Annotated in this window: 97 protein-coding genes and 1 riboswitch (2 of these 98 only partly in view); of the genes, 70 read left to right on the forward strand and 27 right to left on the reverse strand. The window is 50.2% G+C overall.

Going from position 1 to position 115,343, the window contains the following annotated elements:
* Positions 1-1,553, reverse strand: partial view of a response regulator gene (locus AC0LWT_RS22455; RefSeq protein ID WP_474683510.1) — the 5' portion only. Its footprint begins 43 nt before the window's first position; the window shows 1,553 of its 1,596 coding nt (coding positions 1-1,553); its start codon is at positions 1,551-1,553; the stop codon falls past the left edge of the window.
* On the reverse strand, positions 1,550-3,367 hold the full coding sequence (locus tag AC0LWT_RS22460; RefSeq protein ID WP_474683511.1) for a cache domain-containing sensor histidine kinase: 1,818 nt from the start codon (positions 3,365-3,367) through the stop codon (positions 1,550-1,552). Before AC0LWT_RS22460 ends, AC0LWT_RS22455 begins: the two co-directional genes overlap by 4 nt.
* Before the next feature lie 192 nt (positions 3,368-3,559).
* Here AC0LWT_RS22460 and AC0LWT_RS22465 point away from each other — a divergent pair, with 192 nt between their 5' ends.
* From AC0LWT_RS22465 to AC0LWT_RS22510, 10 genes are all read left to right on the forward strand, one after another.
* Positions 3,560-4,900, forward strand: a complete 1,341-nt coding sequence (locus AC0LWT_RS22465) for an ABC transporter substrate-binding protein (protein ID WP_474683512.1) — start codon at positions 3,560-3,562, stop codon at positions 4,898-4,900.
* Between the two features lie 86 nt (positions 4,901-4,986).
* Positions 4,987-5,877 carry a carbohydrate ABC transporter permease gene (locus AC0LWT_RS22470; protein ID WP_474683513.1) on the forward strand — a complete coding sequence of 297 codons (891 nt, stop codon included), beginning with the start codon at positions 4,987-4,989 and terminating at the stop codon, positions 5,875-5,877.
* A gap of 12 nt (positions 5,878-5,889) precedes the next feature.
* A complete protein-coding gene (locus tag AC0LWT_RS22475) occupies positions 5,890-6,714 on the forward strand; it encodes a carbohydrate ABC transporter permease (RefSeq protein ID WP_474683514.1) in 825 nt (274 codons plus the stop codon).
* 200 nt (positions 6,715-6,914) lie between these two features.
* Positions 6,915-8,498, forward strand: coding sequence for a family 20 glycosylhydrolase (locus tag AC0LWT_RS22480; protein ID WP_474683515.1), 1,584 nt, complete (start codon positions 6,915-6,917; stop codon positions 8,496-8,498).
* 179 nt (positions 8,499-8,677) lie between these two features.
* Positions 8,678-10,687: a beta-galactosidase gene (locus AC0LWT_RS22485; protein WP_474683666.1), complete on the forward strand. Its 2,010-nt coding sequence runs from the start codon at positions 8,678-8,680 to the stop codon at positions 10,685-10,687.
* Positions 10,688-10,904: 217 nt separating this feature from the next.
* Positions 10,905-12,419: an apiosidase-like domain-containing protein gene (locus tag AC0LWT_RS22490; protein WP_474683516.1), complete on the forward strand. Its 1,515-nt coding sequence runs from the start codon at positions 10,905-10,907 to the stop codon at positions 12,417-12,419.
* A 145-nt stretch (positions 12,420-12,564) separates the two neighbouring features.
* On the forward strand, positions 12,565-14,373 hold the full coding sequence (locus AC0LWT_RS22495) for a family 43 glycosylhydrolase (protein WP_474683517.1): 1,809 nt from the start codon (positions 12,565-12,567) through the stop codon (positions 14,371-14,373).
* Between the two features lie 36 nt (positions 14,374-14,409).
* Complete coding sequence (locus AC0LWT_RS22500) at positions 14,410-15,945, forward strand: DUF5597 domain-containing protein (protein ID WP_474683518.1); 1,536 nt, start codon at positions 14,410-14,412, stop codon at positions 15,943-15,945.
* Between the two features lie 236 nt (positions 15,946-16,181).
* The gene (locus tag AC0LWT_RS22505) at positions 16,182-17,330 is read left to right on the forward strand and encodes a mandelate racemase/muconate lactonizing enzyme family protein (protein ID WP_474683519.1); all 1,149 of its coding nucleotides are present in this window, start codon (positions 16,182-16,184) and stop codon (positions 17,328-17,330) included.
* 16 nt (positions 17,331-17,346) lie between these two features.
* Positions 17,347-18,351: an alcohol dehydrogenase catalytic domain-containing protein gene (locus tag AC0LWT_RS22510; RefSeq protein ID WP_474683520.1), complete on the forward strand. Its 1,005-nt coding sequence runs from the start codon at positions 17,347-17,349 to the stop codon at positions 18,349-18,351.
* Positions 18,352-18,403: 52 nt separating this feature from the next.
* Here the strand turns inward: AC0LWT_RS22510 and AC0LWT_RS22515 are convergent, their stop codons facing one another.
* Positions 18,404-19,033: a GntR family transcriptional regulator gene (locus tag AC0LWT_RS22515; protein ID WP_474683521.1), complete on the reverse strand. Its 630-nt coding sequence runs from the start codon at positions 19,031-19,033 to the stop codon at positions 18,404-18,406.
* Between the two features lie 74 nt (positions 19,034-19,107).
* Between AC0LWT_RS22515 and AC0LWT_RS22520 the strand changes: the two genes are divergently transcribed.
* From AC0LWT_RS22520 to AC0LWT_RS22575, 12 genes are all read left to right on the forward strand, one after another.
* Positions 19,108-19,743 carry a GntR family transcriptional regulator gene (locus tag AC0LWT_RS22520; RefSeq protein WP_474683522.1) on the forward strand — a complete coding sequence of 212 codons (636 nt, stop codon included), beginning with the start codon at positions 19,108-19,110 and terminating at the stop codon, positions 19,741-19,743.
* A gap of 99 nt (positions 19,744-19,842) precedes the next feature.
* Complete coding sequence (locus AC0LWT_RS22525; protein ID WP_474683523.1) at positions 19,843-20,700, forward strand: fumarylacetoacetate hydrolase family protein; 858 nt, start codon at positions 19,843-19,845, stop codon at positions 20,698-20,700.
* Between the two features lie 23 nt (positions 20,701-20,723).
* Positions 20,724-21,491: an SDR family NAD(P)-dependent oxidoreductase gene (locus AC0LWT_RS22530; RefSeq protein ID WP_474683524.1), complete on the forward strand. Its 768-nt coding sequence runs from the start codon at positions 20,724-20,726 to the stop codon at positions 21,489-21,491.
* 34 nt (positions 21,492-21,525) lie between these two features.
* Positions 21,526-22,455, forward strand: a complete 930-nt coding sequence (locus AC0LWT_RS22535; RefSeq protein ID WP_474683525.1) for an SMP-30/gluconolactonase/LRE family protein — start codon at positions 21,526-21,528, stop codon at positions 22,453-22,455.
* 348 nt (positions 22,456-22,803) lie between these two features.
* On the forward strand, positions 22,804-24,525 hold the full coding sequence (locus AC0LWT_RS22540; protein ID WP_474683526.1) for a sensor histidine kinase: 1,722 nt from the start codon (positions 22,804-22,806) through the stop codon (positions 24,523-24,525).
* Positions 24,526-24,530: 5 nt separating this feature from the next.
* Entirely contained in the window at positions 24,531-26,138 is a 1,608-nt protein-coding gene (locus AC0LWT_RS22545) for a response regulator transcription factor (protein WP_474683527.1), read from the forward strand.
* A gap of 231 nt (positions 26,139-26,369) precedes the next feature.
* A complete protein-coding gene (locus AC0LWT_RS22550; protein ID WP_474683528.1) occupies positions 26,370-28,109 on the forward strand; it encodes an extracellular solute-binding protein in 1,740 nt (579 codons plus the stop codon).
* Between the two features lie 73 nt (positions 28,110-28,182).
* On the forward strand, positions 28,183-29,139 hold the full coding sequence (locus tag AC0LWT_RS22555) for an ABC transporter permease (protein ID WP_474683529.1): 957 nt from the start codon (positions 28,183-28,185) through the stop codon (positions 29,137-29,139).
* 22 nt (positions 29,140-29,161) lie between these two features.
* A complete protein-coding gene (locus AC0LWT_RS22560) occupies positions 29,162-30,046 on the forward strand; it encodes a carbohydrate ABC transporter permease (RefSeq protein WP_474683530.1) in 885 nt (294 codons plus the stop codon).
* 50 nt (positions 30,047-30,096) lie between these two features.
* Positions 30,097-31,173, forward strand: coding sequence for a family 43 glycosylhydrolase (locus tag AC0LWT_RS22565; RefSeq protein WP_474683531.1), 1,077 nt, complete (start codon positions 30,097-30,099; stop codon positions 31,171-31,173).
* Positions 31,174-31,207: 34 nt separating this feature from the next.
* Positions 31,208-33,652, forward strand: coding sequence for a glycoside hydrolase family 3 N-terminal domain-containing protein (locus AC0LWT_RS22570; protein WP_474683532.1), 2,445 nt, complete (start codon positions 31,208-31,210; stop codon positions 33,650-33,652).
* Between the two features lie 222 nt (positions 33,653-33,874).
* Positions 33,875-34,180 carry a glycoside hydrolase family 78 protein gene (locus AC0LWT_RS22575; RefSeq protein ID WP_474683533.1) on the forward strand — a complete coding sequence of 102 codons (306 nt, stop codon included), beginning with the start codon at positions 33,875-33,877 and terminating at the stop codon, positions 34,178-34,180.
* Here the strand turns inward: AC0LWT_RS22575 and AC0LWT_RS22580 are convergent.
* Positions 34,110-34,856 (reverse strand): TetR/AcrR family transcriptional regulator, encoded by a 747-nt coding sequence (locus AC0LWT_RS22580; RefSeq protein WP_474683534.1) that lies wholly within the window; start codon positions 34,854-34,856, stop codon positions 34,110-34,112. The two genes, AC0LWT_RS22575 and AC0LWT_RS22580, sit on opposite strands and share 71 nt — an antisense overlap.
* A gap of 158 nt (positions 34,857-35,014) precedes the next feature.
* Between AC0LWT_RS22580 and AC0LWT_RS22585 the strand changes: the two genes are divergently transcribed.
* The 8 genes from AC0LWT_RS22585 to AC0LWT_RS22620 all read left to right on the forward strand — a co-directional run bounded on the left by AC0LWT_RS22585 (position 35,015) and on the right by AC0LWT_RS22620 (position 43,853).
* Positions 35,015-38,389, forward strand: a complete 3,375-nt coding sequence (locus AC0LWT_RS22585) for an S-layer homology domain-containing protein (protein ID WP_474683535.1) — start codon at positions 35,015-35,017, stop codon at positions 38,387-38,389.
* Positions 38,390-39,324: 935 nt separating this feature from the next.
* A complete protein-coding gene (locus AC0LWT_RS22590; RefSeq protein ID WP_474683536.1) occupies positions 39,325-39,501 on the forward strand; it encodes a hypothetical protein in 177 nt (58 codons plus the stop codon).
* Positions 39,502-39,610: 109 nt separating this feature from the next.
* Entirely contained in the window at positions 39,611-40,318 is a 708-nt protein-coding gene (locus AC0LWT_RS22595; RefSeq protein WP_474683537.1) for an SDR family oxidoreductase, read from the forward strand.
* 357 nt (positions 40,319-40,675) lie between these two features.
* A complete protein-coding gene (locus AC0LWT_RS22600; protein WP_474683538.1) occupies positions 40,676-41,137 on the forward strand; it encodes an RrF2 family transcriptional regulator in 462 nt (153 codons plus the stop codon).
* A 252-nt stretch (positions 41,138-41,389) separates the two neighbouring features.
* The gene (locus AC0LWT_RS22605) at positions 41,390-42,433 is read left to right on the forward strand and encodes an NAD-dependent epimerase/dehydratase family protein (RefSeq protein ID WP_474683539.1); all 1,044 of its coding nucleotides are present in this window, start codon (positions 41,390-41,392) and stop codon (positions 42,431-42,433) included.
* Positions 42,434-42,582: 149 nt separating this feature from the next.
* Positions 42,583-42,747 carry a DUF1330 domain-containing protein gene (locus tag AC0LWT_RS22610; protein ID WP_474683540.1) on the forward strand — a complete coding sequence of 55 codons (165 nt, stop codon included), beginning with the start codon at positions 42,583-42,585 and terminating at the stop codon, positions 42,745-42,747.
* Between the two features lie 28 nt (positions 42,748-42,775).
* A complete protein-coding gene (locus AC0LWT_RS22615) occupies positions 42,776-43,321 on the forward strand; it encodes an MBL fold metallo-hydrolase (protein WP_474683541.1) in 546 nt (181 codons plus the stop codon).
* Positions 43,302-43,853, forward strand: coding sequence for a phosphotransferase-like protein (locus AC0LWT_RS22620; RefSeq protein WP_474683542.1), 552 nt, complete (start codon positions 43,302-43,304; stop codon positions 43,851-43,853). The genes AC0LWT_RS22615 and AC0LWT_RS22620 overlap by 20 nt, the downstream gene beginning before the upstream one ends.
* Positions 43,854-44,205: 352 nt before the next feature.
* Here the strand turns inward: AC0LWT_RS22620 and AC0LWT_RS22625 are convergent, their stop codons facing one another.
* The 5 genes from AC0LWT_RS22625 to AC0LWT_RS22645 form a co-directional block, all read right to left on the reverse strand.
* A complete protein-coding gene (locus AC0LWT_RS22625) occupies positions 44,206-45,075 on the reverse strand; it encodes an IS110 family RNA-guided transposase (protein ID WP_474683543.1) in 870 nt (289 codons plus the stop codon).
* Complete coding sequence (locus AC0LWT_RS22630) at positions 44,957-45,316, reverse strand: hypothetical protein (RefSeq protein ID WP_474683672.1); 360 nt, start codon at positions 45,314-45,316, stop codon at positions 44,957-44,959. Before AC0LWT_RS22630 ends, AC0LWT_RS22625 begins: the two co-directional genes overlap by 119 nt.
* Before the next feature lie 188 nt (positions 45,317-45,504).
* Positions 45,505-46,446: an SDR family NAD(P)-dependent oxidoreductase gene (locus tag AC0LWT_RS22635; protein ID WP_474683544.1), complete on the reverse strand. Its 942-nt coding sequence runs from the start codon at positions 46,444-46,446 to the stop codon at positions 45,505-45,507.
* Positions 46,447-46,499: 53 nt separating this feature from the next.
* Positions 46,500-47,066, reverse strand: a complete 567-nt coding sequence (locus AC0LWT_RS22640; RefSeq protein WP_474683545.1) for a TetR/AcrR family transcriptional regulator — start codon at positions 47,064-47,066, stop codon at positions 46,500-46,502.
* Positions 47,067-47,409: 343 nt separating this feature from the next.
* On the reverse strand, positions 47,410-48,021 hold the full coding sequence (locus AC0LWT_RS22645) for a TetR/AcrR family transcriptional regulator (protein ID WP_474683546.1): 612 nt from the start codon (positions 48,019-48,021) through the stop codon (positions 47,410-47,412).
* Positions 48,022-48,181: 160 nt separating this feature from the next.
* Between AC0LWT_RS22645 and AC0LWT_RS22650 the strand changes: the two genes are divergently transcribed.
* The 6 genes from AC0LWT_RS22650 (at position 48,182) to AC0LWT_RS22675 (ending at position 53,643) form a co-directional block, all read left to right on the forward strand.
* Positions 48,182-49,072, forward strand: coding sequence for a ketopantoate reductase family protein (locus AC0LWT_RS22650; protein WP_474683547.1), 891 nt, complete (start codon positions 48,182-48,184; stop codon positions 49,070-49,072).
* Between the two features lie 784 nt (positions 49,073-49,856).
* The gene (locus tag AC0LWT_RS22655) at positions 49,857-50,780 is read left to right on the forward strand and encodes an NAD(P)/FAD-dependent oxidoreductase (protein WP_474683548.1); all 924 of its coding nucleotides are present in this window, start codon (positions 49,857-49,859) and stop codon (positions 50,778-50,780) included.
* A 25-nt stretch (positions 50,781-50,805) separates the two neighbouring features.
* Positions 50,806-51,045 (forward strand): glutaredoxin family protein, encoded by a 240-nt coding sequence (locus tag AC0LWT_RS22660; RefSeq protein WP_474683549.1) that lies wholly within the window; start codon positions 50,806-50,808, stop codon positions 51,043-51,045.
* Positions 51,046-51,074: 29 nt separating this feature from the next.
* Positions 51,075-51,638, forward strand: coding sequence for a peroxiredoxin (locus AC0LWT_RS22665; RefSeq protein ID WP_474683550.1), 564 nt, complete (start codon positions 51,075-51,077; stop codon positions 51,636-51,638).
* Between the two features lie 258 nt (positions 51,639-51,896).
* Entirely contained in the window at positions 51,897-52,160 is a 264-nt protein-coding gene (locus AC0LWT_RS22670; RefSeq protein ID WP_474683551.1) for a hypothetical protein, read from the forward strand.
* A 706-nt stretch (positions 52,161-52,866) separates the two neighbouring features.
* Positions 52,867-53,643, forward strand: coding sequence for a class I SAM-dependent methyltransferase (locus tag AC0LWT_RS22675; RefSeq protein WP_474683552.1), 777 nt, complete (start codon positions 52,867-52,869; stop codon positions 53,641-53,643).
* A gap of 564 nt (positions 53,644-54,207) precedes the next feature.
* Here the strand turns inward: AC0LWT_RS22675 and AC0LWT_RS22680 are convergent.
* Positions 54,208-54,504, reverse strand: a complete 297-nt coding sequence (locus AC0LWT_RS22680) for a hypothetical protein (protein ID WP_474683553.1) — start codon at positions 54,502-54,504, stop codon at positions 54,208-54,210.
* A gap of 9 nt (positions 54,505-54,513) precedes the next feature.
* Positions 54,514-54,697, reverse strand: a riboswitch (cyclic di-AMP (ydaO/yuaA leader).
* Positions 54,698-55,183: 486 nt separating this feature from the next.
* On the opposite strand from AC0LWT_RS22680, the gene AC0LWT_RS22685 reads away from it, so the two are divergent.
* The 3 genes from AC0LWT_RS22685 to AC0LWT_RS22695 all read left to right on the forward strand — a co-directional run bounded on the left by AC0LWT_RS22685 (position 55,184) and on the right by AC0LWT_RS22695 (position 60,941).
* Positions 55,184-58,294, forward strand: coding sequence for a beta-galactosidase (locus AC0LWT_RS22685; RefSeq protein WP_474683554.1), 3,111 nt, complete (start codon positions 55,184-55,186; stop codon positions 58,292-58,294).
* A 310-nt stretch (positions 58,295-58,604) separates the two neighbouring features.
* A complete protein-coding gene (locus AC0LWT_RS22690; RefSeq protein WP_474683555.1) occupies positions 58,605-60,047 on the forward strand; it encodes a C39 family peptidase in 1,443 nt (480 codons plus the stop codon).
* 72 nt (positions 60,048-60,119) lie between these two features.
* Positions 60,120-60,941: a polysaccharide deacetylase family protein gene (locus AC0LWT_RS22695; protein WP_474683556.1), complete on the forward strand. Its 822-nt coding sequence runs from the start codon at positions 60,120-60,122 to the stop codon at positions 60,939-60,941.
* A gap of 80 nt (positions 60,942-61,021) precedes the next feature.
* Here AC0LWT_RS22695 and AC0LWT_RS22700 read toward each other — a convergent pair whose 3' ends face one another.
* The 4 genes from AC0LWT_RS22700 to AC0LWT_RS22715 all read right to left on the reverse strand — a co-directional run bounded on the left by AC0LWT_RS22700 (position 61,022) and on the right by AC0LWT_RS22715 (position 64,802).
* Positions 61,022-61,258 carry an AbrB/MazE/SpoVT family DNA-binding domain-containing protein gene (locus AC0LWT_RS22700; protein WP_474683557.1) on the reverse strand — a complete coding sequence of 79 codons (237 nt, stop codon included), beginning with the start codon at positions 61,256-61,258 and terminating at the stop codon, positions 61,022-61,024.
* A gap of 221 nt (positions 61,259-61,479) precedes the next feature.
* A complete protein-coding gene (locus AC0LWT_RS22705; RefSeq protein WP_474683558.1) occupies positions 61,480-62,340 on the reverse strand; it encodes a transglutaminase family protein in 861 nt (286 codons plus the stop codon).
* Positions 62,337-63,296, reverse strand: a complete 960-nt coding sequence (locus tag AC0LWT_RS22710) for an alpha-E domain-containing protein (RefSeq protein WP_474683559.1) — start codon at positions 63,294-63,296, stop codon at positions 62,337-62,339. Before AC0LWT_RS22710 ends, AC0LWT_RS22705 begins: the two co-directional genes overlap by 4 nt.
* Before the next feature lie 51 nt (positions 63,297-63,347).
* Positions 63,348-64,802: a circularly permuted type 2 ATP-grasp protein gene (locus tag AC0LWT_RS22715; RefSeq protein ID WP_474683560.1), complete on the reverse strand. Its 1,455-nt coding sequence runs from the start codon at positions 64,800-64,802 to the stop codon at positions 63,348-63,350.
* Between the two features lie 379 nt (positions 64,803-65,181).
* On the opposite strand from AC0LWT_RS22715, the gene AC0LWT_RS22720 reads away from it, so the two are divergent.
* Together AC0LWT_RS22720 and AC0LWT_RS22725 are read left to right on the forward strand one after the other, a co-directional pair.
* Positions 65,182-67,389 (forward strand): methyl-accepting chemotaxis protein, encoded by a 2,208-nt coding sequence (locus AC0LWT_RS22720; RefSeq protein WP_474683561.1) that lies wholly within the window; start codon positions 65,182-65,184, stop codon positions 67,387-67,389.
* A gap of 153 nt (positions 67,390-67,542) precedes the next feature.
* Positions 67,543-68,082 carry a hemerythrin domain-containing protein gene (locus AC0LWT_RS22725; protein ID WP_474683562.1) on the forward strand — a complete coding sequence of 180 codons (540 nt, stop codon included), beginning with the start codon at positions 67,543-67,545 and terminating at the stop codon, positions 68,080-68,082.
* Positions 68,083-69,720: 1,638 nt separating this feature from the next.
* Here AC0LWT_RS22725 and trhO read toward each other — a convergent pair.
* The 3 genes from trhO to AC0LWT_RS22740 form a co-directional block, all read right to left on the reverse strand.
* Entirely contained in the window at positions 69,721-70,626 is a 906-nt protein-coding gene (trhO, locus tag AC0LWT_RS22730; protein ID WP_474683563.1) for an oxygen-dependent tRNA uridine(34) hydroxylase TrhO, read from the reverse strand.
* A gap of 75 nt (positions 70,627-70,701) precedes the next feature.
* Positions 70,702-71,769 (reverse strand): PAS domain-containing protein, encoded by a 1,068-nt coding sequence (locus tag AC0LWT_RS22735; protein ID WP_474683564.1) that lies wholly within the window; start codon positions 71,767-71,769, stop codon positions 70,702-70,704.
* A 175-nt stretch (positions 71,770-71,944) separates the two neighbouring features.
* Positions 71,945-75,742, reverse strand: coding sequence for a response regulator (locus tag AC0LWT_RS22740; protein ID WP_474683565.1), 3,798 nt, complete (start codon positions 75,740-75,742; stop codon positions 71,945-71,947).
* 212 nt (positions 75,743-75,954) lie between these two features.
* On the opposite strand from AC0LWT_RS22740, the gene AC0LWT_RS22745 reads away from it, so the two are divergent.
* Entirely contained in the window at positions 75,955-76,272 is a 318-nt protein-coding gene (locus AC0LWT_RS22745; protein WP_474683566.1) for an SPW repeat protein, read from the forward strand.
* On the opposite strand, the gene AC0LWT_RS22750 is transcribed toward AC0LWT_RS22745, so the two are convergent.
* Positions 76,266-77,144 carry a helix-turn-helix domain-containing protein gene (locus tag AC0LWT_RS22750; protein ID WP_474683567.1) on the reverse strand — a complete coding sequence of 293 codons (879 nt, stop codon included), beginning with the start codon at positions 77,142-77,144 and terminating at the stop codon, positions 76,266-76,268. The genes AC0LWT_RS22745 and AC0LWT_RS22750 overlap by 7 nt on opposite strands.
* A gap of 140 nt (positions 77,145-77,284) precedes the next feature.
* Here AC0LWT_RS22750 and AC0LWT_RS22755 point away from each other — a divergent pair, with 140 nt between their 5' ends.
* The 6 genes from AC0LWT_RS22755 (at position 77,285) to AC0LWT_RS22780 (ending at position 83,917) form a co-directional block, all read left to right on the forward strand.
* A complete protein-coding gene (locus AC0LWT_RS22755; protein WP_474683568.1) occupies positions 77,285-78,244 on the forward strand; it encodes an aldo/keto reductase in 960 nt (319 codons plus the stop codon).
* Positions 78,244-79,257 (forward strand): zinc-binding alcohol dehydrogenase family protein, encoded by a 1,014-nt coding sequence (locus AC0LWT_RS22760; protein ID WP_474683569.1) that lies wholly within the window; start codon positions 78,244-78,246, stop codon positions 79,255-79,257. The genes AC0LWT_RS22755 and AC0LWT_RS22760 overlap by 1 nt, the downstream gene beginning before the upstream one ends.
* Before the next feature lie 140 nt (positions 79,258-79,397).
* Positions 79,398-80,342 carry an MsnO8 family LLM class oxidoreductase gene (locus tag AC0LWT_RS22765; protein ID WP_474683570.1) on the forward strand — a complete coding sequence of 315 codons (945 nt, stop codon included), beginning with the start codon at positions 79,398-79,400 and terminating at the stop codon, positions 80,340-80,342.
* A gap of 25 nt (positions 80,343-80,367) precedes the next feature.
* Complete coding sequence (locus AC0LWT_RS22770; protein WP_474683571.1) at positions 80,368-80,949, forward strand: TetR/AcrR family transcriptional regulator; 582 nt, start codon at positions 80,368-80,370, stop codon at positions 80,947-80,949.
* A gap of 56 nt (positions 80,950-81,005) precedes the next feature.
* Positions 81,006-82,856 (forward strand): alpha/beta fold hydrolase, encoded by a 1,851-nt coding sequence (locus tag AC0LWT_RS22775; protein ID WP_474683572.1) that lies wholly within the window; start codon positions 81,006-81,008, stop codon positions 82,854-82,856.
* Positions 82,857-83,044: 188 nt separating this feature from the next.
* Complete coding sequence (locus tag AC0LWT_RS22780; protein WP_474683573.1) at positions 83,045-83,917, forward strand: aminoglycoside 6-adenylyltransferase; 873 nt, start codon at positions 83,045-83,047, stop codon at positions 83,915-83,917.
* Positions 83,918-84,021: 104 nt separating this feature from the next.
* Here the strand turns inward: AC0LWT_RS22780 and AC0LWT_RS22785 are convergent, their stop codons facing one another.
* The 3 genes from AC0LWT_RS22785 to AC0LWT_RS22795 form a co-directional block, all read right to left on the reverse strand.
* The gene (locus tag AC0LWT_RS22785; protein WP_474683574.1) at positions 84,022-84,354 is read right to left on the reverse strand and encodes a hypothetical protein; all 333 of its coding nucleotides are present in this window, start codon (positions 84,352-84,354) and stop codon (positions 84,022-84,024) included.
* A gap of 290 nt (positions 84,355-84,644) precedes the next feature.
* A complete protein-coding gene (locus tag AC0LWT_RS22790) occupies positions 84,645-84,788 on the reverse strand; it encodes a hypothetical protein (protein WP_474683575.1) in 144 nt (47 codons plus the stop codon).
* On the reverse strand, positions 84,785-85,735 hold the full coding sequence (locus tag AC0LWT_RS22795; RefSeq protein WP_474683576.1) for a beta-ketoacyl-ACP synthase III: 951 nt from the start codon (positions 85,733-85,735) through the stop codon (positions 84,785-84,787). The genes AC0LWT_RS22790 and AC0LWT_RS22795 overlap by 4 nt, the downstream gene beginning before the upstream one ends.
* Positions 85,736-86,018: 283 nt before the next feature.
* On the opposite strand from AC0LWT_RS22795, the gene AC0LWT_RS22800 reads away from it, so the two are divergent.
* The 4 genes from AC0LWT_RS22800 to AC0LWT_RS22815 all read left to right on the forward strand — a co-directional run bounded on the left by AC0LWT_RS22800 (position 86,019) and on the right by AC0LWT_RS22815 (position 89,430).
* A complete protein-coding gene (locus AC0LWT_RS22800) occupies positions 86,019-86,663 on the forward strand; it encodes an Lrp/AsnC family transcriptional regulator (protein ID WP_474683577.1) in 645 nt (214 codons plus the stop codon).
* Positions 86,664-86,873: 210 nt separating this feature from the next.
* Positions 86,874-87,188 carry a phasin family protein gene (locus AC0LWT_RS22805; RefSeq protein WP_474683578.1) on the forward strand — a complete coding sequence of 105 codons (315 nt, stop codon included), beginning with the start codon at positions 86,874-86,876 and terminating at the stop codon, positions 87,186-87,188.
* Between the two features lie 13 nt (positions 87,189-87,201).
* A complete protein-coding gene (locus tag AC0LWT_RS22810; RefSeq protein WP_474683579.1) occupies positions 87,202-88,875 on the forward strand; it encodes an ABC1 kinase family protein in 1,674 nt (557 codons plus the stop codon).
* 36 nt (positions 88,876-88,911) lie between these two features.
* Positions 88,912-89,430, forward strand: coding sequence for a GNAT family N-acetyltransferase (locus AC0LWT_RS22815; protein ID WP_474683580.1), 519 nt, complete (start codon positions 88,912-88,914; stop codon positions 89,428-89,430).
* A 79-nt stretch (positions 89,431-89,509) separates the two neighbouring features.
* Here the strand turns inward: AC0LWT_RS22815 and AC0LWT_RS22820 are convergent, their stop codons facing one another.
* A complete protein-coding gene (locus tag AC0LWT_RS22820; protein ID WP_474683581.1) occupies positions 89,510-90,391 on the reverse strand; it encodes a LysR family transcriptional regulator in 882 nt (293 codons plus the stop codon).
* Between the two features lie 119 nt (positions 90,392-90,510).
* Here AC0LWT_RS22820 and AC0LWT_RS22825 point away from each other — a divergent pair, with 119 nt between their 5' ends.
* From AC0LWT_RS22825 to AC0LWT_RS22845, 5 genes are all read left to right on the forward strand, one after another.
* On the forward strand, positions 90,511-91,539 hold the full coding sequence (locus AC0LWT_RS22825; protein WP_474683582.1) for an NADH:flavin oxidoreductase/NADH oxidase: 1,029 nt from the start codon (positions 90,511-90,513) through the stop codon (positions 91,537-91,539).
* Between the two features lie 26 nt (positions 91,540-91,565).
* Entirely contained in the window at positions 91,566-92,153 is a 588-nt protein-coding gene (locus tag AC0LWT_RS22830; protein ID WP_474683583.1) for a DinB family protein, read from the forward strand.
* 29 nt (positions 92,154-92,182) lie between these two features.
* Positions 92,183-93,070: a YwqG family protein gene (locus AC0LWT_RS22835; RefSeq protein ID WP_474683584.1), complete on the forward strand. Its 888-nt coding sequence runs from the start codon at positions 92,183-92,185 to the stop codon at positions 93,068-93,070.
* Between the two features lie 106 nt (positions 93,071-93,176).
* The gene (locus AC0LWT_RS22840) at positions 93,177-93,599 is read left to right on the forward strand and encodes a VOC family protein (protein WP_474683667.1); all 423 of its coding nucleotides are present in this window, start codon (positions 93,177-93,179) and stop codon (positions 93,597-93,599) included.
* Positions 93,600-93,740: 141 nt separating this feature from the next.
* Positions 93,741-94,574, forward strand: a complete 834-nt coding sequence (locus AC0LWT_RS22845; protein ID WP_474683585.1) for a DUF6597 domain-containing transcriptional factor — start codon at positions 93,741-93,743, stop codon at positions 94,572-94,574.
* Here the strand turns inward: AC0LWT_RS22845 and AC0LWT_RS22850 are convergent.
* Together AC0LWT_RS22850 and AC0LWT_RS22855 are read right to left on the reverse strand one after the other, a co-directional pair.
* Complete coding sequence (locus tag AC0LWT_RS22850) at positions 94,571-95,113, reverse strand: DUF1697 domain-containing protein (protein ID WP_474683586.1); 543 nt, start codon at positions 95,111-95,113, stop codon at positions 94,571-94,573. The genes AC0LWT_RS22845 and AC0LWT_RS22850 overlap by 4 nt on opposite strands.
* Before the next feature lie 24 nt (positions 95,114-95,137).
* Positions 95,138-95,386 carry a DinB family protein gene (locus AC0LWT_RS22855; protein WP_474683587.1) on the reverse strand — a complete coding sequence of 83 codons (249 nt, stop codon included), beginning with the start codon at positions 95,384-95,386 and terminating at the stop codon, positions 95,138-95,140.
* A 696-nt stretch (positions 95,387-96,082) separates the two neighbouring features.
* Between AC0LWT_RS22855 and AC0LWT_RS22860 the strand changes: the two genes are divergently transcribed.
* The 7 genes from AC0LWT_RS22860 (at position 96,083) to AC0LWT_RS22890 (ending at position 106,697) form a co-directional block, all read left to right on the forward strand.
* Positions 96,083-97,294 carry a cytochrome P450 family protein gene (locus tag AC0LWT_RS22860; protein WP_474683588.1) on the forward strand — a complete coding sequence of 404 codons (1,212 nt, stop codon included), beginning with the start codon at positions 96,083-96,085 and terminating at the stop codon, positions 97,292-97,294.
* Between the two features lie 948 nt (positions 97,295-98,242).
* Positions 98,243-99,358 (forward strand): hypothetical protein, encoded by a 1,116-nt coding sequence (locus tag AC0LWT_RS22865; RefSeq protein ID WP_474683589.1) that lies wholly within the window; start codon positions 98,243-98,245, stop codon positions 99,356-99,358.
* 40 nt (positions 99,359-99,398) lie between these two features.
* Positions 99,399-100,964, forward strand: a complete 1,566-nt coding sequence (gene wsfD / locus AC0LWT_RS22870; RefSeq protein WP_474683590.1) for a glycan biosynthesis hexose transferase WsfD — start codon at positions 99,399-99,401, stop codon at positions 100,962-100,964.
* A complete protein-coding gene (locus AC0LWT_RS22875) occupies positions 100,948-102,486 on the forward strand; it encodes a hypothetical protein (RefSeq protein WP_474683591.1) in 1,539 nt (512 codons plus the stop codon). Before wsfD ends, AC0LWT_RS22875 begins: the two co-directional genes overlap by 17 nt.
* A gap of 8 nt (positions 102,487-102,494) precedes the next feature.
* Positions 102,495-103,745, forward strand: a complete 1,251-nt coding sequence (locus AC0LWT_RS22880; protein WP_474683592.1) for a glycosyltransferase family 2 protein — start codon at positions 102,495-102,497, stop codon at positions 103,743-103,745.
* Positions 103,746-103,762: 17 nt separating this feature from the next.
* Positions 103,763-105,862 carry a cellulose biosynthesis cyclic di-GMP-binding regulatory protein BcsB gene (locus AC0LWT_RS22885; RefSeq protein ID WP_474683593.1) on the forward strand — a complete coding sequence of 700 codons (2,100 nt, stop codon included), beginning with the start codon at positions 103,763-103,765 and terminating at the stop codon, positions 105,860-105,862.
* The gene (locus AC0LWT_RS22890; protein ID WP_474683594.1) at positions 105,843-106,697 is read left to right on the forward strand and encodes a diguanylate cyclase domain-containing protein; all 855 of its coding nucleotides are present in this window, start codon (positions 105,843-105,845) and stop codon (positions 106,695-106,697) included. The genes AC0LWT_RS22885 and AC0LWT_RS22890 overlap by 20 nt, the downstream gene beginning before the upstream one ends.
* A 606-nt stretch (positions 106,698-107,303) precedes the next feature.
* Here AC0LWT_RS22890 and AC0LWT_RS22895 read toward each other — a convergent pair.
* The 3 genes from AC0LWT_RS22895 to gdhA all read right to left on the reverse strand — a co-directional run bounded on the left by AC0LWT_RS22895 (position 107,304) and on the right by gdhA (position 110,669).
* A complete protein-coding gene (locus AC0LWT_RS22895) occupies positions 107,304-108,485 on the reverse strand; it encodes an NAD(P)/FAD-dependent oxidoreductase (RefSeq protein ID WP_474683595.1) in 1,182 nt (393 codons plus the stop codon).
* A gap of 37 nt (positions 108,486-108,522) precedes the next feature.
* Positions 108,523-108,957, reverse strand: coding sequence for a helical membrane plugin domain-containing protein (locus AC0LWT_RS22900; protein WP_474683596.1), 435 nt, complete (start codon positions 108,955-108,957; stop codon positions 108,523-108,525).
* Between the two features lie 350 nt (positions 108,958-109,307).
* Positions 109,308-110,669 (reverse strand): NADP-specific glutamate dehydrogenase, encoded by a 1,362-nt coding sequence (gene gdhA, locus AC0LWT_RS22905; protein WP_474683668.1) that lies wholly within the window; start codon positions 110,667-110,669, stop codon positions 109,308-109,310.
* A 271-nt stretch (positions 110,670-110,940) separates the two neighbouring features.
* On the opposite strand from gdhA, the gene AC0LWT_RS22910 reads away from it, so the two are divergent.
* The 6 genes from AC0LWT_RS22910 to AC0LWT_RS22935 all read left to right on the forward strand — a co-directional run.
* Complete coding sequence (locus AC0LWT_RS22910) at positions 110,941-111,744, forward strand: DUF6492 family protein (protein WP_474683597.1); 804 nt, start codon at positions 110,941-110,943, stop codon at positions 111,742-111,744.
* Positions 111,741-112,865: a glycosyltransferase family 4 protein gene (locus AC0LWT_RS22915; protein ID WP_474683598.1), complete on the forward strand. Its 1,125-nt coding sequence runs from the start codon at positions 111,741-111,743 to the stop codon at positions 112,863-112,865. Before AC0LWT_RS22910 ends, AC0LWT_RS22915 begins: the two co-directional genes overlap by 4 nt.
* A gap of 76 nt (positions 112,866-112,941) precedes the next feature.
* Complete coding sequence (locus AC0LWT_RS22920) at positions 112,942-113,727, forward strand: threonine/serine exporter family protein (protein WP_474683599.1); 786 nt, start codon at positions 112,942-112,944, stop codon at positions 113,725-113,727.
* Positions 113,724-114,152: a threonine/serine exporter family protein gene (locus AC0LWT_RS22925; RefSeq protein WP_474683600.1), complete on the forward strand. Its 429-nt coding sequence runs from the start codon at positions 113,724-113,726 to the stop codon at positions 114,150-114,152. Before AC0LWT_RS22920 ends, AC0LWT_RS22925 begins: the two co-directional genes overlap by 4 nt.
* A gap of 360 nt (positions 114,153-114,512) precedes the next feature.
* Positions 114,513-115,079 carry a cysteine hydrolase family protein gene (locus AC0LWT_RS22930; protein WP_474683601.1) on the forward strand — a complete coding sequence of 189 codons (567 nt, stop codon included), beginning with the start codon at positions 114,513-114,515 and terminating at the stop codon, positions 115,077-115,079.
* Between the two features lie 6 nt (positions 115,080-115,085).
* Positions 115,086-115,343, forward strand: partial view of a nicotinate phosphoribosyltransferase gene (locus AC0LWT_RS22935; protein ID WP_474683602.1) — the start only. 1,185 nt of this gene lie beyond the right edge of the window; the window shows 258 of its 1,443 coding nt (coding positions 1-258); its start codon is at positions 115,086-115,088; its stop codon lies off the right edge, out of view.

Below are 115,343 nucleotides of genomic sequence, written 5' to 3' on the forward strand. Positions count from 1 at the left end.
CCAGTGTACTTCCTAAAAACTTGAGAGAAGTATTTTTCATCTTGATAACCGACTTGATAGGCGATTTCACTAATTTTGATCCCAGGATTAGAGAGCAACTCTATGGCACGGTCGATTCGGATCTTATGCAAATATTCTAAAAAACCCATGTTTAATTGCTGTTTAAAAAGAATACCCAGGTAGCCAGGGGTTATGAAAACTTCTCTTGCCACTATGTCTCGGCTGATATCTTTGTTGTAATTTTGATTTATATAAGCCAGAGCTTCTAGAAATATCCTATTATTGTTTTTGGATGAGTTTATTTGATCACTTATTCTGCACATAATCCCTGTTATTACACTTTTAATCACATCCATGCTTGAACTAGTGAGGATCTTTGACAGCTTTGGGAAATCCTCGACGAAGATTTCATCGGTATTTATGTTTTTTTCGATACAAAAGTGAAACAAACTAAAAGCTAGAGCAAGCATGGAGTTGAGAACATGGCTTTTCGAGCTGCTTTCGGGTTTTAATGCATAATGAAATGCATTAAACTTTTCGACCATTACTTCCCGACTACCAGAGATAATGGCCTGAATAATGGCTTTCTCTTCAGAAAGGGGATATGAAGTTGCTTCTATATCCTCCTCCATGTAATTAACGATTTTTTCCGAGCCTTTAAAAAACCGTTTTTCTAGTGCATCTACAGCTTCACGGTAAGATGAATGAAGGTAGGAAATTCCCTTGTCCATACTTCCAACACCTATTGAAATTGTAAGTGGAAGATGCTGACTAACTCCTGTTTGTAACTCCATCATAATCCCCTGGAAAGCCATCGTATCAATCCACTGATCTGTGTTAAGGATCAATACAATGCTGTCCTGATGTTCAAAGGCTGCACAAACGAGCGTTTGCGAAAGTATTTCTTCCGTGATATTTTTAATCGCAAACTTAAACAGCTCAATCTCCTTATAATTAAATTTTTGTTCCAACGTGTAAAAATTATCAATTTCAAGCACCAGAACGCCAAACAACATCTTTGGAAATGTAATGTGGTTAAGGCTTAGCATCGCTTCAAGACGATCAGATGGGGGACGCTCTGATAATACCAAGCGACTCAATGTCCGGTCCCGTAACAAAGGCAAGCTACTTTGAAAACCAATACGTAATTGGTCCAACGCTTCACTTTGCTTTTTTTCTTCGTTAATATGATTTGCTTGTTTCTTGATAACGTCCAGAATCTCATCCGGCCGGCTCGGTTTTAATAAATATTCGCATGTGCCGAACGTCATGGCTTTTTGAGCATAAGCAAATTCATCGTATCCACTGAAAATAATGTTACGAATGCTAGGATATAATACCGACACTTCCTTAATTAACTCGAGGCCATCCATAACTGGCATTCGAATGTCAGTGATAATGATGTCTACTGGGAATTGTTTAATTATCTTGAGCGCTTCAGCCCCATCACAAGCTTCACCTGCAATATGGATGTCATGCGAATTCCAATCAATTGCATTTCGGATCCCTTCACGGGCACGCCTTTCATCGTCAACTATTAGTAAGTTAATCATAAGATTACCTCCCTCTCGCCCTGATTTAATGGGATTCGAAGAAATACTTTTGTACCTACACCAATCTGACTCTCCACTCTTAGCGTATATTGATCATTATAAAAGTGCTGCAAGCGTGCAAAAACATTGTGAGTTCCGTAGCCGCTGGTATCGCTCGAAAGATTGGACCTGCTTGGAGGGACGTAATTCATAATTTTATTTATTGTAAATTCATCCATCCCGATTCCATCATCCTCTATCAGAAATTCAAGATTGTTGTTGACTAAATTACCAGAAACTCTAACTGCTCCACCTTCATGTTTTTTCTCAATTCCGTGTGTTATTGCATTTTCAATAAAAGGTTGAAGAATCAGCTTTAGAATGACGTAATGATCAAGCTTAGATGGGATTTCAATGCTGTATTGAAGCTTTTCCTCAAATCTCATCTTCTGAAGAGCGAGATAATGGCCGATAAGTTCTTTTTCCTTCACTACACTGGTTAGACTGCTGCCACGGTTTAAATTAAGCCGAAGCAGCCGAGAAAGACTAATAATCATATCGGAAATTTTTTTGTTTCCGGAAGTCTGAGCTTCCCAAAAGATTGTATCCAGCATGTTATAGAGGAAATGTGGGTTAATTTGTGCTTGCAGGGCTTTGAGCTCTGCCTCTTTTTCGCTAAGTTTAAGCAGATAGACATCATTTACTAAGGTTTTGATTTTCGAAACCATACTGTTATATCCCCTACCAAGTTCACCAATCTCATCTCGATATTTGATGTTCACACGTTCTTCGAAATTTCCATTTTGAAACCTCTTCATAGATCTCTGCAAAGCTTTAATTGGTGCTGTAAGGAAGATTGTGCAAACCAGCATTAATGGCAAACTTAGAATTAGGCATATGAAAATTAAGATGAACGTGAATTCTTTTATAGCATTCAATTCATTTGTGAGGAAAGCAAGGGGGACCGTGTAAAAAACACGCCAACCTAAGGAATCCATCGTGCTAAAGGTGACTAGCAATTTTTCACCGTTTACTGTTACGATTTTGGTCCCTGTTAGCGATTTGTCATCTATACCGTTTAAAACCTTTATGAACCCATCCATCTGATATTGTGGCATTCCTGCTTGCATTAATAGCGTACCTTTCTGATCCAATAAGACGATACCATGATCATTATCATAAAGATTTTTTAGATAAAGCTTTCGGACCGTTTCCGTGTTAATGCCCAAAAACAATAATCCGATATGTTTTCCGTTGTAAACATTACGTACGATTCTGCTCATGCCAATCATTTCATTTTGGTCATCGTGAACAAATGTATTTTTTTTATCCGTTAACGGAAACCAAAGTGGAGCACCATTTTTCTGAAGAATTTGCGAATAAGTTGGACTTTCGTGAATATCGGAAAGCGCATAGGGATTGCTGCCGTTGCCAGTGGATTCACTAAAAAGAGGGTTCTCCTTGGTTCCGTAAAGGGATAAGTAATCAAAAATGCGGGTAGTCAGCATGTAATCCATAATGGAGGCTGTTGGTCCATTATAAAGGGTGTTCCCTAGTGACTCACCTGAGCTGCCTCCTTGTGAAAGTTCAGATTGAATGGGCTGAGAAGAAATGAATACGGTTGCCCAATCCTCAACTTGCTTACGCATGGAGGATATGCTGTTCCCGATCTCTCTTATGATTCCAATGTTGGTCGTACTAACTTTATCGATAATCTGTTTTTTGACTGTCTGGTACGAATAAAAACCTATTGAAAGCGTGATCAGTGCGATAACTGAATAGAATACGACGAAAATTTTGAGACGTATGCTTAAATCCAAGTAAAGTCTTTTCATAAGGTTCGCCGCCCTTTCCCATCAAGGTGTCATTCTATCAATTATAATCACGTATTCGAACGGGAACAATATGGGTGTTGCTAACAGTTACGAAATTTCAACCTTACTGTCTTTTTCTCCGCTGAAATTTCACGATGTCCATGATAAGATTGCTCACGTAGCAACAAAATGAACTTCCAAGGGGGAATACAAATGCATAGAAAGACTGCAAGCAAATTGCTCTTCGCATCACTAGGTCTGATGGTTCTGTTGACAGCATGCAACAATGACAATGGCAATTCGAGTTCCAGTCCAAACTCCGCTACGGATTCTGCAGCACCGGCTAAAAAAGTAACGTTACGTTTCTTCTCGAACTTGCCGGATCGGAAAGCTGGTCAAGGACTTGCTGAACAAACGATTATTAACAATTACATGAAAGAGAACCCGAATGTAACAATCGAGGTTGAAGCACTAGGGGAGCCTTTCTCGAATAAGTTAAGAACTTATATGGCATCGAACGAACCAATTGATATCACTGCAGTATTTGGTGGAGCAGAACTAAATGCTCTGCGGCAAGCCGGATATGTAAAGGAATTGAATCCTAAAGATTATAACAACGATAGCTTCGGTTTCCTGCCGGGTTCACTTAAGAACTTTACGTATGAGAGCAAGCTGTACGGACTACCTAGGAGCAGCGACTATGAAGTCATTTATTACAACAAAAAATTGTTTGAAGATAACGGCGTGAAAATACCGACGACAACCGATGAACTGATCGCTGCCGCGAAGGAATTCCGTAAAAAGAACATTGCTCCAATATCTATGAATGGGAAGGATCAGTGGAATCTGGCGGAGTTGTACCAAAACGTTGTTCAGCGCGTAAATGGCGATCAGCAAGCCATTCTGGATGCAGTGGACGGCAAGAAGTCCTTAAAAGATGATCCAAGCTTCCTCGAGGGGGCGAAGATTTTCAAACAGTTCCGGGATGCAGGTCTGTTCCAAGATGGCTTTATGACGGCTGACTACGGAATGTCCCAAAACCTGTTTACGCAAGGGAAAGCAGCAATGTGGTATATGGGCTCTTGGGAATCAGGCATGGCTACAAATGCAAGCCTTCCTGAAGAGTTCCGAAACAACCTGGACGTTATTAAATTTCCTGTCGTAAGCGGCGGAAAGGGCAAAGATACCGATTTGCAGGCGTGGAATGGTGGAGGCGTTTCCCTAGTCAGTGCGTCCCCGCATCCGGAAGAAGCAAAGAAATTTTTTGATTACATGATGGGTGCTGGGCAATGGCCTAAAGTAAGCTGGCAAGTTGGAGGCCTTGTGCCGGCACAAAAATATGAATTGGCAGGCAATGAATCCAAAGTCCAAAAGCAAATGAGTGACATTCTTACAAGTGCCACATCCACACCAGGTATCTCCTGGATTGACCATGGTACCCCTAGCTTAAAAAATGATATCCAAAATGTATTCGGTGAATTCTTCAGTGCATCATCTTCGCCTGAACAACTGGTCGACAGGTTACAGGCAGCAATTGATAAACAATCAAAATAAGTAAAGTATGGGTCAGGGCTAGGCTAAATGTGTGGGGTAGGGCTGAGTACCTGCTCCATACTTTTAAAAGTATGAGGTGGTGCATCATGCAAAAAGTACTCAGTAATAGATTGTCCATTTTAATTTTTGTTTTTCCAGGGTTACTGTTATTTTTATTTATGTTTCTGGCTCCGATTATTTTAAGTGGATATTATTCTTTCACGGAAACAATGGGACCAGGAACGAAGATTACGATGGTTGGTATGGACAATTATCGAAATTTACTCTTTCATGACAAGCAGTTTTGGGTTTCGTTACGAAATGCTCTTCTGCTCGGTCTGGGTTTCATCTTTATCCAACATCCGCTATGTATCTTTTTTGCTCTCTTGCTGGACCGGATCGGAGGTAAGGCTGAGAAGATTTTTCGCACGATTTTCTTCATCCCCTGCGTAATTTCAGTTGTCGTTATCGCAAAAATGTGGCTGTCCATTCTCGATCCCAATTTTGGCATATTTAATAAGTTCCTTATTTCAATCGGTTTGGGGTCGTTAAAACATGCTTGGCTGGCTGATACGAACACGGCTTTGGGGGCAATGCTCCTTATCTTAATTTGGTCGGGATTTGGATGGGGATTATTGTTTTACTATGCGGGAGTCAAAGGAATACCGGAGGATATGTATGAGGCGGCGCGATTGGATGGAGCTTCCGGATTTAAACTTCATTGGAAGATCACGGTCCCTCTTTTATCCCCGGTAATTACGATTCAGGTTACTCTGGCGATTATCGCGGCGTTGAAACAAATGGAAGGAGTTTATTTGACCACGGGCGGCGGTCCTGGAGATGCCACGCAATTTTTAGCCGTTTATTTATATAACAAGGCATTCAAGGCAAGTGAGTATGGATATGCCAATGCAATCTCGATATTGTTTATTATCATTTGTTTAATTGCCTCCTACATCAGCAATAAAATCACGAGTCGCAACTCAGTTGAGTATTAGGAGGTTTGGGGAATGAAATCATTGAAGAAAGTTTGTCTATGGATATGTTGTATCTTAGCTGCTCTTGTGCAGTTATTTCCTCTGATCTGGTTGGTGAATTACTCTTTCTTGGATAGCAGTGAGTTTTATTCATCGGAACTTATTAAGTGGCCGAGCTCACCAAAGTGGGGAAATTACGCAAATGCTTGGGTTGATGGTAATTTCTTGAAATATCTTACAAATAGCATCGTCGTATCAGGCGTCTCGATTGTTCTTACGGTCTTAATATCTATAATGCTGGCTTATGCATTCACCCGAATGAGGTGGAGATTCAGAGGCATCTTTTATACGATCATTCTGCTTGGTATCATGATTCCTCTTCACGCAACTTTGCTGCCTGCCTTTGCTATGTTTAAAACATTAGGGTTGAGGGATAGTTACTGGGCACTGATTTTGCCTTATACAGCTGTAAATGTACCATTAGGAATGTTTATCCTTTCAGGATTTATGCGTACTATTCCGTCTGCGCTTGAAGAATCAGCGATCATTGACGGTTGCGGTATCTTTAGACTTGTATTTCAAATTATCCTTCCATTGATGATGCCCGCCGTCGTCACGGTTGCGGTCAACTCCTTTTTGACTTGTTGGAATGAATTCATTATGGCAGCAACGTTTTTAAGTAGGGATACGTATAAGACATTGCCGTTTTCAGTTCAGAATTTTACAGGTTTGTACTCATCCGATTACGGCTCTCAGTTTGCTGTAATGGTATTGATATCGGTACCAGCAATACTTATTTACGCGCTATTTAACGAACAGATTACTAAAGGTGTTACGGCCGGTGCAGTAAAAGGATAGCTTGCTTCAGCACCGTTCAAGAAAATGATTTTCTGGGAGAAGATGAGCAGTTTAGACCCAAATTAAGTTGCATTGAAGAATGGAAGGGAACTAAATGAGAATGAAAGGAGGGTGAGAGGAAAAATTCCGGTTAAAGGAATCTTGTACCATCTGCTTCGATTATACCCAAAATTCTTTAATAATTAGGAGGACACCAAGAGATGAAACAAGTATGGAAAGGTATAGTCGGTTCTGCGTTGGCTGTCATCATGCTGCTCAACGTGGGGGCGATAGCAGAAGCTAATTCGTCTAATTCGCCGCAGCCAACAACCATCCCGGCTCTGCGTGAGTGGACGGGATCGTCAGGATCGTTCCAAATTGGTAAGCACCCCTATGTTCTTATTCATCCATCAGACGAATCCCGACTTCGTTCCGATGCCGAGGTCTTTGCCGATGACTTGGAAACGTTGACCGGAAAAAAAGTCAAAATCAAGGTTACAAAAAAGGATCCCGATCCAGGTGACATATTGCTTGAGCTTGGCTCGCAGGATACCCAGATTGGTGATGAAGGATATAAGCTCACAGTCGGATCGTCCGTGAACATCAAGGCGACCACATCGGCAGGCGCCTTCTACGGGACTCGCACCTTGCTCCAGTTGCTGAAACAGTCCCCTTCAGTACCTGCTGGCGCCGCTCGGGATTGGCCACGCTATCCCGAGCGCGGACTGATGATGGACATAGCCCGCCGTAACATTTCGTACAACTGGCTTGCGGCGCGGGTTCGGGAAATGGCCTATCTGAAGCTCAACTATCTCCACCTCCATTTCACGGATGATCAGGGCTGGCGCATTGAAAGCGGCCAGGGCCTTCAATCGCCACAGTTCCTCACCAAAGATCAGATTCGAAAGCTGGTGACGCTTGCGGCGAGCTACCATATCACGGTCGTACCCGAGATCGACATGCCGGGGCACATGGGCTGGGCTCTGAAGAATCACCCCGAGTTTCAACTGAAAGACCAGAATGGTGTAGCCGTCCCCAATAAGATCGACTACACGATCCCTGCTGCTCGGGAGTTCTTGCATAATCTGATCGAAGAGTATCTCCCGCTATTCCCGGGGAAGTACTGGCACATGGGGGCTGATGAGTTTCTTGGTGACAGCGAATATCAGAACTATCCGCAGCTCGAGCAGTACGCCAAACAGACATATGGACCGCTTGCCACGGCGAAGGACGGTGTTCACGGATTGATTAATGAAATCAATGGGTTGGTCCGTGCCAAAGGTAAAACACTACGGATTTGGAACGATTCTACCACACCAGATCATACCATTCCGATCGACAAAAACGTCGTCATAGATTGGTGGACGGACCTGAACACCCCATACCCTAGTCCTACGAATCCGGTATCACCTCAACAGCTCCTGCTCGAGGGGTACACCATCCAGAACTCCGGCTTCTGGCCTACGTACGACTTTCCTGATTACGGCTACACGCCCGTGCCGTCGATCCAGCACATGTACGAGGACTGGGCCGTGAATCTCTTCCACGGTTTTGCATACAACTATCAGGACGGAAGCAGCGGGACTCTGACACCGCTCTATGACGTTGGAGCGGCTGAACCCCGAAACCTTGGTTCTTCACTTAATTTCTGGAACGACGTGAACGGATTGACCGAAGAGCAAGTGGCCGCCTCGATCTTCCCAAGGTTGCGGGTGATGGCACAGAAGACCTGGGAGTCTGCTCCACTTGTCACAACCTACGCAGATTTTCAATCAATAATCCAAAGCGTTGGATCAGCGCCTTAACGCATCATAATTGAAGCTAGGATGATCAATTAGTCCAAGAACCTCTTTGCATTCCATCTTGGCTACCGGCTGAACACCTTCAGAATCCCGGTCTATGACCGGGATTTTTTAAATAGGTAATATCTAGAAAACTTCAGATTAATATACGTCCAATTAGCAGAAGGAGCATTTAAGGAATGATTAAAGAACTTCTCTACGGTGTTGCTTATTATGATGAGTACATGCCTAATGACAGGCTGAACGAAGACATTCGGATGATGAGAGAAGCCGGTATTAACGTAGTCCGAATCGCGGAATCGACATGGAGTACACATGAACCTCAGAACGGCGACTTCGATTTCAGTTCCGTAGACCGGGTACTTGACGCGATGCACGCTGCCGGCATTCACGTTATTGTCGGCACGCCGACCTATGCTGTCCCGACTTGGATGGTGAAGGAACATCCCGCCGTGCTTGCCATCACGCCGCTTGGGCCGGGTAAATATGGCCCCAGACAGATTATGGACATTACAAACCCGGTCTATTTATTCTATGCAGAGCGGATTATTCGCAAGCTGATTTCGAGAGTGGCTAGTCATCCCGCCGTCATTGGGTATCAAACGGATAACGAAACGAAGCACTATAACACGGCAGGACCAAATGTACAGCTTCAATTTGTCAAATACATGCGAGGGAAATTCGGATCCTTGGATGAGATCAACCGGCGGTTTGGCCTAGACTATTGGAGCAATCGCATCAACAGCTGGGAGGACTTCCCTTCTGTCATTGGCACGATCAACGGCAGTTTAGGAGCTGAATTCGCACGTTTCCAGCGGAAGCTAGTGACTGACTTCCTCGCTTGGCAGGTCGCTATCGTAAACGAATACAAGCGTCCCGGCCAGTTCGTCACGCAGAACTTTGACTTCGAATGGCGAGGGTATTCGTACGGTGTGCAGCCGTCGGTGGACCACTTCGCTGCAGCGGCGCCTTTCGATATTGCGGGCGTCGACATTTACCATCCTTCCCAAAGCAAGCTGACCGGCATCGAGGTATCGTTCGGCGGGGACATGGCGCGTTCGCTGAAACGGGCAAACTACCTTGTACTAGAGACTCAGGCACAGGCGTTTCCGAACATGACGCCGTACCCGGGCCAGTTGAGGCTTCTGGCGTTCAGCCATGTCGCATCTGGTGCTTCGATGGTTGCCTACTGGCACTGGCATTCGATTCACAACTCGATCGAAACGTACTGGAAGGGCTTGTTGAGTCACGATTTGCAGCCGAACCCGGTTTATAACGAAGCGATGACGATTGGCCACGATTTCGCCCGGCTCTCTGACGAGCTGATCGGCTTGCGCAAGACGAATCGGGTCGCGGTCATGGTCAGCAACGAAGCGCTGACGGCGTTGGAATGGTTCAAGCTTCCCGACGGACGAACGTATAACGATGTTGTCCGCCGGATGTACGACGAGCTCTATAAGATGAATGTGTCCTGCGACTTTATCCATCCGTCCTTCGAATGCCTGGACGATTACGGACTGATCGTCGTGCCTGCGCTTTACGCGGTGCCGGACGAAGCGCTGAAGCGGTTGAACGCTTATACAGCGGGAGGCGGTCATGTCGTCTACTCCTTCAAGAGCGGCTTCGCCGATGATACGGTGAAGGTGCGGACTATGAGTCAACCGGGCATCATCTCGGAAGCCTGCGGCGTCTCGTACAGCATGTTCGTCGAGCCGAAAGGTGTCGGACTTGCGGGCAAACTATTCGACGGTGCTGAGGAAGCGGGGACGGTGGAAAGCTTTATGGAGCTGCTGACGCCCATGTCCGAACAGGCCGAGGTGCTCGCCTCCTACGTCCATCCGCATTGGGGACAATATGCTGCGGCGACGCGCAATCGATACGGACGCGGCTGCGCAACGTATATCGGCGGCCTGTTTGATGCCGATTCGATGCGGCGCGTGCTTCGGTCGGCCGTTGAGGAGGCGGGGCTGTGGGGAACGGACCAGCAGCTCGCGTTTCCGCTGATTGTGAAGACAGGCGTGAACAGAGCGGGCCGGACGGTACGGTTCTATTTCAACTATTCCGACGATACGCAGACGTTCGTCTATTCGTATCTAGGCGGGGCGGAGCTGCTCTTCGGTGAAGGTGTGGAACAAGGCGAGGAGCTCGATATCGAGCCGTGGGGCGTTCGAATTATAGCTGCCGAGGGCTGATTGTACGGCTGGTGGAATGAAGCGATGTCTGGTCCTGACTGTAATTAGTTCTATTGGGTATCGTGCATATAAGTTGGCAACATAACGGCTGCACCTCGAGTGTTTTTAGTTTCTGTGACTGTCAGGTCGTTTACGCAAAAGGCCCGGAAACAGGGACGGAATTAAAGAACATCAATTTGAGATTAGCATTTACAATTGAATTGAGGCGCGAAACGAGATGAAATTTACACACAACGTTGAGCAGTGGGACATATTTGAAGTTGAATTGCAGGCTTCTCATACCTTCATTAATCCATTCAGGGATGTGAACCTTTATGGGGAGTTTTGGAGTGGGAAGGGATGGAAGCGAATTAGGGGCTTTCATGATGGAGGCGATACTTGGAAAATTCGGTATATGCCGGAATCGCAGGGGGAATATCGATTCAGGGTGTTATCAGATTATGCAGATTTTGAAGGACTCGAAGGTATGTTTCATGTAGCAGCCCCTTCTCAGGGAAATCATGGACCTATCCGAGTAATAGGTACACATTTTTCCTACGCAGACGGTACTCCCTTTTTTGTTATGGGTACTACTGCATACGCCTGGACTTACCGTCCGGAAGAAGTTCGACGGAAGACGCTGGAATCTTTCTCCAAGTATGGTTTTAATAAAATACGTATGCTCGTATTTCCGAAATTCATGCGAATTGGTGGCGAGGTGAGCGAGATCGATATCTCCTACGAGCCGCCCGTATTCCCGTTTGAAGGCGAACCAAATTCTTTTGACTTTCAGCGGTTTTGTCCTGAGTATTTTCAAAATTTAGAAGATCGAGTCATGGATCTATTAAAACTTGGGATTGAAGCTGACGTGATACTGTTCCATCCTTACGATTGTTGGGGAATTGATCTTGGAATGAAACAGGATGATCATCTAACCTATATTAACTATATTATCGCGCGCTTGTCTGCGTACAGGAACGTATGGTGGTCTTTGGCCAATGAGTTTGACGTTGATAATACGCCGGAAGGTAAAACTTATGTACGGATGGATCGTAAAGATTGGGATTTGTTCGGTGCGACAATCAAGGCGAATGACCCCTACAGTCATCCAATATCAATTCATAATATTCCGTTTGGTTTTATTTATCCTAACCGTGACTGGATGACTCACGTCAGCTATCAACATCCGGATACTTATACACTCGTTCTTGAGTTAAAAAACAAATACATGAAACCAATCGTGAATGATGAATATCAGTACGAAGGAAACATGAAAGTAGAATGGGGCAGTAGTGACGCCGAAACAACTGTTTTGCGGCATTGGCTTTCGGCAATGGCCGGGGGATATGCAACACACGGTGAGGTTATCAAGTCTAACGGTAACGGGAAAGATCTATTTTGGTCGTATGGTGGCACGTTGATAGGCCAAAGCGCACCTCGACTCAAGTTCATGAAGCAGATCATAGAAACATGCGGTTTCCAAAGTATGGAAAGGGATGCGCTAAACACGGATGGGCATCACTATTTTACCTTACACCGGGATATGGACGAATACCTGATTTTCTGCCGTTACGATCTCCCTGGAAAAGGACTTTGGTGCGGACCGTTCGACGGCACTGAGTATGAGTATGAGGTAATTGCATATGATGTTTGGAATTGCACGGAAATTGAGCGGCTAACCGTTACTAATACCGGTACCCTGCCTATCAAGAGGTGGACTGTTTATCACTTAAAGTCAAAGAATAATAGATAATACGCAGACGTTCGTCTATCCGTACCAAGGCGGGGCGGAGCTGCTCTTCGGTGAAGGTGTGGAACAAGGAGAGGCGCTCAATATCGAGCCGTGGGGCGTTCGAATTATAGCTGCCGAGGGCTGATTGTACAGTTGGTGGTTTGTAGTGTTCCAAGATATAAAGTTAGGGGTTGAGGAAATGACATTTATCTGTAATCCAATTAACATGCCATACAAATATCAATTTATTGAACAGCACGGAATTATGAAAATCAACAGGGAAGCTGCCGATCCATCCATGATTTATTTTAATCAGAAATATTATCTTTTCCCGTCCATGACGGCTGGATTTCTTTGGAGTGACAATCTAGCCGATTGGGAATTCCATCCTCTAACGGATCTGCCGATCTACGATTACGCCCCGGATGTTCGAGTCATTGGAGAATACATGTACTTTTCCGCATCGAATTCTTCTCGTAACTGCTCATTTTACCGAACGAAAGATCCGATCAACGGATCTTTCGAGGAGATTGAAGGGACCTTCCCCTTCTGGGATCCGAATTTGTTCTTGGATGACGATGGCAGAGTGTACCTTTACTGGGGATGTTCCAATGATAAACCCATCTATGGAGTAGAGTTAAACCCTGAGGGGATGAAGCCGACAACGGAGCCGGTCGCGCTGATCTTCAGTAACCCATCCGTTAAAGGGTATGAAAGAAATGGCGAAAACCATATTACGCCCCGAACACCAGAACAGATTGAGGAATTGGTTCAACTGAATGCGAGAAATATCCCCAATATTACGGATGAACAGTTGAATCATCTGAGAACAGTGTTTGAGAATGATCCGTACATCGAGGGCGCATGGATGGATAAACATAACGGCAAATACTATTTACAATATGCCAGTCCGGCTACAGAGTTTAACACGTACTCAGATGCCGTTTATGTGTCGGACAATCCGCTGGGTCCATTTACACTCGCCAAAAACAATCCATACTCCTATAAGCCGGGAGGATTTATTCCGGGTGCCGGACATGGATCGACAATGGAGGATCATCATGGAAACTATTGGCACGCCTCCACTATGAGAATCAGTGTCAACCACAATTTTGAAAGACGGTTGGGGTTCTGGCCAGCCGGTTTCGATCAGGATGGAGAACTGTTCTGTAACCAACGATATGGAGACTGGCCGATAAAGGTCGAACAGGCTGTGATGAACCCATGGAGTAACCCTGAATGGATGCTTCTCTCGTATGGCAAACCGGCAGCTGCATCAACTTTTGAAGCGGGTAAAGATGCGTCGAAAGCTATAGATGAAAACGTTCGTACCTGGTGGAAAGCAGCGTCCAATAGTCCCGGTGAATGGCTTCAAATCGATCTCTTACACTCCTGCGACGTCTACGCGATTCAAGTCAATTTTGCGGATAATGCGTTGAATATTCCTATTCCTGAGGGAGCAGATTTCCAAGAGGGGAGACACATTGATCAACGTAAGCATCATACCAGGTGGCTTTTGGAAGGGTCAGTGGATGGAAAAGAGTATTTTGTCATAGAAGATAAAACCAATGCAGCTACGGATTTACCGCATGATTTTATCGTAAGAGAAAATGGAATGAAAGTTCAATATATTAGATGTACGGTTAAGGAGCTTCCTTACAATCAAGCAGCGTGTATTTCCGGTTTGCGAGTATTTGGAATTGGCAAAGGGGAACTTCCGGAAAAAGTAACCGGAATCAAAACCGAAATGGTAAGCGAACTCGATCTTTATGTGAATTGGAATCAAGCAGAAGTTGTTGGATACAATGTTCTGTGGGGCTTCGCACCGGATAAACTGTATCATAGTTATATGGTATTGGGGAGTAATAAGGTCACAATCGGCGCCTTAATCAAAGGGGAACCGGTATATGTAAGAGTCGATACCTTTAATGAGAAGGGAATCACCGAAGGTGACGTATTTCAAGTCATCTGGTAATGATCCCGCAGCCATATATCGGGAGGAGATAGCTAAATGAAACCTTTACCGCACTTAAGAAATGAAGCCGGAGTTACCAGGCTCTACGTGGACGGACACCCATTTATAGCTCTGGGCGGAGAAATTCATAATTCCAGTGCTTCTAGTCTTCGTTACATGGACGAGAAAGTATGGCCTTACCTTAGGGGACTGCATCTTAACACTGTCATTGTACCGGTTTATTGGGAGTTGCTTGAGCCAGCAGAAGGGAAGTTCGACTTTGAACTCGTTAACGGCATTATTACCCGTGCAAGAGAGGAACAAGTACGCATTGTGTTTCTTTGGTTCGGGCTTTGGAAGAATGGACTTTCGAGTTACGCACCTTCTTGGGTGAAGAGAGATCATCGCACCTATTTTCGTGCAAGATACCCAGGTAAAATCGCGTCGGAGACTATTTCCCCGCTTTGCCAAGCGGCCGTTGAGGCGGATGCCCGAGCATTTCAACGTCTTATGTCTCATTTGAGGGAAGTGGATGGCGAAGAACATACGGTCATTATGATGCAAGTCGAGAATGAAATTGGATTTTTGGGCGCTACGCGAGACTTCTCCGAAGAGGCTGACTTCGTATTCGGTGGTCAAGTACCAGAATGTTTGGCCAATGCGTTCGGAGTTGAAGGAACTTGGAAAGAAGCATTCGGCGAGGATGCTGATGAGACCTTTATGGCTTATCACTATGCCTGCGCGGTGGAGCGGATTTCCAATGCAGGTCAACAGGTCTATCCACTGCCCATGATGGTCAACGCTTGGCTGGAACAGTTTCCGGGAATACCGGGCACGTATCCCAGCGGAGGGCCCATAGCGAAAATGATGCGGGTCTGGAAAGTAGGCGCGCCGACGATTTCCATTTATGCCCCTGATATTTATTTGCCTAACTTTAAGGAAATTTGCCAGGAATACACAACCAATGGGAACCCGCTATTCATTCCGGAGGCGAGAAGAGATCTGGTTTCGGCCGCTAATGTGTTTTATGCACTCGGCAAGCATGATGCTTTAGGGTTCTCTCCATTTGGAATTGAAGATTTCCTTTCAGAAAATGTGGACGCGGTGGATGCCTCCCTTTTGTCGGCGCTAAATATCGAGCAATCCGGTTTTATTTTAAATGGAACTGGACCCTATCTCGCAAAGAGCTATAAGCTGCTCGGCAATATGTTAGGATTGATTCAGCGCTATAACGGCACTGGAGCCATGACCGGATTCGTGCAGAATCGAGAAAAGGGATGCTTATTATCCTTTACCAAGTATGACATTAAAATCACATTTGGTACGCCGGAAGAGGGCAGGCCTGTTGCGGGAGGTATTGTCGTTGAGACCGGTGAGAATGAATTTTTTCTGGCAGGCTATGGTTATACCGTAAACTTCTTGCCTAAGCGTAATGAACGCAAGCAAGCAGGCATTATCCGAATTGAAGAAGGTGAGTTTGAAAATGATAATTGGCGGAGAGGTAGGGTGCTGAACGGGGATGAAGGTGTGTATCACGTCAGGCTTGGCAAGGATCCCGAAATTCTTCGAGTGGAACTTTATCAGTATGAATAAGAAAAAACATTTCAGGATGTGCGCCTTTATGGAGTGATAGCTCGTATGAGATCGGGGCATCGAATATTTTCCTTAAAGGCAAGGTGCCCGCCTTCCCCGCTAACTCTTTAAAACTATTAGAGATAGCAGGGAAGATCGGCCCGTAATTCGAAACTTGATGTATACAAGTTAGACATCTTGTGGATACCAACGATTGCGTGCTACTTTTATCCTATAGATCGAGGGAGGTGTTGAACATGAAAATCACGGATATCCGCACTTATATCGTGGGGAACTCCTGGAAGAACTGGCTTTTTGTCGAAGTGAAAACGGATCAAGGAATTACCGGTATCGGCGAGGGAACTTTAAATGCTTTTGCCAAAACGGTCGAGGCGGCGATTCATGAACTTAAGCATCTGGTAATCGGCATGAATCCGTTTGATGTGGAGGCGATCTCCTTAAAAATGATTCGCGACGTCTACTCGGACGGCGGTCAAATTCAAGGCTCCGCACTCGCGGCAATCGAAACGGCGTGTTGGGATATTATGGGCAAGGCGACAGGGCAACCGGTGTATAAGCTGCTTGGGGGCAAGTGCCAGGATAAACTTCGCTGTTATGCAAACGGTTGGTATCGAGGCGGTACCGACGAGGAAAGCTTGTATAACCAAGCTAGAGAAGTAGTTTCGAAGGGCTATACGGCCTTGAAGTTCGACCCGTTCGGGGCTGCTTGGCGAACAGTGGAGCGAGCTGATTTCGCTGGCGCCATCCGTAAAATATCCGTTGTCCGCGAGGCCGTCGGTCAGGATGTGGATATTTTGATTGAGGGGCATAACCGCTTTAGCGTACATACAGCTCTCCAATTTGCAGAGGCGATGGCGCCGTATTATCCGACATGGTTTGAAGCGCCGGTTCCGCCGTATCGTCAATCGTCTGTGATTGAGGTAGCCAAGCGAAGCCCGGTACCGATCGCATGCGGGGAAGACTACTACAATCGTGAGCAATTCGCGGAGCTTCTTAAGCATGATGCCGTTCATATTGTTCAGCTGGAGCCGCAATTCCTGGGATTGAGCGCTTCCAAACAGATTTGCGGCATGGTGCACGCCCATAATGGCGTAACCGCTCCGCATAGTGCGCAAGGCCCTATTTGCTCCATTGTTTGCGCTCATTTGAATATGGCCAGTCCGAATTTTTTCCTTCATGAAATTTTTGATGAATTTAATGCTTCATGGGCTCAGGAAGTATTGTCTCCATCGTTCAAAGTAGAGAACGGCTACCTCCAGCCGCCAGATCGGCCGGGTCTTGGTTTCGAGCTTAATTTGGACGAAATTGCGAAGCATCCGTATGACCCAGGGCACTGGCTGCCGTTATTCAGGCAAGGTTGGGAAAAACGGGAACGAGTTCAGTAAAGGGGAGGAAATGGGCATGAAAGCACTCGTTTATGAGGGGCCGCGGTCCCTGAACATTCGTGAGGTTGCCGTCCCCGTTTGCGCTTCCGATGAGGTATTGATTCGGGTGAAGCAGGTGGGCATTTGCGGCTCCGAACTCAGCGGCTACCTGGGACATAATTCTTTGCGCAAGCCGCCCCTGATCATGGGCCATGAGTTTTCAGGCGTTATTGAAAAGTTGGGATCGGAAGTAAACGAATCGCACGGGTTGCAAGTCGGAGCTCGCGTTACAGCCAACCCGCTTGTGACATGCGGGCATTGCCGCTTCTGCCGTAATGGTCAATCTCAATTATGCGGCGAACGAAAATTGCTTGGGGCCCACAGGCCGGGGGCATTTGCCGAAATCGTTGCAGTCCCGGCAAGGAATGTGTATCAACTCGATGATCACGTGTCTTTCGGGGAAGGTGCATTTGCCGAACCATTTGCCTGCGCGATTCATGTATGCCGTCTGTTGGAGTTAAATGCGCAAGACCAATTGCTTATTTACGGTGCCGGCCCGATCGGACTATTCGCACTTCAGGCTGCTCAAGTGCATGGTCTTCGGAATATTGTTGTGCTTGACCGCAACGAGGCCAGACTCGAGATTGTAAGAGAGCTCGGCGGAATCGCCGCAACCGGCCTGGAACAGCTGGAGCCGTCATGGAGCGGGGACTTTGACGCTGCGATAGACGCAGTTGGCGCGGAGACGACCCGCAGAGGCAGCATACAGGCGGTGCGGCCTGGCGGTAAAGTAGTGTTCACAGGCTTGCATGAAGTGGAAAGCAAGCTGCAAGTAAATGATATGATACGCAACGAAACGATAACCATGGGGGCATTCGCTTACTCGTCTAAAGACTTTGATACGGCATTGCGTTGGATAGAGGAAGGGAACGTCAATATGCTCCCCTGGGTTGAATTCGCCTCCATGAGTCAGGGCAGCGAGAGCTTCGAGAAGCTGATCTCCGGTCCGGGCAAGGTCGCAAAAATCATTTTGAGCTGGTAACAGTCACGAGGTAAGGGGTGCTATGCGCCCCCTTTACTTTAGGCCGACAAGCCTACACCCACGTTCGTTTTAATACTTGAAGATAATGAAATAAAGCATCGCGGAATACCGCTAAATCACTTGGAATCGTTTCGATCAGTTGATCCAATATTTTAGTTGTTTCACCGTAGTTGGGCGCTTTCCATCTTTTCGTATTGGAAGTCCAAAATAATCTGGATGCGGTGTTTCGAAACAGTCTGGACATTTCTTCGTTGCGGGAAATATCGATTAAACCGAGCAACAGGTCATATTCAAATTCGATCAGAGCGCCAGGGTGACTAGCAGCCTCTTTCAGCAAATTCCTGAAGGAAAGAAGTTTCTTCGCGGAATAATCCGCCAGTTCGGATTGTTTTACATCCCATGCCGCATGTACGGAGAACAATAGGAAGGAAATTGTGATTTCCAGAAGGTCGCTTATCCTTTGGGCGGATGAATCCAGAATAATGACTCCATGTTTGGGCGCTATTCGCAGATAGCCTTCTTGCTCCAGCTGTTGAAGAGCGGCTCTGACCGGAGTTCGGCTCATATCCAGCATTCCGCTTAACTCTACCTCGGAAGTCGCTCTTCCCCTGGGTAATTTTCCGGAAACAATCCATTGATGTATCGTTAGATAGGCTTGATGACGTAAGGACGATGTACTCATGAGAAGCTTCCTTTCCGAATGTAAATGTTTATAATCATAATAAATCAATTAAATCTGGAAAGGAAGAATTCGGTATGATCGCAACAGGAACCACTTTAAGGGAAATTGCCTTTGAAACGATCAAGCAGAAAATCGTCAGCGGTGAGTGGGAAGGGGGGACGTTTCTTTCGGAGAAGAGGTTGAGCGAACTTCTGAGTATGAGCAAAACGCCGATTCGATCGGCTATGGACAGACTCGAGATGCTTGGATTAGTGAAGTTAACGCCGAACCAGGGTGTGATCGTTCAGGAGATGTCATTAAAAAAAATAATGGATATTTATCAGTTGCGGCTATCCCTGGAAACTTTTGCGGCCAAAGAACTGACAGGCAAGATGGATGCGGATTTTTTTCGTAGTTTGGATGAAAATCTAGCTCTTCAGGAGCAATGCGTCCAGCAAGAGGATATCGTAGCTTTCGTGCAGTTAGATCGCTATTTTCATGAGATGATGATCAAGGGGTTGGATAATGAAGAATACACGGAAGCGATGTCCAGGCTGCAGGATAAGTTTTTGATGGCGGTGAGGGCCACATTTTACAAAAATCATAGCCGTTTATGGGGAAGTTTGAGTGAACATAAGCAAATTCGCAGAGCGCTTGAAGAGAATGACCCGGCTGCTACGGAACAATTGGTTTACAATCATATTCAGTATGTAAAAAAGATTATGCTTTGATGTATACAAGTTAGACATCTTGTAGATGTAAACGGTCTCGTGCTACCTTTAATCCATAGATGAAATAAGTATTTTAAGCTTCAGGTGGAGGAATCGATCATGAAAATAGTGCAATATTATAGCTTGAATGATGAAAATCAGCAGCTTAAAGTTGGAATCTTGGTAGGAACCGATACGATTAAAGAATTAAACATTCGGGGTACCGCGAAGGATTTCATAGCTCAATTTAACGAGATGGGCGAATCGGATGTTGCAAGTATTACGGAAGGGTCTCCGGTTTATGACTTGCATGAGGTTAAGCTGTTGTCTCCTTTGACAGACCCCGAGAAAATCATATGTATCGGGTTGAATTACCATGACCATGTCATTGAATCCAACATGCAAGTTCCGAAGGTGCCGGTTCTATTTCCGAAATATAATAACTGTCTAGTCGGACACAACGAGAAGGTGGTCATTCCCCAAGAGGTGCTTCAGTGTGATTATGAAGTGGAATTGGCTGTCGTAATCGGAAAAACGGCAAAGAAAGTCTCAAAGGATTCCGCCATGGATTACGTCTTTGGATATACCGTTCTAAACGACGTTAGCGCCCGCGATATTCAATTGAACGAACCTCAATGGACACGCGGGAAAGCGATTGACGGCTTTGCACCCATGGGGCCTTGGATTGTAACGAAGAATGAAATCCCGAATCCCGGAAAATTAAACATATATCTAACTTTAAATGACGAGGTTATGCAAAATTCGAATACGAAGGAATTGATTTTCGATATTCCTTATTTGATATCATTTCTTTCGAACACGATAACCCTTCGGCCTGGGGACATTATCAGCACCGGGACTCCGCCGGGAGTAGGAATGGCAAAAAAACCGCAGGTATGGCTTAAGCCGGGCGACATAGTAGAAGCTACCGTTGAAGGAATCGGCACACTTCGAAGTGTTTTCATATCTGAGCAATAAGTTAGGAAGAGAGGGATGTTCACATGAATTGGCAGGGGAAGGTCATAATCGTGACAGGCGGCGGAGGCGGCATAGGGCGAGCCGCGGCACACAAGTTCGCTGCCCAGGGTGGACAGGTCGCCGTCGTGAACCGAACCGCCAGCAAAGCGGAAGCTGTAGTGCAGGAAATTATCGACGCTGGGGGAGAAGCGATCGCGTTGCAGGCAGATGTTTCCTCAGAGGCTGATGTGAAAAGGGTTGTTCGTACTACGCTGGAAAAGTTTGGTAAAATCGACGTTTTAGTCAATAACGCAGCAACTTGCCCGCAAATTTGTCTAACCAATATGAGCCTGGAACAGTGGAATCAAGTGATTACGAATAACCTTACCTCGGTATTCTTATTCTGCAGGGAAGTCATTCCGTTCATGCTTCAGAATGGCGGCGGTTCAATTGTGAATGTAAGCTCCGTTCATGCATTGGCTACGCTAGAGGGGTATTCTGCCTATTCGGCTTCCAAAGGGGGCATTGTAGCGATGACGAGGGCGATTGCTCTTGATTTTGCCCGTCAGAACATTCGGGTTAATAGTGTGCTGCCGGGGGCTGTACAAACTCCAATGCTTGAAAGCAGTGTGAAAAAGCTGAATGCGCCTCGGGAAGAAATCATGAAGCAATGGAATGAAGCGCAACCGGTCGGTCGTGTAGGACAACCCGAGGAAATAGCTGCTGTGATTATGTTCGCGGCCAGCTCCGAAAACTCCTTTATGACGGGAGCTACGCTAGTTGCGGATGGTGGTATGACCGCAGACCTTTAAGAGTTTGTTTGGCTAAGGAGGGATAAAGTTCATTGTGATTAATTCACTAAGAGTTGCGGCGGCTGTGAGGGCGTCGCTGGGAGAAGGCCCAAGTTGGGATGCTGAAACAGGAACATTGTATTGGGTAGATATCCTAAATCGTCGCCTTTATAGCTTAGAACTAAGCTCCGAACGGGTTAATGTGGTAGAATTCGACCAGATGATCAGTGCGGTCGTTCCTAAAATGGGTGGGGGACTTATGGTTGTATCAGAAACAGGATACCACACTCTATCGCTGAATGATGGCAAACTGATCCCTGTATATGACCCGGAAAGTGACCTGCCCAATAACCGTTTCAACGATGGCAAGTGCGATCCACATGGACGCTTTTGGGCCGGGACCAAAGATCTTGACGATGCTCCGCATAGAGGAAGTTTATATCGCCTGGACCCGGATCATAAGTGCTGCACAATGCTGAACAACATAACCATATCGAACGGTTTGGCTTGGAGCCCGGACCGTTTGACTATGTATTATATAGACAGTGCATCGGAAGAAGTAACGGCCTTTGATTACGACGATCCCAGCGGAGAGATTTCAAATTCTCGCTGTGTAATCGATTTTAGGCCGGAAGAGGGCTGGCCTGATGGAATGACGATAGACTCCGAGGGGATGCTGTGGATTGCCCATTGGAATGGCTGGCAAGTCTCCAGATGGAATCCGGCAACAGGGCAGTGCCTGGAGAGGATTTCAGTACCGGCGGCCCTTGTCACTTCCTGCGTGTTTGGCGGTCCCGAGATGAGGACATTGTTCATTACAACGGCGTCTTGCGGTCTAAGGGAAGAGGAGCTGCTTAACCAACCTCATGCAGGAGCTCTATTTGCTGTGGAGACCACAGTTACGGGAATTCAAACTTATCCTTTTGGGGGAAAAATCAACTCGTTGTGCACAGAACTCACAAACGAAAGTTCAGAATCCAAATAAAGTCTAATATGCCTCTCATCCCCTCACTTGTATACTTAATCACGAGAGATCTCTTACGCGCTATGGTCAAACTGCAACAATTTTCGAGTGACGTCCCAGCGTGAAGGAGACACGAAGAGACGGCTTTCGCGCAAAATCAAAATCTCGGTCGAGTTCGAGTCGTCGTCCATTAAACGCTATACAATAGTAGCCGGAATGGCAGCCAGAAAACGAGCATCGATCGAGCTTGATTAGAAAAGAATCAAGGGAAAGCCGATTTGCGGCTTTCCCTTTTCCTCATTATATCGCTATGATAATAGAAGATGCTACCGATGCGACACCAACTTTTTATTCAGGGGAAGGTTAAAGATGCAGATGATCAAGAAACTAGGCTCACTCCCGATACTGCCGAAGATTGCGCTGACCTTTCTGATGGTGCTGACGCCGCTTTTCTACTTAGGGCTTCAGATGAACGAGGCCGGTGCAGACATAGTTCGACAAGAGATCGCAGGTTCGCTGTCTTCGCGCGTAGAGTTGTACATGGACATCCTGGACGGAGACTTTGACCGGACAATGCGGCTTCTGCGGGAGTACGTTAATGATGAGGACCTATTGAAACTCAGCACAACCTCGGAGATTATGACGGTCATTGAACGGAACCGTTCGGTGCTTCGGCTAAAGCAGCAGATGGACTTGTTGGGCCAATCGAGTGCTTTTATCGAGAATGCATTGGTCTTCATTCCCAAGATGAACAGGATTGTAGCATCCGATTCTAATTCGATTGTCGATTTCAATGACGAAATGTTCCGGGCGCTGTCCGTCCCGGTGAATCCGCTTGATTCGCCTTTTCTTATTTGGGATAACCGTGTCTTTATTACGATGCCGTATGGGTACCTCAACGATTCGCCGTTGTTTTTAATTGCCGTGGAGATATCAAGCTCGGAAATAACCGCACAGCTCAAGCAGTTTGCCTTGGAAGACAGTGTTGCCGTTCTGTCGAGCGACCAGATGGTATGGTCGTCATTAAGCGCAAGCGCCCCGGCATTGGACGACAAGACGAGAACCTTGTTATACACGGCGGAGGAAGGCAACCGAAGAGTCTCGATCGACAACCGGGATTATCTGTTAGCCGTCAAAAAGTCGGAAATTCTAAACACGAAACTGCTGATGATGGTACCGTCCGATAAGGTCGAGAGACCGCTCGAACGGTATCGCAACTGGGGATTTATCCTCTATGGCGTCTCCGTGTTGGTTATTATCGCCTTCTCGTTCAGCATGTACCGTATCATACATCGGCCACTGATGGTGCTTGTCCGTTCATTCCGAAAGATCGAGCAAGGCCGATTCGATGTGTCAATCGAATATCCCTTCAAAGACGAGTTCGGTTATTTATACAAGCAGCTGAATGCAATGGTACGGGAGGTCAAACGATTGATCCAGGAAGTATACGAACAGCAATATCGGATTCGTCTAGCCGAGCTAAAGCATCTTCAGTCTCAGATTAACCCACATTTTTTATACAACGCGTTTTTTATTCTGTACCGCATGGCGAAGCAGGACGGCAACGAAAGGATTATGGGATTGACGAAGCATCTCGGTGAGTATTTCCAGTTTATCACCCGGGACAATGGCGAGGAAGTCACACTAGCCAGCGAAGCGGCTCACTCAAAATCTTATACGGAGATTCAGTCGATTCGGTTCTCCAACCGCATCACGGTTCATTTCGCGGATATACCGAAGGAGGCAGAGCAACTCCTCGTACCTCGGCTCATTCTGCAGCCGATTATCGAGAACGCGTTTGTGCATTCGTTGGAGAAAAGAGCAAAGGGCGGCATACTCGAAGTCGATTTCCGCATGACGGAATCCGAGTTGCGCATCCGCGTGGAAGACAGCGGGGGGATTGACGAAGAGAAAGTTGCCCTTCTACAGGCGCTACTGAACGGACAGCAGGACGTTACGGTTACGACGGGCATGATCAATGTACACAGACGGCTACAGATTAAATATGGCGGCTCGGCTGGCCTGCATTTAAGCAAAGGTGCCCTCGGCGGACTTCAAATCATCATCACGATTCCTTTGCAAGGAGGTTAACACCTATGTATAGATTAATGATCGTCGACGACGAACCGTTTACCGTGGACGGGCTTTACGAGATGTTGCAAGATGAGCCGGACATGGACCTGGATATTTACCGGGCGTACTCCGCGGAGGAAGCCATGGGGTGGCTATCCCGTACGAAGATGGATATCGTCTTAAGCGATATCCGCATGCCGGAAATGGACGGTCTGCAGCTGCAGCAATGGATACAGACCCGTTGGCCGCGCTGCAAAGTGATCTTCCTGACGGGAGTTAACGATATCCAATTTGCGCAGCAAGCGCAGCGCGGAGGCGGCGTGGACTATATTCTGAAAACCGAAGGCGACGAAGCGATCGTCAAAAGCTTACAGCGCGCTTCGGACGCGATTCAGGAAGACCTCCGCAACGAGGACCTGCTGATCCGGGCCAAAGGCCAATTGAAGGAGCTTCTGCCGATGCTGCGCCGCGAGTGGTTTACGGCTCTCGTGGAGCAGGGCAGACCCGTAACCGACAATCTCCCCGCCCGCCTTCGGGAGCTCGACACGCTGCTCCGTCCCGAGGAGGCGATTATAATGGTCTGCGGCCGCGTCGACCATTGGGATGAATGTTATAGCCTGTCCGATCAATCGCTGCTCTTATATGCAGTCCAAAATATTGCCGAGGAGTTCATGGACCGGGTCGTCATGCTCCCCGTCATGCTCGGCGGCGCTTACTTCGTATGGCTAATCCAGCCGAAGGCTTCCGGTGAAAGGGAGTGGGACGAATTGCCGGCTTACATTCAGGGAACGCTGGAAAGTATACAGCAAACGTGCAGGGCGCTGCTGCAAATACCGGTGTCGTTTATTAGTTACGGAAGCCAAGCGGATTGGGAAGATATCGCGAGGAACTATCATCTTTTGAAGCAAAGTCTGATCCTGGGGCTGGGCAACGGGGAAGAAATGATTCTCCTATACCGCGAGGAAAATGCGGCTCAATTCTCAGAGGCACCTGCACTGAACATATCCAGAATCGAGAGCGCCGTCGAGATGGGGCAGATGCCGTTGTTCTTGGAGCTGCTAAACGTGCTGTTCCAGTGCTTGCCCAATAAATTCACCGTTTATGCGCAGACGTATTATGCCGTTGCCGTTATTTTGCTCAATCAATGGAACAAAATGAACCGTAACGATAATAGTGACGATGCGGATGCCGAGATGACAATACGCAGGTTGTTTGACGTAACTGCACACAAGACAAAGGAGCAGGCGGTACAGTTCCTGAGCGACATTGGCTGCAATCTTATTCGGCATGGGAAACAAGAGCAGGACGAGCGCACTGAACGCATTATTAACAAGCTTAACCGCTATATCGTCGAGCATCTGGACAAGGATCTTTCGCTAGCCTTCCTCGCGGACGTCGTCTATCTTAATCCGTCTTACCTTTCCAGTCTGTATAAGACTTATACCGGACGCAACATTTCCGACTACATCACAGAGATTCGAGTGGAACGGGCGAAGGCTTTACTAGCAACATCTCAAGCGAAGGTGCAGGATGTTGCCGTCGCGGTCGGGTTTTATACTGCGGCTTACTTTACTCGGTTTTTCAAGAAGCATGTTGGCGTAACGCCGCAGGAATTCAGAAGCAGACTTTAGCCTGGGAGTGAGAGACTATTGTCCCGGTACCGTATTACGAGAACATTGCAAGGAAAGCCTAAATCGAGGCTTTCCTTTTTCCTTTCCTCCTGAAGATGAAGTCCGCGAACGAAACTTGCGAAGGAAAGTAAAGAATACAAACAGAGTGCAATATACGGTGAAGGGGCCTTTTTACTATACTTAATTCAAGAGATTGAGATCTCTTACAAACAAAACCGGGGGGAACAAAGCATGAAAAAACGTGTCAGATTATTGGCTGCATCCAGTCTGTTGGTCTTTAGCTTAGTAGTAAGCGCATGCAGTTCTAACAATGATCCTGTGAATAACGCGAGCAAAGAGGGGAATGGCAACGCTGCTGCAACACCCGTATCGGAGTCCGCGAATCCAGAGGATCTATATCTAGGGAAGTATGCCAAACCCATTGAAGTATCGACGGTTCGTATTCTCGGTACTGGTGTAAAGTTTGCGGGGGGAGATACGATCGACAACAACGTCTGGTATAAGGAATATGAAAACAAGCTCGGAATTAAGCTCACGAATAAATGGAGCGTTGTCGGAAATGAGCCTGGAGGACAAGGGGAGCAGAAGATGAACGTCTCGATCGCCTCGGGCGATCTGCCGGATATCGTTCCGCTCAACGCCTCGCAGCTGCGGCAATTAGCAGAAGCGGGCAAATTAGCGGACTTAACCGAGATCTACAAGAAATACGCAAGTCCAATGGCCAAAGATATGTTGACACAGTCGGGACCTGCCGCGATGAGTTCCGCTACCTTCGACGGCAAACTGCTGGCGATTCCTGCAGTTTCGTCAACGCTCAACAATGCTCCGATGGTTTGGGTCCGTGTCGACTGGCTGAATAAGCTCGGGCTCCAGCCGCCAAAGTCGATGCAGGACGTGTTCAACATTATGGACGCCTTCGTGAATAGAGATCCGGATGGCAATGGGAAGAAGGATACGTACGGTATGGCCATGGATAAGGATCTGTACGGGTTCTTCGACGGGCTGGAAGGGTTCTTCAATAGCTATGGCGCATACCCGCGCCAGCAAGGAACAGGCAACTGGGTGAAGAAGGAAAACGGCACCATCGAGTTCGGGAGCATTCAGCCGGAAGTGAAGACGGCGCTAGGTAAGCTGCAGGAGTTGTATAAAAAAGGGTATATCGATCCCGAATTCGGCGTGAAGGATTGGAGCAAGGAGAAGGAACTGATCGTTGCCGGCAAAATAGGCTTGTGGTTCGGCAACATGCCGGTGCCGCTTCAATTGCAGGATCTAAAGAACAACGATCCGAATGCAGATATACAGTCTTTCCCGCTCGTGACCGTTGACGGGCAGCCGGCGAAATCGCAAGTGCCGTCCCTTTATTTAAACACACCGCAATACCTTGCGGTGACCAAGAATGCCAAGCATCCGGAAGCGCTGCTCAAAATGGTCAACCTGTTCTTTGAAGCTTCCTACGGTAAGAATTACTCCCCGGAAGAAGCCAACAATCTAAGAAAGAGCCCTGATGGCAGTGTTGAACGTTGGCAGTATTCTATTTATGCCGCCGAGCCGGAGAAGAACCTGAATACGCATCGTTTGTTTAAAGAAATTGTTGCCGGCACGAAGAGCGAATCGGAATTAAATTCTGAACAAATAACCGCATTCCCAGCGATCAAAAAGTATCTTGCCGGCGAAAAAATGGAGACGTTTGACTGGGCAATCAATCGCATCTTCGGAACAAAGGATTCCGCATTCGCCGTTATCGATAACTATGCAAACAACAAATTGCTGATGCCGAACGCATTCAGTCAGATCAATACGGAGACGATGATTAAACGCGATGCGACGCTGCTAAAGCTTGAACTCCAAACATTTACGCAAATTATTCTCGGTGAATCACTCGACAGCTTCGACAAATTCGTAGCGAACTGGAAGAAGCTTGGCGGCGATGATATGACGAAGGAAGTTAATGAATTGATGAAAGCCCGTTAATGGCAAAAAAGTCCGAATTCTGTCCTTTGTGAGGGCAGAATTCGGCCATATGGGCAAGAAAGGATGATCCGCCGTGTTGAATAAAGTGACAGAAGATAGAATAACAATCGTGGAATCGGCGGCTAAGCCGGGGAAAAAGCGCGCTTGGAAGTTTCAATTGCCCTTACATCTGATGATTCTGCCAGGGCTGATCTTAATTCTCGTCTATAGTTACGGTCCTATGCTCGGCGCCGTCATCGCCTTCCAGGATTTCAACCCTGCACGAGGCATTTTCGATTCCAAGTGGAACGGCCTTGATAACCTCCGTTATGTAATGGCCTTGCCTGGATCCTTTCAGATTATCTGGAATACGCTTATCATTGCCGTGATGAAGATCGTGGTCGGTTTGATTGTTCCGGTCGTGGTTGCTTTGCTGCTTAACGAGATTCGCAAGGAGCTGTTCAAGCGAACGGTTCAGACCTTGGTCTATTTGCCGCACTTTTTGTCTTGGATTATTCTCGGAGGGGTTTTGATCGATATTTTGTCCCCTTCTTACGGAATCGTTAACCAAATGTTGAATTGGCTCGGAATTGACTCGATCTATTTCTTGGGCAACAACGGCTGGTTCCGCTCCGTTCTGGTTACATCGGACGTGTGGAAGGAATTCGGATTTAATACCATCGTATATTTGGCCGCGCTGACCGGCATTAATCCAACATTATACGAAGCGGCGGTTATTGACGGCGCGAATCGGTGGAAGCAGACGCTGTACGTGACTTTGCCAGGTATGGCGCCGATCATTATTTTGACAGCAACGCTGGCTTTGGGCCAAGTCCTCAATGCCGGCTTCGATCAGGTATACAATTTGTATAGTCCTCAAGTGTATGAAACAGGCGACATTATCGACACCTTCGTTTATCGGATTGGCATCGTTGATGCACAGTACGGAGTAGCGACTGCCGTGGGTCTCTTTAAATCGGTCGTTTCTCTGATTCTGCTTTCGGGGTCTTACTTCCTTGCCTACCGTTTCGCCAACTACAGGATATTCTAAGAGTGAGAGGAGACGAACAATCATGGTGGAACGCTTTACGCTGAGCCGCAAAATGTTTATAGGGTTTAATTACATTTTCCTGACTCTCTTGTCGGTTCTGTGCATATTACCGCTTATTCATGTGCTGGCTGTATCGTTCAGCTCCAGTTCCGCGGCCTCCGCAGGTTACGTCAAGCTATGGCCGGTCGAATTCACGCTGGAATCTTATAAGTACGTTCTGGGAAAAGAAGAGTTTTTCAAGTCGATCCTGGTGACGATCAAACGCGTTGCCGTCGGTTTGAGCGTCAATATGGTGCTGACGATACTCGTCGCTTACCCCCTGTCGAAAGAGGTAAACAAATTCCGGGGGCGGACAGTCTACGCTTGGGTGTTTGTGTTTACGATGCTTTTTAACGGCGGGCTTATTCCGTTATACATGATGGTGAAGTACACCGGAATTCTCGATTCCGTATGGGCGCTTGTATTGCCGCAAGCGGTGCCGATCTTTAATATGATCCTCTTGCTCAATTTCTTCCGGGGTTTGCCGAAGGAATTGGAAGAGGCAGCCTTTATGGATGGTGCCGGCCACTGGACGACACTCTGGAAAGTGTACGTGCCGTTATCCGCGCCGGCCTTAGCTACCATCACGCTGTTCACCATGGTATTCCACTGGAATTCCTGGTTCGACGGACTCATCTTCATGAATTCGCCGGGAAATTACCCGCTGCAAAGCTACTTGCAGACCGTGATTATTCAGCAAAATTTTAATAACGCAAGTCTTGAAACGATAGCGGAATTATCGAAAATCAGCGACCGCACCTTTAAATCCGCGCAGATCTTCCTTGGTTCGCTGCCGATTCTGCTCGTGTATCCATTTCTGCAGCGGTTCTTTATGAGTGGGATCGTGCTCGGCAGCGTGAAAGAATAGCAGTATTCAGGAGAAATCCCAAAGATGTTTACAACGAAGGAGTTAGTCGCATGACATACAATTCGATCAGACCGGGCCAGGTATGGCTGGACACCGAGGGCAAGCGAATTCAGGCCCACGGCGGATCTATTATTACCGTAGGCGATACGTTCTATTGGTATGGGGAAAACAAAGAAAAGACAAAGGCTGGCAGCGGGATTTGGCACTGGGGAGTAAGATGCTACGCCTCCAAAGACTTATACAATTGGGAAGACAAAGGCGTGATCATTCCTCCGGACGTAGATGACGTTGATTCGCCGCTGCATCCTGCACAATATATGGACAGACCGCATATTATCTTTAATCAGTCGACGCAGAAATTCGTATGTTGGGTTAAAGTCATGAGGCAAGAAGGTCAAAAATCTACGATCCTGACAGCGGACCATATCCTTGGTCCCTACACGGTCGTAAACAAAGATATCCGTCCTTTAAACATGGGCGCCGGCGATTTCGATTTGGTCGTCGCGCCGGACGGCAAAGCTTATTATTATTTTGAAAGAGTCCATTCCGAACTCATTTGCGCCGACTTGACAGATGATTATACGGACGTAACCGGCTATTATTCTACGCATTTTCCTCATGTCCAGCCTCCTTACGTGCGGGAAGCGCCGGCCTATTTCAATCGAAAAGGGCTGCACTATTTATTTACGTCGGGAACGACCGGCTATCATCCGAACCCATCGGAAGTCGCTAGTGCGAAAACCTTCCATGGACCCTGGGAGGTTCTGGGGGATCCGCATCCGGACGACCGGTCGCGCACGTCTTATAATTCGCAGATTACGTCCGTCTTTAAGCACCCGTTCAAGAAAGATCTCTATATCGCGCTCGCGGATCGATGGATACCGAACCTTCCGGAGCTTGTAGGGGATCGTTTTGCGGACGGAACGCAATCCCGCATCGCAGCCGACATTTATAAGTCGGTCTTCGACCCGGAAATCGACTATGTGCTGAAAGAGGAAGACAAACTGCCTGTATCGATCGATTTCGATACTTGCAATTCCGATTATGTATGGCTTCCGGTCCGGTTTGATGGGACAATGGCTTACCTGGATTGGAAGGAAGAATGGAAAACAGAGGATTACGAATAATAATAATTGACTTAAACGGGAGTGGAAGATACGCATGGACAGAAGAACGTTTAACTATTTGGATTCTTCCCTATCTGCTCAAGAGCGTGCGGAAGATTTATTGCAGCGTATGAGTATTGAAGAAAAAATGGGCCAAATTGTCGGCTATATGCCGGATAAAGGGTCGATTGAAAAGCTGGAGAAGGACTTTCCCCAGGGCGCAGGGGAAGTCGTCATGTTATTCGCGGGTGGATTGGATAACAAGGAGTCCGTCGTTGAAAATGTTACCCACATCCAGAATAAAATTATGGAGTTAAGCGAACACAGCATCCCCGCTATTTTTCATGTGGAAACATTAACCGGTGCAATGCTTCCTGAAGCAACAAGCTTCCCGACGGGAATCGGACAAGCCTCCACCTGGAACCCCGCGCTTCAGAAGGAACTGGCCACAATTATTCGCAATCAGGCCCGGGCCGTCGGCGTTTCGCATGCGTTCGCCCCCGTGCTGGATATTAACCGCGATCCTCGCTTCGGTCGTCTTGGTGAAACGTATGGGGAAGACCCGGCATTGGCGGCGGCAATGGGAACGGCTTATGTGTCGGGTTTGCAAAACGATGGTGACCTCAAAGAAGGGATGCTGGCATGCGCCAAGCATTTTATCGGCTACCATATGACCCAGGGAGGCATTCATGCTGCGTCGACGCCGGTTCCGCCAAGAATGCTTCGGGAGGTTTATGCGAAGCCATTCCAGGCTGCTATGACGCTTGCAAACATGAAATCGATCATGAATACTTACAGCACCGTCGATGGCGAGCCCGTAGCTGGTTCCCGTAAGTACCTCACCGAATTTCTGCGCGGGGAAATGGGCTTTGACGGCTTGATCGTATCCGACTACGTCTCCATCTCTGAGATTCATTCGAGGCATAGGGTTGCCGAGACCTTAACTGATGCCGGTGAATTGTCCTTGAAGGCCGGAATGGAAGTAGAGTTGCCTTCGAAAGACTGCTATAACGACGAGTTAATGCAGCGTATTCGGGACGGGAAGATCTCCATGGAGTTTCTCGATCAAGCTGTCCGTCGCGTATTGATCGCGAAGTTTGAATTGGGCTTGTTCGAGAATCCTTATCCGATGTCGAGCGATGCCGTGGAACGGATTTATGCAGATCCTAATAATAAAGCAACCAGCTTGGAAGCAGCACGTCAATCGATCGTTCTGCTGAAGAATGATGGCCTGCTTCCGTTGCAAAGGAACGCGCAAAAGAAAATCGCCGTTATCGGCCACCATGCGGCATCCACCAGATCGTTTTTCGGCGGCTATTCGTATACGAGCTTGTTCGATGCCATGCACAATGTCGGGAACACGATGGCGGGCGTGGACTTTGAGAAAATTTCAAATCTGAATGCGAGCGAGTTCGGCGTGGCTAAGAATCACTACACGTATCCCGGAAGTATCGTGCAGGTCGAAAGCCCGAAAACGGAGGAACTCGTCAGAAAGCATTATCCGACATGTAATAATCTGCTCGAGCAGATCATTCTTGAATGTCCGAATGCCGAAGTGACTTACGCTTATGGTTACGCCTATGCCGGGAACGATACGTCCATGCATGATGAGGCATTGGCGGTGGCAGCAGAAGCGGACGTAGTCATCTTTACTTTAGGCGGGAAGCATGGCTGGGGCATGTTCAGCACAACGGGCGAAGGGATCGATGCGACGAATATTGGGCTTCCGGACTGCCAGGAAAGCTTCATCCGGAAATTGGCGGCTTTGAAGAAGCCGACGGTCGCGGTTCATTTTGACGGCAGACCGATATCGAGCGACATGGCAGACGAGCACATCGACGCTGTTCTTGAAGCTTGGAATCCGGGACAATACGGTGCGAAAGCCGTGACGGATATTTTATTCGGCGGTTATAATCCGGCAGGAAGATTGCCTGTTTCGATCGCTTACAACGCCGGACAAGTGCCTCTTTTCTATAATCACGATCAAGGATCGAGCTACCATGTCGGCACGATGAACGATTATACGAGTTATCTGGATTGCCCTCGCGAGCCCCGGTATTACTTTGGACATGGCTTATCGTACACTTCCTTTCGTTATTCGAACATGACGGTCAGCAAGGAAGCGTATGAGCCTGCTGAGCAAGTTGTCGTCACAGTCGACGTAACGAATACGGGAGAGGTATTCGGCGAGGAAGTCGTTCAGCTCTACATACGCGACAAATATGCGAGTGTCGTACGTCCCGTACAAGAACTGGCAGGTTTCGTTAGAGTCCCGGTGAAACCGAACGAGACGAGAACGGTCCGATTCCATATGGATCCGGGTCAATTTGCTTTTCTTGATACCAACATGACATGGAAAATTGAAGCGGGTGAAATCGAGGTTATGATTGGGGCTTCTTCCCATGATCTCCGTGCTAAAGGCTCTTTCCGGATTTGCTCCGACTTGTTCATTGACGGAAAAACAAGAGGGTTTTATGCGGATGCAAGCATTCAGTCGTAAAGGATGGCCGATGCGATAAGAGAGTTTTCAAAGGGGATAGGAGCGGCAAGGATATACATGCTGATTGGATTGGTTGGAAAGATGTAGACGCCAAACGAAGCCTATTTGCTAAGCAGCAAGCGGAAATAAAAGAGAACAGTAAGTAATCCGTTGTAATCGCGGGTACTTACTGTTTTTTTACAAGCCGCGATCCTAAAGGAGCGAAGATTAATATGAGCTATTTTGCATGTTACGAACCTTCAGGTGAATTACAGAAAGAATCCATTGGGTATAGACGATACTCGTCCCCGGCTCAACTGGGAACTGACATCGGAGAAGGGAGGCTTTATCCAATCGGCCTATCAAATCGAGGTCGCAAATCATGGCGATTTCACATCGAATACGCCGGTCCTAAGACCCACCATTTTTTACCTAACATACCATAATTCCTATAAAAATAGATTTGGTGAACGTAATATCACAAGCCAGAAAGTAGTGGAAGTATCCCGTGGTAACACAAATATTCAAGATCTGGTTTGGAGTAATTAATCCCGGCTAACTGAATAGCCTCAAGCTGTTTTTGCGACAGATGAGATATCGGATACAGCCCCAGAATATACACCGAAAACGACCAAACGAAAGTGGCCTTGTTTTCTGGGGCCGCTTCAGGAAAATATTTGTCCAAGCTTGCAAATATAGTGTCCAGAAAATGGGTAACCTTTTTGAAATCTGCAAGCTTTTCAACACTGCTGTTGATCTCGAGAACTGAAAAGAGTATGGAAAGCAGCTTCAACATCTTTTCATGCGATAACAAAGTCTTCGTCAGAAAGCCGCTATATTGTTCCTTTGTCATCTTAGCTGTGGTGTTTATTATTTCCAACAGACTGGCTTGCCAACGCAGCAATTCCCGTGCCAGAAGGTCCAGCAATACCTCGTCTTTCGTCTTGTAATAGTTATAAATCGACGGGCGTGTAAAAGAAGTCATTTCGGAAATTGCCTTAAATGTTACGCCTTCATATCCGCTTTGACTGAATAATGTGTCGCAGGCATTGATGATTTCTTCCTGTCTGCTGCAGGTGCCAAGTATCGAGATAGCAACTTCAAGTGAATTGCATTCACGTGGGTTTACCAGTTTAGTTTTACGGAATCGCCTGCCGGACAGAAAAATGCTCAGCCTTTTCAGAAAAATTGCAAATGGAAGTCTAGAATCTAAACAAAGTCTCATTACGCTATATATTTGATTGAAATATACTTATTTCAGGAAATCTCATTAAATAAATGAGGAGGTAGATTGTTAATTCCGTAAGCGCTTGCAGATTCGAATCGTTAAGAGTTTCGTTAAATTATTTACGGCTATTTTTCTATTTGAAGGGGAGGAATACGATGAAGATATCTAAAAAAACAAAAAAGAAATTTAAATGCTCTAAACTATTTGAACGGATAGCTGCTGCGGCCGGTGCGGTGATTATGTGGAGTACTTTATTAACACCGAGTATAAGTGCCGCTGCGGAGCCGTTAGAGAAGACCAAGTCTACGTCAGTTGAGGAGTGTACATCGAAGCAAGTATCCGGGCCTATATGGATCACTCCTGAATGCGAGGATCCGGATTACAATCAACCGGTTATAGACACTGTGACCGATCTGATCACCCCGGTACCGCATCGAAAAGTATCTGGCCACTTTGAGGGCACGGATAAGAAGTTCAACTTTTACTTCCCGCCGAAGAGCCAGTGGGAAGGGCGTTTTTTCCAACTGGTATATCCGCTTTCTGACGAGAATGCCAAGGACGTAACGATCAGCTTTGGCGCAGACAGCGGTGCGTATACGGTACAGACAAACGGAGGCGGCGGATACCGGGTCGATGCGGCCGCCGCAAAATTTTCAAAAAAGGTAGCTGCGGAGTACTACGGCACTTCTGGTCGGATCTACGGCTACATTTACGGAGGCAGCGGCGGCTCCATTCAAACTGTTGGTGCCATTGAGAATACCTCGGGGGTATGGGATGGTGCTGTACCTTTTGTCCCGGCCATACCGACATCTATTCCGAATAGCGCATTCATACTAGCCTTTGCGGGGTTTGTACTGAATGACAAGGCGCCACAGATTTCGGATGCACTAAACCCAGGAGGCAGTGGTGATCCTTATGCCAGTTTGAATGAAATGGAGAGGTCAGTGCTGCGAGAGGTAACGCAGTTGGGGATACCGCTTAAGGCATGGGAGAATTACAAAGCGCTCGGTCTGAGCAATCCTGAGGCGCTCCTCGGCTTCGCGGACGTGATTCGAGCAACGGATAGCACTTATGTCGAAGACTTCTGGACTAAACCAGGCTATCTGGGGACGGAACAATCGGACCTCGGCGATTTGTTCCGTAGCGCCAAGGTTGACCAATTCGCCACTATAACGCAAGTCATTCGGGATGAGCATAATGTACCGATTAGTTTTTCTGTGAATGGCCCACCGACGAAACTGACTCGAACCGGTACGGATTACACACTTTATGCGGTTGATGGAAAGACAGAGGTCGGAAAACTGACAGGTTCACTGGATACAGCGACTAAAGTATTCACGATCGGGAGCGGAAACTCTGCTAACGTATTGAACGCCATAAAGAATGGTGTTAAATTGCATATCGACAACCGTTGGTCCCTAGCATTACTTTCGTACCATCGTCATCAGGTTCCGAGCAGGCCTGGCTTTTATCCTTGGGATCAGTTCAGAGCGGCTGATGGAACGCCGATTTACCCACAGCGTCCAATGGAGATTGGACCCATGATCATTGGTGGCGTGGCTGGCGGGGGAGTATCTTCACACAGCGGAAAAATTCAAGGGAAAGTCATCTTAATCACAAACCTGCTCGATCTAGGTGCTCTTCCTTGGAATGGGGACTGGTATCGTGCAAGAGTGAAGGAGTCCCTTGGAGAAAGCTTCGATGATAATTTCCGGCTATGGTACACCGACAATGCAGACCATTACGATGGTGAACCTCGCAGTCCTGTTGTAGTGAAGTATGATGGCATTTTTCAGCAGGCGCTTCGTGACTTAAGTGCCTGGGTAGAACAAGGTGTGGCTCCTGTAGAATCTACTCACTACGATGTAGTCGAAAGTCAGATTAAGTTACCGGAGAGTGCCGATGAACGAAAAGGAATACAGCCTGTCGTTGATCTTTTAGTGAATAACAGTAATACGATACATGTTGAAGCCGGTCAACGCGTTACCTTCGAGGGGAAAGCTGCAGTCCCGTCTGGTTACGGCAAGGTTATAAGCACGAAATGGGACTTCGAAGGTACGGGCAATTTCACGGAAATGCCTTTCGGAACACCGGAGCCTTCGGTGACAGCATCGGTGTATGACACGTCTTCGGTTACAGCATGGGTGTATTACACTTATACCAAACCAGGTACCTACTTCCCATCGCTGAAAGTGACCTCCCAACGTGATGGTGACACGAAGACTCCATACGCACTGGTTGAGAATCTGGATCGCGTTCGCGTTGTAGTCGAATCATCACCAAATAGCCCAAGCAATAACGGTAGTGGAGGTTCCGCCCAAAACACGTCTGGCAACGGTTCCACCCAAAACACGTCTGACAACGCAATTGTGACTAACGGTCAAGTACTTGTTAAACCGATGACAAATGCTGACGGAACAGCGACTGTTAAGCTGGATGCTGTAACGATGAAGAGCGTACTTGAACAAACTGAAGGCAACAAACTTCATATTAAAGTAGAGACTTCTACAAATACAAATCAAATGGAAGTCGAAGTTCCGGTTGATAAACTTTTAAGTAAAGAAACAGCACCGATTAAAGATATCGAAATTGATACTGAATTGGCTACAATAACTGTTTCCACTAAACTAATTTCAAAGAGTTCAGCAGCAGCCAAGAATGTGAAGGTTTCAGTGGCTAAAGTGGATACCTCCAGCTTACCGGCTGAGATACGAGCTCGATTAAAAGATGCTGTAGTGTACGATTTTAATCTATCGGTTGACGGTCTGAAGGTTAGTAAGTTCGATGGTCGAAGTGATGTTCAAGTAGCAGTGCCATATCAGTTGAAGCCTGGTGAGAATCCGAACAAGGTTGTTATTTACTACATTAAAGATAACGGAGAACTGGAGATTGTAAAGAATGGCAAGTATAATCCAGCCAAAGGTAAGGTGGAATTCAAGCCTAAGCACTTTAGTCAGTATGCAGTGGCATATGCCGAAGTGAACTTTGCAGATGTAAAGCAAGTATGGGCGAAGGATCCAATCGAGGTGTTAGCTTCACGAGGAATAGTTAAAGGTGTGGATAATGAACGCTTCAATCCTGACGAAAAAGTGACAAGAGCTGAATTTTTATCCATGTTGATGAATGTATTCGAATTAACTGCTAAGGCAGGTGCGGTGACAACTTTTTCTGATGTCAGGACAGACACGTGGTACTTTGACGCGGTTGCAACAGCACACCAATTAGGCATTGTTAACGGCAGAACAGACGGCAGTTTTGGTGGGGATGACGAAATTACCAGACAGGATATGGCCGTAATGGCTTATAAAGTTTTAGTATATGCTGGGCTTGTGTTGAGAGTAGATGCCCCTATAGCATTTGCGGATGTAGATACAATTTCTCCGTATGCGTTAGAAGCAGTTATTGCACTGCAATCAGCTGGAATAATTAGCGGATTAGGCAACGGTGAATACGCACCGAATTCTCAAGCAACTCGCGCGCAAGCGGCAGTAATCACAAACAACATCTTAAAGTTAGTAAATGAGTGGTAAAAAAGGGATGGATTTCCCAAGTTTTGTTGCAATTAACGGTTTGTTATCCCGATCGCGTTCAAGTACGCTAAAAGCGGGGCTTGAGGTGAAGGCGGCGGGTCTGGTAGGCTGATGCCCGACGCTAAAAAGGCCCTGCCCCTTCGCCCATCGCGCGTACGCCGGACCCGCCAGAGGCTCCAGGTCAAGCCCTCGGCACTTGTTTGCTAGATTCCTTTTCAAAGGTTACACTTTTTGCTTGATAGTCTCCTGGCCGGTTATAGCACCGGCTTTTCTTCATTTTAACCTGGACATCTTGGCTCCTTCGTACCCTTCTCCATTCGATAAATGGTAAGCAAGTCCGGCCATATCATCAATTAAACGGACACCGCACTTAGTAGCTGATTATGGTGCATCGGACAACGCCATCGTAGTGGTTTTGCAGCATTTTGGCCACTTCGACCATCGGAGTGAGTCGGCAGCGAAGTCCCCACTGAATCCAGTCTTCTGCTTCCAACAAACTGGCTTGCTAACATAGCAATTCCCGCGCCAGAAGGTCCAGCAATACCTTGTCCTTCGTCTTGTAATAGTTATAAATCGACGGGCGTGTGCCTATCTGTTCCGATCTCCCTTTGAGCTTATTATAATGGGTTAGTTGACAAAATGTAAGTTATTGTGTAATATAATTACTGACATAGTGTCAATTGAATAATGAGGGGGCGGCAACATGAAAATGAAATAGTTACAGTTACAGGTGCCAAGTATCGGAATAGCAACTTCAAGTGAATTGCATTCACGTGGGTTTACCAGTTTTGTTTATTACGATCTGGTCGTTCTCGGAAAAAAAGACCGGGAATTTTTCGATTTGACTTAAAGCCGGCTTAAAAGCGGTAGGCCCGACTAAGCTCGGCCTAGTCATTTTTGCGAAGGAAATGGCTAAGTGTCTGGAAGGTACGGATGTGACGATCAACAGCTTGCATCCCGGACTGATCAAGTCGAGCTTGCTCAAGCAAATGCCGAGCTTCATGCAGTTTATGTTCGGGCTGATCTCGGCAAAAACGGAAAAAGGTGTCGAAACTCCTGTATATCTTGCCACTTCGCCTAAACGTGCAAGTTGTGAACGGGCAATATTTTGAAAAGCGCGAAGCAGTGAAAACATCGCCTGGAACAAATGATGAAGCGACAAATGAACGTTTCTGGTCGTTGAGCATGAATAAAGAAAATGAAAATGAGGAGGATATCCGTATGAGAAGAAAAATTGCGATCGTTACGGGAGCGAATCGGGGGATCGGGTTTGAAATTGCCAAACAGCTAGGAAAGCTTGGCGTCACCGTCATCATGACGGCTCGCGAAGAAGACAAAGGGATGGCGGCCAGTGACAAATTGAAGCAGGAAGGGCTTGACGTTCATTTTCACCAGCTTGATGTGTCTAATGAGTCCAGTATTCGCAAGCTGGCTTACGACATCCGGGAGCAATTCGGAGTCGTTGATATTCTGGTCAATAATGCAGGCATCAATATCGATGGTAATAAGGATACGACAAATATCGATTTGGATACGGTTCGAACTACGATGGAAACGAATGTGTACGGTCCGCTTCTCTTATCGCAAGTGCTCATACCTTTAATGCAAAGCAGTGCAGAGGGCAGAATCGTCAATATATCCAGCAGCATGGGAGCTTTAAATGATGGTATGGGCGGGTATGGCGGATATTTTGCATACAGTATGTCCAAAACTGCCCTGAACGCGCTTACGATAAAATTGGCAGCAGACATAAGTAGCAGCAAAATCACGGTAAATTCGATATGTCCGGGATGGGTTCGTACCGATATGGGCACTGCTGACGCTCCGAGATCGGTTGAACAAGGGGCCGATACGGCTGTTTGGCTGGCGACGGGCAATGTAGGAGCGACCGGCAAGTTTTTTAGAGATCGCTCCGTGATCAGTTGGTAACAGAATAATCCCTTTTATACAGGTGATCAGCAACATTTACATTCATCGTTGGGTTTATTATTTAAGTCAATGAGCGTTAGCAATCACATAGCCGAAAAGTTAAAGAAAGAAGCAATTCACCTGTCCCTCGCAAAGCAGGTGAATTGCTTCTAAATAATCATTGAGCTAACGCATTCTCCTAGTTTACAAAAAACGTCGATTGTCCCGTATTGGATACTTTGGTTTAATAATGGGCAGTCTTTGAGCAACGCGACAAGAATAAATGCTAAAATTTAAAAACCCCTTTGTATATAGATGTTTCATTGTTTATAACGTGCTTATTAAAGTTACAATTTGAATTGGGAAGGAGGGAGAATATTGAGTACAGCGTCTCGTGGTGTTCACATTGGTCCCCCTCGGTTAAAAATAGCGATTCAAGCCATTCTTTGGATAGCCAAAAGTGGCAACTTGATAAACAGTGCGATGATAGCGAGTCAAGTCGATTCGCATGCTACTTTTATTCGCAGAGTTATGCAGTCATTGAACAATGCCGGTATTGTTGAATCAAAAGGCGGACGGGAGGGGGGATATTTTTTAAGAAAATCTTCAGCAGAGATTACATTAGGCGATATATATGAAGCAATAAGTAGTGTTTCCAATGATGCCGAAATTAAAGCGGATTATAAAGTGGATTATGATTGCGAAGCCGGAGAACGGTTAGATGTTGAACAGTTCGATGTTGAACTTGAAAAGATTCTCCAGGAAGCCGAATTAAAGACAATTGAGTATTTGCGAAGTTACACGATTGCTCAATTAATGGATCGAGTCCAATTCATTTAAAGAACAAACAATAAAGCTCTATAGCTAACACTAAGTTGCAAGATCATATGCAACTTTTTATTAGAATAAATTGTGCTTAATACAAGCACAAAAAAAGAAAGGAGCCTCAAAGAAAATGCGGTTATCGCATATGTTAGAAGTCCAGATCGCACTGAAATGTCAAATCCGAATTTGAAGATTATCGTCGGAGAGCTAAATAATCAAGCTTTAGTTCATGTGTTTGTTTAAATAATTATAAATGGAGGAATTACTATGGAAAAGAAACGTGCTGTGGTGATCGGGGCGACGGGACAGATTGGGCGAGCGGCAGTGGATGCGCTGGCGCGGGACGGCTGGGATGTAACAGCGGTTTCCCGGAGCGGGGGGCGGGACGAAAGATGGCCTGACGAGGTACGGGTCACGCAGGCCGATCGGGCCGATGATGCGGCCCTGGCCGCCGCAATCGGCGACAGCTGTGACGTGGTAGTGGATGTCGTCTCTTACGGTGCGGCACACGCACGGCAGTTGACTGCTTTGGCGGATCGCATCGGCTCGGCGGTGGTCCTTTCCACAACGCTAGTATACGAGGACGACAAGGGGCGGAACTTCGAGACGGTGGCGGAACCGGACGGCTTCCCCCACTTCCCGGTGCCGATCCTCGAGAGCCAGCGGACGATCCGGCCCGGCGAGGCCACCTACAGCACCGGCAAGGCGGCTATGGAGCAAGAACTACTTGCTGCGGGCAACCAGTTGCCAACAACGATACTGCGCGCGGGCGCTGTTTACGGCCCATACAGTTCCTTTCCCTACGAGTTGTACTTCATCAAGCGTAACCTTGACGGGCGGCGTCAACGAGTTCTTGAGTACCGTGGGGCAGGTCTTTTCCATCGGGTGAGCGTTTACAATCTCGCGGAGTTGATTCGGCTGGCGGCTGCGAACCCAGGCTCTCGCGTGCTCAACGCCTGTGACCCTGAGGTGCTAACAGTGGCCGAGATCGGAGCGGCAATTGATGCCGTGATGGACGTAGAGGCTCCCGAGACGTTACTGCTGGACGGTCCGGCTCCGTCGCGGTCCGTGGGAAAAACACTATGGATGGTTGATCACCCAGTAATCTGCGACATGGCCGCTGCCGAACGGGAGTTGGGCTACCGGCCAGTGGCGGCCCACGCCCAGAGCCTGACGGAGACGGTCGAGTGGCTGGCGGGGCAACTGGCAGGACGGGACTGGAGAGAAATCTTCCCGTTGTTGGCCTATGCGCAGCCGTACCTCTTCGACTACGCGGCCGAGGACGCCTGGCTGGCTGAAGTCCTGAGGTGACATACGAGAAAGGGGTGGCCGAACGTCGGAGAGCTAAATAATCAAGCTTTGGTTCATCAAGCTATTGATCATTCTGATGTCGTAATTAGCACGCTTGGTCCAGCGTTAATGCGCAAAATAAATAGCGAATGGCAGGAGGAGTAAGAGGAATGGTTAAAGGCTATTGGGTCATAGGCATTGATGTCCACGACATGGAAAAATTTCAAGCATACATGGCAGCTACCCCTGAAATTTTGAAGAAGTATGGTGCTCGCTTTCTGGTGGGCGGAGGCAATCACTTGGTACCAGAAGGGAGTCAGCAAGCGTCTTGTTGAGGATCCAAGCGGAGTTGGTGTTGGCTGGGTGCTTAGAAAATATGGTGGTATCAACGATATGAACGCCCAGCCAAGCACTGAAGATGTGATTGCAGCCGAGGGAGCGCCTCTCGCGGGTGTCTTTTTGACACACATCCATCTCGACCACGTAACAGGTCTACCAGCTGTCCTAAAGAAACACCTATCTACTGGTAAGAACGAAGCCAACGCCCGTCTCTTCCTAAATATGATGGCGCAAGGCACAAACAATCGTATGCTGGCTGGACGTCCGCCTCTTGAAGAATTGCCATTCCGTAAAAATCCAGATGGCAGCTTGAGTGGTGTTGTCGATGTGTTTGGCGATGGCTCATTCTTTGCCATTCCAACGCATGGTCACACGATTGGTCACGTGTCATTCCTGGCACGTACAAAAACTGGTGCTGTCCTTCTTGTTGCTGATGTCACCCATACACGTTGTGGTTGGGATAATGGTGTTGAACCCGGAACTTACCTAACCGACAGAGAAACTAGCCGTCAGAGTCTTAAGACATTGAAAGCACTCAGCGAGCGCCACAATGTTGACAGAACGTCCTAGCATTATTTTAATTACCGGAATAATGGCGAGTGGGAAATCAACGGTAGCACAGTTGCTTTCCGAACGGTACGAGAAATCGGTTCATTTGCGGGGAGATATTTTCCGGAGAATGATTGTTAATAACCGCAAAGAGGTACACCCAGATGCCGGAAGTGATGAATTGAACCAATTACGTCTACGATATCGGCTTGCCGCACAGTCCGCGGATGCCTATTTTCATGCAGGCTTTACAGTAGTAGTTCAAGACGTCGTGGTTGGACCAATGTTGAATGATTTTATATCCTATATCCAAAGCCGATCTTTCTATGTGGTGGTTCTTTGTCCAAACTCGTCAGTTGTCACACTAAGGGAATCTGCCCGTATTAAAAAAGGATATGGTGTTTGGACCGTTGAAGGATTGGATAGTCTGTTGCGAAATGAAACACCTCGAATCGGAATGTGGTTGGACTCATCTGAATTGACCCCTGAAGAAACTGTTAATGAAATTATAACAAGATTGCAAGATGAGGCACTTCTAAAATTAAGAGATTGAACTGACTGATATGAACGAGGCGGTCAATACCTCTTTTAATAAATCAGTCTCATTTTATTTTTAACTCGGGAAAATCTATTTTTAACAAGGTGTGTTAAGGTTTAAAAAGCTTTTAAAACCTTGGCACGAAGGCAAAGACGTTGACGGTGGTTAACAGTCTGATATGCGCGGGTTGGGTACCGCATTTCAATCCATCCGTCGCGGAGCTGCCTCTGACTAACGGCGCACGTTCGGCTATCAATCAGTGCCTAGTGCATAGTTCAACATGAGGGTTCTCCTTACCGGGGTTTTGCCTCCGAGCCAAAGTTTCAAATTCTCCTTTTCAATACCAAAAAGTTCTTTTGAATAACAACTATGCAAGCAAAGCTTCAGACTGTTTCTTTTCGATCTCACAGCCAATAGCCCAAATGAACCCAATGAGTTCCCTGGCAACAGCCACGGCAGCCTTTTTTCCAGCATTCCCTCGAGACGTAATCAGATGATATTTCTGATGCAACCGGTGTTGAGCTTTCCAGGCAATACGCTTGGCCTCAGAGTCTTGTCCTTCCTGACGAGCACGGAGTTGTCCTTTTAAAGAAGGGGAGTGACGATAGGCCCAAGCGGATTCTACGATGACATGACGAATGTGAGCATTCCCAACTTTGGTGATAGATCCTTGCCAACGACTTGCTCCACTTGAATATTCTTTAGGAACAAGTCCGGCGTACGACATTAATTGCCTGGGACTTGAAAAACGAGAGAATTGTCCGATTTCCGCTACTAACGTGGTCGCGGTCACTTCTGCTACTCCACGCATGGTTTGAAGAGCTTGGATAACAGGCGCATGAACACTACTCGTTGCTTGTTCATGAATTTCAGATTCGATGCGCTTCACTCGGTCCATCGCTTCATCAATGGCATGAAGATACTCTTGAAATACGATTCGTAATGATGATTTTTCAAAACGAAGACTGTCCAGCCACTCTCTGTGCTTAACAGACCAATTCCGTGTTCCTTTTACCGGGCGTAGATCATGGCGAAGCAAAAATTGGACAAGGCGAAGTCGAGCTCGGTGTAAATCTTCCTTAGCGTCATGACGAGCGCGAACCAAGTCTCTCAAAGCCTCATGGTCTTCGTCGGGAGTCCAAACAGGTGTAAGTTCGCCAGCTCGAAGAAGCTGTGCGAGCCTTCGGTCCGTTTTGTTGATCTCCCGCGCGTCGTGGAATAAGGGTTGGTGCAACAACTATACAGTCAATACCGAGAGAAAGCAGAAATCTGAAAAGGCCATACCCAGTTGGTCCTGCTTCGTAGCAAACATACAAATGTTCAGGAGAGCCTATTTTTTTCATGAGCTTGCGGATAGCTTCAGGAGTGTGTGGGATGTTTCCGAGAAAACGTGGTTCACCACGTCCAGTATCTGCGACAGCAACAGAAATTGAATCTTTTGATACGTCTAAACCAACATATTTTGTGTAATCCTTCATAATAGCGGCTCCTTTCGAATGTAGCTCTGCATTTGGTTTTAAGTAGAATCCACTACACATTCTAACCAAAAGCAACCTACGTTAGGCGAATGAGGGGCCGCCTCGTTCATTATGACTAACGGGTACAATAGCTCAATAAAGGCCGCCGATCCAGTCGGCGGCCTTTTCTCAACTAACATGCGAATATTTTAACCCATGCGGACTGTGGCAAGCAGCTTTCGAGTCTCGTCTACGACTCGTTCGCTGAACTGCACGTCACGTGCCTGTGCCGAGGCAAGCATAGGCTTTCCATTCTCGTCGTAGTACACTCCGGTCGCATCGGACGTGTCGGTTAGAACCTTGGTAATAACGCGAGCGGCTCGCTTCGGGGTGCTCCAGTACTTGATTAAAGGGGCTAGTGGAGACATCACATACTTCGCGATAAACTGAAGAACGGCATTCGCGTCGCGGCCAAGACCGGTGCCGGGGTTGAAACCCGGCTCGACGGCGTTGAATCGCAGACGCGGTATCTCACGCGTGAATGCGAAAACCGTCGCAAGATTGCACTGCTTTGAGGTTGCATAGGCGTCATATCCCAGCTTCGAAGAACCGCCGGGTTCCCATTCGCCTCGTGCGCTTGACTCGGCGGAGATGTAACGCCCACCGCGGAAGCCAGCAACAACAGCGGGCTTTCGCTGAGGATCCTCAACGCCCGAACAGGTGAACACGACATTTGCACCGTCTGGCAGATGTGGAATTAGCGCCTCCGTGAATACGAACGGTCCAAGGTGATTTGTCGCGAAAGCGAGGTCCCAACCCTGCGCACTCCGGCCGCCCCTCATCGGCATAATACCCGCATTGTTCGCTAGACCGGCGATCGGAAGCTTGAGCGCGACGATCTCAGCAGCAGCTCGGTGAACACTTTTGATGTCGGCGAAGTCGCAGACGACTGACAAAGCGTGACCGCCGGGCAAGGCGTTGATCTCAGCTTTGACTTCGCTGAGCTTATTAGGGTCACGCCCGACTAACACAACGGTGCCGTGTTTGGCGAGCTCGAGCGCGGTGCGACGGCCAATGCCGGACGTAGGGCCGGTGATGACCCATGCTTGTGTGGTGCGGGCAGTTCTTTTCATAATGGTTTCCTTTTTCATTTCAATTCCTCCTTAAATGTATGACTAGTCAGTCATTATGTGGTTAAAAAAATTTAAGTAAGTATTCGCCAAAAGGCTTCGAATCCAGCCATACAATGTTTGTCTGCGTTGGCCGGGTCAATAAGCATGTAGTTGATTGTCGCTTCCGCTAACCCGGTCATGAGGGCAGCTATGAATCCTATCGGTGCTTCGCGCATGGGCCCATTTTCACTGCTCCGTTTCAGAAGCTCTCTCATTCCGGTGAGCGCCAGACTCGCAGTCTGGTGGCTCTCTTTTGTGATTTCGTCTGATATGCTCAGAAGCTCGAGTGTCCGGCGCTTTTCTGGATAGGACGTTGCCCAGTGTAGCCAATGGGACCACATATGAAGCGCCTGCATGCGGACGTCGCTCTCCATCGGAAGTTCGCCTAAGGAAACTTCAGCCATCTCAGCCTTTAGTTCTAAGTAGAGATGGTTCAACAAATGGGTCTTCGTTTCGTAGTAGGTGAAAAGTGAGCCGTTAGAGACGCCAGCCTCTTTCGCGATTGTTGCCGTTGCTGCGCCCAATCCTTTGGAGGCAATAACGCGAATCGCTGCCGACATAATAGCGTTTTGTCTGTCTTCGCTTTTTGGTCTGGCCATGCTTAACCTCCTTTTATTGGTATTTTATTAAAAAGTGACTAGTCAGTCAATACCTAATTTATTTTGTTATCAATGAGCTGTATCGACTTGTATTTCTAGAGACGTTTTTTGAACTAACGGGTACGATAGTTAAACATAAAGGGTTCCACATATTAGTCATATACAATATGTAGAACTCTTTATTTTATCTGACTTTTTTATATTTAGCTCTTGATAAACTCAGAAAATTAAGTTGTAGACTGGCGAGCCTGCGACACGGCTTCGTGCAGCTCTAGGATCTGGCCGGCGAGTTCGTATAACTAAAGTGTTCGACTGATAAATAAAATATTAGGCTAACTAAGCGTTAACCTAAAGGCGCAGTCGGCGAATCGTTTATATATTCATCGCAACTGCAATACAGCCCCAGACCATTCATTACATAAGGACGAACAATATCTATAAGTAAATCGGTTCGATTATTTTCCCCAACAGTTAACCAATAATGCGCAGCGCCATAGATCGCTGAGCCTGTCATAGCCGAAATGATCTTTGTACGGTGGTGGTCTGTATATTGCCCTTTCGAAAAAATGCTTTCTATTATTTGCTGCAACATCTTCTTTACCTTTTCATCCACAAGCGCAGCAATCGATTTGGAATCCATTCTGCATATCTGGTAAAAATCTACAATGTAGTGGTGTGTCAGCAAGATCAAATGGTCACATATTTCAACTGTAAACTCCGGTGCATTCATCACTTGCTCGGGAATCATCTCACGAAAAACCTGTTCTGTGATTTCTTCAAGCAAAGCATATTTATCTTCATAATGGGCATAAAAGGTGGCGCGGTTAATGGTGGCTTTCTGTGCGATATCCTTTATGGCTATTGCATCAAATTCTTTACTCCGCAACAAATCTCTGAATGCTTCCCTTATTAACTGTCGTGTGCGCAAAACCCTTGGATCTTGCAGATTTACCATATCCATATCCCCTTCTAAAACATCAAATATCACATTGTGTTGTCTATGCAACTTTCCACTGAATCTGCCTGTTGTATTCATACAAATTCAGTAATATTATTGTACCAGACAGATGTTGCTTAAACAATTTGTGACGATTTTTCCGAAAGGAAGGAACATAATGAACACAAAACAAAATAGACTTTTAATATTTGGTGCTGGTGTGATTGGTAGTGTATATGCTCTCCGATTTGCACAGTACGGACTGGACGTAACAATGCTGGCACGAGGAAAGAGACTGGATGCACTGAAAAGGAACGGACTGCGATACAACGATAATGGAACAATGAAGCAAATATCGATCAAAACGATAGAAAAGCTTGATAACGACGACATTTATGATTTTATTTTTGTTCCAGTACGATATGATCAGGCCGAATATGCCCTAACTGTGATCAAGAATAATCAGAGCAAATCCATTGTCACCTTGACCAACACCATTGGATATGACAGCTGGCTTGAAATCGTGGGCGACCGGTTACTCCCAGGATTCCCGGGTGCGGGTGGAGACATCAAAGAGGATGTTCTATATGCCCAATTCGGCTCCGAAAAACATCAAGGGACCATTTTTGGTGAAATAAATGGACTGACTACCGAAAGAGGGAAAGAGCTTGCCAAAATATTTGAATCGGTGGATTTACATTATGAAATTCAAAAAGACATTCAGGCATTCCATATTTCACATACTGCATTGGCTATCGTCAACAAGCATTTCTATACGAATGACGGAATGGTGGATTTAGAATCAGCAAGGAGTGTAAGCACTCTAAGCAAGATCGCCGCAGATATTAAACAAAACATTAACCGGGTAGAGCAAGCCGGTATTCCGGTAATCCCACCCGAAACGAAGGCATTGGGGGAATTGCCCGAAAACGATATTATTTCCCGTTACCACCAGATGCTGAGCAATGACTTTATTATTGATGTAAAGCTTGGGAACCATGCCGTCAGCCAAAAAGCAGAAATAATGTTATTAGATGAAATGTTTCATAAAAAGATATCTATACGGTGATGACATCACCGTAGACTAAACATAGGACTGCAAAACGGATACTGATATAACCATAGTGTCATCTAAGATAAATGTGCTATACAAATTACGATCTTAAAAAACAAAGAGAGTTTATAAAAAAGGTTTGTAACTCATCGTATTTAGGCAGAAAACCCTATGATCACTTTAGTAAATACTTTAAATATTGTGAGGAATGCTTGAAATATCACTTTCATAGTATTTTTCATCAACTAAGGGTTTTGAATAAATGCCCTTTCCACGGGATAAGTTTAAGGGACACATGTATAAGGTGTAACAAGACACAGATGTACTATTTTAGGTATGGCGATCATTATCGATGCTATTGTGGTTATAGTTTTATAACTGAAAATAGTAGTGTCAGAACAATTTGGACAAATTGGGATAGGGAATTCGAAATAAAGATAGATTTGTTTATTTGGAGATATATATGATTGATTAGATAGATCGTCTTTGAATTATGTGCAAAATGTAGGGGGCGTTGTGTCAATTGGGGTGGAAAATTAAGTAGATCGTTGAATTACTGAGCTGAGTTACTGTGCATATTCGAGTGGTTTTCATGTCGTTAATGAGGAGATTTTCTTGTCGTTGTACTTCAACCTACAGTTATGTAGGAACATTTGTGTCGTTAGAATAAATTATAATAATTCTAAATTAGTATTGACTTTAATTTATTTTTATTTATAATCATTATTAAGTGATATGAGTTATCAGTCGAAATGAATGAAACAAAAAGCGATGGATTTTGGAGAAAGGGAGTGACGTTATGTACGATGTCATTATTATCGGGGCGGGTCCGGCAGGGGCTTCGGCGGCCATTTATACGGCAAGGGGGAACCTGAAGACGCTCGTCATCGACAAAGCTCCGAATACGGGGGCGCTTGCCATCACGCATAAAATTGCGAATTACCCGGGTGCGCCTGGGGAAATGACGGGAAAACAACTGCTCGATACGATGCGCGATCAGGCCAAAGGCTTCGGCGCGGAGTTCGTGCAGACGACGATTACCGCCGTCGATGTGGAAGGTGAAACGAAGTATGTGTTTACCGCAGACGGGACGTTCGAAGGAAAGTCGGTGATCGTAGCTACCGGCTCGAAGGGGCGCAACCGGATGCTTCCCGGCGAGGAAGATTTGCTCGGCCGCGGCGTAAGCACATGCGCTACGTGCGACGGCGCTTTTTTCACGGGCAAGACGGTCGCTGTCATCGGCGACTCGGAGGAAGCGTTGGAAGAGGCGCATGCGCTGACCAAATTTGCCGAGAAAATCTTTTTTGTCATCCCGCGGCCTGAACTGCAAGGTGTCGATCATCTGCCTGAGCTGCCGGGTACCGAGCTTCTTTTTAAAGCGAGAGCTTTGGAAGTCATCGGCGACAATCAGGTAACGGGCCTCAAAATCCGCTCGGCCGCAGGCCAGGAAGAAGTTTTGCCGGTTGACGGCGTGTTTGTTTTCCTGTCGGGCAGCAAGCCCGGCACCGACTTTTTGCAGGAGCAGGTTCCGCTGGATGAGGAAGGCTTCATGATCGTTGACAGCTTCATGCAGTCTTCCGTAGCCGGTGTGTTCGGGGCCGGAGAAGTAAGGCGCTCACCCGTGAAACAAGCGGTCGTTGCCGCTGCGGACGGAGCGATTGCCGCGATGGCGGTCGATAAATTCATTAACAAACGGGCTCAATTGATCCCGCAATATAAATAACCTACTGACAAGGAGATGGATACCAATGTCCAACGTTATCGTATATTCCAGCACCAACTGCCCTTATTGCCAACAGCTTAAAAAATATTTAACCGAGCAAAATGTCGCTTACGAAGAAAGAAATATCGATCTTAACGATCAATACGGCCAAGAGCTGCACGACATGGGCATGATGTCCTTGCCGGTTACGGTGATCGGAGAGCACAAAATTTTGGGCATGAACGTCACCCGGCTGAAAAAAGCGTTAGCTGAAGTTACCGCATAAAACGATCCAATTCGAGAGGAGCAAACAACATGACACAAACTATTGTACAAGCCAGTGAAACCGCCAAAATCGGTCTGCCCGCCCCGTCCTTCAACCTGCTGTCGACGAAAAATATGGAAACTTTGGAGGAATCCATTTCGCTTGAGGATTACAGAGGAAAGTGGCTGGTCTTCTTCTTCTGGCCGTTCGACTTTACTTACGTATGTCCGACGGAAATTACGGCATTCAGCGACAGCTACGCGCAATTCCTCGATTTTGATTGCGAGATCGTAGGCGCGTCCGTCGACAGCGTCTATACGCACAGAGCGTGGACGCAAACGCCGCGCGAGCAAAATGGCATCGGTCCGGTGAGCTTCCCGCTGGTCAGCGACTTTTCCAAAGAGACGGCAAAAGCTTACGGAGTGCTTGACGAGGCTACGGGCGCGGCGCACCGCGGACTGTTCATTATCGATCCGGAAGGCATTCTCCGCTACCAGGTAGTGACGGACATGAACGTCGGCCGCAGCGTGGAAGAAACGCTGCGCGTGCTTCAAGCTTTGCAGGCAGGGGGCTTGTGCCCGGCAAACTGGAAGCCAGGGGATAAAACGCTGTAATACGTTTTCGCTTTGACAACGAAAGTATCGCTTGCATGGAGCCTTGACCGTTTTTGCGGTTGAGGCTTTTTTTTAACCGATTAAACCTGCCTCTAAACGCGGCCCTCACATTTTCGAAAAACACCGATAGAGGTTTATCCCATTTGAAGTATAATAGTAACACCAAGACTCCCGTACCGATGGCGCGGCTCGTCCGGGTGATGAAATCATTTCAGGGCAGGGCGGTCGTTTGGGAGAAACGGGACAGGAGGCAAGAGGATGCAGTCTATTTCGGATAAACTTTTTATGGGTTCGTTGATTTTGTTGATGATTTCCGTGGTAGTCAGCGGGATCGGCTTCCAATTTATCAATTGGCGCACCCAGATTTCGGACGAGACGGAGGGAGAAACCGGCGAAAGCGGCTCGCGCAAAAAAACGGTCATCGACCGGCAGGACAAAAGCCTGCGTAGACTGGCCCGCTCTTATTTATTTTGGATCTCCCTCGGGGGTGTGGCGATTTCGATCGTCCTGTCTTATTTGTGAAGCGTAGAGGCTAGAGGCAGTTCCCGTCTTGATCGGGCCTGCTTGCGGCTGAAGCAGTAGTGGGTTACAATAACGCAAGTTCGCGGCCAAACAAATTGTAACGAACCATACAAGTCTTAAACGTGCTCCCAGAAGGCTTTTCAGCATGTAACGCACCGAGGCAGCCTTATTTCGTGGGAAAACCACCCGAATGAACGATGGAGGAGCCTAACAACGACGCTCAGGTTCGTTACAACGCAGCCGCGAAGAAATAAAGGCGAATAACGCTCGTCCAGTTCGATAGCGCCATCGCGCAGACGATGGGAAACTACGTATTGTAGCGTAGACGAAACGTTCAACTAAGAAGTGCGAATAACGCTAGAGCAGTTCGTCAGTGCCGGGAACTTACGGATCATAGTACAGACTAACTGGTCGTCCTGAATGAACGTTTTTTTCGTAGCGTTCAACCAGGAGTCTGTCGGGCGGAGTTGCTTTTGTGCGGACTTAATGAACAAAACTGCATATATGCCGCTAGCGCTGGGTAGAAACCGCCAATTCGCTTGCACATACCTTCTACCGAGTTCGTCGGATAGACTCCTCGAACACTTATAGGTATTATCTATGGAAATAAGAGTTATTATATATTAGTAATTATAAGTGTGGCGAGTATAATAAAACCAACTAACGTTAGCCAGCCTAGTATGCATAAGAAAGCAGGGATGATTCCATGACAGAAGAACAAGCCGCGAAAAATTGGAATGCCGCGCAGTATGATGCCAACATGAGCTTTGTCTCCGGCTACGGCCAAACCGCGCTGGCGCTGCTGGCGCCGCAGCGCGGAGAGCGCATCCTCGACCTCGGATGCGGCACGGGAGACCTCGCCGCCGAGCTGGCGCGGCTCGGCGCAGAACCCGCGGGCATCGACTTCTCCGAGTCGATGATCGCGCAGGCCCGGGCCAAATACCCGGGCCTGGAATTCACGGTGGGGGACGCGACCGCCTACCGCAGCCCGCGCCGCTTCGACGGCGTCTTCTCCAATGCTGCGCTGCATTGGATCAAGCCGCCGGAAGCGGCGGTGGAAACCGTCCGGCTCGCGCTGCGGACGGGCGGGCGCTTTGCCGCCGAATTTGGCGGCAAGGACAATATCGCCGCGATCACAGAGGCGATCGCGGAGGCACTGCAAGGCCTGGGCATCGATGCCCAGGCGCGGAATCCGTGGTATTTCCCGAGTATCGGGGAATATACCACGCTGCTGGAGGCGCACGGCTTCCGCGTCGCCTGCGCCGAGCATTTTGCCCGCCCGACGGCGCTTTCGGGCGGGGAGCAAGGCATGCGGCTCTGGATCGACACCTTCGCCGACTTCTTCTTTGACGGCCTCGCGGACGACGTCAAAGAAACGGCTCTGCGCCGCGCCGAGGAGCGGCTGCGTCCGCGTCTCTACGCGAACGGCGCCTGGAGCGCGGACTATGTACGGGTTCGCGTACTGGCCGTTCGCGAGTCCTAAGGGTGACAGGGGCGCCAAAGGTTCCAACGATATGTTCTGCACGTTCTACACCACCATTGAAAACAGCGCCCCAACCCAATTGGCATCGCAAAGCCTGCAAAAGTACATCTTTTTGCTCCACGCTGCCCGTGCAGGGGAAAAATTCCTGCAAATCTGCAGGTTTTTTCGCTAAAACCGGGGCTCGGCCCTGTTAGGAGCGGGAATTCCTGCACAATTGCAGGTTTTTCCTCCGAACGGGTCGTTTTAAGCGAAAAAGCCTGTACTTTTGCAGGCTTTCAGCTCGTTGCCAATGACCCGTCAGCTCTAGAGGGCAGGTCTGCACTTCCGCAGTTTGTCAACTGCCACGCCATGCCGCGCCGCACCACAAACAAACCTCCAGCCTCGCCGGTTAAGCGGGACTGGAGGTTTTTGCGCTCTTTTCAACTTACTCCACACCGTCGACAAAGTGTTTTGCCAGATTAAGCGGTGCCGGAGGTTTGTACGTTCTTCTCGACTACTCCACACCGTCGACAAAGTGTTTTGCCAGATCATCGTGGACTGGAGGTTTTGTACGTTCTTTTCGGTTTACTCCACACCGTCGACAAAGTGCTTTTTATAGTTTTTGTCGCCTTTGTGCTGGAGATCTTCGATTGTCCATTCCAGTGTTGCGAGCAGATGGTCTTTCATGTTCCGGATCGTCTCGTAAAAGGCCGATTCAACTTCGCCGTTTTGCTTGATGCCGGCAATGGCTTGTGCGGCGACGAGCTTGCGGTGGTGGTCTTCGAATTGATCCAGCGCTTCAATGACGTGTTTGGCGTACAGCGCAATATCTTTATTTTTCTCGGGTACCATTTGTTCCAATTGATGAAGTTTGCTAAACATCGCGCATCCGTCCTCTCTCCATTGCGTTGACGAGGTTAGCTGCCGGATTCGGGCCGTGAGAGTTGCCCTACCTGGGGTTAGCCAGGATTCACCCCGTATGCCGCCGGCTGGCGCTTGCCTCTCACGGATACAAGCACGCCTTTGGCATGTGTCGGTTCCCCCGTTCCCTTGCGGGATTAAACGATCCGATCCGCCGCATTGCGGCAGTCGGATAATTGAATGATACGCCTGAGGCGGAAGAAAGTAAAACCGCAAAAACGCGTTTTTTTGCCCGATTTTTGCCGCTAGCGGATGAAAGCAACGTTTACTTGATCTGTTTTCATATCTTATGGCGCTGCCGCTCGCGATGGGACGCTAATGCTGCTGCGCGCAGCTCCCGGCGCGCGGTGTTGCGCTGCATGACGGCGGTCGGTCGACCATATGGTGCATGGAGCTGCTGAGCTAGTCCGGTACGGAACGGATCGAGGTTTGCGGGTGAATTTACAGCAAAAAGACAGCCGTGGATTGTCCGTTATGATAACAAAATAACAAAAAAACGGAAGTGAACGTTGTTTTGGCAAAAAATCATTGACCTTCCTGCGAAAAGTGATTACATTATGTACATAACGATTATTTGTTAGGCTAACAATAATAACATCGGGGGCGCGCTTTGAGCGGCGTACCTATGGAGGATGAACTTATGAGCCAATTGGTTATTTTTTACGATCCTGACTTTCCTTATGAAGGAGTCCGCCCGGAGCGCGGGCAGTTGGAGGAGCTTGCCGGTGTGGGACGCCTGGTTGCCGCTGCCGAGCTGGCGCAAGCTTTGGAGGGGGCGGAAGGGTTCGTTCATCTGCACGGCAAATATTTTCCGAAAGATGCGTGGACGGCGATTGAAAGTTTAGCCGGCAGGGGCAAAGGGATCGTCCATGTAGGCAGCGTGCCGTTCAAGGTGCCTGTCTATCGCGGCGAAAACGGCTGGCAGCAGGAAGCCGAGCAAACGGTTTACCATCAGAAGCTGCATATTCACGAAGCGCTGCCTGTCGATCCTGCTCCAATTGCGCGGTATGCGGCGCACGACGAGCTGCCGCTGCTGGCAGGCCGCGAATCGCTCATTGCGGTGCAGCCGACCGTCGGTCTTGCTTTGCACGTTACGCGTTCGGACGATCATCCGGGCCAGATCGGTTCCAGCGGACCTATGGATGCGCATATGATTCCGCTTTTAAAAGGGATCTCGGCAGAAGGCCGCGAAGTCGCCGCCCCAGTCGTTCTGATCGAGAACACGAAGGGCGTTTTTGCCGGCGGGCGCTGGGTTTTGGCGAACCTGCTGACGGATAGCGTCTTCTGGTCGCAAGGTGGTGCTTCGCTGATCACCGATCTGGCCGCATTTGTCCAAAGAGGCGTTACGGAAATTTGGTTCAAGCCCAACTATGCTTGCTACGATCCGGGGGATCGGGCTGCGCTGACCGTGCAGCTGCAAACTTTGGGGAACCGGGCGGGAGCCCTTTCGGCTTCGGCCAATGCCTCCTGGACGTTCTCGATCAAGGTCGGCAAAGCGGACGGTACCGAACCGGTCTGGTCGGCCGAAGTGCAAATGAACGCTTCCCGCGAGCTTTCGTACCGGCGGTTTCAAGTGCCTGTCGATCTGGAAGCGGGCTATTATACGGCAGAGTGCAAAGCCGTCGCCAATACGGGAGAGGTCCGCTTGTTCCGCCAAGGCTTCTGGGGCTACGATGCGGAGCTTCTCCGCCAGGGAGAGCCGATGTCGGCAGGCCGCGACTATTTTGTGAAGGACGGGCGTCCGCTGCCTGTCGTCGGCATGACTTATATGACCAGCGATGTGGCGCGCAAGTTTTTGTTCCTGCCGAACGTTTCGGTGTGGGACCGGGACATCGCGCAAATGGCGAAGGCGGGCATCAACCTGATCCGCACAGGCATTTGGTCCGCATGGCGTCAGGTGATGTTCGTCGACGGCCATCCTTACGAGGAAGTGCTGCGGGCGATCGACGCTTTCATTCTGACCGCAAAAAGGCACGATATCGAAGTGACGTTCAACTTCTTCGCATTCACGCCGGAGGCGTGGGAAGGCGTAAATCCGTACCTCGACCCGCGCAGCGTCGAAGCGCAGAAAAGGTTCATTGCGGCCGTCGTCTCCAGGCATGCGCAGACAACGAACGTTCATTGGGACTTGATCAACGAGCCTTCCATGTTTAATCCGAACAAGCCGTTTGCCGGCCCTCAGTCCGCTCACGACAAGTTCGAGCACGAGGCTTTTGTGCAGTGGCTGCAGGAGCGCCATGGCAGCATCCGCAAGCTGCAGGAACGGTGGAATATGACGCCGGCGGAGCTGCCCGATTTTGCAAGTGTGCGGCTGCCCGACGCGTCCGAGATGAACATGAATACGACAGAGCAGTTGGAGAAAAAAAGCTCGCCATGGCTGGACTATACGCTCTTCACGATGGATATGCACAACCGCTGGGCCGGCGAATTGATCGCGACGATCCGCAGCATCAATCCGCGGCAGTTGGCGACGGTCGGACAGGACGAGGGCCTTGGCGCGCAGCGTCCGTCTCCTTTTTTCTACGCCGAGGAAGTTGACTATACGACTGTGCATTCATGGTGGCTGATGGACCAGCTGGTATGGGACGGCATCTTTACTAAAGCGCCGGATAAACCGAACCTGGTGCAGGAAACGGGCATCATGTACGTGGAAACGCCGGACGGCCGGGCGAAGCGGTCGGAGCTTGAGCTGCGCAACATTTTGGAGCGCAAGTACGCTTATGCGTTCTCGACGGGCGGAGCCGGAGCCGTGCAGTGGATCTGGAACATCAACTTTTATATGAACAACATCAATGAGTCGCATATCGGCGCTTTGCGGGCGGACGGGACGGAGAAGCCGGAGGCGGACGTTTCCTACGATTTCGGCGCGTTCATGGGCGGAATCCGCGATTTGTTCGCAGGCAGAAAGCTGGAGGAAATCGTCGCTATCTTCCCTTACTCCAATGATTTCTCGACGAGAAAGCTCGCTTTTGACGCGACGGCCAAGTTGACCCGGACGCTTGCCTATGAAATGAACGTACCGTTCCGTGCGCTTGGCGAGTACCATCTGGATTCGCTGGAGCAGGACCGGCCGAAGCTGATCATCGTGCCGAGCGCGCACAATTTCAGCGATGCCGCGCTGCAGCGGTTGACGGATCATGTTCGTACGCATGGCGGCACACTGCTGTTTACGGGGCCGCTCGGGCTGGACGAATATTGGACGCCTCGCGCAAGGCTTGCGGATGTTGTCGGCGATACCGTGCTGAGCAACGTGCTGCGCGAGGAGCTGATGGAGCTGGAAGGCAAGCTGTATCCGGTATCTTTCGGCGGGGCGCGCATCGCTCAAGCGAATAAAGAGATTCACGCCGCGGCGGCAGGCTCGCAGATCGCCAAGGCCGGCCGCTATGAACTGGGCCGGGGACAGCTGATCTGGTGTCCGCTGCCAATCGAGCTGAACGAGCGGAGCGAAGCGTTGACAGCACTGTACGCGTACGCCATCCGGGAGGCAGGCGTGGACGCGGAGCTGGAATGGCTGCAAGGCGGCGAGTGGCCGGGTATTTACGGGCGCAAGCTGAGCTTTGACGACGGTGGGCTGTATATTTTCGTATCGGAGTTTGGCGCGGATGCGAATGTTGAGGTAAAAGATCCGGCGACTGGCCGGAGCTACGCTTTTGAGCTGGAAAGCGAGCGTACGGTCATGTTTGCGGCGGACCGGGAAGGCGGCCTTACGGCGGTCTACAGACCGCGCGAAGTAACCATTGACGTCAAATGAGACCTTAACGCCAGCGAATTTCGTTTCTTTGCCGATTTTTAATCTACCTTTGGACACAGCTGGTCCGGACCCGTTCGTTTTATACGATGGGGCTGGATCAGCTGTGTCATTTTACATGCCCACTTCCATGGAGTTTTTCCTTCATATTTCCTGCTTTGCTAACTATTAATTCAAATTATGATTCCCAAAAGGAGAAATTTGTATTATTATGTAGAACGTATAGTTCTATTAGCCTAATTTTGTAGTAAAAGTGAATTGCTTCTTTGGCATTATGCTTTCCAATTTTTTATGGGCACTTGAGGAGACCGGCATGTTTAAAAAAATTATCATTTTAGTTATGTTAACTCTTTTTCTCCCTGCAAACCAAGAAACGCAAGCAGCCGAGCGATTGTTTATGATAAATGACGTGCAAATAGAGTCGCAATTTCCGGAACTGCCGTCCGGATGCGAGATAACCGCTGCTACAATGTTATTGAACTATTTTGGAGCTTCTGTTGCGAAAACGGATATAGCGGATTTATTGCCAAAAGGCCGGATGCCAGGAGTAGTTAATAATTCTTATGTCGGCGGCAATCCGAATGAAGTATTTGTCGGGAATCCGTATTCTACGATAGGCTATGGCGTGTACGAAACACCGATTTTGAAAATCATTGATCGCTATTTTCCAGGCAAAGCGAAAAACTTGACAGGCCATTCTTTTGATGAGCTGCTTGCTGCAGTTCGAGGGGGATCGCCGGTTGTGGCATGGGTAACCTTGGATTTAATGGCACCGGCAGAAGTTGACGCGTGGGTTGATTCCGAGGGCAATAGGATTCATTGGAACGGTCCGGAACATGCGATGCTGCTTGTTGGCTGGGATGATGATAACGGATATTTCAATGATCCCTACACAGGCAAACGCGTAGCATATAATCTTTGGACTTTTAAAGATCGTTGGGAAAGCATGGGGAGCCGAGCGGTTACGCTGCTGCAAAATACGCCTTCGGTCACCGATTTAACATATGGAACTTATGAAAGCGAAATAAGTATCGGTTCAAAAATTTCATTTCCAAACATCATTGCCAATTATGACGACGGCGAGCAGGTAGATGTAACATCTTCTGTCAGGATCACTTCTCATGATTCAATTATCGCTATAAACGATCAAACGATTAGAGGGATCTCCGAGGGGACAACTGAAATTGTTGTCAGCTACGCCGATAAATCGGTTTCATTGGGTGTAAACGTGACTGAGGCGCCTGTTTTCAACGATATTAAGCATCACTGGGCATATGATACGATTCTTTGGTCGAATGAACATCAAATCGTTCAAGGATATCAAGACGGCTCTTTCAAGCCTGATAGTACCGTGAAGGAAGCCGAGTTTCTTGCTATGATCTTCCGCATGTATCCGGAAAGCATTAAAGCTCTTCACGTAAATCCTCCAGGCACTGCAATTTGGAGTGATATATATTATATGTATGCTAACAAGTATAATTTGGGACTTGATGGGGTTGATCGCGATCAAGTGATTAATCGCACAAAAGTGGCTACTATTGTTTCCGGATTGAATGGTAAAAATTTCAAAAATGAAGATTATGCAATTAAATTTTTACTTGATAACGGATATTCACAGGGGAAAACTTCGGCTACCGTTTCGGGATATGGGGGGAACCTTGGTTTAACCCGCGCTGAAGCGCTGCAACTCCTAAGAAATCTGCAAGATAAAGGTTTTACAACGTTACAATCGCGGCCTAATTCGAGACATTCATAAAACAATAGGATTGGAATGGGTATTCAGAGTGCAAGCTGCGGCAAAATCCACCATGTTTGGCAGGTAATTACAATGAAATCATTTTTTAAAGCATTCATTATTTTAGTTGTATGTTGTATATCTCTTGCTGGTTGTGTAGAAGAACCAATTTCTATTAAATCTTCCCCTGATCAGGTTAATGCCGTATCTTTGGAACCTTCGAGTTCGCCACCGATCCAAGTTCCGGAAACTTTACCAACAGATAGTACTACAGGTCAACATGTAACTGCTATAGAGGAATCGGCAGGTTCAGGGGCCATAAAGCAAACGAAGCTATCGACTTTAAAACCGGTCTATTCCGTAGGTAAAGGCAGCGTTGCTATTACTATAGACGATGGTCCGACCAAGCATACCGAGAAGCTTCTCAAAGTGTTAAGAGAGCAAAATGTCCATGTCACATTTTTCTTATTGGGACAAAATGTCAAGACCTATCCGGAAGCTGTAACAAAAGCTGTACATGAGGGACACGTCGTGGGTTTCCACTCCAATACCCATCCCCAAATGACGAAAATGACGTATGATGAGCAAAAAAACGAATTTGATAAAGGACTGGCCGCACTCAGGAAGTGGGATACGTCACCAATAACTTTATTTCGACCGCCGTATGGCTCTTATAATAATGACACCAAGCTTATCACAGAAGAAAACCAAATGAAAATGGTATTATGGAATGAAGATCCGGAGGACTGGTCGACAACTAACTCTGCAAAGATTGCAAAGAAAGTGTTATCCCAAGTGAAATCGGGCAGTATTATTGTACTGCATGATAATCCTGCTACGATTGCCGCACTCCCGGCCGTGATAAAAGGAATCAAAAGTAAAGGGTTCAAATTGATCACGATTCCAGACCAGTGACTTATAACGAAGAAACGAGAAGCATTAATGAATAACGAAAAAGAACCGCAGGACGCAAACTCCCCCGCGGTTCTTTCGTTTTATATAATTTCGTCGATACAACTGCTGCAAACCAGTTTTCCTTTAAAATACGTCATGTTCTCGAAATTGCCGCAAAAGATGCAAGCGGGCATGTATTTTTTTAGTGTAATTCTTTCAGGGTCGACGTAAACCTCGATCGCGTCTCCGATCTCGATGTGCAGCGTGCGGCGCAGCTCAATCGGCAGTACGATGCGGCCCAGTTCGTCTACTTTTCTGACGATTCCCGTGGATTTCATGCAAGTTCCTCCTTCCTGTGGCGTAAAAATCGTCGAACGACAAGTACTGCTACTCATATTCCACATTTAAGGGGAGATTCCTTTAAATAGGCAAATTTTTTTTGACGGCTGGGGAAAAGAAGGGGGGGATGAAGCGGGGCGGTATCGGGAGATCAATGAGGAAGTGGGGAAAAGATGAGGAAAGGAGAGGGAGAGAGGTATGTGAAGAAGGAAGGAGAGGATTAATCGACCAGCCGCACGTCGACCATTACGTCAAGCTGCTGCCCGCCTGTGCCGCGGTAAACGCCTTTTACCGGCACGATGTCATTGTAATCCCGGCCGTGCCCCAGCTTGACGTAGCGCCAGTTGACTTCGCAATTGTTCGTCGGATCGTAGCCGAACCAGCCTGTGCCCGGGATCAGGCATTCCACCCAGGCGTGGGACGCCTGTGTAAAGTTGCTGCTGCCGCCTTGCAAATCGCCCACAAAATGGTAGCCGCTCACGTAGCGGGCGGGAATTCCTTTGTGCCGGCAGATCGCGATCATCAAATGGGAGTAGTCCTGGCAGACACCACGTTTGATGCGCAGCATTTCACCTACCGTCGTCTGTACGCTGGTCGCCGACGGGTCGTAGGTGAAGTCCTTGTAAATCGTCGAGTTGATGCTTTGAATCAGCTCGCAGGCGCTCAGTCCTTTATCGTCAATGGCGTCGGAATAAGCTTGAATCTCGCCCGACAGCTCGGTGTAGCCGGTTTGCAGCAAATATTCGGCATATTGGTCTTGAAAAGTGTCGCTCAACAGCAGTTCCTTCTCTTCGTCCGAAGCAAGCTCGTCGGACCGGACATTGTCATTATCGTGGGTGACCACCGTGGATACCATCTTGATAACGAGCTCGCGGTGCGCCTGATTGACGGTAAAGGCATGCACGCGGTTGTAAAAATAGTCCTCATAAGTAAACAGCGATGAAACGGGCTCGGTCGCAATCGTATGATGGTAGCAGGATTGACGGTAATTGGTGCGGGGCGTCAGCCTGATTTCATTGACACTGTCCTGCACTTCTTCCGCGTAGGAGTAGCGTGTAATGTGGGTGATCTCGAGCTTCATGCGATAACCTCCTCGCGAGGGGGGAAAAAGACTTTGGACATGCGGGAGCCGATCAGATTGCACGATTCCAGCAGTGCGTTCAGGGTCAACTCCAATTTGCCGGTTTTCATCTCCTCGTCGTCCATGCAGTCCAGTGTGGCCTTTACTTTGCCGGCAAGTTTGGCAAGCTTCTGGATCGCCTCGCTGAGGGCGGACTCTTCCTCTTCGATGGAGCGCAGCGCACTTTCCAGCGCATTAAAGGAAAAGCTGACGGAACGCGGAAACGCTTCGCTGAGCATCAAGTATTTGACGATGTGGGCCGGGCTGACGGTGTCCGCATAGACGCGGCGGAACGCTTCGTAGCCGCTGACCGATTTGAGCACCGACAGCATGAGCGGATAGGAGCACGGCTCCTCTGCGGCGTAGACGGTGCAAAGCGATTTGAGCAGCCGCAGCGTATTTTCCGCACGTTCGAGGTAGCGTCCGGCTTCGATGAAAAACCACTCGTTCTCCCTGGGCATGATCGACACGGCCGCGCCCTGGAACATGGACAGCGAATCCCGGATGTTCCGGTAAAAAAGATGCGGCGAATCCGCGGTTATGTCCCGCACTTCTTTTTCTTTTAACCACAGGTACAGACCGTTCAAAATGTCCCACAGCTCCGCCGGCATTCTCTCGCGAATCGTGCGCAGATTGGCGCGGGTGTGATTCGTGCATGCCAGCAGCGAGTTGGTGTTGCTTTTGTCGAGCGTGGTGTATTGCAGCACATGGCTCTCGGTGAAGCTGCCGTACTGCTCCATGAATACCCGGCGGTCGCCGATCGTATCGATCAGCCTGCGCCATGACTCGCCGTCCGCCTTTTCTTTTTCTTCGCGGATGTGATAGTACACATCGATGAACCTGGCATGATTTTCCGTTCGTTCCGAATACCGGCCAACCCAAAATAAAGCCTCTGCCGTACGACCCATCATCACCATATCCCACAGCCTCCCGTCTATATTTTTATCCGGATTTCTTGTTTGCTTTCGTTACTGCATAACCCATGTGTCCTTGCAACCGCCGCCCTGCGAAGAGTTGACGACGAGCGAGCCTTCCTTCAAAGCGACGCGTGTCAATCCGCCGGGAATGACCTGCGTGTCTTCTCCGTTTATGACAAAGGCGCGAAGATCGATATGCCGTGGAACCATATTCCCGTCAGCCATAACCGGCGCTCTCGAGAGCTGTATCGTGGGCTGGGCGATATAGCGGTCAGGCTGTTCCTTGATTTTCAAAGCAAACTCGGCGATTTCGCGGTCGGTGGCCGTCGGGCCGATCAACATGCCGTAACCGCCGGATAAGGACGTTTCCTTGACGACCATTTGATCCAGGCGACCGAGAACGTATTCCCGTTCCTCGGGTCTTGAGAGCACGTAGGTCGGCACGTTGTTCAAGATCGGCTGCTCATTTAAATAGTAGCGGATCATGTCCGGCACGTAAGCGTAGATCGCCTTATCGTCCGCTACGCCCGTGCCCGGCGCATTGACGATATTGATATTGCCGGCGCGGTAGGCATTCATAATGCCGGCGACACCGAGCATGGAGCTTGGATTGAAGGCCAGCGGGTCCAAAAAATCATCGTCGATTCTCCGGTAAATGACATCGATCTGGCGAAGGCCGTTCATCCCGCGAATGTACACTTTATGATCGATGACGGTCAGATCGTTGCCTTCTACAAGCTCGATCCCCATTTGCTGCGCGAGGAAAGTGTGCTCGAAATAGGCGGAGTTGTAGCACCCCGGGGTCAAGAGCCCGATGACCGGATCCGCTTTCCCGGAAGGGCTCAGCCTCCGCAACGCCGACAAAAACACGTTCAAGCTGCGCTCGATATCTTGAATGGAATGGCTGAATACGAGCTCCGGAAACAGGTGCGTCATAATCGACCTGCTTTTGTACAAATAGGAGAAGCCGGAAGGCGACCGGAGATTGTCTTCGAGTACGAAATATTCCCCCTTTTCATCGCGGATCAAATCGATGCCGGAGACGGTGATATAGACGTCGTTCGGTACGGACAGCCGCATCATCTCCGGCCGGAAGTACCGGTTGGAGAGCACCATTTTCCGCGGGATAATGCCTTCTTTCAATATTTCCTGATGATGATAAATATCTTTTATAAACATGTTCAAAGCTTTGACGCGCTGGTGGAGTCCCTTCTCGAGCCGGGACCATTCGTCTTTCGGGATGATGCGGGGAATCGGGTCAAACGGAATCGTCCGTTCGAGAGGTTCTGTCTGATCAGGGCTGTACAGCGTAAAAGTAATGCCCTCTTCCATCATCCGCTTCATGGTAGCCGATTGCCGTTTGCTCAGGCTGCCGGCTTTCATGGCCATAAACTGGCGGTACACGCTTTGATAATGTTTGCGTACCGAGTAGGAGCTAATGAACATTTCATCGAAAAAAGGGTTGGGATCATAGGGGTTGGTGACGAGATCTACGGGTTTGGACATGTGGCCCCCTGGTTTCTAGGCGTGCTTTCGGAATCGGTGGCCTTTCTAATAAATGGGCCCGAAGCAGAAACCAGGCCTCCTTTCCGAAAAAAATTGAAGTTATGTTGTGTTGTGTAATCTCACATGATGTTCTGAAAAAACTTTGATTTTTCTTTCATTTTAGATATTTCAGAAAATTATGTCAATATACCTGTCATAACTATTTGTCGACAAAAAACGAACTGTTTCGGGATATCAGTAAAATTCAGTTGATGTCAAGGGGGAATATTACTTATTCCAGGTAATTCCTGCTTGATTTCAGTCGAATTCAGCATTAAAATGTCGGATAAAGAATGTTAAATAAAGTCACATTTTATGTGAATAAAAAGGGGATGGATCTATGTTCGATTGGCTGGGATTTGGAAAAGGGCTGCCTTTGTGGTGGTCTTATCGTTTAAACCGCCACCTTAAGGAAGATGTAGAGCACATTTTCGAGGGGATCGCTCAAACCCGTATGCAAATTTTGCAAAGCTGGGCGGAAGAGTATTGGTCTTATTTGGCCCGGTTGAACGAACAATTGTCGGAGCAGCAAGCTTGGCCTGGTCAGCTTAAGCAGAGCGATCCGCTTGTTGGGCGTCTGTTTGCGGCAGCGCTCAAGAGAGGCGTTCATTTTTCGGAGCTGTTTGTGCTGGACGACCGGGATACCGTCGTGTATTCCACGCATGCGGCTCATGTTGGAACCGCTTATTCGGGAGAGGGTGTCCTGTCGCCGGGTCTTGGGGAGTCGCGCCGGAACAGGAAATGTTTGTTCGGGCCTTATTCGGATCCATGGACGAAAAAAATCGGTCCAAGCACCTCGGCTTTTCATGATGCGATGACGCTGCTTTACATTGTACCCGTAGTCGCCGACGGCGTATGGAGAGGGGCGTTGTGCGGCCGCGTTCCTAACGATGTGTTGGGCGACTTGATTCAGCGGGAGTCCGGACATGTGTACCCCGATTCGGGGGATAATTATATTTTTATGGCAAAACCGGGTTTAAATAGGCATATCGCCCCGGGAACAGCGCTGTCGAGAAGCCGGTTCGAAGATTTGACGTTTACGCACGGAGATAATTTAAAGGATGGCGTACGGACGGATTTTGGCGTTGTCAGCGTGAAGGAGCATACCGAGCTGGAACTGGTCTTTACCGATCCGGCTACCGGTGAGCTTCATCCGGGCGTGGCCGGGACGATCGAGAATGGAAGTCATTTGTTTGTGGAATTTCCGGGCTATTCCGATTACCGTCACATTCCCGTTATCGGCAAGGGGGTCACTTTTCAGCTGCCTCACTGCCCCGATGTGTGGGGGATGATGTGCGAGGGCGATCTTGAAGAAGTGTACCGGTTCCGCAGCATCGATTGGAAAATACTGCGTTTGCAGATCGGCTTCATCCTCGGGTTCGTACTGCTGTCGGCGGCTTCTTTTGCGCTGCTGGGCGGTCGGGTGCCCGCATGGAGCGGGGCGGGAATGACCGCAGCAGCCGGCTTGCTGTACGGCGTCATCGGCGTCCGTCTGCTGCAAAAGCGGGGGATACAGCCGGTCGCGCGGCAGTTGGAACGAATCAACCGCTTCATCCGCATCAACGCGGAAGGCGGCGGGGATTTGACGCAGCGGCTGCAGGCGGAGAAGTTCCCCGGTGACGAAACGCGGGAAATCGCCAAATGGATCAATAATTTGATCGATTCCCTGGAAGGCATTATGCTGCAGGTGAAACAGGCCGCAATGGACGTGCGGGAAAGCCAGGAGCGCTTGAGCGACTCGGCCGGATCGACGGAAGATTCGGCGCAGCGGATGAGCGGCAAAATTCACGATATGATCCGCTCGCTGCTCAGCCAGCTCCAGGACATCGACGTCGCCAAAGATGTTTCGCGGAATATGAGCGGCACGCTCCGCGAGCTGGAGCGGCAAGCTTCCGGGCAAATCGCCGTCGCCCGGGAAGAGGTCGGCCGGATCGGCGGGAAGATGGATCACATTTCGCAGAAAGTGGCCGAGACGAACGGTACGATTCAGACGTTTTTACAGACGACGCAGGAAATTCCGAAGCTGCTCCAAGTCATTGAGGAGATTTCGGCGCAGACGAATCTGCTTTCGCTGAACGCTTCGATCGAAGCGGCAAGAGTGGGCGAGCATGGCAAAGGCTTCGCCGTCGTGGCCGGCGAGATCCGCAAGCTGGCCGACCTGACCAAGCAGTCCACGGCGCAAATCAACGAGACGATTGAGCGTATCGAGCAGCATGCCCAAGAAGCCTTCATATCGATGGAGGAAGGCACGAGGGTCGTCGCCGAAGGTACGCAAATGGTTGCGGCGGCTTCGGAAATATTGAGCGACGCGAACGCGCACGACACGATGAAAACGCAGGTGGTCGACGAAGTCGTGGCGCTTATGGAGCGGGTCGCGGACGTGAGCATCGAGAACCGCCAAATATCCGCGGAAGTCGAGCGCACGGTGCGGGAGCTTTTGAGCGATATGCATCATGTTCGCCATACGACAGGCACGGTGGGCACGATCACGCAGTCCTTGCTGCTGCTGGTCAACCAGTTTCGGTTAACGGATAACCGGCTGCGATAACATGTGGTCGACCGACCGTCGTCATGCAGCGCAGCGCCGTGCACTGGGAGCTGTGCGCGGTGCGATAAATCGGATTCTTTCGAATGTAAGCTGGCTGTAGCCGCATACAATGGTAACAGCGAGTCAGTCAGCCATTTACAAGGAGGAAATCTGATGGAAAACCGTCCGGGCGCTCAAGCCAATCTACAATACGCTGCGCCTCTCGCCAACTTGCGGGCTATCGTGGAACGTCTGCAAACGGAGCACGCGCAAATGCGCGGCCGGCTCACGGAAATCCGCGTCATGGCGGTTTCGCTTTACTCTCTTCAAGACTGCTCCGTCGGCATGTGCAAGCTGATTGAGCTGCAGGACCGGATCCTCTGCCTGGTCGAGGATTTGGAGCAGCATTCGGAATGGGAGGAGCGGGAGTTGTTTCCGCTGCTGCAGTCTTACTTTCACCGGGCAAAAGCCTTCTCCATCGCGCGGTCGATCATCGTGCTTGAGCAGGATCATGATTTGGCCAAAGAGGTTGTCCGTTCTTACGTCGACGGGGTGAATGCGATGAAAGTGCCCATCGATCTCGAATTTTTGCACTTCATGACGGCGGAGTTGATCAAAGCGTGCCTCCTTTTGCTCAAGCATTTCAGCTTGGAGGAGGAGTTCGTCTATCCGCTCGCGGAGCAAATTCTAACGGAATCGGAACGATCCGGCTAGGGGGTATCGGGGGGGGGGGACTGCCGCCATGCGGCGGCACTGCAACGCGCGAGCGGGCCTGGCGGGTGCGGATAACCACCCCCCGCGCCAAGCCGATGCCGACTGCATGCCGAAAACGCGCTCGTCCGCATCCGCCACCACTGGCAACAGGTCGACCGCCGTTACACGGCGGCGCTGCAATGCGCGCTGGGAGCTGTGTGCGGCGCGTTCCGAAAAACCCGCGGAGAAACCCACACGCATCCGCGCCAGCCGATCGCATAATATGCCTGGTTGCGCGAAGAAAACCTGCAAAAGTACAGTTTTTGCTCGATAGATGCGCCGGCCACGACAAATTCCTGCAATTGTGCAGGTTTTTCGCCGCGAACATGGGCTCAGGCTCATTTTGAGCGAAAATTCCTGCACAATTGCAGGCTTTTCGCCCAAATGAGCTACTTTTACGGAAAAAACCTGCACTTTTGCAGGCTTTCGGCATGCCAAGCCGTTTCGTGAGCGGTTGTGCCAAGTCAGGCGGATCAACGAAACATTCTAGATGTGGAGAAACCCACACGCCCATACGCCAGAGCCAGTCGCATAATATGCCTGGTTGTGCGAAGAAAACCTGCAAAAGTGCAGTTTTTGCTCGATAGATGCGCCGACCACGACAAATTCCTGCAAATGTGCAGGTTTTTCGCCGCGAACATGGGCTCAGGCTCATTTTGAGCGAAAATTCCTGCACAATTGCAGGCTTTTCGCCCCAATGAGCTACTTTTACGAAAAAAACCTGCACAATTGCAGGCTTTCGGCATGCAAAGCCGTTTCGTGTGCGGCTGTGCCAAGTCAGGCGGCACAACGAAACATTCTACATGTGGAGAAACCCACACGCCGACACGCCAGAGCCAGTCGCATAATATGCCTGGTTGCGCGAAGAAAACCTGCAAAAGTGCAGTTATTGCTCGATGGATGCGCCGGCCACGACAAATTCCTGCAAATGTGCAGGCTTTTCGCCGCGAACATGGGCTCAGGCTCATTTTGAGCGAAAATTCCTGCACAATTGCAGGCTTTTCGCCCAAATGAACCGTTATTACGGAAAAAACCTGCACTTTTGCAGGCTTTCGGCATGCAAAGCCGTTTCGTGAACAGTTCCGCCAAGTCAGACGGCTCAACGAAACATTCCACGCCTTTGCTTACCTTGTCCTAGGTGGGGGCAGCCCTTACCGGCTGAGCCAAGAGAGTCAGGCGCCTATGCCGGTGACTCAGCAGTGTGTGACAGCCCTTACCGGCTGAGCCAAGAGAGTCAGGCGCCTATGCCGGTGACTCAGCAGTGTGTGACAGCCCTTACCGGCTGAGCCAAGAGAGTCGGGCGCCTATGCCGGTGACTCAGCAGTGTGTGACAGCCCTTACCGGCTGAGCCAAGAGAATCGGGCGCCTACCCCCGGCGACTCAGCAGTGTGTGGCAGCCCTTACTGGCTGCGCCAAGAGAGAGCCGCGCCCATCCCGGCGACTCAGCAGCGGGGGCAGCCCAATCCGGCTGCGCCAACGGAGAGCCGTGCCGATCCCGCCGGTCACCCAGCGGGCTTCCGGCTGCACGGCCGGCGGCTACGGCCTGCCCGCCGCCGAAAAAAAAGGTGGAGCAGAATAACCTTCTGCTCCACCTTTATGTTACGCTTCCATGCGGGCAAGCGTCGCTTCTTCGCATTCCTTGGAGCAGAAGCGGTTGTGCTCCTCCTCGCACTCTTCGCAGCAAATGTGCTGCAAGTGGCAGTAGTCGTTGGCGCAGTTGATGTAGCGGTCTTCGGGTTTGCCGCAATGATAGCAGCGCCCGATGACGACATCTTCGTCCGTGCGGTTGATCGGCACGGAAATGCGCTCGTCGAACACGTAGCATTTGCCGTCGAACAGGCGGCCCTGCACTTCCGGGTCATGGCCGTAGCTGACGATGCCGCCGTCAAGCTGGTACACTTCCGTGAAGCCTTCCTTGAGCAGGAAGCCGGACAGCTTCTCGCAGCGGATGCCGCCGGTGCAATAAGTAAGAATCGGCTTGTCCTTGAATTCCTGCAGGTTGTCGCGGATCCACTCCGGGAATTCCTTTGTGGTCTCGACATCAGGCCGGATCGCTCCCCGGAAATGGCCGATATCGTACTCGTAGTTGTTGCGGCCGTCGAGCACGATGACGTCTTCCTGCTGCAGCTTTTCGTAAAATTGTTTGGGCTTCAAGTGGACGCCTGTCAAATCGTTCGGGTTTACGTCTTCTTCCAGACGGAACGTAACGAGCTCCTTCTTGGGGCGCACGAATATTTTTTGAAAAGCGTGCTTGTCGCTTTCGTCTATTTTGAAGACGATGTCCCGGAACAGCGGGATTTGGCGCATCATCCGCATGTAAGCCTCGGTCTGTTCGACCGTGCCCGAAAGCGTGCCGTTGATTCCTTCCGAGGCAATCAGGATGCGTCCTTTGACCCCAAGCTTTTTGCAGTAAGCCAAATGTTCTTTGGCCAGCGCTTCGGGATCGGGAACGGTGACGAATTTATAATATAACAAGATTCGATATGGCGCGTTCGTTGTTGTCATGATTAACCACCTATACGTATTTATTGCATGCTTGTAAAATGCATATGATAATAGTGACACAAATCGGCATATATTTCAATCGAGTTTCATTACCATGTAAAGTCCGATGATTTTATTGTTGTTCCATATCGGAATCATGGAAATCCGGCAAAAATGCCTGTCCCCGTTTTTGCGCAGAAGCTTGCTGTCAAAAGACCGCGAGATTCCCGTAAACCCGTGGTAACATTGCTCTAATGCCGCTGTCGTCTGATCGGAGCTTATGATGCTCGTGATGGATTGGCCGATCAGCTCGTCGGGCCTGTAGCCGCAAAGTGCCAACATGGAATGGTTGAGATAGGAGATTCGCGCCAATTGATCGAGGCGGAAAACCGCGTCAGGATTGGTTGCCGAATCAGGTTCATCGACCAAGTCTGCGGGCAATTGCGGCTGATCGAGGGTCCGGTAAGCACCGGCATTCGATAGCTTCATAAGCATAAGCAGCACCGCCAACTCCACGGTAAATGCGACGTAATAAGCCGATTCCCCGCCGTTAAGACGTAGAAACGAAAGCTTGGTCAAGACCGGGAACATGCTGAGCGCCGCTCCGCAGATGCAGCTTAACAGCACGATCATGCCGATGCCGGGCGGATGCTGTCCGATCAGAAGGCGCAGGAAGCGAAAGAGCATGTAGACCACGGCTGCAGCTATCATGAGCGAAGACAAGGTTAGGACGGGATTCCACATAATTAAATCGGGATACATAGCCCAATAGCTGATCCCGTCAAACAGTAAAGCGCTTCCGGCGAGCATGAAGCTGCAGCCGAAAGACGCCGCTGCTGCGTCTTGCCCGGTTTTGTATGCGGCCATGTGCATCAATAGCATGGTATAAGCGAGAATACAAGCGAAATATACGCTGTGCAGCAGATCCGAATGAGCGGCGGTTTGCGGAACCGCAACTGCGCTTGCGGTGTGGGAGAGCCAATAGGAAAAGCCGACGGCCGCGAAGCTGCCCCACTTCATGTATGTCCGGTTGACGGTGCCAAGCGAAGAACGGTCGACGACCAGGTAAAAAAAAGTAAACAGGAAGCAGCTGATTACAGAAATCAAAAAAGACAGCAAGGCATGCACGCATTGCAGTTGAAATATTGAGATTGTCGTAAGCAAGCGCTTCCCTCATTCCCGAATAAAATACCCTGATAGTTTATTAGTTCTTTTAGACTATGAGGGTAATTTGATTATAGGCGGAAGTTTTCGCGAAATGTGTCGAAATTTGTAGGAACGCTGAAAAAACTTGGTTAAACTAGTTAATTAGTTCTATTTATGCATGGAACATACTGTTTTATCTTGTTTTCATCATTTCTATGGCTTGAAACAACTCGCTCATTTCGTCCGCAAAGGTTTGCAGCTTCAGCAAAAGCGCCGGCCCTTCGCTCTCCGCCGCATTCGCAAGCGCGGTCTCCAGCTCGCTGGCCGTCTGCAATACACGGTTTGCCGAGATGTTCCCGGCCGCTCCCCGCAAAGTATGCAGCGCCCGCAACGCTTCCGGGTAACGGTTGGATTGAATCATCGATTGCAGCTGCGGCACCGCATCGGTGAATTGATCATGGAATTTGTCCAGCATGTGGCGATAGAGATATTCCCGCCCGCCTAATCGTTCGAGTGCTTGCCCGGTATCGAGACAAGCTTCAAAGTGAGGCCGCTGCGGAGCGGTATCCGGCAAGTTTTTCGGGTAGTCTTCGGGAGTCTGCTTGTCCTTCGCCAAATAGCGGTCGATGACTTCAAACAGACTGTCGGGATGAATCGGCTTTGCAATTGCGTCGTTCATACCTGCCTGAAGGCACGCCTTGCGCTGTTCGTTCGTGGAATCGGCCGTAAGCGCGATGATCGGGATTGACCTGAGTTCCGGAAATTGCCGGATGAGCACGGTCGTCTCGATGCCGTCCAGAACAGGCATGTGTATATCCATCAATATGAGCGAGCAGGCGCCGTTGTACAACTGGTTGATGGCTTCGAATCCGTTGTTGGCAACCTGGACGGCGTAGCCTCTGTTCTCCAGCAGCGACCGGGCGACAATTTGATTGATCTCGTTATCTTCCACGATCAGAATGCGCTCCTCATTTTCCGCTTTGGCCTGCTTGCCCTCCGTCGTCTGCTCAACGGAGTCCACGGCGCCGGCGGCCGTTACAGTGTCGATCGCATGCTGCAAAGCCCTCAGGCTTACGGGCTTGACCAACACGGCGTCGGGTCTGGCCTCTTCCGGAAGCTGGGCGAGCGCATCGTGTCCTGCCAAGGACGTGTACAGAATCGTGCGGATGTTGTGACGGTCGCAGATGAATTTCATCTCCAACCATGCTTCTATTCCGTACATATCCGGCGCCTCCATGTCAAGGATCAGCAGATCGAGCGGGATTACGCCCGCCGCTTTCAACGCTTCGGTCCAGGAGGAAACGCCGGCCGCTTCTTCGCAAATCGAATGCAGCATGTTCACCAAAGTTTCCCGCAGCGCCGGCTCGTCTTCGGCGACGAGCGCTTTCACCGGGAGAAGCGGTGCAGCGGTTTCCTGCTGAGCGCAAAGCTCGAAAGGGATGCGCATCCGGAACTCGCTGCCCGCGCCGGGCTCGCTGCAGACGTCGAGGCTGCCGCCCATCTGTTCGATTAAATTTTTGCAGATGACAAGTCCCAGTCCGGTGCCTCCGAATCTGCGGCTTGTTGAACCGTCGGCCTGGGCAAAAGGCTGAAAGAGCTTCGTTAGCTGGGATTCGGGAATGCCTATGCCGGTATCGCTGACCGTAATAGCGAGCAGCACCTCGTCTTGGCCGGACTCCTGCCCGGACTCCTCGACCCCGATCCGCACGGTTATCGATCCTTCTTCGGTAAATTTAACCGCATTGCTGGTCAGATTGAGCAAAATTTGATAAATCCGCAGCGGATCGCCAACCAGGGTGGAAGGAACCTGCGGATCTACGCTGCAAATAAACTCGATCGGCTTGTTGCCGAGCAGGACGCTCAAAGTTTCGCAAATCCGGTCAAGCGTTTCCGCCAGCTGGAACGGAATGCGCTCGAAGGTCAGCTTGTCCGCTTCCATTTTGGAGAAATCGAGAATATCGTTAATGATTTGGGAGAGCGCCTGCGACGATGAAGCGATTTTGCCGACATAGTCTTTCTGAAGCGCGGACATGCCGGTACGCTCCAGCAAATACGTCAATCCCATAATCCCGTTTAGCGGAGTACGGATTTCGTGGCTCATGCGCGCAAGGAACATGCTCTTGGCCTGATTGGCCTCGTCGGCTTCCCGCTTGGCCCGGATAAGCTCTTCCTGCGAGCGCTTTTGATCCGTAATGTCCCGGGTGATCGCCGAGTAGTAATAGGCGCTTCCTTCCGTCGTAATGTGAGGAACAATAATAAGCGACATAAAAAGAGCGCGGTTATTCCTGGTCAAAAATTCAGCTTCAAACTCCCAAAAGCCTTGCTTGACGGCGAGAGCCAACCCTTCGTCAAAATCGACGCTGCACAAGATTTCCACGTAATGGCTGAAATGGCGCCGAACCGCCAGCTCTTCGTCGCCGATTTCGCAATATTTTTTGCCGGCCTGGTTCATGTACAAAATGTTGCCCTTCCGGTCAAAGGTGAGAATGATGTCGTGGGCGCTTTCCATAATAGCGAGCAGCCGCTCTTTCGTAGCCGTGCTTTCCTTGATTTCGCTGACGTCCCGGGCGATGCACACGTATCCTTTCAAGCTTCCGTCCGGATGTGTAATGACGCTGATGTTCGATTCCACATACAGGCGGCTGCCGTCCCTGCGGCGCCAGATCCATTCCGTATCCTCGCGCCGCCTGCGCAGCGATTTAATGACGAGCGCCGTACTGTCGGCAGGCACATGCTCGTTCAGCTCGGCCGAGTAGCGCGCGGCTCTGTCCTGAAGCTGCCCGTGGTCCAGCCACAGCGCAGGCGTCGCCTTTTTCACGACATCGGCGTACGAATAGCCGAGCATTTCCTCGGCCCGCTGATTGAAATGAAGAACGGTGAAGCAGGGATCGATCACGATCATCGCATACTGATTATGCCGGATAAAAGCCTCGAACGGCTCGAAAAGCTCCCGCAAGTTCTCGATCATTCCGTTCACCGAGTGGGCCAGCGCCCCGAGCTCGTCCTTGCTTTTGAAGAAAAGCGGCTTCATATAGAAATCTCCGTCGGCAACCGCCTCGGTAACGTGCAGGATTTGCAAAATGCGTTTGATAATGAGCGAATAGGCTGTCCAATAAATCAAACACGACAGGACAAGCTCGGTGAACACGATCAAGCCGACGGTCGTCCACAGCAGCGGCTCGGCCGGCGCTTCGAACGTGCTTTTGGGCACGGAATAGGCGAGGTACCAATCCAGTTTGGGCACGCGGGTATAAAAAAGGTGCATTTCGTTTTCGTCGAACGTGACGTTGAAAGAGCCGGAGTCATGGGACAGCATCTCTTTGAACTCGGGAGCTTTATCGGCGAGTGAGGTGAACAAGTTTCGCTTCAAAATCAACGAAGGCTGGGTATTGTACAGCATGAGCCCTTCGCGGTTGATCAGCAGATTTCGTCCGTTCAGCAAAGGCGGAACCAGATGCTGGCGGAACGTTGCCGCGGCGTCGAGCGAAATATCGACGATGCTGATCAATTGCTTCCGGTCGTTAAATACCGGTACGGTGATGCTGATGATGTAATCCCCTTTATTCGAGAAATAAGGGTCGGAGATGGACGTTTTGCCGGACATGGCGTCCGTGTAATATTTTTCTCCCCGAATATTCAGTACTTCGCCTGTAGTCAGCGTCAAATTGCCGGCAAGGTCGGCGATTCCCATCGAGTCGTAGCGTTCCCCGCCGGCCCGCAGCTCCTGGTTCAAAAAATCGAGCTGTTCCTTCAGCGTCCCCTGCTTCATTACGCTCATGCGGCTGATCAATTCAATCTCGGCCAGACGAATCGAAAGAAAGTCATACAAATTTTGCGCTGAATTTTTAACTGTGGAGAGCGATTGTTCTTCCAACTGCTGGATCAATCTGTCTCTGGACAGCTTGTAATTGGCGAAACCGACGATAAATAAAGATATGGAAGTAATGAGCACTAAGGCTGCAAGTAACTTGAAACGAAGCGAAGATGACATCGGCTGTCCCCCGAAAAAAATTAAGAATGGTTGTTGTATCAATTATATCCATTATAGCGGAATCATCAGGGGAACAGGCAGTCTAAATTTTCACGGCATGCAGAAGCGGCAAACGCGGACATGATTCACAAAAAGGCGACAGCTTGCGGCACATATCTGAAAGCGTTTGCATATAATGGGATCAAGGTTCATCATGGAGGTGAAGACGGGCCATGATCAAAAATGTGCTGTCTGCATGCATTGGCGTCTGTTTTATTGCCGCTCCCTGGATATTCGGCTTCTCCGGGCTGCAAAATGCCACGGTCGTTTGCGTAGCGCTCGGTGCTATTCAGTTTCTTTGCTCCTTGCTGGCGATCGGCAAATCGGGAAAAAAAGCATGGCAAAACTGGGCGGCTTTGATTACCGGTTTTTGCTTCATCGTTTTCCCTAACGTGTACCATTTGGAAATTTTGGGATTTTTTCTTTTCATCGTAGCCGGCTTCTTAACGCTGCTGCTCAATTATTCGAGTCTGTACGACGATTATCAATGAGAGCGGCCTGATTCCAGCGATTTTCTGTAGGCGGCCGGAGTCAAGCCCATAATCCGCTTAAACATGCGGTGAAAGTGCGGCAGCGTTTCAAATCCGCAAAGCTCGGCGATGCGGCCGATCGTATGGTCGGAGACGGCCAGATGCTCCTTGGCGCGGATCATCCGTTTGGTCGTCACATAAGCGGTCAAATTCATTCCGGTAAACTGTTTGAACGAGCGGCTGAAATGAGCCGGCGTGACGGCTGCCCTGCGCGAGAGCTCGGCAAGCCCGATGCTTTCGTGCAAATGCTCGTCGATATACGGCAGTATTTCCCGGATCCATAACGGGCCGAACGGCGAATCCGCTATGCGGTGGCGGCCTCCGGGCTCGACTGTGCGGTTCATAGGGAGCAGTATTTGCTGCAAATGGAGCACAATCGCCTGACGGTAACCCAGATGTTTGGCCGCCATCTCGAGCTGGATTTGTTCGAGGCCGGCTTCGATGGCGGACTGCTGCGAATATTCGAGCGCAAATTTGTACTGTTTGCGCTTTTTGGCTTGCTCGAAACAGCTCAGGTAAGAGAACGAATCGCCGAGCGCCGCATGCCGGACGAGCAGGGGGCTGAAGAAGACGGCGGAAGAGGTGACCGGATCGTCCTTGTCGGGAAGCGCCCGGTGGATCGTATTGCCCGGGATCGCGAACAGATCGCCCTGCTGCATATCATAGAAAGTTTGATCGATGAAGAAAGTGCCTTGTCCCCGGTACACGTACACAAGCTCATACCAGTCGTGAAGGTGGTCCGGCAGCTCGCTTTGTATATTTTTCGTATCTTTGTATACAAATGCGAACGGGAATGCGGGTTCTGCTGCGAATTGCTTGCGGATAGGGGTCATCTATTGCTCCTCCGGGCCGGATATTTTTTGAATATTATATCAAAAAAGAGTATATATTTGCTATTTAAAATCATTTTTTATTTCGATATTGCTGATAAAATGAAAGGAAATGAAGAAATCCGCAATGGGGAGTGATGGATGTGAAATACAGATCGTTAGGACGAACGGGACTGGACGTCTCCGTTTTGAGCTTTGGCGCATCTTCGCTTGGAAGCGTTTTCCGGGATGCGCATGAAGCGGAAGGAATCCGCACCGTACATACGGCGGTCGATGCGGGAATCAACTACATCGACGTGGCCCCTTACTATGGCTTGACAAAAGCCGAAACCGTGCTGGGCAAAGCGGTCCGGGAGCTGCCGCGCGGCAAATTGGTGCTGTCCACGAAGGTGGGACGGTACGGCGAGGACAGCTTCGATTTTTCCAAAGAGCGGATTGCCGGCAGTCTGGAAGAAAGCTTCCGGCGCCTGAATACGGACTATGTCGATCTGCTTTTCCTGCATGACGTCGAGTTTGCGTCCGCCGATCAGATCGTAGAAGAAGCGATCCCGGCTTTGCAGCGATTGAAGGGGGAGGGCAAAATACGTTTTTACGGCATTTCCGGCCTGCCGATCCGGTTGTTTGAAAGGCTGCTGCCCCGTGTTGAAGCGGACGTGATTTTATCCTACTGCCATTATTCGCTGAACGATACGGCGCTGCTCGGCCTGCTTCCCTTGCTGGAGGAGCGGGGCATCGGATTGGTGAACGCTTCCCCGCTGTCTATGGGGCTGCTGAGCACGCGGGGAACGCCGGAGTGGCATCCGGCAGGCGGGCCGATTAAGGCGGCTTGCAGGCAAGCGGCGGAATACTGTGCCGGTCGGGGTACCGATATTGCCAAGCTGGCGGTGCAATTCTCCACCGCTAACGAACGCATCCCGACGACGCTGGTCAGCACGGCCAGTCCGCTGAATATCGCGAACAATATAGCGTGGACGGAGGAGCCGATCGACCGGGAGCTGCTGGCGGAGGTGCTGCGCATTTTGCAGCCCGTTCATAATCTCAGCTGGCCGAGCGGCCGGCCTGAGTACAACGATGCCGGGCAATCGGCGGGGGAGGCGCTGTGATGAAAGGAATCATATGCGAGCGGGCGGACTCGCTGAAATTCGTTGACCTGCCCGTCCCCGTTCCGGCTCCGGGCGAAGCTCTTGTGCGCATCCGGCGGATCGGCATATGCGGCACGGATCTTCACGCCTATAAAGGGAATCAGCCGTTCTTTACGTATCCGCGCGTGCTTGGCCATGAGCTGTCCGGCACGGTTGAAGCCGTCGCAGGCGACGGATGCGGGCTCGAGAGCGGCGATCAGGTCAGCGTCATCCCCTATATGCACTGCGGAAGCTGCATCGCCTGCCGGAGGGGCAAAACGAACTGCTGCACCGATATGTCGGTGCTGGGCGTTCATGCCGACGGAGGGATGCGGGAATATATCTCCGTCCCTGTCAGCCATCTGATCAAGACGGATGGCTTGACGCTGGAGCAGGCGGCGGTCGTGGAGCCGCTGAGCATTGGCGCTCACGCGGTCCGGAGAGCGGAGCTGCGCCGCGGGGAAACGGCGCTTGTCATCGGCTCCGGCCCGATCGGGCTGGGCGTCATGGCGTTTGCCAAGCGGCAGGGCGCGCGGGTCATCGCCATGGATGTGAACGACGAGCGGCTGGCGTTTTGCCGGCAGTGGGCCAAGGCCGACCACACGGTTCATGCGCTGCGCGAGCCCAGGGAGCAGCTGGCGCTTCTGACGGACGGGGAATTCCCGACGGCGGTTTTCGATGCGACGGGAAACAAGCAATCGATGACCGATTCATTCGGCTACGCCGCCCACGGCGGCAAGCTGCTCTTCGTCGGACTGGTCAAGGCCGATATCGCTTTTCACGACCCGGAATTTCACAAGCGCGAGCTGACGCTGATGGGGAGCCGGAACGCCACGAAGGAGGATTTTGAGCAGGTGATCGGCGCGTTAAAGAGCGGCGGCATCGATGCGGGCAGCTACGTGACGCACCGCGTGCCTTTTGCCGATGCAATTCACTCCTTCGATTCCTGGCTGAAGCCCGAATCCAAAGTGATCAAAGCGATGATTGAATTGTAGCCCGGATATTTAGGCGGATCCGCCTGTTTCGCGTACAGCTTCGGCTGCTGCGGAACGGGCTTTTTTTGCTGTTGGGGGGAATTCGGGGTTGTGCACGTTGTATTTTTGGTGCATTATGGCAAAAGGAGGAGATTTTTGCTATGAAACTTAGCGTGTTGGATCTAGTTCCCGTCTTCGCACCCGCCGAACCGGCTTATGCCCTCGAACAGTCGGTGCTGCTTGCGCAAACCGCAGAAAAGCTCGGCTATTCGCGTTACTGGGTCGCCGAGCATCACGATATGCAGGGTCTGGCCTGCACGTCGCCTGAAGTGCTGCTTGCTCATATCGGCGCGCGGACGAGCCGGATCAGGCTCGGTTCCGGCGCGCTTCTGCTGCCGCATTACAGGCCGCTTAAAGTAGCCGAAACATTCCATACGCTGTCCGTCCTGTATCCGGACCGAATCGATCTCGGAATCGGCCGGGCGCCCGGCGCTTCGGCCCAAGCGGCAATTGCGCTAAGCGGCAATTTCCTGGAAAACGTCCGCAACCTGCCGGACACGCTGCAAGGGCTGATGAGCCTGCTGTCCGGCGATTATGAATGCGAGGGCCAGCTAGTTACGGCAAGGCCCGTTCCTGCTGTTCCGCCGCAGGTGTGGATGCTCGGAACGAACCTGAAGAGCGCCGCTTATGCGGCCCAATTCGGAACAGGCTACGTGTTCGGACAATTCATGAGCGAGCAGGACGCGTCTGAAGCGATTGGCGCGTACCGGCAGCAGTTCCGGCCTTCGGCGCTTTTGCGGAAGCCGCGGGTCATCATCGCCGTCGGCGTCGTATGCGCGGATAGGGTGGAGGAGGCGCAGCGGCTGGGCACTGCCGGAAGCGTGCTGTTCGGCATGCAGCCGGGAGCGGAGCGGACGTCTTCGGCTGCCGGGAAGCTGCTTGCGGGAACCGGGGATTCGGTGATCGCTCAGTTGACGGAGCTCAAGGAGCAGCATGAGGTGGAGGAGTTTTTGGCCGTTACGATGATACCGGATTATGCGAAACGGCTCCGTTCCTTTGAACTGCTTGCTGCTGCCGCGGGAATTTCAGGCGATTTTGACAAATAGATTTCAGTACTATATAGTACTAATCATGATGAAAAAACATAAAAAAACGAATCGCGATGTCGTTCTCGAAGTCGCCGCCTCCTTGTTTCTCACCAAAGGCTACCTTGCCACAAGTATGGATGAAATCGTAGCCGTGAGCAAGGTGTCCAAAACGAACATCTACTACTATTTCAAAAGCAAGGAGGAGCTGTTGTCGGCGATTCTCGATCAACTCGTTCACATGTACTCGGGGATGATCGCCGAAGCCGCTTCGCGCACGGACAAGTCCGTTCGGGAACGCTTTGAAGCGCTGCTGCACATGCTGACCCGCCAGGAGCTGGAATGTTTGGGCGGATGTCCGTTTCTTACCCTTTACACACAAATGCCGCAGGATGTACCGGTTTTTAAGGAGAAGCTGAGCCGTTTTTTCCGCGACCAGGTCGCAACGGTAGAAGCTCTGCTGATCGAAGGCATGAACAAACGGGAGTTCAAGGCGGGGCTGCCTGTTGGACCGACCGCCCAATTCATCGTCTCGGCGATCGAAGGCGGACTTTTCCTGCGGCATGCAAGCCAAAATCCAACCCTGCTGGAGGATTCACTTTTATCTTTAGCATTTTTGCTAAAGTAATTTTTTTAATAAAAATTAGTACTGTTTAGTGCTAAAAAAGAAAGCGAGCGAATGAAATGGCACACATTTTCGTAACTGGCGGTACAGGTTTTATAGGCATGCATACGCTGCTGCAGCTTTCCCGGGAGAAGCATACGATCACGGTTCTTGTCCGGTTGCGCAAGAAATGGGAGCAGGTTAACAGACAGATGAGCTTGGAAGCAGGGTGGAATTCCGCATACATGACGCCGGTCATCGGGGATTTGGCTGCGCCCGGTCTCGGATTGACCGAGGCGGACAGGGAGCTGGCTTTGGCGGCGGATGTCATCATCCATGCGGGCGGCCCGATGGATATTTTGCTCGGCGAGGAGGAGGCCCGGGCGGCTTTTCTGCAAGCTGCGGACGAGATGCTGGCATTGGCTGCGCACATTCATAAGCGCAAGGGTCTGCGGCATTTAATCCATGTGGTTGGATTTAAAAGCCCAGTCACCGATGAGAACGCGAGCTCGCCGGAACCCGTCATCGCCCGTTTGGAGAAATATCCGCCTTATGAGCGGATGAAGTTTTTGGCCGATTTGCACATTCGCCGGGGCGCACGCAAAGAAGGATTTCCGCTCTCCGTCATCCATCCGAGCGTCGTCATCGGCAGCTCCGAGCACGGAAATACGCCGCAGACCGGCGGGCTAGGCATTCTTGTCGGTTCCACGGCGCGCAAGCTGATGGGGCTCGTTCCCGGCGGCAAGTCGCATTGGCTTCCGCTCGTTCACGTGGACCACGCAGCCGAGTTCATCAGCGCTCTTGCCGGTGAGTCCGAACCTGCCAATGGCACGTATTACTTGATGGACGAAAAGCGGCAAAATCCTTCGATGGTGAAGCTGGCATCGGAAATGGCCAAGGAGCTTCGGGTCGGCAAGCCGCTCGGCTCGATAACGCCGGCCTTGCTGTCCAAAGTGCTTGGCACCCCGTTGGGGCGCAAGTTGGGTATCCCGAAGGAATCGCTCGATTTTATCGTGGATGTCGGCTACCCGTTGGAAGCCGCGCGCGGTGTTCAGCGCAAACACGGGCTGGCCCATGCCGTGAATGCAACCGTCCTGCCGTTCACATTCACGGATCTGGAATTCAGGCTCCATCATTCCGCTCCTGACCCGGCCGGATATTTTCACAGCAAACGCGGACCTTTGGCGGCGCTGGAGCGGAAGGGAAGCGGTCCGGAAACGAATCCGCCGATCGTGTTCGTGCACGGAACTTTAAGCGGAGCGGATTGTCTGATCCCGCTTGCCGATCAGTTCCCCGAATCGTCCGTATGCCTGGTCGATCTCCCCGGCTTCGGCCGCTCCCCGTACCATCACAGGCAGGGTGTGCTGAAGGGACATGTCGAATCGTTGGTACAGGCGATCCGTTCTTTCGACACCCCGGTTACGCTGGTCGGTCATTCGCTGGGCGGATTGCTCGCCGCTAAAGCGTTGGAACGCGTACCCGAGCTCATCGCCGGGCTGCATCTGCTGCAGCCTGTGCTGCACAGCGCGCCGCGCCTGTACCGCAGCGCGCGCATGACGGAGCTCGCGCTGCGCCGGCTTGACGCGGCGGGCTTGCGGAAGCAGCTGCTGGCGCAAAGCTGCTTCGAGCGCATCGAGGACATTCCGCCGGCGTATGCCGATTATGTCCTCGGGGAACTGCGGTCGCCGCGCGTCCGGAAGACGACCGCCGAAGCCCTTGCCGCCCTCACGCGCGCGGAGAGCTTCGAGGTTTCGCCCGCAGCGTTGCTCAAAGGGCAAATATCGATCCTATGGGGTACAAAGGACCGGGTATATCAATTGCCGGAACGTTACCGCTCCTTGCGCACCGTGCAAATTCCGGAGGCTCATCATTTTCCGCTGTCGCACCCGGAGCAAACGGCCAGGCATCTCAGGCAGTTGATTTTGCCATAATTACGAGCTGCACGACCGGCGAAGAAATGGTAACTTATTGGTAGTGGAAAAATGAAGGGATGGATCAAACGATGAAGAAAATGTTGAATTGTTTATAACAAGCTGATTGAATCAATCGCGCTCGTGGACCCCCTGCCGCATTCTGTGAAGTTCATCTATACCAAAAAGAATGCGGAGGCCAAACGATTATGCGAAATGAAAAAGAAGTGCTGGCGCAAATTTTGCAATTTGCCGGTCGGGATGCGAATATTCGATGTGTTGTGCTTAACGGCTCGCGTACGAATCCGAATGCCCCGAAAGATTTTATGCAGGATTATGACGTTGACTATTATATGGCCGATTTGCAGCGTCATCCGTACAATGCCGACAGGAGCTGGATCTCCGAATTCGGCGAGGGCGTTGTCGTTCAGTATGAGTATTTTGAGGACGGCTCTTCCATTTACATGATGCAGTTCAAAGACAGCGTCAGAATCGATCTCAGTTTTAAAGACATCAAAAATATTCGGGAAGTTTTTGAAGACTCGTTAAGTAAAGTTTTGCTCGATAAAGACGATTTGAATTTGAACCTGCCTGAGCCGAGCGACCGATCCTATTTCATCAAGCGGCCTTCGCAAGATTTGTGGGATCTACACCTCGTTGAATTGTGGTGGCTCCAGGTGTATATCGCGAAAGAGCTGTGGCGGGACGAAATTCCGCGAGTGAAAAACCTCTACGACTATTATTTCATGGAATCGCTACGGTTTCTTCTGGAATGGCATGTGGGCATAAACCATGATTGGCAGGTGAACGTCGGCAGTTCCGGAAAATGGTTCAAGCGGTTTCTGGGGCCTGACATTTACAAGGCGTATATTTCGCTCTATGTGGGCGCCGACCCGGAAGAGCAGTGGAACAAGCTTTTTGAAGCGGGCGAGTTGATTCGCAAGGTCGGCATGCCGCTCGCAGAACGATTGGGATACCGCTATCCGATACTGGAAGACCGCAATGTAACGGCCTATATTGAACAAATCAGACAATTGCCGCCGGACGCCGAGTCTTTGGATGAAGGCCAAGGGGCCACTTAGCGGGCAAGCATAGCATGAATCAGGCACACCGATGCGCTTTTGGCATGGGTGTGCCTTTTTTAATATTCGGGCCGCCTGAGGGGCCTCGTTTTTGGCGCAGTCATTCATGATGCGGCCAGGCCAGGCGGCGGTACCGAAAACTTGCGATTGTTCAGGCTGCCCAGTTGCCCAGTACCCGCACGCCAGAGCCGGCTGCACAATCTGCCTGGTTGCATGAGGAAAACCTGCAAAAGTACAGTTTTTTGCCCGGTAGATGCGCTGGCCACGAAAATTCCTGCAAATGTGCAGGCTTTTCGCCGTGAACAGGGGCTCAGGTTCATTTTCACCGAAAATTCCTGCACTATCGCAGGCTTTTCGCCCAAATGGGCCTTTTTTGCGGAAAAAGCCTGCACTTTTGCATGTTTATTCCTTGTCGAGCCCCCTTGCGTTCCCAACAACAGCGAGCCCCCCCATTTTTTGCGGGAGAGATGTGGGTAGATGCCCACCTACTTCAGCACCGCAATTCGCGCAGGGGAGACATGGGTTGGGGAAGAAGGGCTGCCCCCCCAACTACAGCGAGCCCCCCTTATTGCGGGAGAGGTGTGGGTAGGTACCCACCCACTTCAGCACCGCAATTCGTACAGGGGAGGCGTGGGTTGGGGAAGAAGGGCCGTGCCCCCCACTTCAGCGACGACGCTTCATTCATTATAGGCGCCAGCCTGCTGGTGGATGGGGGGGACACGGCGGTTTAGCCGGGAGGCAGCGAAGCGCAGGTGCCTGTTACGAGCAGCCGCAAATTTGTCAACGCCTGCTCCTCTTCGCCGCCGGGCTTGCCGCCGCCGTACGGGCTCGGCCCGATCATGGCCGGGCTTGCCGCTGCCGGGACGTTCAAGCCAACTGAATGACCTGGACTCCCCATGTCAATCCAGCGCCAAAACCGATCAGCACGACGATGTCCCCGGAATGAAGACGTTGCTGCGCCATCGCTTCGGCAAGGGCTATCGGAATGGATGCCGCCGAAGTATTTCCGTATTTTTCGATATTTACAAAAAATTTGTCCATAGGGATATTCGCTTTTTCGGCGGCGCTTTCGATCATTCGGATGTTGGCCTGATGCGGAATGATGAGAGCGATGTCGTCAATCTTAAGGTTCAATTCCGCCATCACTTTTCGAAGCAAAACATCAATGATCCGCACCCCGAACTTGAAAACTTCGCGCCCGTTCATCGCAATGGGGCCTGCGACCGGCGATTTCAGCAGTTCCGCTCCGCCTTCCTCCGAACCGAGCAGGGAAAAGCCGGGAAACGTACAGTCCCGGGATTGCAGCACGGCTGCGCCGGCTCCGTCCCCGAACAGGACCGCGGTATTGCGGTCGTTCCAATCCACCAGCTTCGACAGCTTGTCCGCGCCGATCACCAGGGCGTTGCTGCAGGCGCCGGAACGGATCATATGGCTTGCGACGGATAGGGCATACACAAAGCCTGAGCAAGCCGCCGAAATGTCGAATGCGGGCGCGCGGCTTTCAAGCTTTTGCTTGACCAGCGAGGCTGTTGGCGGAAAAGCATGCTCAGGAGTCGAAGTAGCGACAATGATAAGGTCGATTTGCTCCCGCAGCAGCCCGGCCCGGTTTAAAGCTTCCACTGCCGCCCTAACGGCAAGATCGGATGTGTCCATCGATTCCACCGAAATATGCCTTTGGCGAATGCCCGTGCGTTGGACGATCCATTCATCGGATGTTTCAAGCGTCGCGGATAAATCAAAATTGGTTACCAAGCCGGGCGGTACATACGATCCCGCACCTGCAATGGCGACCCCGTACCGATCGGGATGTGAATGCACGAGTGATCCCCTCCAAACAATTTACATACACAAAAGACACAAAAACACCACCCAAAAAACCAAAAAAGAGGCGCAGATCAAAATATAACACAGGTCGTTTGAAAAGGAAATATTAAAAAACGCAATGCCGCCGCCGTGAAGAGGCGCTTGTGCACGTGCCTTGACTTTACCTGTTTTCGATGCTACGATTTAACCACAAAAAACCCAAAAACACTTTTCCACGTCATCAAGCATAGGAGGTGCGGGAACTATCGAGTCGCTTACTAAACGCCGTCAGCAATTTTTGCAAAAATTAATCGATTTGTATCAGAAAACGAACTTGCCCATTCATTACGAAACTTTGGCTAAAGCGCTGGGCGTGAGCAAATGGACGGCATATGATATGCTTAAAGGCATAGAAACTCTGGGTTTCATTTCACGCAGCTACGAGGTGAACGCCAAAGAAACCGGGCGCTCGCAGGTTGTGTTCGTGCCTACTTCCAAAGCTATGGATCTGTTCAAGCAGCTGCGCAGCGAAACGCTCGATCCGGCGGACTGGCATCAAACGGTCGGCAGCATTTCCAGGCTGCTCAAGGATTTGAAGCACAGCAGTCTCAACGAGGCGCTTCGCAAAATGATGGATGAGATTTCGAAAATCAATACCCGCATCAATTTTTGCGCATACATGATCGGCTTGCTGCTTATATACTTAAAGAAGCTCGGAGGCAAAACCGAGTCGTTGATCCATCACATTGTTCATAGGGCTCCGAGCAAGGAAACAGGGATGACGATGTTCGTCGGAACTGTCCTCGGTACGGTGATACAAACGATGAACGATGATTTGGGCATTGAAATTACGGAACTCGTATCCCAGCTTTTGAAGTCAATCGCGGATCTTTCCGGGGAAGAGAAGGAACTGCTCTCCAATTTCCTGAGTGAGGCTTTTTAAACCAAGCCGTCCTCGACTGCTTTGTTTTTGGGTCTTTTGCAGGCCGGAACCCCGGAACGCTCGGGGGAGGTGGATGAAAAAGAAACATTTATTGCACCATAATAAAGATGAGCATGCTTGGTACGGCGTTTCGCATCTGCCATGGATTACGTTTTGGGAACCAACAGAGAGCATGATCTTTTAAATTTGATAAACAAGGAGCCGTGATTTATGATGAAAGAAACTATCGGAAAAGCGATCTCGCTGGGATTAGGGCTGGCGATTGCCGGCAAAGAGCAGGTGGAGAAGACGATCGACGAGCTGGTGAAAAAAGGCGAAGTGAACCGGTCCGAATCGCGCGCTTTGGTGGATGAGCTCGTGAAGAAGGGCGAGGAAACCCGGCAGCACATAGAGTCGATGGTGCGGGAACGTGTACATGCTATTCTGGGTGAACACCGTCCGGCAACCCAGGAGGACATCGCGCGGATCGAACGGCGTTTGGATGCTTTGGAAGCTTTGCAACGGAAGGATCATACAGATAACTGACAGGAGGCCGCAGATGAACCCAGGAAAACGGATTCGACAGCTGCAGCGTTACCAGGCGATTGCCTCTGCTTTTGCACGCAACGGGCTCGGATACGTCTCTTATGAAATGGGGCTGACCGAGAAGCTTAAGATGTTTCGGAGCGCAGAACGGATGGGAATTCAGGCCAAAAGCGTCGGTGAGCGCATTCGTCTGCTGCTGGAGGAGTTGGGTCCGACTTTTGTCAAGCTGGGTCAAATCGCGAGCACGCGCCCCGACCTGATTCCGTCCCAAATCCTGAAAGAGCTGGAACAGCTTCAGGATAACGTGCCTGCGTTCTCTTACGAGGAAGCGTCGCGAATTATCGAACAGGAGCTCGGAGCGCCTATTTCAAGTTTGTTTGCGCATTTTTCCGTGACGCCGCTTGCGTCGGCATCCATCGGGCAAGTTTACCGCGCTGTCCTGCCGGACGGCACGGAAGTCGCGGTCAAAGTACAGCGGCCGGACATTCATGCGCTTATCGAAACCGATCTGGACATTTTGGCGGATTGGGCAAGGTTGGCCGAAAACCGTCTGGAATGGGCGCGGAATTACCGGCTGCGCGACATTATCGACGAGATTGGAAAGGCGCTGCGCGCTGAATTGGACTACGGGACGGAAGCGCGCAACATGGAAAAATTCGCGATCCAAAGCAAAGCCCTGAACTACATTCATGTGCCGGCAGTCTTTTGGGAATACAGCACCAAGCGGGTGCTGACCATGGCATACATAGAAGGCATCAAACTGTCCGACCATGAACAGCTTGACCGGGCGGGACTGGACCGCAGGATGCTTGCGGAGCGGTTTGCTTCGACCATTTTCCATCAGGTGATGGTCGACGGCTTTTTCCATGGCGATCCCCACCCCGGCAACGTGCTGGCGCTTCCGGACGGCAGTCTCGCCCTGCTCGACTTCGGCATGGTAGGGCGGCTGGCCGCCGAGACGAAAAAGCATTTCGCCTCGTTTGTCATCGCCCTGCGCAATCAAAGCACGAAAGGCGTCATACGCGCCATTTCGAATATGGGCGTTGTCCCCGAGGATGCGGACAAGAGCTTGCTGCATGCCGATGTCGATGAAATGCGCGAAAAATATTACAAAGTTCCGTTAAATCAGGTCAGTCTGGGAGAAGCCGTCAACGATTTGTTTACCGTGGCGTTCCGCCATCAGATACGCATTCCGGCGGAGCTGACCTTGCTCGGCAAAGCGCTTTTGACGATGGAAGGGGTAGTGTCGGCGCTGGACCCGACTTTGAGCGTCTTCGATGTGGCCGAGCCGTTTGGGAAAAAGCTGTTTCTGGAACGGTTGGACCCCATACAGATGTTCAAAACGTGGATAGAGGATGCGCCCGAGTACATGGATTTGCTGCGTGAAGTTCCGTCAGGCATGAAGCAGTTGTCTTCGTGGATGCGGAAAGGACAGGCGCGGGTCGAAATCGGGGTGCCTCAACTGGACGACCTGATGAAAAAAATGGACCGCATCAGCAACCGGCTCTCGTTCAGTATCGTGCTGCTGGCTCTTAGCATCGTGATGGTCGGACTCATTATCGGCGCCGCCCTGAGCCACTCGCAAACGATGCTCTGGCGCATTCCTATCATTGAGATCGGCTTTGTGATCGCGCTGCTCATGTTTGTGTGGCTTATTTACGCCATTTTTCGCTCAGGCCGCTTCTAGCCCTAGCCGCGATAACCGAATAAGGAGAACCATACAATGGACGACAAGCAATTTGATGACATTTTCACCATTATGAAGGCTTCGTTTCCGAATAGCGAAATGAGAACTTATGCCGGACAGCGGGCGCTGCTATCTAGCCCCTACTACCGCCTTATCACGGAAACGGATGACAACGACAAAGTGATTGCTTTTTTGGCCGCGTGGGATTTCCCTTCGTTTTGCTTCGTGGAACACATTGCCGTCGATCCGGCCGCGCGGGGAGGCGGCATAGGCGGAAAGCTAGTGGCCGCATATGCCGGAGAGTCGCGCAAACCTGTTCTGCTCGAGGTGGAACCCCCAGACAACGAATTGGCGCAGCGGAGAGTAGGCTTTTATGAACGGTTGGGGTTTATTTTCAATCATTTCGAATACATGCAGCCGCCGCTTCAGGAAGGCGAGGGCGAAATTCCGCTCAACATCATGAGCTATCCTCAATCACTCTCGAAATCGGATTTCGATCTTTTTAAAAAGATTTTATTTACCGAAGTCTACAAGGTCGCACTCTCGAACCGATAGGAAAAATTCGGTGAGTCTTCGGCCATAGTAAGATTGAAAAACCCTTGTATATCAAGGGTTTTTATCTTGATGCGGGTCTTTATCGGTGAGGTTCAGGCGTAAACATGTCTTGAGCCACTGTAAGGAATGCTCGAACTGCCGGGGAAACGGAAGCCGATGGACAAGCTAATGCCACGTTACGCCAATTGAGTTGTTTAAGGTTCCCGATTTTAATGTTTGGCTGGTCTTTCAGAAACAATTCAGGCCCGATAGTAATGCCAAGTCCTTCTTGCACCATGCTTGCGATCGTGGCACAGTCTTGAACCTCAAAACGAACCCGGGGTTTTATTTGGGCTTGGGAAAAGATTTCATCTACATGAGATCGATAAACTCCTTTAGGCATAATAAACGGTTCTTCTTTTAAATCCTGTACGTCGATTGCTTGCACTTTTTGGAAGCGATGCCCTTCAGGAAAGGCAACTACCATTTTATCTTGGATTAGCGGCAATACATGCAGATCCGTATTCACATTTTGTTGGACGACAATTCCGATATCGATCACTCCGATCTCAAACCACTCCATAATTTCATCATAAGTTCCTTCAAAAAAGATAAACTCAATGTTTGGATATTTTTTATGAAACTTGGAAATGATTTTGGGCAATATGCAAGAGGTCGCGCTAGCGAAACTTCCGATTCGTATAGTGCCGGCTTCAAGTTTTGATGCAAACGCGATTTCTTGTTTAAGTTTTTCCATCTGATTTAAGATTTCCCGGATATGAATCAGAGTTTTGTGGCCAACATCCGTAAGGATGAGACCTTTTTTGCGATCGCGAATCAAGAGAGTAATGCCCCATTCCGTCTCCAAACCGGCAATAGCATGACTTACTGCAGATTGTGTCATGTTAAGCATCTCGGCTGCTTTGGTAAAGCTGCCTAGTTCGATCACTTTGGAGAATATTTCAAATCTCGCAATGCTCATGAGTATATCCTCATATATTTGATTAATAACATTAATTTGATTCATGTTAACATGGGGAATATAATTTATGCAAGCAGTACATCTGATGCTGAACTATCCTGTCTTTGGAGGCAAATAATATGGCTCGAAAACTGTTTTCATCCATGGATCTAAAAGGTTTACACCTAAAAAATCGTATTGTCATGGCGCCAATGTGCCAGTATTCGGTTACTTCAAAAGATGGAATGCCAAGCGATTGGCACTATGTTCACTATCTCAGCCGCGCGATAGGCGGAGCGGGCCTCATTATCATGGAAATGACGGATATTGATCCCGACGGCCGAATAACCGATTTTGATCTTGGTTTGTGGTCCGACAAGCATATTCCGGCCTTCGCCAAAATTATCGACGGCGTACATGCTCATAACGGAAAGATCGGGATTCAGATCGCTCATGCCGGAAGGAAAACGGAAGACGCGGTGACTCCCATTGCTCCGTCCGCGATAAAATTCCCCGGATCACCTTATAAAATGCCGCACGCCCTATCAACTGAAGAGGTGCAAGACGTCATCCGAAAATTTGCCGATGCAGTCCGCCGCGCTATAAAAGCCGGTGTAGATACGATCGAGCTGCACGGAGCTCACGGCTACTTGATCCATCAATTCCAATCTCCTCTAACCAATAAACGAGAGGATATTTACGGCCAAGAACTTGCCCGTTTTGGCGTAGAAGTCATACAAGCGGTGAAAAAAGAGATGCCCCCGGATATGCCGCTCATCCTCCGCATCTCGGCAATTGAGTACGCCGATGGCGGATATGACATTGATCATGCCATTGAATTGTGCAAAGCCTACCGAACTGCAGGTGTCGATGTGTTTCATGTGAGTACAGGCGGAGAAGGTCCCGCCGGACAAAAAAAGCCGGGCAATTACCCGGGCTATCAAGTACCTTTTGCGCGTCAAATCCGCGAGGCTTTGAACGTACCCGTCATCGCAGTCGGTTTGCTGGAAGATCCTGAGCTGGCGGAAGCGGTTATAGACAGGGAAGAAGCGGATCTTGTCGCGATTGGCCGGGGCATGCTGCGTGATCCGTATTGGGCTGCGCATGCGGCTATAACGCTTCTCAATGATCCGGATCATATTCCGAAACCATACAGAGATGCGTATTAAAGCAGGAAAGGAGAAACAAACTTAAAATGTTAAAACGGCCGGAAAAAGACGAATATGATCCGTATTTTTCAATTTATATCAATCTTATATCCGAAGGCGATATCCGCCAATTTCTTCAACAACAGCGAAATCGGATAAACGACTTATTTGGCAGGCTTAACGAAGAAAAAGGCGAGCTGCGATATGCGCCCGGGAAGTGGAAATTGAAGGAAGTGCTCGCTCATATCAGTGATTCGGAACGAGTTATGAGTTACTGGTTGCTCAGCATCGCACGTGGAGATACGACAAAACTTTCGGGCTACGATCAGGATATGTTTGTAAACACAGGTTCCTTCAGCGACTGTACGTTTAAGGAGTTGATTGCAGATTTCCAAGCGGTCAGACAAGCGACAATCTCCCTTATGACCACGATTTCAGAGACGAATTGGTTAAGGACTGGCTATGTTGTCAATAAAGAAGTGACTGCACGAACCATGCTTTATGTAATTGCAGGACATGCGGAGCATCATTTGAATGCGATTAAGAATGCAGTTACGGTATCGGAAAAGGCTGTTTTGGAGGACAGCGTAGGTACAAGGCATCATGGAAGCGGCTGGCAGGATCATTTAAAATAGACCTATCTGCATCGATGGGAGGATTTTAGGTGAGCTTGAATGAACGTAATCGTAATAAACTGGAGAGCTTGATCCTGGAACATCAGTTTTCACATGCCTTACAGTACTTGATAGAGAATACGCTGCAAGGAATTAGATGTACAAAAGCCGGAACGGCCAACTATGATTCTCCTTGTGGCTCCAGAATCGGCGGAGATCCCGACCTTCCTTCTGAAATAGAATGGCCCTTGACGACTGACGGCATACCTATGACTTTTTTGCTTCAACTGAATTTGAAAGATTTGGCCAGGCATGACGAATCCTCGCTGCTTCCGGCTGGCGGTATGCTTTATTTTTTCGTGGGGATCGATGAGCCGGCTTATAATATTCAGCATCGCGTATTGTTTTTGCGTGAGGATCAGCTTGCTTCTGCCCAGCGCCGCTTATCTCCCGAAGTGACTGCTTTGGAAGAGCAGTTTTGCGGTTATCAGCTTGAAGCCAGGGCATCGCTTGAGCCACCGAATTATGCCTACGTCGATTATGACCGGATCGAGAACGAAACGTTCGGTTATGAAGATTACGAGGATTTGAGTTTTTCGATCAGTGACAGTCAGCGTGGCGAGGTTGCCCGATTGTTTGGTTACCCTACGAGCCAGCACGATGATTGCGAATATGAGGCGGCTTTAATGATATTGACAGGCGCAAACTACAGCTATGATAAAAATAAGGCGCTTCAACAAATAACCAATCATTTTGCGGGGGATGAGGAAAAAGCCAAGCAGGAAATTGGGGATACGCTAATGCTCCTTGAGATTGAATCGGATGACGATGTCGGATTTTTGTGGTGGGACGCCGGTGTGCTGCAATTTTTTATTCGCAAGGAAGATTTGCTGGCAGGGCGCTTTGACCGTACGTATTGCTCGCTCTATTCAAGCTGAAATATGGTGTCGAATTGTATAATTGATTCTTTGCGTTGACATGTTATAGTATAGAACTGGTAGTCCAAAAACAGCTATCAATTCAAATTAAAAGGAGCTGAGCATGGTGGCGGTAGAAGCTTATTTGAATTTTAATGGAAATTGTCGCGAGGCTGTACAATTTTACGCAGAGGTTTTTGGAACGGAACAACCCAAAATGATGACTTTCGGGGAAATGCCGCCTAATCCGGAATTTCCGCTTCCGGAAGCGGCGAAAAACCTGATTATGCACACCAGGATTTCTATTTTTGGAAGCACAGTGATGTTTTCCGACGTTTTTCCAGGCATGCCTTTTATGGTGGGCAACAATATAAGCCTGTCCATCGTGACTGAAGATGCCGACGCTCTGCAATCCGCTTTCGATAAGCTTAAAGAGGGAGGCAAAGTGGGCATGGAGCTTCAAGAAACGTTTTGGAGCAAACGCTACGGCAATTTGACGGACAAGTTCGGTGTTCAGTGGCAGTTCAATCTCGGATCGGGCGAGTGGTAATACAATCACAATATCAATGAGTTCCACTGCGATAACCTTGCTGCCCCGTCGGCGCAGGGTTATCGGCGTTTTTGCGCGTGTGGAAGCCGGGTTGTTCCGTTCCGCCGGATTGCCTGATGTCTTTGTTGGGAGTGAATACCCGTGGAAGCCAACCTTAAGAAACCGAGCGGATTGCTGCATACGAAATCCAGATCGGATAAATCGACGCTTGATTTATATTTGCCTACGCCGGAACTTGAGCTTTATGTCGAGCATTATTGGATCGTAAATTGGGATTTAAGAGGGCAGGAGCCTTACGTTTCGGAAAATTTGCCCCATCCTTCCGTACATTTGGTCATTGAGCGGGACCAGTCGCAGATCGTGGGGGTTATCAAAGAAAAATTTGCGAGACGGCTCGAAGATAAGGGCTTCGTGTTCGGGATCAAATTCAGGCCGGGGGCTTTCTACCCGTTCGTAAACAGCCCTGTTTACAAATTCACGGGACGTACAATGTCTGCGCATGAAGTTTTCGGGGCCGATTTTTCACCGTTTGAGGATGCCATTCGGGCGATGAATGACCAAGCCGGGATGGTTGAGCTAGCGGAAGCGTTCCTTCGCAAACGGTTGCCTGTGCATGACGAGACGGTTGCGCAAATGAAGTCGATTATAGACAGTATTATATCCGATAGAAAAATTACGGCCGTCGAAGACGTTGCGGACCGGTTCCAAATTTCAACGCGAATGCTGCAGAGGCTGTTCAGAAAATACGTCGGCGTCAGTCTCAAATGGGTCATTCAACGCTACCGGCTCCTTGAGGTAGCCGACCAATTGGCGAACGGCCCCCCTCAGAGCTGGCCGGAGCTCGCCATCGAGCTGGGGTACTACGACCAGAGCCATTTTATAAAAGATTTTAAAGGGATCGTCGGGCTTTCTCCCGAGGAATATGTCAGGAAAAACAGCGCTAATAGCGACCGCCAGCCTGCTTCCGACCGTTAATTTCTCATCGCTTTTGCCAGTTGGGCCAGCTTGTTCATCGTATTCCAGTTGCGCGTTGTCGATGTACTGCCCAGCTTCTGCAATTGCTTCGCCAGTTTGGAGTCCAGTATGCTGCGCCGGAACAAGAAATAAATTTCGCGTCCGTGAATGCAGTATTCGTCGTCATCGCGCTCGCTGGCGGCCAAGGAATCGACCGCCTTTTGCGGCGGAGCATCGGTAAACGCGGAAACGTGGATGCTTTCTTTTTCCGCCAGAACGAGATCCGCATAAGGGCAGTCCGCGATGATTCGGTCCAGTTCTTCTGCGGTTCTTAAAACAACGGTGCTCGAAATCCCGAAAGCCCCTTGGATTCCTTCCTCAATCCGCCGGCGCAGCTGCTCGGGGCTGTCCGGCGATTCGAACAGGACGTTGCCGCTTTGAATATACGTCTGCACCCGGTCAAGACCAATCGCTTCCAATGCGCTTTTCAGCTCGGTCATCTTGATCTTGTTATGTCCGCTCACGTTAATAGCCCGCAGCAGCGCGATATAAATTGTCATTCCGGCATCTTCCTCCATTGCTTTTTATAAATAAGGCTCTTGGCCGTTATCCATCCAATTTTCGAGCGTAGGGCTATAGATTCCGGTCGGCCGCAGCCCCGCTTGACGCATAAGCACGGTCATTTGCCCGCGATGATGCATTTCATGCTGGACCAGCAGATGCAACGATTTTGCGTTGGACCATATTTCGCCGTGCGCGTCGTGCGTGATCAGCAAATCCTCGTCGCTCCATTGGGTTTCTACCGCATGAAGCAGCGCTACCGGTGAGAACATCCATTAAGCGTCCGGTTGCTTCCGTCTCGACCTTCCATTCGGCGGCAAATGCGCTAATCGTATGATACATTTGTTTTTCCTCCTTGAAAAGCTTTTTATGAGGCCATCGTCGATTATTAATGTACATAAGAACAGCCGGGTCTGTATTGTAAAAAAGCGACAAGCCATTTGTCGCGGCAATGGGGCCCAGTGACAAGTATAGCGGTAATATCTTTGGAATGATCTTTATGGAATCCGTGTTTGGCCACCGTATTTTTATACAAATGCAAAAATAATAATTCAAACTGGCTAAGTGCCAGCAGTTCATAGCCATCCTCTTGCCCATGTATAACGACTTTATTTTTATGTGGATGTTGATTTTACCGGCATCGTTCGATCAGATTCTTAAATGTTTTGTAGCGTTTGTGAAAGTAAATCGATATAGATGGGTAAAAGTGATGGAGCATTAGCGGCAAAGAAAATTGAAGCATTGCATTGCCGCAGATTTTTTGCGGCATTTACATCGGCAGCGAAGGGCGGAGAGCAGTAAAAGATTGCCTTGACTTTTCACGAGCCAAGCGCTATCTTAAAAGTGAATTTAAATTCACTAATGAGCAGGTGATGGTAACGGCGTTTCCCAACAGGCAAGGAATTTATTTTTTTCTCTTAAAAATGAATTTAAATTCACTATTAAAAAAGGAAAGCGGTGCTTGCCCCATGCAATTGGAATCGATCGATGTATTCAGCCCTGATTTTAAAAAGAACCCTTACCCGACCTACGCTTATTTGCGCGAGAACGCTCCCGTATGGCGCATTGCACTGCCGGACGGCCAGGGGGTGTGGCTCGTAACTCGGTATGCCGATGCGTTGTCCGTACTGAAGGACGGCCGATTCGTCAAAGACGTGCGGAACGCGATGACGCCGGAAGAACGGGAGCAAATACCGCCCAAACCGGAAGTGCTGGAGGCGTTCTCGCAAAACATGCTGGATCTGGATGCGCCGGATCATACGCGGCTCAAGCAGCTCGTTCACAAAGCTTTTACTCCCCGGATGATCGAGCAGCTGCGCGACCGTGTGCAGCGTCTTGCCGACGAGCTGCTGGACGCTGTGGAAGGCGAGGGGACGATGGACTTGATTGCCTCTTACGCCTACCAGCTGCCGATCACGGTGATCGTAGAGCTGCTCGGCATTCCGTATGAGGACCGCAACATGTTCCGGGCGTGGTCGGATGATCTGGTGGCCGGTTCCGAAATCGTCGAACCGGATGAAAGGCAGCTGGCCGTATCGGCCGCATTGGCCGATTACTTGCGCAGCCTGTTCGCCCTCCGTCGCAGCGATCCGCGGGACGATCTCATTTCGGCGCTTGTCGCGGTAGAGGAAGCGGGGGAGAAGCTGAATGAAAGCGAGCTGCTGGCGATGATCGTCCTTCTGCTCATTGCCGGCCACGAAACGACCGTCAATCTTCTCGGCAACGGTATGCTTGCGCTGCTGCAGCATCCCGAACAGCTGCGAATGCTGGCGGAAAATCCGGCCTTACTACCGAATGCGATCGAGGAGCTGCTGCGGTATACGAGCCCGGTGGAAATGACGACTCCCCGTTTTGCGGGCGAGGATGTGGAGCTGTGCGGCGCGGTTATTCCGCGCGGAGAGACGGTGCTCGTCGTGCTCGCATCCGCCAACCGCGATACGGAGCAGTTCGCTGACCCCGAGCGGCTGGACATTACGCGCCGGGACATACGCCACTTGGCGTTCGGCCAAGGCATTCACTTTTGCCTGGGCGCGCCGCTGGCCAGGCTGGAAGGGCAGATCGGCATCGCCACGCTGCTCCGCCGGCTGCCCGGGCTGCGGCTGGCCGTTCCAGCCGAGGAGTTGGCGTGGCGCCCGCATCTCATATTAAGGGGGCTGGAGAAGCTGCCCGTCCTGTTTTAACCGCATGTTGAAGGCGCTAATGCCCGACCCGACAGCTGAACAATCCGCAGCCGAACGATACGTTGGGGGCCACCCCGCGTCAGAGGCGGTAGCCACAATCTGCCTGGCTGCGCGAAGAAAACCTGCAAAAATACATGAATTTGCGTCCTAGATCGCTGGCCACGCTGAATTCCTGCAAAAGTGCAGGCTTTTCAGCGGAGACATGGGCTCAGGTTCACTTTCAGCGAAAATACCTGCACTTTCGCAGGTTTTTCGCCAAAACGAACCGATTTCCAAGGAAAAACCTGCACTTTTGCAGGTTTTTCCCTTGCCAAGCCGCTTCCTACCAAGCTGCTCCTTGCCAAGCTGCTCCTTGCCAAGCTGCTCCTTGCCAAGCTGCTCCCTGCCAAGCCGCTCCTGCCAAGCCGCTTCCTACCAAGCTGCTCCCTGCCAAGCCGCTCCCTGCCAAGCCGCTCCCTGCCAAGCCGTTTCCTGCCCAGTTGCTTCCTCCCAAGCTGCTTCCTGCCCAGCTGCTTCCTGTTCGGTAGCTTCCTGCCCAGCCGCATCCTGTCCAACTGCTCCCTGCCAAGCTGCTTCCTACCACTGCCCAGTTACGCAGTTCCTCGACCTGCGCCGGGAGAGGCGCGCGCCCCGCTGGTTCCCCCGCCCTAACAAATTGCCGTGACTTTCTTGGGCTGCTTGGGCCGCCGAACGATATGTTCGGCTTTTTTTATTTTTTTCGCTACGATTCGACAATTTGTAGAGAAATTTGTGAGAAGTATTTGGTATAGTTAGTATATCGGGACCGTAAAAATATACAATGAAAACAATTGTGTTGACAGCAACAGTCGGATATGGTTCGCTATACTATGAAAATGACCCATTTTTCGATAAAATCATACAAAATTATACAATATTCATATAGTTCGTTAGGGGGTGAGCGTTGCGAAAAAGAGCGTTGTTTTTTACATGAGCATCATACTATCCGTTTGCGTGCTTACGGCCTGCCAGAGACCGGACCCGTCCGTGCAAGACTCTGACGCCGCCTCCGGCGCGGCTGTGCAGTCCAGGCAGCATTACGGGGACGACCTGCAGATGCAAGCAAAGCGGCAGGCTTTGCAGCAATTTATCGTCTCCGGGCTTTCCGGCCGGTTCGGCGTGTTTACGAATTACCGCGATACCGGCCAGAGCGGGGAGGCGGCTTCCGGGCACGAGGTGTTAAGCGAGTCGGCCGGTCTGCTGATGCGCTACTACGCGCTCACCGGGCAGCAGGATGCCTTTGATCGGGAATGGGAGCGCGCCAAGCAAACTTTTGACCTCAAGACCGGGTTCAGCTACCGTTACAGTCCCGCGCTGCAAAAGCGGTATACGGTCAACGCGGCGGTGGATGATTTGCGGATCATCCGGGCGCTGGACGAAGCCGGGGAGGCGTTCAATAGCGACCGGTATAAGAGCGAAGCCCAAACTTATGGCAGCCGTTTTTACGAGCATAATGTGAAAGACGGCAGCCTGTATGATTTTTACGACGAAGCTTACGGAACGACCAACGCGTTTGTTACGCTGTGTTATGTCGATTTCAGGGCGCTGCAAAAGCTCCCGCTTTCCCCGAAGCAGGGGCAAAAGCTTACGGCTAACATGCGGCAAATCGTGCAGGGCGGCTATTTGTCCGATTCGTTCCCGTTTTATGAAACGCGGTATCAATACGATAAGAAAGCGTATAGCTCCGAAAATATCAACACGGTGGAATCGCTGCTGACGATTTTGGAGCTGGCGGAAGTTCGCGAGCAGAAGCCGGCGAGCATTCGCTATTTGAAAGAAAAAGTGAAGCAGGGCGCATTGTTCGGGCAGTACACGCGTGACGGCAAGCCGCTGAACGAAGTTCAGTCGACAGCCATTTACGCCATAGCGGCGATGATCGGCTCACGGATTGGGGATCAGGAGTTATACGGGGACAGCATCCGCAAAATGAACCAATTTCAAATTGCCGATGCAAGCAGTCCGCTGAACGGAGGGTTCGGCGATACCGCCGCGCAGCAAGCGTATTCTTTTGATAATTTGATGGCACTGCTCGCATATGCGTACTAATTGGCTAACGATGAATGAAGACGGAAGGAAGGCGCAGAGCATGGCAGGCGATAAAGCCAAACATTACGTTCAGCGGGCATTTGCCGCGTTCAGCCATTACATATCTCCGGCTTTTTTGGCGGCGGCCGGCGTTTTGCTGGTTACGGCGATTGCGCTGTACGTGCCGCCCTATATCGGAATGGCGGATAACGGGGATTATTTCCGTATTTTGTACAGCAACGGTCTGTACTTTAATGCACCCGACTACAACAGCCAGTACTTGGGCTACTTTGTCAAAGAGTACGGCATATTTCAATACTACAACGAGAACGGCTCCACGTTGTTCTCCTCGCAATCGCTGTTTATCAAGCTCGCCATTTGGCTGAACGGGCTGTTTGTCCATGGACAGGTGTTTGATATTCGTGTTCAGTCGGTCATTTTCACCGCGCTGTATACGATCGGGATTTATTTGCTGGTGGAAAGTCTGACGTGGCGAATTCCCCGGAAATTCGGTTATCCGATTGCGCTGCTCGCTGTTTTTATGTTTGGCGATACGGCATACACGGCTTACTTCAATTCGTTTTTCAGCGAAAGCGTCGTTTTGGTGACGATGGTGTTTATGTTTGCATCGGCACTGCTGCTTTACCGGAAACGGTACAACGATTACGTCATGCTGGCCGTGTTCGCGGTCAGCGCCCTGCTGCTGACGACCAGCAAACAGCAAAATGCACCCGTTGGCGTCATCGTCGCCATTGTCGGCGTCTTTCTCGTGTTCATCGGCAAAACAAGAACGTTTCGCGCGCTGGCGGCTTCCTCGCTGGTTGTTTTGCTGCTGGCGGGAACGGCTGCTTACGTATGGATTCCGAAAGAGTTTGTCAACATCAACAAATACCATGCGATGGCCCGGGGGGTGCTCATGGAATCCGCCGATCCGGAAGCGGCGCTGGAGTCGCTCGGCATGGACAAGCAGTACGCACTGTTGAAGGGGACCATTTATTACGAGCCCTACTCGACGGTAGATGTCAATTCCGAATTGCTGGACAAAAATTTTTACAGCCGGTACGGCTTCGGCTCGATTCTGGTTTACTACATGAGCCATCCCGACCAAGCCGGCAAAATGCTGGAATTGGCCGCCAAAAATGCGTTTACGATTCGCCCGGCGGCTATGGGCAATTATGAAAAGTCGGTCGGTAAGCCCTTCGGAGCGCAAACCGCGTTTTTCTCGGGATACAGCACGATCAAAGAGGCGCTTTCCCCGAAAACGTTCGGCTTCATCGTCATCTGGACGATTCTCGTTGTCGGCTTGTACACGCCGTCCTTTATTTCCGCCGTTAGAGCGAGGCGGTTCAGAGCGGCGCTGCGGCTGCCGCTCGTCGTCACGATGATACTTTTCGGCTTATCGGGCATCGCTGTTTCGATTGTCGGGGCCGGGGACGCCGATTTGGCGAAGCACGAATTTTTGTTTACGGCGGCTTTCGATTTCGTTACTTTTTTAACGGTCGCCGATGCGATCAGACGGCGCTTGTGGCAAAGCGAACAAGAAGCGGAGCCTGAAGACGCTGTCGCCGAAGCTCGCAGAAACGTTGACAAAAGTGGAGGCGGGCATGCGTATGCGAACCCTTTTTAAGACACTGATCCTGGCCGTCTGCATGCTGCTCGCGCTTCCCTTTTCCTATGTCCATGCGTCCGGGCGGGAGCCTGTCCACGTCCTGCTCGTCTATGACAGCTTGGCCAAAGAATCGCCCAGAGAAGGCAATATCGAATCGCTCCAGCGGCTGCTGGCGCCCTTCGGCGCAAAAGTTGCGCTCACAACTTTCGACAGCTACAGCCAAGGGACTATGAGGCAGTTCGCCAAAGTGATCGAGGTCCGCAATGCGGCCGATTTGGCCGTTGCGAACGAGGCTTACGCGCACGACTTGGAGGCCTACGAAGGCGGCTTATTGCATATTGGAGCGGACGCCCCCTCGAAGCTGCAGCAAGAGCTGGGCCTTCAGACGAAGACGACGGGCCGGGATATGGTCCGGCTGGCCGCCGGCCAGTTCTCGCAATCGTCGATCGCCGTGCACAATATGCCTTATATCGTAAGGAGCTCAGGCGCCACGTACGGTGCAGTTACGTCGGAAAGCGGCGATTGGTCAGCGCCCTTTGCGGTCAGCGCCGGCCGTTTGGCCTATGCGCCTTATTTCGAGCAGGGCAACCTGAGCGAGCTGGCGCTGGCCTCCTTGCTCAGGGACTGGCTGGGGGTTAGCGGGGAGAGTCATACTTACCTCGTATTCAAGGCGATTTCTCCGTTCTCCAATCTCGATCTATTGGTGAAGCTAGCCGATAAGCTGTACGATGCCGGCATTCCTTTTGTCGTCAGCGCAAGTCCTGTATTTGCGAATACGGACTACCCGGCCATGCAGCGCTATCTGGAGACGCTGAAATATGTGCAGTCCAGAAACGGCAGTATTTTGGTGAACGCGCCTGTCGTGGCCCAGGCGATCAATCAGGACGATCCCGAGCTGAAAGCGAAGATGGCGGCTTTCGTGGACCGGCTGGCCGAGTACGGAGTTGCCCCGCTGGGTATGGGCGCGGAGTTGTATTGGTCGTATGACCGGCAGTATGCGGCGGCTGGAACCGGTTTTTTCGATTCCGCCGTGCTGTTTCCGAGCGTTCGGCCGCTTTACAAGGCGCAAACGAACGAATCTCAGCCGTTCGCGTCCTCAATGTACAGCGTGGGGCCCGGTTTTTTGCAGCAGTTTGACCGCAAAGGCAAAGCCGTGCAATCCTTGCCGATGGATACGGCGGTCACGATGGATTTCTTCGAGAATGAGGCGCAGCTCGATGAGGCCGTCCGGACGCTCTCCGGCAGTTGGATTACGTTTGCCGATTATAAGGACGGCGCTCATGCGGTACATACGGACGCTCATTCGATTGCTTCGCGCGGCAGCGTACTGCTGCTTGACGGAAAAAGCCTGGATCTGAACGGCACTTTGCAGGAAATCAGTCCGAAGTACGCTTACACGGAAGCACAGAAACAAAGTTTAACGACGCTGTTTAATGTGCAAAATAATGTGTTTATGGTCATTATTTTGGCGACGCTTCTTATTTTCGGATTCTTTTTCACGATCGGGTCGCGGCTGTACAAACGTAAATTTTTCAAATAGGAGACGTTATGACTATTGCCGACATTTTAATGCTGATTGCAGTTACGTGTATTTGGTCGCTGCTGCTTGTGAACGTCGCCCTTATTATCGCCGGTTACTTGTACTATATGCAGAACGAGAACGAAGCCGCGCCGGACATTGAAGGAGAGGCGCCGTTCGTCTCGATTTTGGTGCCCGCCCACAACGAGGCCAAAGTGATCGGCCAGACGGTTGAGGCGCTGCTGGCGCTCGATTATCCGCACGACCGGTATGAAATTATCGTCATCAACGACAATTCTTCCGACAACAGCAGCACCCTGCTCGGGAATTTGCAGGCGGGTTATCCGGATCGCAATTTGCATGTCATCAACACGGACGCGTTAACGGGAGGCAAAGGCAAATCCAACGCCCTGAACATCGGGTTCGCGCGAAGCAAAGGCGAGCTGATCGCCATTTACGATGCCGACAATACGCCGGAGCGAAAGGCGCTGCGTTACCTTGTCGCCGAGATTACGCGCGACCGCTCGCTCGGTGCGGTAATCGGCAAGTTCCGTACCCGCAACCGCAATGCAAGCCTGCTGACGCGGTTTATTAATATAGAGACGCTGTCGTTTCAATGGATGGCGCAAGCCGGGCGGTGGAAGCTGTTCAAACTGTGCACCATTCCGGGCACCAATTTTATTATGAGGCGTCACATCGTGGAAAGCATCGGCGGCTGGGACATTAACGCGCTGGCCGAGGATACCGAAATCAGCTTTCAAATTTATTTGCTCGGCTACCGGATCAAATTTCAGCCGAAAGCCGTTACCTGGGAGCAGGAGCCGCAAACGGTCAAGGTGTGGTTCAGGCAGCGGACGCGCTGGGTAAAAGGCAATGTTTATGTGCTTGTGAAAAATACCCGGCTGCTGTTCAAACGCTCGGCGAAGAACATCCGCTTCGATATCATTTATTTTTTATCGATCTATTTTTTGATGCTTACTTCGCTGGTCATGTCCGATCTGCTGCTGATTCTTCATGCATTAGGCTACGTGTATACGACGATCGCCGGTTTCAGCTCGTTTTTATGGATGCTGGCCATTCTGCTTTTTATCGTTGGCACTTATATGACATTAACGACGGAAAAGGGGGAAATGCGGTTTTCCAACGTGTGGATCATCATGCTCATGTACGTTACCTATTGTCAAATGTGGATGGTTGTCGCGGCATACGGCTTGATCACGTTTTTCAAAGAGCGGTTGTTGAAACGGGAATTCAAATGGTACAAAACCGAACGTTATTAAGGAGGGACAGAAGACACGTGAACAAACGAGTGATCGTCGCATGGATGGCCTGCTTGTCATTGCTTTTCTCACAGCTCCCCGGGGCTTCGGCCGAAGAAGCGGGGGCGGCGAATCCGACCGGCTACGTCATGTCTTTAACGGATACGAACACCTCCTTGTCGGGGTTGATGTCATCCAAGCAAGTGTATTTTCAAATACCCGACTATTGGAATGTCGACGGCGTGACGGTGAATCTGGATTACAAAGCATCTCCTTTAACGAAAAACGACCGCTCAAGCGTTACACTGGTGATGAACGGAACTCATTTTTATTCGTTCAGACCTGCGGTCAGCGACGATCCCAAGCAGCGTCTGACGGTTACAGTGCCCAAGGAGCTGGTGATCAAAGGCACGAATACGCTGTCCATCGAAGGCTCGATTCAGACGCTGAATGAGGTCATGGCCTGTACGCCGGATCAGTCGCAAGACAATTGGCTCCAGCTTTACAGCACTTCCAGCGTCGATGTGCAGCATACGAAAGCGCCGCTTACCGGAAGCATCAGCGATTTTAACCGGCATTTTACCGGGATGGACACCGTGAATCAGGGTCAAAATGCGGTTGCGGTGCCGGAGCGCAGCAACCAGACCGAATTGGAAGCGGCGGTGTACGCGCTGTCCGGCTATGCCAAAGCAAACGGCGTGAAAGACAAAACGATCCCGCTGCTTACATACACCGCGGATAATTTGAAAGATAAGACGGCTGTCGTGGCCGTAGCTTTGTATGACAACTTGCCGGGCGATATCAAAAGCTTGCTCGGTTCCCGGGATTTGAGCAAACAGGCGCTGATTCAACTGGTGAACAAGGATACGCAGCCGACGCTCGTCATCACGTCCCAGGACCCCGCTTTATTGGTTAAAGCCGGGCGTTTGGCGGCCAATCAGACGTTGATGGGACAATTGAACGGCGACGCCAAAGTGGTGGATGCCGAAACGGATGTGTCAACGCCTCCGGTAAGCATCAGCAAAAACGTGCCGCTATCTGCCGGCGGGGACGAATTGAAGGGGCCGATGCACCAGGAGAAAACGTACTTCGTGCCGATGCCGGCCAACCGGGCTATTGCGGACGCCAGCAAAATCAGCCTCGATTTCCGCTATGCGCAAAATCTCGATTTTGACCGCTCCATGGTGACCGTTCTCGTCAATAATACACCGATCGGCAGCAAAAAATTAACGAAAGAGCTGGCCAATAACGACACGCTGACGCTGACGATTCCGCAAAATCTCGATATTGCCGGCAACTTTTCCGTCACGGCCGCATTTGACCTGGAGCTGAAAAACGCTCCCTGCACGCAGAACCAAGACCAAATGCCGTGGGCATTCGTCTCCAAAGATTCGCTGCTGCAGCTGAACATGAAAGACAGAACCGATTTGCTGTTCAACAATTATCCGTATCCGTTCCTGCGCGACGGCATTTACAACCAGGTTGCGGTCGTGCTGCCGGAGCAGCTTGATGGGTACACGTACCGGACCATATCCAATCTGTTCAACCTGCTGGGACGGTACGCGGAAGGCAATACGGGCGAAGTCCGGTTTTTCGCAGACAGCGCCGCGCCGGCCGATTTGCAGGACCGCAACATTATTGCGATCGGGACGTATCAGAACAACAAGCTGATCCGCGACAATAACGGCAAGCTTTATTTCCGGTATAGTCCGGACGGCAGCGGCATTGTATCCAACGAAAAAATAAGCATTGATGCCGGTTACGGCAAGCGGATCGGCACGCTGCAGCTTATCGATTCGCCCTTGAAAAGCGGGCACGGCTTGCTGGCTGTCACAGGCGCCGGCTCCGAGTATTACTACCTGGCTTCCAAATCGATCGCCAGCGAAAGCACGATGTGGAAAGTATACGGGGACGGCGTCATTGCGGACAAGGACGGCAATATCAACGCGTACCGCTTCAAAAAGCAGGCGGGCCAGCAGCAATCCACGCTCGTGAGCGACGTGCTCGCGCGGACCGATGTGCTCGGATTTATGGCCGCGGCCGTGCTGACCATGGTTCTGGTCCTGATGTCGCTGATTCTCATGATTCGCAAATACCGGAAGAAACGGAGGGAGAGCGATGAAACGCAATCAAAGTAGCCTGCTGTCGGACGGCGCCTTCCTGCTGCTGTTCGTGCTCTGTTTTATCAGCATTGTGTTCACGTCCGGCGATCCCAATCGTTACATCCAAAACATCATATTCCTGAACGTAGCCTTCCTTATTGCGGTCGTCACTTACTTTACGACGGTGACGACGGGGCTGATTTTGAATATCGTCTTTATTTTCGGCTACGGTACGTTTATTTTGTACCAAAGCGTCGTTCAAGGCGCTCTTGTCGGGGGACAGAGCTATTTTTGGCTCGTCATCACTCCGGCGTTCACCGTCGTGACGTGGATGCTGACACTGGCGAACAAGCAGTTGCAAAGCGAAAACGATCAGCTGCAAAAAACGAACGCGCGGCTCGCAACCATGGATGAAAACACAAATTTGAAAAACAGCCGCTCGTTTCAAAATGACGCCGCTATTTTCATGGCGCTGTCGGTCCGCTACAAAATCCCGCTGACGCTGCTCGTCATCAACGTGAAGTACTGGGACGAATTGCGGCGACTGATCAGCGAAGAGCAGATGACGGAGGCGATCCGGGACGTATCGAGGCTGAGCCAGACGAGCATCCGTACGAACGACTCCTTATACTTGTTCGACAAGGAGAACCCGACCTGGGGCATGCTGCTCTTCACGGACCGGGAAGGAGCGTCGGTCGTCATCGACCGGTTGAAGCAAAATGTAACAACGTTTAATAACGTTGATTTTGCCGACAAATACAAGGTCGAACTGAACCTGAAGATCGGGGCTGTAGAATACACTCCGGAGGAAATTCCAACGCCGCTTGATTTTATCGTACAGGCGAGACGAAGGCTTGAGTACGACGTGTAGGGTGGTGGGCGCAGAGGCGGGTGCGTGTGTGAGTAAGGGCGCGGTGCGAGTGTAGGTGCGGCGTGAGCTAGAGCGCGGGGGCAAAGTGTGAGTGCGGCGCGGGCACGGGCGCAGGTGCGGGTGCGATGCCGCTGAACTGGTGACGTGCCACCCACCATCGGTGTCTACGCCAGTACGCCGGTGTTCAGCAGCTCCAAGTGCGCACTAACGCCCGTGCCTGTGAGCGCGGGCACGAGCGCGATGCCGCCGAAACGAATGCAAAAACGCCGGAGACGATGACGTCTCCGGCGTTTTTGTGGTGCCCGGCTTGGCAGCGAGAGCAAAAGCCTGCAAAAGTGCAGGCTTTTACAGCGGCCGAAGCCGGAATGGAGGCAAAGCCTGCAAAAGTACAGGAATTTCCGCTCATGACGGGCCTGAGCCCGAATTTTAGCGGGAAAGCCTGCACATTTGCAGGAATTTTTGAAGGAAAGGGGCATCAACGGGCAAAAAGATGCACTTTTGCAGGTTTTTTGCACTGGTGCTGGCGCTAGTAAGGTTGATGCCAGCGCCACCGTCCGCGGTTCCTTCGCCAGCGCCCTTACCCCGCGCGGCCGCGGTGGGTGCCAATTAGTAAGCGAGTGCGAACAGGCCGTGGATGTGGGACAGGTAGCGGATGTTGCTCGCTTCCTTCATCAGTGTGGCCGGCAAGCCTTTGAGCTGCGTGGCGTTGCCGCCGATTGTGCCGATGCCGTCTTTGCGGCCAAGGCTGCCCAGCGTTCCGGAGAATACCGGCACGAATTTGTCCATAACGCCGCCCTTGAACAGGACGGACAGGTTGTAGCCGACGGTTTCACCCATCTGCCAAGCAAGCTGCGCTGTCGGCGGATAAGGACGGTCGCCGCCTTCAGGGAATACAACCGCGCAGTCGCCTGCGAGGAATACATCCGAATGCGAAGTCGATTGCAGCGTCGGTGTAACCGTCGCGCGGCCGCGGTCTTCGGCAAGGCCGCTGCTGCCGACAACCGGATTGCCTTTTACGCCGCCTGTCCAAATAATCGTGCTGGACTCGATCGTGCGGCCGTCTTTCAGCGATACCGCCGTTTTTGTCGCTTCCGTAATGGCAACGCCTGTGATGAAGTTCACGCCGCGTTTCTCGAGGCTCGTTACCGCGCGCTCGATCAGCACTTTCGGGAATATCGGCAGAATGGAAGGACCGGCTTCTACGCAGTACAGCGCAATGTCGTTAAAGTCGATGCCTTTGCTGCGGCAAACTTCAGGAAGTTTGTCGGCGAATTCGCCGACAAGCTCGACGCCGGTCAAGCCGCCGCCGCCGACAACGATCGTCGCATCGGCTTTATTGCCGGATTTTTTGTAAGCGTCCAGACGGGCTTCGACATGCTCGCGAATGCGTTTGGCGTCGGCGGCCGATTTCAGGACGAGGCTGTTTTCTTCCAGTCCCGGAATGCCGAAGTAGTTCGTTTCGCTGCCGAGCGAGACGATAAGCGCATCGTAGCTGTGTACGGCGCCGCTTTCGAGAACGACACGCTTGTCGTTCGGTTTGATTTCTTTAACTCCATCAACAACAATGTTTATATTTTTGTCGCCCAGCAGCTTGCTGAGAGGAAGCGCAACCGCTTGCTCTTCAATTGTGCCTCCTGCAAGACGATGCAGTTCGGTAATAATTTGGTGAGTCGGAAAACGGTTAACAATCGTAATGTTCGCTTCCGCTGCCGACAAATATTTGCGTGCCGTTAAAGCCGTAAGAACTCCGCCATAACCGGCGCCCAGAATCAAAACTTGTTTCGACATGTCCATCCTCCATTATTTGTCAACGAATCCGTTGGTATCAGTTTGCGGTTTTGCGCTCAGCCAGCACGTTCAGGAAAGCTTGAGCAAAACGAAGCGTTTTTTGCACTTCGGGATCTTTCATCATTTTGAGAATAGCGAACAGGCCGACGGTGGAGCTTGCTTCGGCTTTCGAGCGTTCGCCGGCTTCGATAGCCGCTTGCGCGATATCTTTGGCTTTCTCTTGTACCGGTTTGACGAATTCGCCGATTCCTTGCGCAAAATCGTTGATCAGCACTTTATCCGTCGCGATATTTTGGGCAAAATCGTAAGCTTTGGTCATCAGCGTTACCATTTCGGCCAATTTAGGCAGGTTTTCCACCAATACGGTCAAAGATTGCTGAACCTCCGGCTTCAATAACTGATCCAGTACGTCGAGCGATTTTTTTTCTTCCGCGAGGCTTACAGCTACCTCTTGTTGAGCTGTTTGTGACATAAGAAAACGTCCTCCTTTGCGTAAAATTAAAATGTAGGTTGCTGTTTCGATTGTGTTAACCAACCACTCAACGAAAGCCGCATGTCCAGAGGATTGTAACATTTTTCACATATGAGACGGCAAGAATGCCGTTCTTTTTTGAAGGGCATCACAGCTTATTCTCGGTGAATAAATGAAGCGACAACGAACATGGTGTAATCGTCTTTCAACCATCTCTGTTTATTTTACACCTTTTGCGCCTAGAATTAAAATAAATTTTTTTTCTTGTCGAATTAGCGCGGCCGCGAACGTGAAAAATCCCCTCCTGAAAAAGATCATGGAGGGGATTTCCGCAAATTGTATAAATGCGATTAAATGATTCCATGCGCGAGCATGGCGTCCGCAACCTTGATAAATCCGGCAATGTTGGCGCCTACTACGAGATTGCCCGGGTGGCCGTATTCCTCTGCAGCGTTGACGGCATTTCGATAAATATTTTTCATAATATCATGGAGCTTGTCGTCAACTTCATGGAATCTCCACGAGTACCTCATGCTATTTTGCGACATTTCCAGCGCAGACACCGCTACGCCTCCCGCATTTGCGGCTTTGGCGGGACCGAACAGCACGTTCGCCTTCAAGAAGACGTCGATAGCTTCCAAGGTGGAAGGCATGTTGGCGCCTTCTCCGACCGCTTTAACGCCGCCATTCACCAGCAAAGCTGCCGACGTTTCGTCAATTTCATTTTGCGTGGCGCACGGAAGCGCGATATCGCACGGGATCGTCCAAATGTTGCGGCAGCCTTCTACATAAATCGCGTTCGGGTGCTCTTTGACGTACTCGCTGATGCGCACTCTCTCGACTTCCTTCAGTCTCCGAACCGTCTCAAGCTGAATCCCGTCTTTATCATAAATATAGCCGTTGGAATCGCTGCAAGCTACGACTTTCGCTCCCAGTTCGGCAGCCTTTTGCATCGCGTAAATAGCCACGTTTCCTGAGCCGGAAACGACAACGGTGCTGCCTTCGAAGCTCAATCCTTTAGATTTCAGCATTTCATTGACGAAATAAACGGCTCCGTAACCTGTAGCTTCCGTGCGAGCAAGGCTGCCGCCGTAAACGATGCCTTTACCGGTCAATACGCCGGCTTCATAGTTGCCGCGGATTCGTTTGTACTGGCCGAACATGTATCCGACTTCTCTGGCTCCTACGCCGATATCTCCGGCAGGCACATCTGTGTCGGGGCCGATATATTTGTACAATTCGGTCATAAAGCTTTGGGTAAACCGCATGATTTCCCCTTCGGATTTCCCTTTCGGATCAAAGTCGGATCCGCCCTTGCCGCCGCCGATCGGCTGGCCTGTAAGAGAGTTCTTGAAGATTTGCTCGAATCCGAGAAATTTGATAATGCTGGCATTCACGGAAGGATGGAACCGCAGTCCGCCTTTGAACGGGCCGATAGCGCTGTTAAATTGTACGCGGAATCCGCGATTCACTCTGACCGTACCCTGGTCGTCTACCCAAGGCACTCTGAAGGAAACCAACCGTTCCGGTTCGACGATCCGTTCCAGAATGCCGTTTTGTCTATACTTCGGATGTTTGGCAATGACAGGGACTAACGACTCGAGAATTTCCTTTACCGCTTGATGAAACTCACTTTCGTGAGGATTGCGTTTCACAACGGATTCGTACACTTCCTGCACATAATTTTTTGCGCTTACTTCTTCGTTGACCATAGTTTGAAGATTACTCAATGTGTTCTACCGCCTTCATTCGTTATTGTTCTGCATCCATCCAAAAAGAGGATATTCACCTTATTTATTTTTACATAATCCGCCAAAAGCTTCAATAATTATTTACAAGGCGTGTTAGGTTTATCGAATAGGAAGCGAAAAGAAGACTTGAGCGTGCCGGAGGGATAATCCTGAAATAGCGGGGGCATTGCCCCATTCCTTTTGCTCTGCAATGACATATCATAATCCAACCGAGCTAAATGGAGATGAAAATATGGCAAGCAGCAGTTCGCGAATAGACATCCTGATTCCGGCGATCGAAAAAGATTTGGCGACCCTCCCCTATGTCATCGATGCCGCAAGAAAACATGTGAAGCATCCGATCGGAAGCATCCTCATCGTAGCTCCCAAAAGCAAAAAATTGATGAAACTGTGCCGCGATAAACAGTGCAAATTCGTCGACGAAAATACAGTTCTCCCGATTACCAAAAATCATATCCGCTACCGCTCCGCCAAATGGGACCGCTCCGGCTGGCTGTACCAGCAGCTCCTGAAGCTGGGCGGCGATTCCGTCTGCCGATCGGACGCTTATCTGGTTATCGACGCCGATACGGTGTTCATCCGCCCGCACGTTTTCAAATCGGGCGGCAAGACGGTGTTCTTTTGCAGAAACTGGAGCCAGAATGAATATTTTAATACGTATCGCAAGTTGTTGAAAAAAAAGCCCCTCTCCCCCAGGTCCTTCGTCACCCATTACATGTTGTTTGAGAAAGCGAAGCTCGCCAGGTTGAAAAAAGCGATCGAAGCGAAGCATAATACGCGCTGGTACTCCGCGATTTTGCGGAACATAGACAAAACGAAGCAGTTTTCGTTTTCGGAATTTGAAACGTACGGGAACTTTCTGTATGCTAGGTCCCCGGGATCGCTCATTCTCAAGCCTGCTTTGAACAAAAGCCTGAATATGAACGCCCGGCAGCTTTCATCTTTGCAGCTGCGGAACCTGGCGGCAAAGTACAGGTCCGTCTCTTTTCACAAACGCAAATGGTATGCGAGAACGCCAAAGGGGGGAAGCCGATGATCCAGTATCAATGCGTCTGGAAAGGCCCGATGCGCAAAGCAAGCGGCTTGGGCATAGCGAGCAGGGAATACTTTCGAGCGTTAAAACGGCGGGGCGTCGACATCCGAACGGAGCCGCAGACGAACGGATCGCCTGGCGGCAGAAAAACAAACAAGCGCCGGGTTTTAATTTACCATTTCTTCCCATATATGATAAATATCCAAAAGGAAAGAAAGCATTTTGACCATATCATTTTGAATACGGTTTGGGAAACGACGAAAATACCGAACCGGTGGCGGCCGAACATAAATAAATTCGACGCCATATGCGTGCCCTCGGTTCAAAACAGGCAAGCCTTGAGAAACAGCGGCGTTAAAGTTCCTATATTCATCGTTCCCCATGGCGTCGATACGAGAAAATATCACCCCGGCAATAAGAAGATGCCGCTGCCCGGCTCGCAGGGGAAGTTTATTTTCGTATCCGTATTCGGCTTCCAGCACCGCAAAAATCCCGAAGCTTTGCTGCGCGCGTTTTGGGAAGAATTTTCCCCGGCCGACAAGGTAATGCTCGTCATCAAAACGAGCGGAACTGGCCTTTTTGAAAACGAACAATGGATTTTGAACCGGATTAAGCGCTATAAAAAGAAGCTTGGCATCCGCAAGCAGACGGCTCCGGTCAAGGTCATTGCCCGGCATTTGTCCCCTGAACGGCTTAAAGGGGTCTATACGCTCGGCCATGCGTTTGTGCTTCCTACCCGCGGAGAAGGCGTCGGCCTGCCGTTCCTTGAATCGTTGTCAAGCGGCGTTCCCGTTATCGCTACCGGGTGGGGCGGGCACATGGATTTCCTGACCCGTAAAAATTCATTTTTGATCAACTATAAATTAATGAATCCGGTGGTTAAAATGAGAGGAGGACAATCGATAGCGTATCAATTTCGCAAATTTTTTGCCGAAAAAGGTCAGCGTTGGGCCGAGGTCGATATCGCCAGCCTGAAAAGGCAGATGCGGACCGCTTATAGGAATCCGGCGCTGTGCAGGCAAAAAGGCCGGCAAGGCCGGCTGGATGTGAGCAAGCTATCGTGGGGCAGAGCCGGCTTATCGTTGAAGCGGGTCGTGGAAAAAGTGGTGGCGTCTAAAAAATAACGGAAACCGGCTTGAAAGCGAGTGCCCGGTATACTATACTTTTGGGGAAACTTGTACCGTACAGGAGACCAAGCGCATGGAACATCCGGCTCCATCTTCTCATTCCATTAACGATATCGTCCAGGTGTGTTTGCTGGCCGGGAAAATCATGCTGGAGAACGGCGGGGAAACGTACCGGGTCGAAGACACGATGACCCGCGTTGCCGATGCTTTCGGCGTCGCGAATTCCCACAGCTTTGTAACCCCGACGGGTATCATCTTTTCTATAGACGGTGCGGAATCTATAACCCGGTTGGTCCGCATTTCGCAGCGCTCGACGGACTTGCGTAAAGTTACGGTCGTGAACGCCGTCTCCCGCAGAATAAGCCGGGGAGAGCTGTCGGTGGCGGACGCTTGCCGGCTGCTCCAGGAAGTCGATGCCTCCAGCCGCGGCTATCCGGTTTGGCTCAAAATCTTTGCCGCAGCCATCGCGAGCGGCTGCTTCCTGATCATGTTCGACGGGACCTGGAACGACTTCGTCCCTGCAATGGCGGCGGGCGGAGCGGGCTTCGCGTTCCTGACCGCAATCCATCGTCTGATCCCGATCAAATTTTTTGCCGAGTGTCTGGCTTCTCTGTTGATCGGGACGATGGCTTATTTGTTCGTGAAAGCGGGGTTTGGCCGCGATCTGGACAAAATGATCATCGGCTCCGTCATGCCTCTGGTGCCAGGGCTTCTTATCACCAATGCGGTGCGCGATTTGATGGCCGGCCATTTTGTGTCCGGGCTTTCGAAGGGAGCGGAAGCGTTTCTGACCGCTTTCGCCATCGGAGCGGGAATCGCCTTTGTGCTTTCCTTTTACGGCGGGGAGGGACTCGCATGATGATCGAGCAGCTGCTGACGAGCTTCGTTGCTTCGGCCGCCTTTGCGATCCTGTTCAACGTGCCGAAGGGCACTTTGCTGCAATGCGGCTTTGTCGGTATGTTCGGCTGGCTGTTGTACATATCCTTTTTGAAAGTTCCCGTCGATCCGATTGTGGCGACGCTGATCGCATCTTTTTGCGTGACGGTGACGAGCCAATTGTTCGCCAAAATTTATAAAACGCCGATCATCGTCTTCAGCGTATCCGGCATCATACCTTTAGTTCCCGGCGGACTGGCCTTCGACGCTATGCGGAACGTGGTCGAGAACCAGTACGATCAGGCCGTTCAGCTGGCGGCCAAAGCGTTCATGCTCTCCGGCGCGATCGCGTTCGGACTCGTTTTTTCGGAAGTGATCAACCACGTCATCAGAAAGTCGCGCCTGTAGCCGGCACCAGCGCAAAAAAAACAGCCCGCGCCCTCATCGGGCCGGACTGTTTTTTTTGCGCCGTTCGCATACTGCCGTTTATTTATAGTTTCCGTCTTTTTCTTAAATACCATACCAGCATTTGGATGGAGTCCCGGATTGAAACGGTTGGTTGAAGAACAAATACATTTGTCATAAGCAAGAAGCCTCCCTGACCCTGAAAATGATCGTGCATAAATGAATACTACGTAAAGAGAATCGAGTTGGTTTTATTTTTTTTTCGCGCTGCCGGGAAAAGAAGTTGACACCTCTTTTTAAATATGTCATATTGATAATATCAAATAGAAATTATAAGACTCATTTCAAGGAGAGTGACTGACGATGAAAGCACTTCTTGTAATCGATTATACGGTTGATTTTATAACGGGGAAATTGCCGTGCGGAGATCCCGGTATTGCCATCGAGGGGCGCATTGCCGAGTTGACAAGGCAGTTCGTCCGGCAGGGCGATTTTGTCGTCATGGCGGTGGATTTGCACGACGAGGCGGATACGTACCATCCCGAGCATCGCTTGTTCCCTCCGCACAACATTCGCGGCACCGAGGGCCGGCAGCTGTACGGGAAGCTCAAAGAAGTGTATGACGCTGACGCGCAGCGGATATATTGGATGGATAAGACGCGGTACAGCGCCTTTTGCGGGACGGACCTGGAATTGCAGCTCCGGGCAAGGGGCATTGACGAAGTTCATTTGGCCGGCGTTTGCACGGACATCTGTGTGCTGCATACGGCGGTGGACGCGTACAACAAAGGGCTGCGGATCGTCGTGCACGAGGACGCGGCGGCGACTTTTAACCCGCAGGGCCATGATTGGGCGCTCGGACATTTTCGGACGGTGCTGGGCGCGGAAGTCGTCAGCGCATGGAACGGCAAGGACAACGGAACGGAGTGAACTCTCATGAACTACGATAACCTGACGCTTCATACGGATAAATATCAGATCAACATGATGTACGCTCATTGGGCGCAAGGCTCGCTCAACGATAAAGCCGTTTTCGAGGTATATTTCCGCAAGCTGCCGTTCGGCAACGGCTACGCGGTGTTTGCCGGGCTGGAGCGCATTGTGCATTATATCCGCAGCTTGCGGTTCGGCGAAGATGAAATCCGCTACCTGCAAAGCCAGGAGGAAAATTACAAGGAAGCTTTTTACGATGAG

The sequence above is a fragment of the Paenibacillus sp. sgz302164 genome (assembly GCF_056120505.1).

Coding starts and splice junctions, on each gene's coding strand:
- AC0LWT_RS22460 (WP_474683511.1), bottom strand. CDS start 3,367: ATGAAAAGACTTTACTTGGATTTAAGCATACGTCTCAAAATTTTCGTC.
- AC0LWT_RS22465 (WP_474683512.1), top strand. CDS start 3,560: ATGCATAGAAAGACTGCAAGCAAATTGCTCTTCGCATCACTAGGTCTG.
- AC0LWT_RS22470 (WP_474683513.1), top strand. CDS start 4,987: ATGCAAAAAGTACTCAGTAATAGATTGTCCATTTTAATTTTTGTTTTT.
- AC0LWT_RS22475 (WP_474683514.1), top strand. CDS start 5,890: ATGAAATCATTGAAGAAAGTTTGTCTATGGATATGTTGTATCTTAGCT.
- AC0LWT_RS22480 (WP_474683515.1), top strand. CDS start 6,915: ATGAAACAAGTATGGAAAGGTATAGTCGGTTCTGCGTTGGCTGTCATC.
- AC0LWT_RS22490 (WP_474683516.1), top strand. CDS start 10,905: ATGAAATTTACACACAACGTTGAGCAGTGGGACATATTTGAAGTTGAA.
- AC0LWT_RS22500 (WP_474683518.1), top strand. CDS start 14,410: ATGAAACCTTTACCGCACTTAAGAAATGAAGCCGGAGTTACCAGGCTC.
- AC0LWT_RS22505 (WP_474683519.1), top strand. CDS start 16,182: ATGAAAATCACGGATATCCGCACTTATATCGTGGGGAACTCCTGGAAG.
- AC0LWT_RS22510 (WP_474683520.1), top strand. CDS start 17,347: ATGAAAGCACTCGTTTATGAGGGGCCGCGGTCCCTGAACATTCGTGAG.
- AC0LWT_RS22515 (WP_474683521.1), bottom strand. CDS start 19,033: ATGAGTACATCGTCCTTACGTCATCAAGCCTATCTAACGATACATCAA.
- AC0LWT_RS22520 (WP_474683522.1), top strand. CDS start 19,108: ATGATCGCAACAGGAACCACTTTAAGGGAAATTGCCTTTGAAACGATC.
- AC0LWT_RS22525 (WP_474683523.1), top strand. CDS start 19,843: ATGAAAATAGTGCAATATTATAGCTTGAATGATGAAAATCAGCAGCTT.
- AC0LWT_RS22530 (WP_474683524.1), top strand. CDS start 20,724: ATGAATTGGCAGGGGAAGGTCATAATCGTGACAGGCGGCGGAGGCGGC.
- AC0LWT_RS22540 (WP_474683526.1), top strand. CDS start 22,804: ATGCAGATGATCAAGAAACTAGGCTCACTCCCGATACTGCCGAAGATT.
- AC0LWT_RS22545 (WP_474683527.1), top strand. CDS start 24,531: ATGTATAGATTAATGATCGTCGACGACGAACCGTTTACCGTGGACGGG.
- AC0LWT_RS22550 (WP_474683528.1), top strand. CDS start 26,370: ATGAAAAAACGTGTCAGATTATTGGCTGCATCCAGTCTGTTGGTCTTT.
- AC0LWT_RS22560 (WP_474683530.1), top strand. CDS start 29,162: ATGGTGGAACGCTTTACGCTGAGCCGCAAAATGTTTATAGGGTTTAAT.
- AC0LWT_RS22565 (WP_474683531.1), top strand. CDS start 30,097: ATGACATACAATTCGATCAGACCGGGCCAGGTATGGCTGGACACCGAG.
- AC0LWT_RS22570 (WP_474683532.1), top strand. CDS start 31,208: ATGGACAGAAGAACGTTTAACTATTTGGATTCTTCCCTATCTGCTCAA.
- AC0LWT_RS22580 (WP_474683534.1), bottom strand. CDS start 34,856: ATGAGACTTTGTTTAGATTCTAGACTTCCATTTGCAATTTTTCTGAAA.
- AC0LWT_RS22585 (WP_474683535.1), top strand. CDS start 35,015: ATGAAGATATCTAAAAAAACAAAAAAGAAATTTAAATGCTCTAAACTA.
- AC0LWT_RS22595 (WP_474683537.1), top strand. CDS start 39,611: ATGAGAAGAAAAATTGCGATCGTTACGGGAGCGAATCGGGGGATCGGG.
- AC0LWT_RS22605 (WP_474683539.1), top strand. CDS start 41,390: ATGGAAAAGAAACGTGCTGTGGTGATCGGGGCGACGGGACAGATTGGG.
- AC0LWT_RS22610 (WP_474683540.1), top strand. CDS start 42,583: ATGGTTAAAGGCTATTGGGTCATAGGCATTGATGTCCACGACATGGAA.
- AC0LWT_RS22620 (WP_474683542.1), top strand. CDS start 43,302: ATGTTGACAGAACGTCCTAGCATTATTTTAATTACCGGAATAATGGCG.
- AC0LWT_RS22630 (WP_474683672.1), bottom strand. CDS start 45,316: ATGAAGGATTACACAAAATATGTTGGTTTAGACGTATCAAAAGATTCA.
- AC0LWT_RS22635 (WP_474683544.1), bottom strand. CDS start 46,446: ATGAAAAAGGAAACCATTATGAAAAGAACTGCCCGCACCACACAAGCA.
- AC0LWT_RS22640 (WP_474683545.1), bottom strand. CDS start 47,066: ATGGCCAGACCAAAAAGCGAAGACAGACAAAACGCTATTATGTCGGCA.
- AC0LWT_RS22645 (WP_474683546.1), bottom strand. CDS start 48,021: ATGGTAAATCTGCAAGATCCAAGGGTTTTGCGCACACGACAGTTAATA.
- AC0LWT_RS22650 (WP_474683547.1), top strand. CDS start 48,182: ATGAACACAAAACAAAATAGACTTTTAATATTTGGTGCTGGTGTGATT.
- AC0LWT_RS22655 (WP_474683548.1), top strand. CDS start 49,857: ATGTACGATGTCATTATTATCGGGGCGGGTCCGGCAGGGGCTTCGGCG.
- AC0LWT_RS22660 (WP_474683549.1), top strand. CDS start 50,806: ATGTCCAACGTTATCGTATATTCCAGCACCAACTGCCCTTATTGCCAA.
- AC0LWT_RS22665 (WP_474683550.1), top strand. CDS start 51,075: ATGACACAAACTATTGTACAAGCCAGTGAAACCGCCAAAATCGGTCTG.
- AC0LWT_RS22670 (WP_474683551.1), top strand. CDS start 51,897: ATGCAGTCTATTTCGGATAAACTTTTTATGGGTTCGTTGATTTTGTTG.
- AC0LWT_RS22675 (WP_474683552.1), top strand. CDS start 52,867: ATGACAGAAGAACAAGCCGCGAAAAATTGGAATGCCGCGCAGTATGAT.
- AC0LWT_RS22680 (WP_474683553.1), bottom strand. CDS start 54,504: ATGTTTAGCAAACTTCATCAATTGGAACAAATGGTACCCGAGAAAAAT.
- AC0LWT_RS22685 (WP_474683554.1), top strand. CDS start 55,184: ATGAGCCAATTGGTTATTTTTTACGATCCTGACTTTCCTTATGAAGGA.
- AC0LWT_RS22690 (WP_474683555.1), top strand. CDS start 58,605: ATGTTTAAAAAAATTATCATTTTAGTTATGTTAACTCTTTTTCTCCCT.
- AC0LWT_RS22695 (WP_474683556.1), top strand. CDS start 60,120: ATGAAATCATTTTTTAAAGCATTCATTATTTTAGTTGTATGTTGTATA.
- AC0LWT_RS22700 (WP_474683557.1), bottom strand. CDS start 61,258: ATGAAATCCACGGGAATCGTCAGAAAAGTAGACGAACTGGGCCGCATC.
- AC0LWT_RS22705 (WP_474683558.1), bottom strand. CDS start 62,340: ATGAAGCTCGAGATCACCCACATTACACGCTACTCCTACGCGGAAGAA.
- AC0LWT_RS22710 (WP_474683559.1), bottom strand. CDS start 63,296: ATGGTGATGATGGGTCGTACGGCAGAGGCTTTATTTTGGGTTGGCCGG.
- AC0LWT_RS22715 (WP_474683560.1), bottom strand. CDS start 64,802: ATGTCCAAACCCGTAGATCTCGTCACCAACCCCTATGATCCCAACCCT.
- AC0LWT_RS22720 (WP_474683561.1), top strand. CDS start 65,182: ATGTTCGATTGGCTGGGATTTGGAAAAGGGCTGCCTTTGTGGTGGTCT.
- AC0LWT_RS22725 (WP_474683562.1), top strand. CDS start 67,543: ATGGAAAACCGTCCGGGCGCTCAAGCCAATCTACAATACGCTGCGCCT.
- trhO (WP_474683563.1), bottom strand. CDS start 70,626: ATGACAACAACGAACGCGCCATATCGAATCTTGTTATATTATAAATTC.
- AC0LWT_RS22740 (WP_474683565.1), bottom strand. CDS start 75,742: ATGTCATCTTCGCTTCGTTTCAAGTTACTTGCAGCCTTAGTGCTCATT.
- AC0LWT_RS22745 (WP_474683566.1), top strand. CDS start 75,955: ATGATCAAAAATGTGCTGTCTGCATGCATTGGCGTCTGTTTTATTGCC.
- AC0LWT_RS22750 (WP_474683567.1), bottom strand. CDS start 77,144: ATGACCCCTATCCGCAAGCAATTCGCAGCAGAACCCGCATTCCCGTTC.
- AC0LWT_RS22760 (WP_474683569.1), top strand. CDS start 78,244: ATGAAAGGAATCATATGCGAGCGGGCGGACTCGCTGAAATTCGTTGAC.
- AC0LWT_RS22765 (WP_474683570.1), top strand. CDS start 79,398: ATGAAACTTAGCGTGTTGGATCTAGTTCCCGTCTTCGCACCCGCCGAA.
- AC0LWT_RS22770 (WP_474683571.1), top strand. CDS start 80,368: ATGATGAAAAAACATAAAAAAACGAATCGCGATGTCGTTCTCGAAGTC.
- AC0LWT_RS22775 (WP_474683572.1), top strand. CDS start 81,006: ATGGCACACATTTTCGTAACTGGCGGTACAGGTTTTATAGGCATGCAT.
- AC0LWT_RS22780 (WP_474683573.1), top strand. CDS start 83,045: ATGCGAAATGAAAAAGAAGTGCTGGCGCAAATTTTGCAATTTGCCGGT.
- AC0LWT_RS22805 (WP_474683578.1), top strand. CDS start 86,874: ATGATGAAAGAAACTATCGGAAAAGCGATCTCGCTGGGATTAGGGCTG.
- AC0LWT_RS22810 (WP_474683579.1), top strand. CDS start 87,202: ATGAACCCAGGAAAACGGATTCGACAGCTGCAGCGTTACCAGGCGATT.
- AC0LWT_RS22815 (WP_474683580.1), top strand. CDS start 88,912: ATGGACGACAAGCAATTTGATGACATTTTCACCATTATGAAGGCTTCG.
- AC0LWT_RS22820 (WP_474683581.1), bottom strand. CDS start 90,391: ATGAGCATTGCGAGATTTGAAATATTCTCCAAAGTGATCGAACTAGGC.
- AC0LWT_RS22825 (WP_474683582.1), top strand. CDS start 90,511: ATGGCTCGAAAACTGTTTTCATCCATGGATCTAAAAGGTTTACACCTA.
- AC0LWT_RS22830 (WP_474683583.1), top strand. CDS start 91,566: ATGTTAAAACGGCCGGAAAAAGACGAATATGATCCGTATTTTTCAATT.
- AC0LWT_RS22850 (WP_474683586.1), bottom strand. CDS start 95,113: ATGACAATTTATATCGCGCTGCTGCGGGCTATTAACGTGAGCGGACAT.
- AC0LWT_RS22855 (WP_474683587.1), bottom strand. CDS start 95,386: ATGTTCTCACCGGTAGCGCTGCTTCATGCGGTAGAAACCCAATGGAGC.
- AC0LWT_RS22860 (WP_474683588.1), top strand. CDS start 96,083: ATGCAATTGGAATCGATCGATGTATTCAGCCCTGATTTTAAAAAGAAC.
- AC0LWT_RS22865 (WP_474683589.1), top strand. CDS start 98,243: ATGAGCATCATACTATCCGTTTGCGTGCTTACGGCCTGCCAGAGACCG.
- wsfD (WP_474683590.1), top strand. CDS start 99,399: ATGGCAGGCGATAAAGCCAAACATTACGTTCAGCGGGCATTTGCCGCG.
- AC0LWT_RS22875 (WP_474683591.1), top strand. CDS start 100,948: ATGCGAACCCTTTTTAAGACACTGATCCTGGCCGTCTGCATGCTGCTC.
- AC0LWT_RS22880 (WP_474683592.1), top strand. CDS start 102,495: ATGACTATTGCCGACATTTTAATGCTGATTGCAGTTACGTGTATTTGG.
- AC0LWT_RS22890 (WP_474683594.1), top strand. CDS start 105,843: ATGAAACGCAATCAAAGTAGCCTGCTGTCGGACGGCGCCTTCCTGCTG.
- AC0LWT_RS22895 (WP_474683595.1), bottom strand. CDS start 108,485: ATGTCGAAACAAGTTTTGATTCTGGGCGCCGGTTATGGCGGAGTTCTT.
- AC0LWT_RS22900 (WP_474683596.1), bottom strand. CDS start 108,957: ATGTCACAAACAGCTCAACAAGAGGTAGCTGTAAGCCTCGCGGAAGAA.
- gdhA (WP_474683668.1), bottom strand. CDS start 110,669: ATGGTCAACGAAGAAGTAAGCGCAAAAAATTATGTGCAGGAAGTGTAC.
- AC0LWT_RS22910 (WP_474683597.1), top strand. CDS start 110,941: ATGGCAAGCAGCAGTTCGCGAATAGACATCCTGATTCCGGCGATCGAA.
- AC0LWT_RS22915 (WP_474683598.1), top strand. CDS start 111,741: ATGATCCAGTATCAATGCGTCTGGAAAGGCCCGATGCGCAAAGCAAGC.
- AC0LWT_RS22920 (WP_474683599.1), top strand. CDS start 112,942: ATGGAACATCCGGCTCCATCTTCTCATTCCATTAACGATATCGTCCAG.
- AC0LWT_RS22925 (WP_474683600.1), top strand. CDS start 113,724: ATGATGATCGAGCAGCTGCTGACGAGCTTCGTTGCTTCGGCCGCCTTT.
- AC0LWT_RS22930 (WP_474683601.1), top strand. CDS start 114,513: ATGAAAGCACTTCTTGTAATCGATTATACGGTTGATTTTATAACGGGG.